Source organism: Sediminihabitans luteus (genome assembly GCF_002797595.1).
Taxonomy (GTDB): Bacteria; Actinomycetota; Actinomycetes; order Actinomycetales; family Cellulomonadaceae; genus Paraoerskovia; species Paraoerskovia lutea.
In genome coordinates this window covers 398,880-514,222 of sequence record NZ_PGFE01000002.1, presented here as the reverse complement: position 1 = coordinate 514,222, position 115,343 = coordinate 398,880, and the positions used below count along the sequence as shown (strand labels likewise).

The 115,343-nt window shown below is 73.5% G+C and carries 92 protein-coding genes and 4 tRNA genes (2 of these 96 cut by a window edge); 37 read left to right on the top strand and 59 right to left on the bottom strand.

All coding sequences use genetic code 11. From position 1 onward, the window contains the following. The 7 genes from mltG to CLV28_RS08310 all read right to left on the bottom strand — a co-directional run. Positions 1 to 763, bottom strand: the 5' portion of a protein-coding gene (gene mltG / locus CLV28_RS08340) for an endolytic transglycosylase MltG (protein WP_239073189.1). It extends 398 nt beyond the left edge of the window; 763 of the gene's 1,161 nt are visible here — the first part of the coding sequence; it begins with the start codon at positions 761 to 763; its stop codon lies beyond the left edge, outside the window. Between the two features lie 115 nt (positions 764 to 878). Further along, complete coding sequence (ruvX, locus tag CLV28_RS08335; protein ID WP_100422822.1) at positions 879 to 1,403, bottom strand: Holliday junction resolvase RuvX; 525 nt, start codon at positions 1,401 to 1,403, stop codon at positions 879 to 881. Next, positions 1,400 to 4,066: an alanine--tRNA ligase gene (gene alaS / locus CLV28_RS08330; protein WP_100422821.1), complete on the bottom strand. Its 2,667-nt coding sequence runs from the start codon at positions 4,064 to 4,066 to the stop codon at positions 1,400 to 1,402. The genes ruvX and alaS overlap by 4 nt, the downstream gene beginning before the upstream one ends. 202 nt (positions 4,067 to 4,268) lie before the next feature. Then, on the bottom strand, positions 4,269 to 4,610 hold the full coding sequence (locus tag CLV28_RS08325; protein ID WP_100422820.1) for a DUF6167 family protein: 342 nt from the start codon (positions 4,608 to 4,610) through the stop codon (positions 4,269 to 4,271). Further along, positions 4,610 to 5,026, bottom strand: a complete 417-nt coding sequence (locus tag CLV28_RS08320; protein ID WP_239073188.1) for a DUF948 domain-containing protein — start codon at positions 5,024 to 5,026, stop codon at positions 4,610 to 4,612. The genes CLV28_RS08325 and CLV28_RS08320 overlap by 1 nt, the downstream gene beginning before the upstream one ends. Positions 5,027 to 5,136: 110 nt before the next feature. Continuing rightward, the gene (gene rpsD / locus CLV28_RS08315) at positions 5,137 to 5,763 is read right to left on the bottom strand and encodes a 30S ribosomal protein S4 (RefSeq protein WP_100422819.1); all 627 of its coding nucleotides are present in this window, start codon (positions 5,761 to 5,763) and stop codon (positions 5,137 to 5,139) included. A 258-nt stretch (positions 5,764 to 6,021) separates the two neighbouring features. Continuing rightward, positions 6,022 to 7,395: a replication-associated recombination protein A gene (locus CLV28_RS08310; protein WP_100422818.1), complete on the bottom strand. Its 1,374-nt coding sequence runs from the start codon at positions 7,393 to 7,395 to the stop codon at positions 6,022 to 6,024. Between the two features lie 117 nt (positions 7,396 to 7,512). On the opposite strand from CLV28_RS08310, the gene CLV28_RS08305 reads away from it, so the two are divergent. Continuing rightward, on the top strand, positions 7,513 to 9,756 hold the full coding sequence (locus tag CLV28_RS08305) for an MMPL family transporter (protein WP_308440382.1): 2,244 nt from the start codon (positions 7,513 to 7,515) through the stop codon (positions 9,754 to 9,756). A 70-nt stretch (positions 9,757 to 9,826) separates the two neighbouring features. Here the strand turns inward: CLV28_RS08305 and CLV28_RS08300 are convergent, their stop codons facing one another. Both CLV28_RS08300 and aspS read right to left on the bottom strand, forming a co-directional pair. Next, the gene (locus CLV28_RS08300) at positions 9,827 to 10,660 is read right to left on the bottom strand and encodes a GNAT family N-acetyltransferase (RefSeq protein ID WP_157802568.1); all 834 of its coding nucleotides are present in this window, start codon (positions 10,658 to 10,660) and stop codon (positions 9,827 to 9,829) included. Between the two features lie 20 nt (positions 10,661 to 10,680). Beyond that, positions 10,681 to 12,510: an aspartate--tRNA ligase gene (gene aspS, locus CLV28_RS08295; RefSeq protein ID WP_100422815.1), complete on the bottom strand. Its 1,830-nt coding sequence runs from the start codon at positions 12,508 to 12,510 to the stop codon at positions 10,681 to 10,683. Positions 12,511 to 12,677: 167 nt separating this feature from the next. On the opposite strand from aspS, the gene CLV28_RS08290 reads away from it, so the two are divergent. Then, positions 12,678 to 13,145 (top strand): PPOX class F420-dependent oxidoreductase, encoded by a 468-nt coding sequence (locus CLV28_RS08290; protein ID WP_100422814.1) that lies wholly within the window; start codon positions 12,678 to 12,680, stop codon positions 13,143 to 13,145. A gap of 7 nt (positions 13,146 to 13,152) precedes the next feature. Here the strand turns inward: CLV28_RS08290 and CLV28_RS08285 are convergent, their stop codons facing one another. From CLV28_RS08285 to CLV28_RS08270, 4 genes are all read right to left on the bottom strand, one after another. After that, positions 13,153 to 14,871 carry a peptidase M16 family protein gene (locus CLV28_RS08285; RefSeq protein WP_100422813.1) on the bottom strand — a complete coding sequence of 573 codons (1,719 nt, stop codon included), beginning with the start codon at positions 14,869 to 14,871 and terminating at the stop codon, positions 13,153 to 13,155. Further along, entirely contained in the window at positions 14,868 to 15,833 is a 966-nt protein-coding gene (locus CLV28_RS08280) for a hypothetical protein (RefSeq protein WP_100422812.1), read from the bottom strand. The genes CLV28_RS08285 and CLV28_RS08280 overlap by 4 nt, the downstream gene beginning before the upstream one ends. A 107-nt stretch (positions 15,834 to 15,940) precedes the next feature. After that, positions 15,941 to 17,359, bottom strand: a complete 1,419-nt coding sequence (hisS, locus tag CLV28_RS08275) for a histidine--tRNA ligase (RefSeq protein ID WP_100422811.1) — start codon at positions 17,357 to 17,359, stop codon at positions 15,941 to 15,943. 43 nt (positions 17,360 to 17,402) lie between these two features. Further along, entirely contained in the window at positions 17,403 to 18,314 is a 912-nt protein-coding gene (locus CLV28_RS08270; protein ID WP_100422810.1) for an MBL fold metallo-hydrolase, read from the bottom strand. 171 nt (positions 18,315 to 18,485) lie between these two features. Between CLV28_RS08270 and CLV28_RS08265 the strand changes: the two genes are divergently transcribed. The 4 genes from CLV28_RS08265 (at position 18,486) to ligD (ending at position 22,788) form a co-directional block, all read left to right on the top strand. Next, the gene (locus tag CLV28_RS08265) at positions 18,486 to 19,292 is read left to right on the top strand and encodes a peptidylprolyl isomerase (protein WP_100422809.1); all 807 of its coding nucleotides are present in this window, start codon (positions 18,486 to 18,488) and stop codon (positions 19,290 to 19,292) included. Beyond that, positions 19,289 to 20,983, top strand: coding sequence for a DUF349 domain-containing protein (locus CLV28_RS08260; protein ID WP_100422808.1), 1,695 nt, complete (start codon positions 19,289 to 19,291; stop codon positions 20,981 to 20,983). The genes CLV28_RS08265 and CLV28_RS08260 overlap by 4 nt, the downstream gene beginning before the upstream one ends. Before the next feature lie 67 nt (positions 20,984 to 21,050). Continuing rightward, on the top strand, positions 21,051 to 21,716 hold the full coding sequence (locus CLV28_RS08255; RefSeq protein ID WP_100422807.1) for a hypothetical protein: 666 nt from the start codon (positions 21,051 to 21,053) through the stop codon (positions 21,714 to 21,716). 4 nt (positions 21,717 to 21,720) lie between these two features. After that, positions 21,721 to 22,788 (top strand): non-homologous end-joining DNA ligase, encoded by a 1,068-nt coding sequence (ligD, locus tag CLV28_RS08250; protein ID WP_100422806.1) that lies wholly within the window; start codon positions 21,721 to 21,723, stop codon positions 22,786 to 22,788. Between the two features lie 66 nt (positions 22,789 to 22,854). Here the strand turns inward: ligD and CLV28_RS08245 are convergent, their stop codons facing one another. From CLV28_RS08245 to CLV28_RS08190, 12 genes are all read right to left on the bottom strand, one after another. Next, positions 22,855 to 23,943, bottom strand: a complete 1,089-nt coding sequence (locus CLV28_RS08245) for an ATP-dependent DNA ligase (RefSeq protein WP_100422805.1) — start codon at positions 23,941 to 23,943, stop codon at positions 22,855 to 22,857. A gap of 36 nt (positions 23,944 to 23,979) precedes the next feature. Continuing rightward, positions 23,980 to 26,274: a RelA/SpoT family protein gene (locus CLV28_RS08240; protein ID WP_100422804.1), complete on the bottom strand. Its 2,295-nt coding sequence runs from the start codon at positions 26,272 to 26,274 to the stop codon at positions 23,980 to 23,982. Between the two features lie 83 nt (positions 26,275 to 26,357). Then, positions 26,358 to 26,924 (bottom strand): adenine phosphoribosyltransferase, encoded by a 567-nt coding sequence (locus tag CLV28_RS08235; protein ID WP_203968163.1) that lies wholly within the window; start codon positions 26,922 to 26,924, stop codon positions 26,358 to 26,360. 8 nt (positions 26,925 to 26,932) lie between these two features. Beyond that, entirely contained in the window at positions 26,933 to 28,036 is a 1,104-nt protein-coding gene (secF, locus tag CLV28_RS08230) for a protein translocase subunit SecF (RefSeq protein WP_100422803.1), read from the bottom strand. Continuing rightward, on the bottom strand, positions 28,036 to 29,991 hold the full coding sequence (secD, locus tag CLV28_RS08225) for a protein translocase subunit SecD (protein WP_308440381.1): 1,956 nt from the start codon (positions 29,989 to 29,991) through the stop codon (positions 28,036 to 28,038). The genes secF and secD overlap by 1 nt, the downstream gene beginning before the upstream one ends. 78 nt (positions 29,992 to 30,069) lie before the next feature. Beyond that, entirely contained in the window at positions 30,070 to 30,486 is a 417-nt protein-coding gene (yajC, locus tag CLV28_RS08220) for a preprotein translocase subunit YajC (RefSeq protein ID WP_100422802.1), read from the bottom strand. 143 nt (positions 30,487 to 30,629) lie between these two features. Further along, positions 30,630 to 31,658, bottom strand: a complete 1,029-nt coding sequence (gene ruvB, locus CLV28_RS08215) for a Holliday junction branch migration DNA helicase RuvB (RefSeq protein WP_100423102.1) — start codon at positions 31,656 to 31,658, stop codon at positions 30,630 to 30,632. 85 nt (positions 31,659 to 31,743) lie between these two features. Next, on the bottom strand, positions 31,744 to 32,361 hold the full coding sequence (ruvA, locus tag CLV28_RS08210) for a Holliday junction branch migration protein RuvA (protein ID WP_100422801.1): 618 nt from the start codon (positions 32,359 to 32,361) through the stop codon (positions 31,744 to 31,746). A gap of 88 nt (positions 32,362 to 32,449) precedes the next feature. After that, entirely contained in the window at positions 32,450 to 33,013 is a 564-nt protein-coding gene (gene ruvC / locus CLV28_RS08205; protein WP_100423101.1) for a crossover junction endodeoxyribonuclease RuvC, read from the bottom strand. Positions 33,014 to 33,116: 103 nt separating this feature from the next. Continuing rightward, positions 33,117 to 33,872, bottom strand: a complete 756-nt coding sequence (locus CLV28_RS08200; protein ID WP_100422800.1) for a YebC/PmpR family DNA-binding transcriptional regulator — start codon at positions 33,870 to 33,872, stop codon at positions 33,117 to 33,119. An 8-nt stretch (positions 33,873 to 33,880) separates the two neighbouring features. Next, on the bottom strand, positions 33,881 to 34,486 hold the full coding sequence (gene pdxT / locus CLV28_RS08195; RefSeq protein WP_100422799.1) for a pyridoxal 5'-phosphate synthase glutaminase subunit PdxT: 606 nt from the start codon (positions 34,484 to 34,486) through the stop codon (positions 33,881 to 33,883). An 86-nt stretch (positions 34,487 to 34,572) separates the two neighbouring features. Next, positions 34,573 to 35,034 carry a MarR family winged helix-turn-helix transcriptional regulator gene (locus CLV28_RS08190; RefSeq protein ID WP_203968154.1) on the bottom strand — a complete coding sequence of 154 codons (462 nt, stop codon included), beginning with the start codon at positions 35,032 to 35,034 and terminating at the stop codon, positions 34,573 to 34,575. Positions 35,035 to 35,138: 104 nt separating this feature from the next. Between CLV28_RS08190 and CLV28_RS08185 the strand changes: the two genes are divergently transcribed. After that, positions 35,139 to 36,926: a chloride channel protein gene (locus CLV28_RS08185; RefSeq protein WP_100422798.1), complete on the top strand. Its 1,788-nt coding sequence runs from the start codon at positions 35,139 to 35,141 to the stop codon at positions 36,924 to 36,926. A gap of 133 nt (positions 36,927 to 37,059) precedes the next feature. After that, positions 37,060 to 37,932 carry a DUF3626 domain-containing protein gene (locus tag CLV28_RS08180; RefSeq protein ID WP_100422797.1) on the top strand — a complete coding sequence of 291 codons (873 nt, stop codon included), beginning with the start codon at positions 37,060 to 37,062 and terminating at the stop codon, positions 37,930 to 37,932. 11 nt (positions 37,933 to 37,943) lie between these two features. On the opposite strand, the gene CLV28_RS08175 is transcribed toward CLV28_RS08180, so the two are convergent. The 10 genes from CLV28_RS08175 to CLV28_RS08140 form a co-directional block, all read right to left on the bottom strand. Further along, complete coding sequence (locus tag CLV28_RS08175) at positions 37,944 to 38,540, bottom strand: NUDIX hydrolase (protein WP_100422796.1); 597 nt, start codon at positions 38,538 to 38,540, stop codon at positions 37,944 to 37,946. A 97-nt stretch (positions 38,541 to 38,637) separates the two neighbouring features. After that, positions 38,638 to 39,543, bottom strand: a complete 906-nt coding sequence (gene pdxS, locus CLV28_RS08170; protein ID WP_100422795.1) for a pyridoxal 5'-phosphate synthase lyase subunit PdxS — start codon at positions 39,541 to 39,543, stop codon at positions 38,638 to 38,640. A gap of 104 nt (positions 39,544 to 39,647) precedes the next feature. Beyond that, positions 39,648 to 40,313, bottom strand: coding sequence for a hypothetical protein (locus CLV28_RS08165; RefSeq protein WP_100422794.1), 666 nt, complete (start codon positions 40,311 to 40,313; stop codon positions 39,648 to 39,650). Continuing rightward, the gene (locus CLV28_RS08160; protein WP_100423099.1) at positions 40,310 to 41,506 is read right to left on the bottom strand and encodes a glycosyltransferase family 4 protein; all 1,197 of its coding nucleotides are present in this window, start codon (positions 41,504 to 41,506) and stop codon (positions 40,310 to 40,312) included. The genes CLV28_RS08165 and CLV28_RS08160 overlap by 4 nt, the downstream gene beginning before the upstream one ends. Positions 41,507 to 41,535: 29 nt before the next feature. Continuing rightward, positions 41,536 to 42,504, bottom strand: a complete 969-nt coding sequence (locus tag CLV28_RS16015; RefSeq protein ID WP_239073187.1) for a phosphatidylinositol mannoside acyltransferase — start codon at positions 42,502 to 42,504, stop codon at positions 41,536 to 41,538. Further along, positions 42,501 to 43,121 (bottom strand): phosphatidylinositol phosphate synthase, encoded by a 621-nt coding sequence (gene pgsA, locus CLV28_RS16010; protein ID WP_239073186.1) that lies wholly within the window; start codon positions 43,119 to 43,121, stop codon positions 42,501 to 42,503. The genes CLV28_RS16015 and pgsA overlap by 4 nt, the downstream gene beginning before the upstream one ends. Next, positions 43,122 to 43,676, bottom strand: coding sequence for an HIT family protein (locus CLV28_RS08150; protein ID WP_239073208.1), 555 nt, complete (start codon positions 43,674 to 43,676; stop codon positions 43,122 to 43,124). A 49-nt stretch (positions 43,677 to 43,725) separates the two neighbouring features. Next, on the bottom strand, positions 43,726 to 45,756 hold the full coding sequence (gene thrS, locus CLV28_RS08145; protein ID WP_100422793.1) for a threonine--tRNA ligase: 2,031 nt from the start codon (positions 45,754 to 45,756) through the stop codon (positions 43,726 to 43,728). Between the two features lie 124 nt (positions 45,757 to 45,880). Then, positions 45,881 to 46,045 carry a hypothetical protein gene (locus CLV28_RS15655; protein WP_170062645.1) on the bottom strand — a complete coding sequence of 55 codons (165 nt, stop codon included), beginning with the start codon at positions 46,043 to 46,045 and terminating at the stop codon, positions 45,881 to 45,883. A gap of 76 nt (positions 46,046 to 46,121) precedes the next feature. Then, complete coding sequence (locus CLV28_RS08140) at positions 46,122 to 47,591, bottom strand: MFS transporter (RefSeq protein ID WP_100422792.1); 1,470 nt, start codon at positions 47,589 to 47,591, stop codon at positions 46,122 to 46,124. Between the two features lie 121 nt (positions 47,592 to 47,712). Between CLV28_RS08140 and CLV28_RS08135 the strand changes: the two genes are divergently transcribed. After that, positions 47,713 to 48,030 (top strand): DUF3467 domain-containing protein, encoded by a 318-nt coding sequence (locus tag CLV28_RS08135; protein WP_100422791.1) that lies wholly within the window; start codon positions 47,713 to 47,715, stop codon positions 48,028 to 48,030. 9 nt (positions 48,031 to 48,039) lie between these two features. On the opposite strand, the gene CLV28_RS08130 is transcribed toward CLV28_RS08135, so the two are convergent. Then, entirely contained in the window at positions 48,040 to 48,858 is an 819-nt protein-coding gene (locus CLV28_RS08130) for a DeoR/GlpR family DNA-binding transcription regulator (protein ID WP_100422790.1), read from the bottom strand. A 252-nt stretch (positions 48,859 to 49,110) separates the two neighbouring features. Between CLV28_RS08130 and CLV28_RS08125 the strand changes: the two genes are divergently transcribed. After that, a complete protein-coding gene (locus tag CLV28_RS08125; RefSeq protein WP_100422789.1) occupies positions 49,111 to 55,683 on the top strand; it encodes a glycoside hydrolase family 2 TIM barrel-domain containing protein in 6,573 nt (2,190 codons plus the stop codon). A 54-nt stretch (positions 55,684 to 55,737) separates the two neighbouring features. On the opposite strand, the gene CLV28_RS08120 is transcribed toward CLV28_RS08125, so the two are convergent. Further along, the gene (locus CLV28_RS08120) at positions 55,738 to 56,172 is read right to left on the bottom strand and encodes an NUDIX hydrolase (RefSeq protein ID WP_239073185.1); all 435 of its coding nucleotides are present in this window, start codon (positions 56,170 to 56,172) and stop codon (positions 55,738 to 55,740) included. Positions 56,173 to 56,214: 42 nt separating this feature from the next. Beyond that, on the bottom strand, positions 56,215 to 56,580 hold the full coding sequence (locus CLV28_RS08115) for a DUF2200 domain-containing protein (protein ID WP_100422788.1): 366 nt from the start codon (positions 56,578 to 56,580) through the stop codon (positions 56,215 to 56,217). Between CLV28_RS08115 and CLV28_RS08110 the strand changes: the two genes are divergently transcribed. Continuing rightward, positions 56,540 to 58,084: a 3' terminal RNA ribose 2'-O-methyltransferase Hen1 gene (locus CLV28_RS08110; protein WP_308440380.1), complete on the top strand. Its 1,545-nt coding sequence runs from the start codon at positions 56,540 to 56,542 to the stop codon at positions 58,082 to 58,084. The genes CLV28_RS08115 and CLV28_RS08110 overlap by 41 nt on opposite strands. Then, a complete protein-coding gene (locus CLV28_RS08105) occupies positions 58,077 to 60,608 on the top strand; it encodes a polynucleotide kinase-phosphatase (RefSeq protein ID WP_373314274.1) in 2,532 nt (843 codons plus the stop codon). Before CLV28_RS08110 ends, CLV28_RS08105 begins: the two co-directional genes overlap by 8 nt. A gap of 113 nt (positions 60,609 to 60,721) precedes the next feature. On the opposite strand, the gene CLV28_RS08100 is transcribed toward CLV28_RS08105, so the two are convergent. From CLV28_RS08100 to CLV28_RS08080, 5 genes are all read right to left on the bottom strand, one after another. Then, the gene (locus CLV28_RS08100; protein WP_275405055.1) at positions 60,722 to 61,192 is read right to left on the bottom strand and encodes a zeta toxin family protein; all 471 of its coding nucleotides are present in this window, start codon (positions 61,190 to 61,192) and stop codon (positions 60,722 to 60,724) included. 180 nt (positions 61,193 to 61,372) lie between these two features. Continuing rightward, positions 61,373 to 61,864, bottom strand: coding sequence for a hypothetical protein (locus tag CLV28_RS08095; RefSeq protein WP_239073184.1), 492 nt, complete (start codon positions 61,862 to 61,864; stop codon positions 61,373 to 61,375). Positions 61,865 to 62,068: 204 nt separating this feature from the next. Further along, positions 62,069 to 62,143: transfer RNA gene (locus tag CLV28_RS08090), tRNA-Val, on the bottom strand. Positions 62,144 to 62,244: 101 nt separating this feature from the next. After that, a complete protein-coding gene (locus CLV28_RS08085; protein WP_100422785.1) occupies positions 62,245 to 63,096 on the bottom strand; it encodes an aminotransferase class IV in 852 nt (283 codons plus the stop codon). After that, positions 63,093 to 64,265 (bottom strand): chorismate-binding protein, encoded by a 1,173-nt coding sequence (locus CLV28_RS08080; RefSeq protein ID WP_239073076.1) that lies wholly within the window; start codon positions 64,263 to 64,265, stop codon positions 63,093 to 63,095. The genes CLV28_RS08085 and CLV28_RS08080 overlap by 4 nt, the downstream gene beginning before the upstream one ends. A gap of 197 nt (positions 64,266 to 64,462) precedes the next feature. Between CLV28_RS08080 and CLV28_RS08075 the strand changes: the two genes are divergently transcribed. The 5 genes from CLV28_RS08075 to CLV28_RS08055 all read left to right on the top strand — a co-directional run bounded on the left by CLV28_RS08075 (position 64,463) and on the right by CLV28_RS08055 (position 66,853). Next, a tRNA-Gly gene (locus CLV28_RS08075) sits at positions 64,463 to 64,534 on the top strand. 50 nt (positions 64,535 to 64,584) lie between these two features. Further along, a tRNA-Cys gene (locus CLV28_RS08070) sits at positions 64,585 to 64,655 on the top strand. A 14-nt stretch (positions 64,656 to 64,669) separates the two neighbouring features. After that, positions 64,670 to 64,744: transfer RNA gene (locus CLV28_RS08065), tRNA-Val, on the top strand. A 90-nt stretch (positions 64,745 to 64,834) separates the two neighbouring features. Next, positions 64,835 to 66,448, top strand: coding sequence for a DNA polymerase IV (locus CLV28_RS08060; protein WP_157802566.1), 1,614 nt, complete (start codon positions 64,835 to 64,837; stop codon positions 66,446 to 66,448). A 90-nt stretch (positions 66,449 to 66,538) separates the two neighbouring features. After that, positions 66,539 to 66,853, top strand: a complete 315-nt coding sequence (locus CLV28_RS08055; protein ID WP_100422783.1) for a DUF5808 domain-containing protein — start codon at positions 66,539 to 66,541, stop codon at positions 66,851 to 66,853. 128 nt (positions 66,854 to 66,981) lie between these two features. Here the strand turns inward: CLV28_RS08055 and hrpB are convergent, their stop codons facing one another. Beyond that, positions 66,982 to 69,579: an ATP-dependent helicase HrpB gene (gene hrpB, locus CLV28_RS08050; RefSeq protein WP_100423093.1), complete on the bottom strand. Its 2,598-nt coding sequence runs from the start codon at positions 69,577 to 69,579 to the stop codon at positions 66,982 to 66,984. 109 nt (positions 69,580 to 69,688) lie between these two features. On the opposite strand from hrpB, the gene CLV28_RS16250 reads away from it, so the two are divergent. Together CLV28_RS16250 and CLV28_RS08040 are read left to right on the top strand one after the other, a co-directional pair. After that, complete coding sequence (locus CLV28_RS16250; protein ID WP_100422782.1) at positions 69,689 to 70,129, top strand: DUF2277 domain-containing protein; 441 nt, start codon at positions 69,689 to 69,691, stop codon at positions 70,127 to 70,129. A gap of 11 nt (positions 70,130 to 70,140) precedes the next feature. Beyond that, complete coding sequence (locus tag CLV28_RS08040; RefSeq protein WP_308440369.1) at positions 70,141 to 70,422, top strand: hypothetical protein; 282 nt, start codon at positions 70,141 to 70,143, stop codon at positions 70,420 to 70,422. A gap of 9 nt (positions 70,423 to 70,431) precedes the next feature. On the opposite strand, the gene CLV28_RS08035 is transcribed toward CLV28_RS08040, so the two are convergent. Next, positions 70,432 to 70,653 carry a hypothetical protein gene (locus CLV28_RS08035; RefSeq protein WP_100422781.1) on the bottom strand — a complete coding sequence of 74 codons (222 nt, stop codon included), beginning with the start codon at positions 70,651 to 70,653 and terminating at the stop codon, positions 70,432 to 70,434. A gap of 237 nt (positions 70,654 to 70,890) precedes the next feature. On the opposite strand from CLV28_RS08035, the gene glgX reads away from it, so the two are divergent. The 6 genes from glgX to CLV28_RS08005 all read left to right on the top strand — a co-directional run bounded on the left by glgX (position 70,891) and on the right by CLV28_RS08005 (position 81,417). Continuing rightward, the gene (gene glgX / locus CLV28_RS08030) at positions 70,891 to 73,014 is read left to right on the top strand and encodes a glycogen debranching protein GlgX (protein WP_100422780.1); all 2,124 of its coding nucleotides are present in this window, start codon (positions 70,891 to 70,893) and stop codon (positions 73,012 to 73,014) included. Continuing rightward, positions 73,011 to 75,515, top strand: a complete 2,505-nt coding sequence (gene treY, locus CLV28_RS08025; protein WP_100422779.1) for a malto-oligosyltrehalose synthase — start codon at positions 73,011 to 73,013, stop codon at positions 75,513 to 75,515. Before glgX ends, treY begins: the two co-directional genes overlap by 4 nt. Beyond that, on the top strand, positions 75,512 to 77,527 hold the full coding sequence (locus CLV28_RS08020) for an alpha-amylase family glycosyl hydrolase (RefSeq protein ID WP_100422778.1): 2,016 nt from the start codon (positions 75,512 to 75,514) through the stop codon (positions 77,525 to 77,527). The genes treY and CLV28_RS08020 overlap by 4 nt, the downstream gene beginning before the upstream one ends. A 395-nt stretch (positions 77,528 to 77,922) precedes the next feature. Then, on the top strand, positions 77,923 to 78,834 hold the full coding sequence (locus tag CLV28_RS08015) for a PPK2 family polyphosphate kinase (RefSeq protein ID WP_100423091.1): 912 nt from the start codon (positions 77,923 to 77,925) through the stop codon (positions 78,832 to 78,834). Between the two features lie 211 nt (positions 78,835 to 79,045). Continuing rightward, complete coding sequence (locus CLV28_RS08010) at positions 79,046 to 80,395, top strand: hemolysin family protein (protein WP_100422777.1); 1,350 nt, start codon at positions 79,046 to 79,048, stop codon at positions 80,393 to 80,395. After that, positions 80,392 to 81,417, top strand: coding sequence for a hemolysin family protein (locus CLV28_RS08005; RefSeq protein ID WP_100422776.1), 1,026 nt, complete (start codon positions 80,392 to 80,394; stop codon positions 81,415 to 81,417). The genes CLV28_RS08010 and CLV28_RS08005 overlap by 4 nt, the downstream gene beginning before the upstream one ends. 67 nt (positions 81,418 to 81,484) lie before the next feature. Here the strand turns inward: CLV28_RS08005 and CLV28_RS08000 are convergent, their stop codons facing one another. From CLV28_RS08000 to CLV28_RS07980, 5 genes are all read right to left on the bottom strand, one after another. Continuing rightward, a complete protein-coding gene (locus CLV28_RS08000; protein ID WP_100422775.1) occupies positions 81,485 to 82,264 on the bottom strand; it encodes an amino acid ABC transporter ATP-binding protein in 780 nt (259 codons plus the stop codon). After that, positions 82,261 to 83,130 carry an amino acid ABC transporter permease gene (locus CLV28_RS07995; RefSeq protein WP_100422774.1) on the bottom strand — a complete coding sequence of 290 codons (870 nt, stop codon included), beginning with the start codon at positions 83,128 to 83,130 and terminating at the stop codon, positions 82,261 to 82,263. The genes CLV28_RS08000 and CLV28_RS07995 overlap by 4 nt, the downstream gene beginning before the upstream one ends. Before the next feature lie 19 nt (positions 83,131 to 83,149). Beyond that, positions 83,150 to 84,013 carry an ABC transporter substrate-binding protein gene (locus CLV28_RS07990; RefSeq protein ID WP_100422773.1) on the bottom strand — a complete coding sequence of 288 codons (864 nt, stop codon included), beginning with the start codon at positions 84,011 to 84,013 and terminating at the stop codon, positions 83,150 to 83,152. Positions 84,014 to 84,125: 112 nt separating this feature from the next. Then, complete coding sequence (gene zapE, locus CLV28_RS07985; protein ID WP_100422772.1) at positions 84,126 to 85,235, bottom strand: cell division protein ZapE; 1,110 nt, start codon at positions 85,233 to 85,235, stop codon at positions 84,126 to 84,128. A gap of 67 nt (positions 85,236 to 85,302) precedes the next feature. After that, entirely contained in the window at positions 85,303 to 86,109 is an 807-nt protein-coding gene (locus CLV28_RS07980) for an SDR family oxidoreductase (protein ID WP_157802565.1), read from the bottom strand. Positions 86,110 to 86,187: 78 nt separating this feature from the next. Between CLV28_RS07980 and CLV28_RS07975 the strand changes: the two genes are divergently transcribed. After that, entirely contained in the window at positions 86,188 to 86,673 is a 486-nt protein-coding gene (locus tag CLV28_RS07975; RefSeq protein ID WP_100423090.1) for a hypothetical protein, read from the top strand. A 91-nt stretch (positions 86,674 to 86,764) separates the two neighbouring features. Here CLV28_RS07975 and CLV28_RS07970 read toward each other — a convergent pair whose 3' ends face one another. Both CLV28_RS07970 and gndA read right to left on the bottom strand, forming a co-directional pair. Beyond that, positions 86,765 to 88,036 (bottom strand): carboxylate--amine ligase, encoded by a 1,272-nt coding sequence (locus CLV28_RS07970; protein WP_239073077.1) that lies wholly within the window; start codon positions 88,034 to 88,036, stop codon positions 86,765 to 86,767. Further along, positions 88,033 to 89,469, bottom strand: coding sequence for an NADP-dependent phosphogluconate dehydrogenase (gndA, locus tag CLV28_RS07965; protein WP_100422770.1), 1,437 nt, complete (start codon positions 89,467 to 89,469; stop codon positions 88,033 to 88,035). The genes CLV28_RS07970 and gndA overlap by 4 nt, the downstream gene beginning before the upstream one ends. Before the next feature lie 156 nt (positions 89,470 to 89,625). Between gndA and CLV28_RS07960 the strand changes: the two genes are divergently transcribed. The 5 genes from CLV28_RS07960 (at position 89,626) to CLV28_RS07940 (ending at position 96,315) form a co-directional block, all read left to right on the top strand. Continuing rightward, on the top strand, positions 89,626 to 90,216 hold the full coding sequence (locus tag CLV28_RS07960) for a DUF3000 domain-containing protein (RefSeq protein ID WP_100423088.1): 591 nt from the start codon (positions 89,626 to 89,628) through the stop codon (positions 90,214 to 90,216). After that, positions 90,213 to 91,514: an HRDC domain-containing protein gene (locus tag CLV28_RS07955; RefSeq protein WP_100422769.1), complete on the top strand. Its 1,302-nt coding sequence runs from the start codon at positions 90,213 to 90,215 to the stop codon at positions 91,512 to 91,514. The genes CLV28_RS07960 and CLV28_RS07955 overlap by 4 nt, the downstream gene beginning before the upstream one ends. A 36-nt stretch (positions 91,515 to 91,550) precedes the next feature. Beyond that, positions 91,551 to 92,639 (top strand): lipid II:glycine glycyltransferase FemX, encoded by a 1,089-nt coding sequence (locus CLV28_RS07950; protein WP_239073078.1) that lies wholly within the window; start codon positions 91,551 to 91,553, stop codon positions 92,637 to 92,639. Positions 92,640 to 92,884: 245 nt separating this feature from the next. Continuing rightward, a complete protein-coding gene (locus tag CLV28_RS07945) occupies positions 92,885 to 94,129 on the top strand; it encodes a thiolase family protein (protein WP_100422768.1) in 1,245 nt (414 codons plus the stop codon). Positions 94,130 to 94,131: 2 nt separating this feature from the next. Beyond that, complete coding sequence (locus CLV28_RS07940) at positions 94,132 to 96,315, top strand: 3-hydroxyacyl-CoA dehydrogenase NAD-binding domain-containing protein (protein ID WP_100422767.1); 2,184 nt, start codon at positions 94,132 to 94,134, stop codon at positions 96,313 to 96,315. A 57-nt stretch (positions 96,316 to 96,372) separates the two neighbouring features. Here CLV28_RS07940 and CLV28_RS07935 read toward each other — a convergent pair whose 3' ends face one another. The 4 genes from CLV28_RS07935 to dxs all read right to left on the bottom strand — a co-directional run bounded on the left by CLV28_RS07935 (position 96,373) and on the right by dxs (position 102,991). After that, positions 96,373 to 97,497, bottom strand: coding sequence for a carboxylate-amine ligase (locus tag CLV28_RS07935; protein ID WP_100422766.1), 1,125 nt, complete (start codon positions 97,495 to 97,497; stop codon positions 96,373 to 96,375). An 83-nt stretch (positions 97,498 to 97,580) separates the two neighbouring features. Beyond that, the gene (gene pflA, locus CLV28_RS07930) at positions 97,581 to 98,438 is read right to left on the bottom strand and encodes a pyruvate formate-lyase-activating protein (RefSeq protein WP_100422765.1); all 858 of its coding nucleotides are present in this window, start codon (positions 98,436 to 98,438) and stop codon (positions 97,581 to 97,583) included. Then, positions 98,438 to 100,723: a formate C-acetyltransferase gene (gene pflB / locus CLV28_RS07925; protein ID WP_100422764.1), complete on the bottom strand. Its 2,286-nt coding sequence runs from the start codon at positions 100,721 to 100,723 to the stop codon at positions 98,438 to 98,440. The genes pflA and pflB overlap by 1 nt, the downstream gene beginning before the upstream one ends. Positions 100,724 to 101,068: 345 nt before the next feature. Further along, positions 101,069 to 102,991 (bottom strand): 1-deoxy-D-xylulose-5-phosphate synthase, encoded by a 1,923-nt coding sequence (gene dxs / locus CLV28_RS07920; protein WP_100422763.1) that lies wholly within the window; start codon positions 102,989 to 102,991, stop codon positions 101,069 to 101,071. 131 nt (positions 102,992 to 103,122) lie between these two features. On the opposite strand from dxs, the gene CLV28_RS07915 reads away from it, so the two are divergent. The 5 genes from CLV28_RS07915 (at position 103,123) to CLV28_RS07895 (ending at position 108,703) form a co-directional block, all read left to right on the top strand. Further along, positions 103,123 to 104,577 carry a GuaB1 family IMP dehydrogenase-related protein gene (locus CLV28_RS07915; protein ID WP_100422762.1) on the top strand — a complete coding sequence of 485 codons (1,455 nt, stop codon included), beginning with the start codon at positions 103,123 to 103,125 and terminating at the stop codon, positions 104,575 to 104,577. After that, positions 104,574 to 105,287, top strand: coding sequence for an NUDIX hydrolase (locus tag CLV28_RS07910; RefSeq protein ID WP_100423086.1), 714 nt, complete (start codon positions 104,574 to 104,576; stop codon positions 105,285 to 105,287). Before CLV28_RS07915 ends, CLV28_RS07910 begins: the two co-directional genes overlap by 4 nt. 155 nt (positions 105,288 to 105,442) lie before the next feature. Further along, positions 105,443 to 106,330, top strand: a complete 888-nt coding sequence (locus CLV28_RS07905; RefSeq protein ID WP_203968078.1) for an aminoglycoside phosphotransferase family protein — start codon at positions 105,443 to 105,445, stop codon at positions 106,328 to 106,330. 57 nt (positions 106,331 to 106,387) lie between these two features. Continuing rightward, complete coding sequence (locus CLV28_RS07900) at positions 106,388 to 107,062, top strand: DUF4241 domain-containing protein (RefSeq protein WP_100422761.1); 675 nt, start codon at positions 106,388 to 106,390, stop codon at positions 107,060 to 107,062. 156 nt (positions 107,063 to 107,218) lie between these two features. Further along, positions 107,219 to 108,703: a CotH kinase family protein gene (locus CLV28_RS07895; protein ID WP_100422760.1), complete on the top strand. Its 1,485-nt coding sequence runs from the start codon at positions 107,219 to 107,221 to the stop codon at positions 108,701 to 108,703. Between the two features lie 151 nt (positions 108,704 to 108,854). On the opposite strand, the gene acnA is transcribed toward CLV28_RS07895, so the two are convergent. The 3 genes from acnA to CLV28_RS07880 all read right to left on the bottom strand — a co-directional run bounded on the left by acnA (position 108,855) and on the right by CLV28_RS07880 (position 115,091). Then, positions 108,855 to 111,611: an aconitate hydratase AcnA gene (gene acnA, locus CLV28_RS07890; protein ID WP_100422759.1), complete on the bottom strand. Its 2,757-nt coding sequence runs from the start codon at positions 111,609 to 111,611 to the stop codon at positions 108,855 to 108,857. 134 nt (positions 111,612 to 111,745) lie between these two features. After that, a complete protein-coding gene (locus CLV28_RS07885; RefSeq protein ID WP_100422758.1) occupies positions 111,746 to 113,029 on the bottom strand; it encodes a class I SAM-dependent RNA methyltransferase in 1,284 nt (427 codons plus the stop codon). Between the two features lie 37 nt (positions 113,030 to 113,066). Then, a complete protein-coding gene (locus CLV28_RS07880) occupies positions 113,067 to 115,091 on the bottom strand; it encodes an APC family permease (protein WP_100422757.1) in 2,025 nt (674 codons plus the stop codon). Between the two features lie 86 nt (positions 115,092 to 115,177). Between CLV28_RS07880 and CLV28_RS07875 the strand changes: the two genes are divergently transcribed. Continuing rightward, a protein-coding gene (locus CLV28_RS07875; protein WP_100423084.1) for a potassium channel family protein crosses the window boundary here: on the top strand, positions 115,178 to 115,343 show its beginning. 485 nt of this gene lie beyond the right edge of the window; only the first 166 of its 651 coding nucleotides appear in the window; it begins with the start codon at positions 115,178 to 115,180; its stop codon lies beyond the right edge, outside the window.

Sequence of the window (115,343 nt, the reverse complement as noted above, 5' to 3'; positions counted from 1 at the left end):
CGATCAGGACGTCCTGGTAGTCGGCCTTCTTCGCGCCGGCGTCCGACAGAGCGAAGAGCGTCTGCTGGACCATCTGCTGCAGCGCCTGCGTCGCGGTCACGTCGGGCTCGAACGAGTAGGTCGTCGGGAACAGCCAGCCCTCGAAGTTGCCCTTGGCCTGCGCGGGCAGACCCGTCGCGTCCGGGTCCTTCATCGCGGCGTCGAAGGCGTCGCGCGGGATCCCGGTGACCTCGACGGCACGCTCGAGGATCTGCTCGACCGTGAAGCCCTCAGGGATCGTGAGCTTGATGTCGACCCTGTTCTGGTTGGCGACGAGCCGCGCGACCGCGTCCTTGGCCGACATCTTCGTCAGCATCTCGTGCGTGCCCGGCTGGATCTGTCCCGCCTGCGGGTTGTCCTGGAAGGCCGAGACGAACGCCTGGGTGCTGGCGACCACGTCGGCGTCGTGCAGCGCGGCCCCCATGTCCTCGCCCGTCGCGCCCGTCTCGATCGTGACCGAGACCGGGTCCTCGCCCGGGCCGGGATAGTCCGCGGCCGCACCTGGCCGCACGTCGTCCACGAGCCCGGCGAGCTGGTCCTTCGCGACCCACCCGACGCAGCCGAGGATCACCAGGATCAGCACGACCGCGAGCACCGTGCGCCGACGGCGCCGCGTGCGGCGGCGGCGAGAGCGACGCTCCTCCTGCCCCGCGGACCGCTGCGGGCCGACCGGGGCGGGCTCCGGGTCCTGGGCAGGACCCTGTGCGGGGAACAGGTCGCTCACGTGCGCATTCCTCCAGGGGTTCTCGTCGCCCCCGGACGCGCGGTCCGACGCGCGATCGGACGCGGTGGCGGGGGCCTTCTCGAGGGCCCACCGTACCGCCCGCGCGCGCCGCGGACTACGCCGCGTCCGGCCCCTGACCGTCGACCACGACGGCCTCGCCCGCGCGCACGCCGCGCCCGCGCTCGACGTCGAGCGCCGACTGCAGGATCACCACGGCGGCGGCCTGGTCGACCACGGCACGGTGCTTGCGCCCGGCCCGCCCCGAGGCGTGCAGGGCCTGGTGCGCCGTGACGGTCGACATGCGCTCGTCGACCATCCGCACCTCGACCGGCGCGACGAGCCCCGCGAGCCGCGCGGCGTACGCGCGCGCGTGCTCCGACGCGGCACCCTCGGCACCTGACAGGTGCCGCGGGAGCCCGACGTACACCACGCGCGCGAAGCGCTCGGCGACCTCGTCCACGATGCGCGCGACGTCCGCGGGAACGGGCGTGACGCCGCCGACGGCCTTCGGGGTGTCCCGCGCGAGCGTCTCGACCGGGGTCGCGACGAGGCCGTCCGGGTCGCTCGCGGCGAGCCCGACCCGGACGGCACCGACGTCGACCGCGAGGCGCGCGCCCCGCGGGAGCGGCTCGTGCGTCACGCGCCGACGGCCTCGCGCACGCCCGAGAGCGCCGCGGGCAGCGCCGCGACGTCCGTGCCGCCGCCCTGCGCCATGTCGTCCTTGCCGCCGCCCCCGCCGCCGAGGACGCCCGCGGCGCCCTTGGCGAGCGCAGCGGCCCGCAGGCCCGCCGCGCGTGCCGCCGCGTTGGTCACGACGACCACCTGCGGGCGGCCCTTGCTCACGCCGCCGATCGCGACGACGGCCGGCTCGGCCTCACCGAGGCGTGCGCGCACGTCGAGCGCGAGCACGCGCAGCTCGTCGCCCGCGACCTCGCCCGCGTCGTGCGTGACCACGCGCGTGCCGGCCACCGTCTCGGCCGTGGACGCGAGGCCCCCGGCGGCGGCGAGCAGCTGAGCCTGACGCAGCGTCGCGAGCTCCTTCTCGGCCTCCTTGAGGCGCGACACGAGCGAGCCGACGCGGTCGTGCAGCTCGTCGGCGCGCACGTTCAGCAGGCCGCTGAGCTGGCCCACGAGGGCGTGCTCCTTGGCCTGGAAGCCGTACGCGCCGTCACCGACGAGCGCGTCGACGCGGCGCACGCCCGAGCCGATCGACGACTCGCCGAGCAGCGAGACGCGACCGAGCTGACCGGTCTGACGCACGTGCGTGCCCGCGCAGAGCTCGCGCGACCAGTCGCCGCCGATCGAGACCACGCGGACCTCGTCGCCGTACTTCTCGCCGAACAGCGCCATCGCGCCGAGCGCACGGGCCTCGCCGATCGGCATGACCTGCTCGGTCACCTCGAGGTTCTCGGCGAGCTGCGTGTTGACGCGCTCCTCGATCTCCGACAGCGCACCCGCGGGCACCGCGCCCGTCGAACGGAAGTCGAACCGGATACGGCTCGGGGCGTTCTCCGACCCGGCCTGCGTGTGGTCGGCGCCCAGCGACTCCTGGAGCGCCTTGTGGATCATGTGCGTCGCCGAGTGCGCGCGGCTGATCGCCTTGCGGCGCGCGGTGTCGATCTGTGCCGTGCCCGGGTCGCCGAGCGCGACCGTGCCCTCGGTCAGCCGGCCGCGGTGCACCGACAGTCCCTTGACCGGGCGCTGCACGTCGTCGACCTCGATGGTCGCCCCACCGTCGAGCACGATCGTGCCGTGGTCGGCGAGCTGCCCGCCGGCCTCGGCGTAGAACGGGGTGCGGTCGAGCACGACCTCGACGTCGGCCGGTGCGGTCGCGGCGGGCGCGGGCACGCCGTCGACGATGAGGCCGGCGACCGTGACCTGCGCGGTCGACTCGCGGTATCCGAGGAACTCGACCGGTGCCGCGAGGCCGGACTGCACGCTCTCGTACGCCGCGACGTCCGCCCCGCCCTGCCGCTTGGCGAGCGCGTCGGCACGGGCGCGCGAGCGCTGCTCCTGCATGAGGGTGCGGAACGCCTTCTCGTCGACCTCGACGCCCTGCTCGGCGGCCATCTCGAGCGTCAGGTCGATCGGGAACCCGTAGGTGTCGTGCAGCGCGAACGCCTGCTCGCCGCCCAGGACCGTGCGACCCGACTCCTTGGCCTTGGCGACCGCGGCGTCGAGGATCGTCGTGCCCGACTCGAGCGTGCGCCGGAACGCCTCCTCCTCGGCGTACGCGATCGCCGAGATGCGCTCGAAGTCCGTCGCGAGCTCGGGGTACGAGGGCGACATCGCGTCGCGCGAGACCGGGAGCAGCGTGGGCATCGACACGCCCTCGACGCCGAGCAGGCGCATCGCGCGCACCGCACGGCGCAGCAGGCGGCGCAGCACGTAGCCTCGGCCCTCGTTCGAAGGGCGCACGCCGTCGCCGATGATCATCAGGGCCGAGCGCACGTGGTCGGCCACGACGCGGAACCGGACGTCGTCCTCGTGGTTCGCACCGTACGTGCGGCCCGAGAGCTTCTCGGCCGCCTCGATGACGGGGAAGACCTCGTCGATCTCGTACATGTTGTCCTTGCCCTGGAGCAGGAACGCGACCCGCTCGAGGCCCATGCCGGTGTCGATGTTCTTGCGCGCGAGCTCCCCGACGATCCGGAACTCCTCCTTGGAGCGCACCTCGTCGATCGAGTACTGCATGAACACGAGGTTCCAGATCTCGATGTAGCGGTCCTCGTCGGCGACCGGGCCGCCCTCGACGCCGTAGTCGGGGCCACGGTCGATGTAGATCTCCGAGCAGGGGCCGGCCGGTCCGGGCTGACCCGTCGACCAGTAGTTGTCCTTCTTGCCGCGCGACTGGATGCGCTCGTCGGGCAGGCCCGCGATCCGCTTCCACAGCTCGCGCGCCTCGTCGTCGTCCTCGTACACCGTGACCCACACGAGCTCGGGGTCGAACCCGTACCGGCCCTCGTCCTGCGAGCCGGTCACGAGGTCCCAGGCGTACGTGATCGCCTGCTCCTTGAAGTAGGCGCCGAACGAGAAGTTGCCGTTCATCTGGAAGAACGTGCCGTGCCGGGTGGTCTTGCCGACCTCCTCGATGTCGAGCGTGCGCACGCACTTCTGCACGCTCGTCGCGGTCGACCACGGCGGCGTCTGCTCCGCGGTCATGTACGGGATGAACGGCACCATGCCCGCGATCGTGAACAGCGTCGACGGGTCCGGGGAGATCAGGGACGACGACGGCACCACGGCGTGGCCGCGGGAGGCGAAGTAGTCGAGCCAGCGCTGACGGATCTCGGCGGTACGCATGATGTCCTTCGGGAGGTCGGGTGCCGGCGAGAGCTCGTCGGCGGTGGTGCGGGCGCGGGCTCGCGTCCGGTGCTGGGGTCCAGCCTAGTTGTCCTGCTCGCCGCCCCGCGCACGGGTGCCCGTCGAGCCGTCGCGTGGTGCGCCGGACGGCGGGGCGTGGCCTCATGCCGTCGGACGGCCGTGAGGTCCTGAGTGCGTGAGGTCAGAAGAACGAGTAGCCGAGGAGCTCCTCGTCGTCGGGCACGTCGTCCGCCGGTCCCTGCTCGCGTGCCCGACGGCGCGCGGCCCGGACCTCGTCGGGGTGCGGCTGGCCCTCGGCGAGCAGCGCCGCACGGAGCTCGACCTCGCGGGCGGCGCGAGCGCGGGAGAACTCGTCGCGGAAGACCCGCACGAACTCCAGGCCCCGCGCGCCGGCCGCGTCGACCGAGTCGGCGGCCCGCTCCACGAGGGCCTCGGGCGCGTACCGGGCGACGAGCCGACGCCCCTGCACGACGACGACCACGGTGAGGCCGACGCCCACGCCGACCCATACGAGCCGGCGCATCAGCGGGCGTCCTCGGCCGACGTCCGCCCCGTCGCGCGGGCGTACGCCTGGCGGACCCCGTAGCTGAACGCGGAGACCTTGATCAGCGGGCGCCCGAGCGTCGCGGCCCACAGGCTCGACAGCGCCGACACGTTGGCCCCGACCTGCGCGGCCGAGGTCGTGATCGTGTCGATGTTCTCGAGCTGCGCGTTGGTCGACGCGAGCGTCTGCGCGGCCTCGTCGAGGATCGGCAGCGTGTGCTCGGTCGCCTCCTTGAGGCTCGCGCTCGCCTCGTCGAACGTGCGCCCGAGCTTGACGAGCGGGAACGCCAGCCAGATCACCAGGACGAGGAACGCGACGGCTGCGACCAGCCCGGCGATCGCCCCCAGCAGGGCCGCGAGGTCACCCATGCCCCACGTCGAACCGTCCTGCGCCATGTGCCGCTCCTTCGTCGGTGATCGTCCGGCGAAACACTACCCGGACGCACGAACGCCCCGCGCGCGGCACGGCCGGAGCCGTACCGACGCGCGGGGCGTCCGAGGGGGTGTCAGCGGGCGTAGTACTCGACGACCAGCTGGACCTCGCACTGCACGGGGACCTCGGCGCGCTTGGGGCGACGCACGAGCACGGCGCTCAGCTTCTCGAGCTGCACGTCGATGTAGCCCGGGACGGCGGGGAGCACGTCGCGGTGCGCACCGGCGGCGGCGACCTGGAACGGCGTCGTGGCCTGGCTCTTGGGCTTGACCTGGAGGGTCTGACCCGGCTTGACCTTGAACGACGGGCGGTCGACGATCTTGCCGTCCACGAGGATGTGACGGTGCGTCACGGCCTGGCGGGCCTGCAGGATCGTGCGGGCGAAGCCGGCGCGCAGCACGAGCGCGTCCAGGCGCGTCTCGAGCGACTCGACCAGGGCCTCACCGGTCAGGCCGGAGTCCTTGCGGGCCTCCTCGTACGCACGGGCGAGCTGCTTCTCACGCAGCATGTACTGCGCGCGCAGACGCTGCTTCTCGCGCAGACGCACCGCGTAGTCCGACTCGGTGCGGCGACGGGCGCGGCCGTGCTCGCCCGGGGGGTAGGGGCGCTTCTCGAAGTGCTTGACGGCCTTGGGGGTCAGCGCGATGCCGAGTGCGCGGCTCAGGCGGACCTGGCGGCGCGAGCGGGTCACTGAAGACACAGTGGTACCTCTCCTGTCGTGTGGATCGATCACACCCGGGACAGCGGCGCTGCCGGGTGCGGGACCAGCCGTCGGACCGCCGTGGGGCGCGTGCTTCGCAGCACGTGCGCCGGGGTCGCGGGGCCGAGGTCCCAGGGAGCTGCCAGATGGCAACCGCACCAGTCTAACGCATCCGGGCCGGGCGCCCGCGCCCGCGCCCGGTCGTCCTGGTCACAGCTCGCGCCGGCCGTCATCGTGGGTTCGCCGAGGAGCCGCAGGTCACGCCTGGTCGAGGATCTCGCGCACCCGGGCGAGCCGCTCACCCACCGCACGCTCGAACCCGCGGTCGGACGGCGCGTAGTACCGCGCGCCCTGCAGCTCCTGCGGCAGGTAGCGCTGCGGCGCGACCGCGTGCGGCGCGTCGTGCGCGTACTGGTAGCCCTTGCCGTGGCCGATCGCGTCGGCCCCCGCGTAGTGCGCGTCGCGCAGGTGCATCGGCACCGGGCCGGCCTTGCCCGCGCGCACGTCCGCGAGCGCCGCGTCGATGCCGAGGTAGGCGGCGTTCGACTTGGGGGCGGTCGCGAGGTGGACGACGGCCTCGGCGAGGACGATGCGCGCCTCGGGCATGCCGATGAGCGCGACGGCCTGCGCGGCGGCGGTCGCGGTCTGCAGGGCGGAGGGGTCGGCGAGGCCGACGTCCTCGGCGGCCGAGATGATGATGCGGCGTGCGATGAACCGGGGGTCCTCCCCCGCGGCGATCATCCGGGCGAGGTAGTGCAGGGCGGCGTCGACGTCGGAGCCGCGCACGGACTTGATGAACGCGCTGATGACGTCGTAGTGCTGGTCGCCGTCCTTGTCGTAGCGCACGGCCGCGACGTCGATCGCGCGCTCGACCGTCGCGAGGTCGACGACGGCGTCGGCGCCCGCGCGCACGTCGTCGCTCGACAGTGCCGTCCCGGCGGCGGCCTCGAGGATGGTCAGGGCCTTGCGCGCGTCGCCGCCGGCGAGGCGCAGCAGGTGCTCCTCGGCGTCGGTCGCGAGCGTGACCTCGCCCGCGAGGCCGCGCTCGTCGGTGAGCGCCCGGTGCACGAGGGTCCGCACGTCGTCGGTCGTCAGGGGGCGCAGGGTCAGCAGGAGCGAGCGCGACAGCAGCGGGGAGATGACGGAGAAGCTCGGGTTCTCGGTGGTCGCGGCGACGAGCGTGACCCACCGGTTCTCGACGCTCGGCAGGAGGGCGTCCTGCTGGGACTTGGAGAACCGGTGCACCTCGTCGACGAACAGGACGGTCTCCTCGCCCCCGTGCGCGATGCGGCGGCGGGCGTCCTCGACGACGGCGCGCACGTCGCGCACGCCGGCCGTGACGGCGGACAGCTCCACGAAGCGCCGGCCCGAGGTCGCGGCGACGACGTAGGCGAGCGTCGTCTTGCCCGTGCCGGGCGGGCCCCACAGGATCACCGACCCGGGGGCGGCGCGGCGGGCGGCGTCGTCCGCGGGCTCGACGAGGCGGCGCAGGGGCGAGCCCGGGGCGAGGAGGTGGTCCTGGCCGGCGACCTCGTCGATCGTCGCGGGGCGCATGCGTACCGCGAGGGGCGCGCCGGGGGCGGGCCGGGGTGCGCCGTGCGCGTCGGCGGTCGCGCTGTCGAACAAGTCCATCGTCCGAGGGTACGGAACGCCCCTGACGGTCGGCGCGCGTCGGGCGAGCGCCCGCGGACGCGTCCGGCCTGGGGACCGACCTGACACGGCGTGCGCGAAGGTGCCATGCTGGCGCCCGTGTTCGAGAGCATCGGGAGGCGCGTCGCGGCGCGCCCCAAGACGACGGTCCTCGTGTGGTTGCTCGTCGCCGCGCTGGGTTTCACGCTCGCGCTGGTCGGGTTCGGGGGGCAGAGCCTGTTCGACCGGCTGACGTCGGGCGAGCCCGCGGTGCCGGGGTCGGACAGCCAGAAGGCGTCCGAGGCGATCGTGACGGCGTCGGACGAGGGCCAGTCGGTGCGCCTGCTCGTGCGCGGCGTCGACCCGACCGACCCGGCCGTCGCCGAGGTCATGACCGAGGTCAACGCCGACCTCGCGAAGATCGACGGCGTCGCGCCCGAGGGTGGCGTGATCGACGCGTTCGCGCTTGCCGGCGGTGTGGAGGCCCCGGCGGCGAAGAACCTGCTCGCGGCGGACGGGGACGGCTTCTTCGTCGAGGTCAACCTCGAGGCGGACCTCGCGGCGGACGACGAGGCGCAGGCCCGGGACGACGTCGAGGCGCGCCTCGGGACGGTCGACGACGACCTGGCCGAGGTCGCGCCGGGCGCGACGGGCATCGTCGGGTCGAACGAGCTGATCGTCGAGGAGATCACGGGGCAGGTCGAGGAGGACCTCAAGACCGGCGAGGCGTACGCGCTGCCGTTCGCGCTCGTGATCATGGTGTTCGTGTTCGGTGGGTTCCTCGCCGCGTCGATGCCCGTGGTCGGGGCGCTCGCGTCGATCGGCGCAGGGCTCGGCGTGCTGTACGGGCTCTCGTACCGGCTCGAGATCGACGCGTCGGTCGTCAACGTCGTCTCGCTGCTGGGGCTCGGGCTGTCGATCGACTACGGGCTGCTGATCGTGTCCCGCTTCCGCGAGGAGCTCCACAAGGCGCTCGCCCAGGACGACGGGGCGACGCTACGACGGCGCCGCGGCGACGGCGTCGTGCAGGCGGCGCTCGCCCGGACGATGGCGACCGCGGGCCGCACGGTCGCGTTCTCGGCGCTCGTGGTCGCGATCTCGATCGCGGGCCTGATGGTGTTCACGCCGGACATCCTGCGTGCCATCGGTGCTGCGGGGCTCGCGGTGATCCTCATCGCCGTCGCGACGGCGCTCACGCTCGTCCCGGCCCTGCTGGTGCTCTCGCGGCGGCGCCTCGCGCGGCCCGGCGTGCTGGGCCGCGTCCCGGGCCTGCGCGCCGTCGTGCGCCGCACCGCCGACGTCGTCTCCGACGAGGGCATGTTCTCCCGCCTCACGGCCCGCGTGCAGAAGCACCCCTGGTGGGTCGCGCTCGGCAGCGTCGTGGTCCTCGTCGTGCTCGCGCTGCCCCTGCTGGGCCTGCAGATGCGCAACTCCGGCATCGAGCTGCTCCCGGTCGACGCGACGCAGCGCGTGTTCGTCGACGAGCTGGCGGACCAGTACCCGGCGAGCGAGACCGCCGACCTGTTCGTCGTGACCGACGGCACGCTCGAGGCCACCGACGCGTGGGGGCAGGACGTCGCGGCCCTCGAGGGGGTCGAGGCCGTCGGGTCGGCCGTCCCCGCGGGCGAGTACGCGGTGCTCGAGGTCTACCTGACCACCGACGACGCGGGCGGCCCGGAGGCGGTCGAGGCGGTGCGGGACGTGCGCGCGCTCGACGCGCCGTTCGACGCGTGGGTCGGCGGCCAGGCGGCCGGGCAGGTCGACTTCGTCGACGCGCTCGGCGACCGCATGTGGTGGGCCGTGGGGATCGTCGTCGCGGCGACGCTCGTGCTGCTGTTCCTCATGACCGGGTCGGTGCTGATCCCCGTCAAGGCACTCCTGACGAACGCTCTCTCGCTCGCCGCGAGTCTCGGCGTGCTGACCTTCGTGTTCCAGGACGGCCACGGCGCCGGCCTGCTCGACTTCACCCCCACGGGCGGGATCGAGACCTACGTCGTCGCGCTCGTGGTGGCGTTCGCGTTCGGTCTGGCGATGGACTACGAGGTGTTCCTGCTCGCGCGCGTCAAGGAGCTCTTCGACGCCGGGCACAGCAACGACGAGGCGGTCCGGCTGGGTCTGCAGCGTTCGGGGCGCATCATCACCTCGGCCGCGCTGATCATCGTCGTGGTGTTCCTCGGGTTCGTGCTCGGCGACCTCCTGGTGATCAAGGAGGTCGGGTTCGCGCTCGCCGTCGCGGTCGCGCTCGACGCGACGATCGTGCGCATGCTGCTCGTGCCGGCGACCATGACGATCCTCGGCCGCGCGAACTGGTGGGCCCCGCGCCCGCTGCGCTGGGTGCACCGCAAGCTCGCGATCACGCACTGACGGTCAGCGCCGGCACCACCAGCACCAGCACCACCCGCTCCAGCGCCGGAACGAGCGTGCACGTCCGCCGTCAGGTGGCCGTGCGCCACCCGGCGAACCGCTGCCCGACGACGAAGCCCGCCCCCTCGTACAGCGCGCGCCCGGCCACGTTGTCGGCGTACATGCCGAGCACGACGTCCTCGGCATGCCGCAGGCCCTCGCGCACCGCCGCGGCGAGGGTCGCGGTGGCCGCACCGCGTCCGCGCACGGCCGGGTCGGTGCCGATCCCGCCGAGCTCCCAGCCCGCGGGGCGCACGCGGGCGCCGACGACGCAGCGCACCGTCCCGCCGTCGTCGCACCACCCCCACCACCGGGTGCCGTCGGTCGTCGGGGCGAGCTCGGCGCGGGGGTTGCCCACCGCCTGCGCCGCCGAGGCCGCCGCGAGGTCGCGCGCACCGCGCAGCTCGCGGACCGTGCCCCCGGCCCCGGCTCCCCGGGGCGGCCGGGGATCGATGCTCGTCCAGAACCAGTCCCAGTCCGACGTCGCGGCACGCCGCAGCAGCGCGGGCGCGCCCGGAGTCGTGAGCGCCGGCGTCCCGCGCGGTACGCACCCGCCGCCGAGCACCAGGGGCGCCGCGCCGTCCGTGAGGATCCCGCCGCGGGTGCTCTCGCGGGCAAGGAGGGCGTGCGCGGCGTCCGGGTCCCCGAGCGCCCACAGGTACGGCGCGGCTCCGGGCACCCCGCGGTCGTCCGCCGCGACGAGCAGGACCGCCGCGGCCGGCGAGGAGGCGGCCGCGACCACCTGTCGCGCGGGCGCCTCGACGCGCACCCACGGGTGCGCGCGCCAGCGCGGCGCGAGCCCGTCGAGCGGGCCCGCGCCGCGGGTCGTGCGGGACGCCGTGCCGGGCGTCGCGCCCGGGGTCACGCCCGGTGAGGGGACGCCGCTCAGGCGGGGTCCCCGCCCAGCACGGCCTGCTCGGCGGGCGTCGTCTGCGCGGGGACGTCCGCCGCGGGCTTGGCGTCGACGCCCGCCTCCTTGCGCTGCTCCGGCGTGATCGGGGCGGGCGCCTGCGTCAACGGGTCGAACCCGCCGCCCGACTTCGGGAACGCGATGACGTCGCGGATCGACTCCGACTTCGTCAGCAGCGCCACGATCCGGTCCCAGCCGAACGCGATCCCGCCGTGCGGCGGCGCGCCGAACGCGAACGCGTCGAGCAGGAACCCGAACTTCTCCTGGGCCTCCTGCGCGCCGATGCCCATGACCTCGAACACGCGCTCCTGCACGTCGCGGCGGTGGATACGGATCGACCCGCCACCGATCTCGTTGCCGTTGCACACGATGTCGTAGGCGTACGCGAGCGCCTCGCCCGGGTTCTGCTCGAACGTGTCGATCCACTCGGGCGTGGGCGACGTGAACGCGTGGTGCACCGCGGTCCAGGCCGAGTTGCCGAGCGCGACGTCGCCCTCGTCGGCCGCCGCGCCCGTGGGCTTGAACAGCGGCGCGTCGACGACCCACACGAACGCCCAGGCGTCCTCGTCGATCTGGCCGGTGCGCTTGGCGATCTCGACGCGCGCGGCGCCGAGCAGCGCGCGCGAGTCGTCGACGCCGCCTGCGGCGAAGAACACGCAGTCGCCCGGCTGGGCGCCCGTCGCGGCCGCGAGGCCCTCGCGCTCGGCGTCCGAGAGGTTCTTGGCGACGGGGCCGGCGAGCGTGCCGTCCTCGCCGAACGTCACGTACGCGAGGCCGCGGGCGCCGCGCTGCTTGGCCCACTCCTGCCAGGCGTCGAACTGGCGGCGCGGCTGGTCGGCGCCGCCCGCCATGACGACGGCACCGACGTAGGGGGCCTGGAAGACGCGGAACGGCGTGCTCGCGAAGTACTCGGTGAGCTCGACGATCGGGTTGCCGAACCGCAGGTCGGGCTTGTCCGAGCCGTACAGCCGCATCGCGTCGGCGAACGTCATGCGCGGGATCGGCGTGGGGATCGTGACACCGATCAGGTCCCACAGCGCGACGAGGATCTTCTCGCCGAGGGCGATCACGTCGTCCTGCTCGACGAAGCTCATCTCGACGTCGAGCTGCGTGAACTCGGGCTGACGGTCCGCACGGAAGTCCTCGTCGCGGTAGCAGCGCGCGATCTGGTAGTAGCGCTCCATGCCGGAGACCATGAGCAGCTGCTTGAACAGCTGCGGGGACTGCGGCAGCGCGTACCAGGAGCCGGGCGCGAGACGCGCGGGCACCAGGAAGTCGCGCGCACCCTCGGGCGTCGAGCGCGTGAGGGTCGGCGTCTCGATCTCGACGAAGTCCTCGGCGTCGAGCACGGCGCGCGCGGCCTGGCTGACCTTGGAACGCAGCCGGATCGCGCGGGCGGGCGCCGGACGGCGCAGGTCGAGGTAGCGGTGCTTGAGACGCGCCTCCTCGCCGATGGTCTCGTTGCCGTCGAGGGCCGTGGAGACCTGGAACGGCAGCGGCGCGGACTCGTTGAGCACCACGACCTCGCTCACGACGAGCTCGACCTCGCCCGTGGGCAGGTTCGGGTTGGCGTTGCCCTCGGGGCGCTGCGAGACCTCGCCCGTGACCTGCAGGACGAACTCGCTGCGCAGCGGCCCGGCGACGGCCTCGTCGCGGATGACGACCTGGGCGATGCCCGAGGCGTCCCGCAGGTCGATGAACGCCACTCCCCCGTGATCACGACGGCGATCGACCCAACCGGTGAGGGTGACGGTCTGGCCGATGTTCTCGGCCCGCAGCGAGCCGGCGGTGTGGGTGCGCAGCACAGGGGGTCCTTCCGGGTTCGTGGTGTGCGTCCGTCCCGAGCGTTCGGGCCGCGGACGACGTGCGCCCGGCGGGGGCGCACCCGCACGAGTCTAGTCTGTGGTGAAGCCCGCCATCCCGCGGTCCGCGCACGGCCGGGGACGGCGCACCCTCGACCCCGGAGGTTCCCGTGCCCCGTCAGATCGCCACGAGCTCGCGCGTCGACCGCGCGGCTCTCCTCGAGCACGTCCGCACCCGCCACGACGCGATCCTGCTCACGCACCGCGCGGACGGGAGCCCGCAGATGAGCCCCGTCACGTGCGGCGTCGACGCCGCCGGTCGCGTCGTCGTCTCGACGTACCCGGAGCGCGCGAAGGCCGTGAACCTGCGACGTGACTCACGCGCGTCCGTGCTGTTCCTCGGCGAGACGTTCGGCGGTGCGTGGGTCCAGGTCGACGGCACCGCGGAGGTCCTCGACCTGCCGGAGTCCGTCGAGCCGCTCGTCGAGTACTTCCGGTCGATCTCGGGCGAGCACCCCGACTGGGACGAGTACCGGCAGGCCATGGTCGACCAGGGCAAGTCCCTGGTCCGCGTCACGATCGAGCGCTGGGGTCCGATCGCGACGGGCGGGTTCCCCGCGCGCCTCGCCGAGGGCTGAGGCCCTCTCAGTCGGCGCGGCCGCGTCGTGCGACCAGCACAGCGACGAGCGAGCACACGGCCGCGACCGTGAGCACGTGCCTGCCGTCGGACGACGCCTGCGGCCCGCCCCCCGCGAGGATCAGCACGCCCATGACCACCGCCATGAGCGCCACGATGCGCAGCGCCCAGACCAGAGCACCCGCCCTGCGACGCCGGGACTCGACCCGCGCACGCGTCGCGGCGAGCCCCGGGCCGCGCGGCGCGGGCACCTGCTCGGGGTCCCGCGCGGGCCGGTGCACGTGCAGATGCTCGGGCACGACGCCGTCCACGCGGCGTGCCACGACGTCGGCGGTGAGGCCCTCGAAGACCGTCGGTTCGACGTCGACCGTGGTGCCGTCGGTGCCGACGACCACGCGCCCGCCGTCCCCGAGGACGACGAGCGCCGCGACGTCTTCGAGCAGCACGGTGCGGTGAGCGCCCGCGTGCTGCACGGTGAACCCCGCACGTTCGAGCAGGAGCTCGACCCCTGGCTCGTCGACGTGCGCGAACGGGTAGCCGCGCACCGGGGTCGACGCCGTGGGTCGAGCCTCGGCGAAGCCGGCCCAGTCCAGCGGACCACCGGGCACCTGCGCGAGCGCGCTCGGCCACACCTGGCCCGCCGCCTCGACGACCTCCTCGAGCGTCACCGACAGGATCTGCGAGCGACGGCGGGCGGCGTCCGCGACGTCCTCGCCCAGGAGGAGGTCGCACGCCGCGGTGGGCAGGATCGCGGCGTCGACGTCCGGGGCGTCGAGCTCGCGCAGCACTGCGGACCGGGCGCCCTCGAGCTCCTCGGCGCCGATGCGCCCGGCGCGCAAGGCCGCGAGCACGTCGACGACGGCCCCGACGACGGCGTCCTGGTGCGCGGGCAGGGAGTCGGCGTAGAGCGCGAGCAGCGCGTGCTCGCGGTCGAGCGGCACGAGCCCCGCCTCCACCACGTACGAGTACCCGGCGCTGCGGCGCAGGTCGCGCTGCAACCTCGCACGGACGACGGACATCAGCAGGCTCGCCGCCGGACCGCGGTCGACCACGGCCGTGACCCGGACCTCGCCCTGGGCGCCCTGCTCGAACGCGGGCGTCGACGCGAGCACGGGCCGCGCCGTGGGTGCAGGCATCCGTTCGCCGGAGGGGAGGTCGAGCACGAGCCCCTCCGGGACGTCGGTCGTGGTGAGGAACACCACCGCGTTCTCGCGCGTGAACCACCGGTGGGTCCACGACGCGAGCTCGTCGGGGCCGATCCGGTCCAGGCCGAGCTCGCCGTACCCGGCGAGCCCGTGCGCACGCGCCCCGAACCGGGTGGCGAGCGCCGCACCCGCAGCACGCGAGCCGCGGTGCGCCGACTCGGTCGCGAGCACGTTCTTCTCGGTCGCGAGGCGCTCGGTCGGCAGGTCCCGCAGGGACGCGCACAGTCCGGTCAGGAACGCGGCCGCCTCCGCGGGGCTCCCGGTCACGTGGAACGTCGTGGTCGTCATCGTCGTCGTGCCGTTGTGGTGAGCCTCGACCTCGCCGAGCCCGTGCAGTGCGAGGTGCTCGACCAGGTGCGTGATCCCGGACGTCGCGAGCGACTCGTCCGCCATGCCGACGCGGAAGGTGATGCCCGCGGTGACGGGGCCCTCACGCGGGACGAGCACGGCCGGGACACCGTCGACGTGCGTGAACGTGTACGCGAGACCGTCGAGCGCCTCCCGCGCCGTCGGGGCGCTCATCGGGCCACCTCGACGGTCTCGAGGGCGCGGCGCCGCATCTCGACGAACACCTCGTGCGGTCGGTCGACGTAGCCCCAGGGCGACTCGGGCCAGACGATCGGCAGGGCAGCGAAGTGCGGCGCGGCCTCGTCGTGCAGCCCGCCGAACGAGAGCGCGAACGCCAGGTCCGCGTGCGCCTGGAGGCGTGCGAGGTCCGGCGAGCCGTCAGGGAGCAGCACCTGTCGGGACGCGGCCAGCACCTCCGCGCGCACCTCGGGGGTTCCGAGGTGCTCCTCGATGCTCGTCCCGTGGTCGAGCGCGATCTCGACGTGCGCTCGCGCCGGCAGCGCGGCGGCGGCCGCACCGGGCGGCGCGGCCCGGCCCCGGTCACGCGCGAACGAGAGCGTCGCCTCGGCGGAGCCGCCCCAGCGCGGCGCGAGCTGGACCAGGTGGCCCAGCTGAGGACGGTAGGCGTGCGGGGCGTACGCGGCGAGCCGGTCGTAGCGTCGGCGGGACTCGGAGGCACCGAGCTCGAGGCCGCGAGCGGTCGCGAGCCGCGCGTGCCACGCCGGGACGAAGTCGGGGTGCTCCGCACAGGTCTTGATGAGTACCTGCTCGGCACGCACCAGCCCGACGCGAAAGTGCTCGAACTGCTCGCGCGAGACGTCCCGCGCGCGGGCGTGGGTGCGGTGCCGCCACGCGACGACCGTGCGCCGGCTCCCGAGCATCGCGCCGACCCAGGGGTCGTCGACCCGCCCGTCCGCGTGCGCGTCCTCGAGCGCGGACTCGAGCTCGTCGACCTCGGCGGCCAGGCCGAGCACGAACAGCGCGTCGTCGACCTCAGGGGCCCCGATCAGGTGAGCCCGGACCGTGCCCCAGTCTCCCGCTCGGGCAGCCGCCAGCACGCCGAGGAGGTCCTCGCGCACCGCCCAGAGCCCGTCCTGCCGTTGCTGCTGCTCACGTGCACGCTCGTGTCGCGCCATCGGGCTCCCCGTCCCCGGTGCGACGGGTCGATCCCCGTCGCGATCGCTGCGCAGAGTACACAACCGGGGTCGTCGCGGGCGTCGCGAGTCCGGTCCGCGGCGGGCGTTCAGCCTGCCGACGGCACCACCCGGGGCCACAGGTCCTCGGCGGGCGGCGCCCAGGTCGCGGCGTCCGCGTCGACCTGCTCGCCCGAGCGGATGTCCTTGACCTGGTCGGGGCCGCGCTCGCCCGCGACGGCGGTCCCGGCCGCGACGTCGTCCGCGCCCGGCTCCTGGCCGGGGAACCACACGAACGGGATGCCGCGGCGGTCCGCGTACCGGATCTGCTTGCCGAACTTCGCGGCGCTCGGTGCCACGTCGCACGGGATGCCGCGCGCCCGCAGGGCGGCGGCGACCGCGTCCGAGTCGGCGCGCGTCGCCTCGTCCGTGACGGCCACGAGGACCGCGGCGGGCACGCCGCGGGTCGCGCGTACGAGGTCCGCGCCGAGCAGGCGCGAGACGAGGCGCGAGACGCCGATCGACAGCCCGACGCCCGGGTAGGTGGTCCTGCCGTCCGAGGCGAGGGTGTCGTAGCGACCGCCCGAGCAGATCGAGCCGAGCTGCTCGTGACCCACGAGGACGGTCTCGTAGACCGAACCCGTGTAGTAGTCGAGACCGCGGGCGATCTTGAGGTCGGCGACCACGACGCCCGGCGCGCGCACGCTCGCGGCGTCGACGAGCGCCCCGAGCTCGGCCAGGCCCTGCTCGAGGAGCTCGGACTCGACGCCGTGCGAGGCCGCGAGCGCCCGCACCCGGTCGACGACGCTCGTGTCGGAGCCGTTGATCGCGGCGAGGTCCAGGCAGGCCTGCGCCTGCGCGTCGCTCGCGCCGACCTCGGCGACGAGCGCCTCGCCGACCTTCGCGGCGCCGACCTTGTCGAGCTTGTCGATGGTGCGCAGCACGCCGTCGACGTCGTCGAGGCCGAGCCCGCGGTAGAACCCCTCGGCGACGCGTCGGTTGTTGACGAGCACACGCACCTCGGGCAGGCCGATCGCGCGCAGCTCACCGAGCGCGGCGGCCATGACGAGCGGGAGCTCGACCTCGAAGTGGTACGGGAGTCCTCCCGCGCCGACGACGTCGATGTCGGCCTGCGCGAACTCGCGGAACCGGCCGTCCTGGGGGCGCTCGCCGCGCCAGACCTTCTGGATCTGGTAGCGCTTGAACGGGAACGCGAGCTTGCCGGCGTTCTCGAGCACGTAGCGCGCGAACGGCACGGTCAGGTCGAAGTGCAGCCCGAGCTGCTTGTCGGCGTCGCGTGCGGGGGCACCGTCGTCCGCGACCTCCTGCAGGCGCGAGAGCACGTAGACCTCCTTGGAGGTCTCCCCCTTGCGCAGGAGCTGGTCGAGCGGCTCGACGGCGCGGGTCTCGATCCCGGCGAACCCGTGCAGCTCGAAGGTGCGGCGCAGCGTGTCGAGGACGTGCTGCTCGACGACGCGGCCGTCGGGGAGCCACTCGGGGAATCCGGACAGGGGTGTGGGGCGGGCCATGGGGTGCATCTTCCCAGAACGGGCGCGGTGCGCCCAACCGGGCTCACCGCAGGTACGGGTTGGTGCGTCGCTCGTGCGCGAGCGTGCTCGTGGGACCGTGCCCGGGCAGGACGGCGCGGGCGCCGTCGATCTCGGCGCCCGGGGTTCCGCCGTGGCCGAGGACGTCGCGCAGCGTGCGCTGCATGAGCGCGGGGTCACCCCCGGGCAGGTCGGTACGGCCGATCGTCCCGGCGAACAGCACGTCGCCCGTGAGCGCGACGTCCACCCGCGCTCCCCCGACGCGCGCTCCCCCGACGCGCGACGCGTCGACGTCGTCGAGCAGGTAGAGCGTCGAGCCCTGCGTGTGCCCGGGCGCGTGGACGGCCCGGACCGCGAGCGCCCGCGGGCCGGTCCGGTCGGCCGCCGTGAACCCGGGGTCGAGGTCGAGGCCGAGGTCGAGGTCGAGGTCGAGCGGCTCGTCCCGCCACGCGCCGCGGTGCGCAGTGCCGGGCCGGGTCGCGCCGGTGCGCGAGGTGCCGGAGCGCGACGTGCCGAACGTCCGTACGTCGTGCGGCGCGCGGTAGTCGGCGGGGTCGAGACCCGCGGCCGCGAGCGCCGCGACGAGCGTGCCCGAGGCGCCCGGCCGGTCGATCGTGCCGAACGGGTCGTCGAGCCGGTAGGCGTCGTCGGCGTGCAGCCGCACCGGGACGCCGTAGTACGCGCTGAGCCCGGCGGCGTCGGCCACGTGGTCGAGGTGTCCGTGGGTCGCGAGCACGGCGACCGGCTCCCAGCCGTGGCGGGACACGACGTCGCGCACGCGCTCGCTCACCCGGGCGCCCGGGTCGACGACGACGCAGGGCCCACCCGCGCGGAGCCCGACGATCCAGCAGGAGGCGCCGAACACGGGCGAGACGACCTGCTCGAGCACGAGCGTCGCACCCGGGTCGACGGGCGGGCGGGACGGGGTGCGATCCATGCGCCGAGCCTACCGACGACGCACGGCCCCGCTTGCGCGGTCCTGGCGCGGTTCCGCGCCTAGACTGTGCGACGACCGGCGCGGCCGGGCCCCGTCGCGCGCCCGCGGCCGGACCTCGCGACCGGGGACGGCGGGCACCGCCGCACGGACGACGACGGACGAGGAGCGGGTGTGACGAGCAAGGCCCAGCGGGAGCGTGAGCAGGCGCGCAAGCGCCAGCTCAAGTGGGAGCAGCGGCAGTCGGCACGCACCGCGCGCAGGCGCCGCGCCTGGTCGGTCGGCGGCGCGGTCGCCGGGCTCGTCGTGATCGGTGGCCTCGTGGTGTGGGCGGTGCAGGACGACGAGCCGGAGCCCTCGGCCGCGACGACGCCCCCGGCGTCCGCCACCACGCAGCCGGACGACGCGGCGCAGTCCGCGACGCCGCTGCCGTCCCGCCCCGCGCCCGCCGCGGGCGAGTACACGCTGCCCGACCCGTCCGTGGCCGAGGGCCGCGAGTGGACCGGCACGATCTCCACCAGTGCGGGCGACGTCGGCGTCTCGCTCGACGGTGCGGCTGCCCCGAAGGCCGTCGCGAGCTTCGTGACGCTCGCCCAGGACGGGTACTTCGACGGCACGGGCTGCCACCGGCTGACGACGTCCGGCATCTACGTGCTCCAGTGCGGCGACCCGACCGCCACGGGAACCGGCGGGCCGGGCTACACGTTCGGACCCATCGAGAACGCGCCCGCGGACGGCGTGTACCCGACGGGCACGATCGCCATGGCGCGCGCGAGCGCGCCGGACTCCATGGGGAGCCAGTTCTTCCTCGTCTACGAGGACACCCAGTTGCCCACGGACGGCGGCGGGTACACAGTGTTCGGCACGATCACCTCTGGCCTGGAGAACATCCAGGCTGTCGCTGACGCAGGGACGGTGAACGGCTCCGGCGACGGGGTCCCGCTGATCCCGGTCACCATCGAAGGAGTAGAAGTCCAGTGAGCGAGAGCCCCGAGAACTCGACGCCCGAGCCCGCCGTGCAGGCGCCGCAGGAGGCGACCGAGACGGTCGACGCCCCGGCCGCCGCCGAGGGTCTGGCGCCCGAGGCCGACGCCACGGACGCCGCCAGCACCGACGCCGCCAGCACGTCCGACGACACGTCGGCCGACGAGGCCGTGACGGCGGAGCCCGCCGCGGAGGCACCCTCGGCCGAGGAGGCCCCGGCCGAGGAGACCCCGGCCGCAGAGCCTGCCGCCGAGGAGACCCCGGCGAAGGCTGCCGAGGAGAAGCCGGCCACGCCGAGCCCGGCGCCGAGCCGCCCGACGCCGCGCCCGCGCCCGGTCCCGCGCCCGAGCGCGCTGCCGCACCCTCCCCGTCCCGCGGCGGCGGCCGTCGCGCCCGAGCCCCACCCCGTGATCCCCGACGACGCCGCGGCCGCGAAGGCTGCGGGCGAGTTCGGCCGGGTCGACGAGGACGGCACCGTGTGGGTCCGCGAGGCCGCGGGCGAGCGCTCGGTCGGTCAGTTCCCCGGCGTGGGCCACGACGAGGCCAAGGCGCTGTACGTGCGCCGCTACCTCGAGCTCAACGCCAAGGTCGCGCTCTTCGACGCGCGGCTGTCGAGCACGGACCTGACGGTCAAGGAGATCGACGGCACGCTCGAGCGTCTGCGCGAGGAGACCGCCGAGCCCGCCGCCGTCGGGGACCTCGACGCCCTGCGCGCCCAGGTGGAGGCGCTCGCCGAGCGTGCCGCCGGTCGCCGCGAGCAGATCGCGGCCGAGCGCGCCGCCGCCAAGGAGTCGGCGCTCGCCGCCCGCACCGAGATCGTCGAGGCCGCCGAGCGCATCTCGGCGACCGACCCCGCGCAGATGCAGTGGCGTCCCGCGGGCGAGGAGCTGCGCAGCCTGCTCGACCAGTGGAAGAACGCCCAGCGCTCCGGCCCGCGCATCGACCGCGCGAGCGAGGAGTCGCTCTGGAAGCGGTTCAGCCACGCGCGCACGACGTTCGACCGTGAGCGCCGGCACTTCTTCGCCGAGCTCGAGCAGCGCAACACCGCTGCCAAGAGCGAGAAGGAGGCGATCGTCGCGGAGGCCGAGCAGATCGCGTCGAGCACCGACTGGGGCATCACCGCGGGCCGCTACCGCGACCTGATGACGCGCTGGAAGGCCGCGGGCCGGGCGAACCGCAAGGACGACGACGCGCTGTGGGCACGGTTCCGCGGAGCGCAGGACACGTTCTTCCAGGCGCGGGACGCGGCGAACGCCGAGCTCGACGCCTCGTACGGCGAGAACCTCGTCGTCAAGGAGGAGCTGCTCGTCCAGGCCGAGGCCCTGCTGCCGGTCACCGACCTGACGACCGCGAAGAACACGCTGCGCGACATCCAGGACCGCTGGGAGGCCGCGGGCAAGGTCCCGCGTGCGGACGTGCAGCGGGTCGAGGCGCGCCTGCGGGCCGTCGAGACCGCGGTGCGCACGGCCGACGAGGCGCAGTGGACGCGCTCGAACCCCGAGCAGCGCGCGCGGGCCGAGGGTGCTGCGGCGCAGCTCGAGTCCGCGATCGCGGAGATCGAGGCGGATCTCGCGGCGGCCGAGGCCAAGGGCGACAAGCGCAAGGTCTCCGAGCTCACCGCGTCGCTCGAGGCGCGGCGCTCGTGGCTCGAGCAGATCGTGAAGGCCGCCGAGGACTCGCGCGGCTGACCCTCGCTCGTCCACAGCCCGCCCCTGCGCCCTGGTGCGCGGGGGCGGGCTGCGTCATGGTGGGCGCGTGCAGACCCTTCGCGCCTACCTGAGCCCCGTGGTCGACCCTGACGACGCCCTGGTCCGGCCCGAGCACGTAGGCGGCGCGGCGGCGTTCGACGACCTCGTGCGCCGCGGCGCGGTGCAGGTGGTCCGGCCGTGGGTCGCGGTCGCGCGGGGCACGGCCGTCACGCCGCGGGTGCGGGCGCGCTCGCTCGCGAGCCCGTCGGTCGGCGGGCTCGTGGTGGCCGGACGCACGGCGGCCTGGGTCCACGCGGGTGGCGAGCCACCGGCGCTGCTGGGTTTCCTGGCGTCGGACGGCGTGCGTGCCCCCGCGCACGACCCGGGCAGGGTCGTGCGGTACGCGCGCATCCTGCGCTCGGAGGTCGTCGACCTCGGGGGCGTGCAGGTCACGTCGCCCCTGCGGACCGTGCTCGACGTCGCGTCGTCCCCGACGGTCCCGGCGCACGCGTGCGGCACGCTCGTGACCCCGCTGCCCGACGACCTCGCCGCCGCGGCCCGCTGCGTCGTCAGGGTGTGCGCCGCGACCGGGATCGACCCGCGCGGCGCCCGGCGTGCGCTCGAGCTGCGGCACCGCTGGCGCGGCCGGGGAGTCGCACGGCAGGTGCTCGACCTGGCCGTCGCCGCCACGCTCGTCCCGTCGGGCGCTGCTGCCGGGCCCGAACTAGCGTGACGTCATGAGCCCCTCCTCCCCCGCGGTCGAGATCGAGGTCGCCGGCCGCACCGTGCGCGTGTCGTCGGGCGACCGGGTCGTGTTCCCCCACCGGGGACTCACCAAGCGCGACGTCGTCGACTACTACCTCGCCGTCGGCGACGGGATCCTCGCGGCGCTCCACGAGCGCCCCACGACGCTCGAGCGCTGGCCCAAGGGCGTGCTCGACGGCGCCCGGCTGAGCACGCGCACCGACAGCACAGGTGACGCGTTCTTCCAGAAGCGCGTCCCGCGCGGCGCGCCGGAGTACGTCGAGACGGCCCGGATCGGGTTCCCGAGCGGGCGCACGGCCGACGAGGTCGCCCCGACCGAGCTCGCGGTCGTCGCCTGGGCGGCGAACCTCGGCACGATCACGTTCCACCCGTGGCCCGTGCGCCGTGACGACGTCGACCGGCCCGACCAGCTGCGGATCGACCTCGACCCGCAGCCCGGGACCGACTACACCGACGCGGCCGCGCTGGCCGACGACGTGCAGGAGCTCCTGGCCGAGGTCGGCCTCGTCGGGTACCCGAAGACGTCGGGCGGTCGCGGCCTGCACGTGTTCGTGCCGATCGCGCCGCGGTGGGACTTCGTCGAGGCGCGCCGCGCGACGATCGCGTTCGGGCGCGAGCTCGAGCGGCGCCGTCCCGAGCAGGTCACGACGCGGTGGTGGAAGGAGGAGCGCGGCGAGAAGATCTTCTTCGACTACAACCAGATGGCGCGTGACCGCACCATGGCCTCGGCCTACTCGATCCGGCCGAACGCCCGGGCGACCGTGTCGGCACCGCTGCGGTGGGCCGAGGTCGCCGACGCGCGGCCGGACGACTTCGACGTCACGACCATGCCCGCCCGGTTCGCCGAGGTGGGCGACCTGTTCGCGCAGGCGTCGGCCGGCGGACACGCCGACTCGCCCGGCTCTCTCGAGGCCCTGCTCGAGCTCGCGGCGCGCGACGAGCGCGACCACGACCTCGGCGACCTGCCGTACCCGCCCGAGTACCCGAAGATGCCGGGCGAGCCGGCGCGGGTGCAGCCGAGCCGCGCACGGCACGACTGAGCGATCAGCCGATCAGCAGCAGACGATCGCTCAGGACCGCTCAGGCAGGCCGATCACGCAGGCCCATCAGCCGCGGCCCTCGCTGCCCGGGGCGCCGGGCAGCAGCTCGGCGAGGTCGTAGGACACCGGCTCGTCGAGCTGCTCGTACGTGCACGACTCCGGCTCGCGGTCCTCGCGCCAGCGCCGCATCTGCACGGTGTGCCGGAACCGCGGCCCCTCCATGTGGTCGTAGGCGACCTCGAGCACGCGCTCGGGGCGCAGCGCGACGAACGACGTGTCCTTGCTCCCGGTCCACCGCGAGGGCGCACCGGGCACCTGCTCGCCGTCCTGGTCGATCCACGGGTGGTCCTCGACCACGACGCCCGGCGCAAGCTCGGCCGCGAGCTGAGCACGGCGCACCGCCGTGAACGACGACGCCGCCCCGACGAACCGCAGCTGACCGTGCGCGTCGTGGAGGCCGAGCAGGAGCGAACCCACCCGGGGCTCGTCGGGCGTCGAGTCCTTGTGCGGCCGGTAGCCGGCGAGCACGACGTCGGCGGTGCGCTCGTGCTTGATCTTGAGCATCGACCGCTTGCCCGGCTGGTAGGGCAGGTCGAGCGGCTTGGCGACCACGCCGTCGAGCCCCGCGCCCTCGAAGCTCTCGAACCACTGCTGGGCGACCGCGGCGTCCCGCGTGCGGGGCGTGGTGAAGACCAGCGGTCCGCGCAGCGCGAGGGCGTCGAGCGCGTCGTGCCGCCGTTCGAGCGGCTGCCCGGACACGTCGTCGTCGCCGAGGGCGAGGACGTCGAAGACCACGAGCGCCGCCGGGGTCTCGGCCGCAAGCCGTGCGACCCGGGACGCCGCCGGGTGCACGCGCTGCTGCAGCAGCTCGAACTCGAGCCGCGCCCCCTGCGCGACGACGATCTCCCCGTCGACCACGCAGCGCTGCGGGAGCGCATCACGCACCGCGTCGACGACGTCGGGGAAGTACCTGTCGAGCGGCTTGCCGCTGCGGCTCGCGAGGAGCACCTCGTCGCCGTCGCGGAAGACCACGCACCGGAACCCGTCCCACTTGGGCTCGTACACGAACCCGCCCGGGCGCGAGTCCGCGGCGGGGATGCCCGGCACGGCCTTGGCGAGCATCGGGGCGATGGGGGGCAGCACGGGCAGGTCCATGGCTCGATGCTGCCACCGGGCCCCGCACGCGGCGCGTCAGGCCGGGAGGCTCGGCGCCTGCTCGGCCTTCGACCCCGTGATGCGGTAGACGTCGAACACGCCGTCGATCTTGCGCACCGCGGTCAGGACCGAGGCGAGGTGCCCGGGCTCGGCCATCTCGAACACGAAGCGCGAGATCGCGACCCGGTCGTTCGAGGTCGAGACCGACGCCGAGAGGATGTTGACGTGGTGGTCCGACAGCACGCGCGTGACGTCGGACAGCAGGCGCGAGCGGTCGAGCGCCTCGACCTGGATCTGCACGAGGAACATGGTGTTCGCCCCCGTGGACCAGCCGACGTCGACGATCCGCTCGGGCTGGTCGCGCAGCCCGACGACGTTCGCGCAGTCCGTGCGGTGCACGCTCACGCCGTGGCCGCGCGTGACGAACCCGATGATCTCGTCGCCCGGCACGGGCGTGCAGCACTTGGCGAGCTTGACCCACACGTCGTCGACGCCCTTGACCACGACGCCCGGGTCGCCCGTGCGCACGCGCCGCGCGGTCTGCCCCGGACGTGCGGTCTCGGCGACGTCCTCGGTCGTGCCCTCCTCGCCGCCCATCGAGTGCACGAGCTTCTGCACGACGCTCGCGGCCGAGGCCTGGCCCTCGCCGATCGCGGCGTACAGCGAGGTCACGTCCGGGTAGCGCAGCTCGTTCGCGAGGGCGAGCAGCCCCTCGTGCGAGAGCAGGCGCTGGATCGGCAGGTTCTGCTTGCGCATCGCCTTGGCGATCTGGTCCTTGCCCTGCTCGACGGCCTCGTCGCGGCGCTCCTTGGAGAACCACTGCCGGATCTTGTTGCGCGCCCGCGGGCTCTTGACGAACGCGAGCCAGTCCCGGCTCGGCCCCGCGTTCTCGGACTTCGAGGTGAGCACCTCGACGACGTCGCCGTTGTCGAGCGGGGAGTCGAGCGGGACGAGACGCCCGTTGACGCGCGCACCCATCGTGCGGTGCCCCACCTCGGTGTGCACCGCGTACGAGAAGTCGACCGGGGTCGATCCCATGGGCAGCGCCATGACGTCGCCCTTGGGCGTGAACACGTAGACCTCGGCGCCACCGATCTCGAAGCGCAGCGAGTCGAGGAACTCCCCCGGGTCCGCCGTCTCGCGCTGCCAGTCGACGAGCTGGCGCAGCCAGTGCATGTCGCTCGGGCCGCCCGCGCCGTCCTCGGACGGCTTGCCCGCCTTGGCGGCCTCCTTGTACTTCCAGTGCGCCGCGACGCCGTACTCGGCGCGACGGTGCATGTCGTGCGTGCGCAGCTGGATCTCGACGGGCTTGCCGCCCGGGCCGATCACGGTCGTGTGCAACGACTGGTACATGTTGAACTTCGGCATCGCGATGTAGTCCTTGAACCGGCCGGGCACCGGGTTCCACCGCGCGTGCAGCGCGCCGAGCGCCGCGTAGCAGTCGCGCACCGAGTCCACCAGGACGCGCACGCCGACGAGGTCGTAGATCTCCGCGAAGTCGTGGCCGCGCACGATCATCTTCTGGTAGATCGAGTAGTAGTGCTTGGGCCGGCCCGTGACCGTCGCCTTGATCTTGGCGCCGCGCAGGTCGGCCGTGACCTGTCCGCGCACGACCGCGAGGTACTCCTCGCGGGCCGGGGCGCGCTCGGCCACCAGGTGCACGATCTCGTCGTAGACCTTGGGGTACAGGGCCGCGAACGAGAGGTCCTCGAGCTCCCACTTGATCGTGTTCATGCCGAGGCGGTGCGCGAGCGGCGCGTAGATCTCGAGGGTCTCGCGCGCCTTGCGCTCGGCCGACTTCGCGGGCACGAACTTCCAGGTGCGGGCGTTGTGCAGGCGGTCCGCGAGCTTGATCACGAGCACGCGGATGTCACGGGCCATCGCGACGACCATCTTGCGCACGGTCTCGGCCTGCGCGGCGTCGCCGTACTGGACCTTGTCGAGCTTGGTCACGCCGTCGACGAGCATCGCGATCTCGTCGCCGTACTCGCTGCGCAGCTGGTCGAGCGAGTAGTCGGTGTCTTCGACCGTGTCGTGCAGCAGCGCCGCCGCGAGGGTCGGCGGCGTCATGCCGAGCTCGGCCAGGATCGTCGCGACCGCGACCGGGTGCGTGATGTACGGGTCGCCGCTCTTGCGCAGCTGACCGCGGTGCGCCTTCTCCGCCGTGACGTACGCGCGCTCGATGCCCGAGAGGTCGGCCTTCGGGTGGTTGGTGCGCACCGCCTGGAGCAGCGGCTCGAGCGCCGGGGTGCCCTGGGGCCGCCCGCCGAACCGCACGAGCCGGGACCGCACCCGAGAACCCTGCGGGCTGGTCCGCGTGTCGTCGCTCACGCGACCTCCCTCCGACGTCGGTCGGTCGCCCGCACGGGCGCCGCACCCGGACCGCGTCTGGACGCGTCCGGAGTGGGGCAATCCTACGCCGGGACCGCCCACAACGAGGTCAGCGGGCGCCCCGCGAGACGTGCGCGCCCGCCGAGCGCGTCGAGCTCGAGCAGGAACTGCACGTCCACGACCTGCGCACCGCACCGCTCGACGAGCTCGACCGCCGCGGCGGCGGTGCCGCCCGTGGCGAGCACGTCGTCGACGACCACGACCCGTGCCCCCGCGGGGATCGACCCCGTGCGCACCTCGAGCTCGGCCGTGCCGTACTCGAGGTCGTACGCGACGCGCTCGGTCGGCGCCGGGAGCTTGCCCGCCTTGCGCAGCGGCACGAACCCGACACCGAGGGCGACCGCGAGCGGCGCCCCGAGGAGGAAGCCGCGGGCCTCCATGCCGACGACGAGGTCGACCGCGCCGGGCTCCTGGGCCGCGGCGAAGGCACCGACCAGGTCGGCGAACGCCGGCCCGTCGGCGAGCAGGCCCGTGATGTCACGGAACATCACCCCGGGCTGCGGGTAGTCCGGGACGTCGCGCACGAGCTGCGCGAGGGCCGCGGCACGGCCCGGCGCGAGGCCGAGCCGTGCCACGTCCCGCGGCTGGATGCTCACGCTCAGCGCCGCTTGCGGCGCGGCTGCGCGCGGTTGCCCTGGTGCGACCCGGGCACGAGCTGCGCGGCGCCCTCGACGCCCGCGGCGGCGAGCACGGCGTCCGCCTCGTCCGCCCCGGCCTGCTCGGCGCGCTCACGGCGGGCCGTGAGCACCTTGTCGGTGTGCGCCTTGATCTTGGGCTCCCGCTCGCGCAGGGCCACCTCGAGCGGCGTCGCGAGGAAGATCGAGGAGTACGCCCCGACCGCGATGCCGATGAACAGCGCGAGCGAGATGTCGCGCAGCGTCCCGGCACCGAGCACGAACGCGCCGATGAAGAGGATCGACCCGACCGGCAGCAGCGCAACGATCGACGTGTTGATCGACCGGATGAGCGTCTGGTTGACGGCCAGGTTGGCCTTCTCGGCGTACGTCGATCGGGTCTGGTCGAGCACGCCGTGCGTGTTCTCACGGACCTTGTCGAACACCACGACCGTGTCGTAGACCGAGTACCCGAGGATCGTCAGGAAGCCGATGACCGTCGCCGGCGTGACCTCCCAGCCGATCAGCGCGTACAGCCCCGCGGTGATCACGACGTCGTGGAAGAGCGCGACGAGCGCCGAGACGGCCATGCGCCAGCTGCGGAAGTACAGCGACATCACGATCGCGACGAACGCCAGGAAGATCACGAGCGCGCGCAGCGCGGCACCCGAGACGTCCTTGCCCCACGACGGGCCGATGAACGACGACGTGACGTCGTCCGTCGAGACGCCGTAGCCCTCGGCCAGCGCGGCGCTGACCTCCGTCACCTCGGTCGGGGTGAGCTCCTCGGTCTGCACGCGCATCGAGCTGCCACCGACGACCGAGACACGCGGCTCCTCGTCGGGCGCCACGGCCGCGACCGCGTCGAGCGCGATCTGCTCCGAGGTGTCCGCGACCTGGGAGACCGTGAACTGCGAACCACCACGGAACTCGATGCCGAGGTCGAAGCCCTTGAACCCGACGACGAGGACCGAGAACAGCACGACGAGGGCCGAGGCGACGAAGTAGCCGCGGCGCTTGCCGACGATCTGGTAGGAGCGGCGACCCGTGTACAGGTCGTTGCCCCACTGGGCGAAACCGCTGGCCATCAGTGCGTCTCCTCGTCCTGGTCGCGCGCCTGGGGCGCAGCGTCTGCCTGGTCGGGCTCGGTGCCCGCCTCGGCGGCCTTGCGCTCGGCGGCACGCCGCTCCGCGATGGTCATGCGTCGTCCCTCGCCCGCTGCCGCACCCACCGCGACCGGCTCACGGTCCGCGTCGAGCGTGGCGACCTCGTCCGCGACGGGGCGCTTGGGCGTGACCACGCGCCCGCGACCGCCGTAGCGGATCGAGTCGACCCCGAGCCGGCGCGGGTCGAGGCCCGAGCCGCGGTGGCCCTCGCCGAAGAACTTGGTCTTGGCGAGCAGCTGCAGCACCGGGTGCGTGAACATGATGACCACGATGAGGTCGATCACGGTCGTCAGGCCCAGCGTGAACGCGAAGCCTCGCACCGAGCCGACCGCGAGCACGTAGAGGATCACGGCGGCCAGGAAGTTCACGGTGTCGGACGCGAGGATCGTGCGTCGCGCCCGGGACCACCCGCGCTCGACCGCGCCCACGAGCGGGCGTCCGTCGCGCAGCTCGTCCCTGATGCGCTCGAAGTACACGATGAACGAGTCCGCCGTGATGCCGATCGCGACGATCAGACCGGCGACGCCGGGCAGCGAGAGCCGGTAGCCCTGCGTCCACGACATGAGCGTGATGACGCCGTACGTCACGATCGACGCGATCACGAGCGAGGCGAGCGTCACGAGCCCGAGCGCACGGTACTGCGCGAGCGAGTAGAGGGCCACGAGCAGCAGGCCGATGACGCCCGCGATGAGGCCCTGCTTGAGCTGCTCGGCACCGAGCGTCGCAGAGATCGTCTCCTGGCTCTGCACCTCGAACGTGAGCGGCAGGGCACCGAAGTTGAGCTGGTTGGCGAGCGTCGTGGCCGACTCACGCGTGAACGAACCGGTGATGCTGGCCTCGCCGTTCGGGATGATCTCGTCGACCGAGGGGGCAGAGATCACGAGACCGTCGAGCACGATCGCGAACTGGTTGCGCGGCGACTCGAGGGTCGAGATGCGCTCGGTCGACGCGGCGAAGTCGTCCCGGCCCTGACCGGTGAACTTCAGCGCGACCTCCCAGGCGCCGGTCGTGGCGCCGCTCTGCGTGGTCTGCAGGCCCGCGGAGGCGGAGTCGATCTCGTCGCCCGAGATCTCGACCGGGCCGAGCACGTACTTGGCCGTGCCGGTGTCGTCGCAGGTGACGAGGACGTCGTCGGCACTGCCGCTGTTGCCGCCCGTGAGGTTCGCCGGGTCGGTGCAGTCGAACGCGTCGATCTCGGCCTGGACCTCGGGGGTGATCTGCGCGAGGTCGCTCGGGTCGGTGGCCGGCGTCGCGTCGTCGGTCGCGGCGTCCGTGGCCGTGTCGGACGCGGCGTCGCTCGCGCCGTCCGACGGCGCCGCGGTCGCGGCGTCCGTGGCCGTGTCCGTCGCGGCGTCCGTGGCCGTGTCCGTCGCGGCGGCGTCGTCCGCGCCGTCGGTCGGAGCGTCCGTGGCGGCGTCGGTCGCACCGTCCGTGGGCTCGTCGGTCGCGGTCGCTCCCGGCGCGAGGATCTGCAGCACGGGACGGAAGGCCATCTGCGCGGGCGTGACGATCAGGTCGATCGTCGACTGGCTTACCTCACCGGGGATCCCGACGACGATGTTGGTCGCGCCCTGGCGCGTGATCTCCGCCTCGGCGACGCCGGAGGAGTCGATGCGCTGGCGGATCACCGCGATCGACTGGTCCATGTCCTCGTCGGTCGGGGTCGACCCGTCCTCGGTCACGGCCTTGAGGATCAGCTCGGTGCCGCCCTGCAGGTCGAGGGCGAGGCCGGGAGCCCAGCTCGCGCCGTTCGGGTTGTCCTCGCTCTTGGCGTCGAGCTTCGTCCCCGCGAAGATCGTCGCGAACATCGCGACGATCAGGACGCCGAGGACGACCAGTGTGCGAACCGGTCGCGTGCGTGCCTTGCTGGTGGCCAACTGTCCGTCTCTTCTCGTGTGCGTACCGCCGCGCGGTACGGGTTCGACGCCCCGGGCCGATGGCCCGGGGCGCCCCGATCACTTGGTCTTGTCGCCCTCGTCGTCACGGCGCGGGCCGTCGATGCCCGAGATGTCGTCGGGCACGTCGAACGAGTCGTCGCGCTTGCCCAGGTCGATCCCGGCGTCGTCCGCGGTGCCGAGCACGGCGTCGGTCTCGGTCTCGTCCTCGACGACCTCGTCGGTGTCGACGCGCTTGGCGATCGCGGCGCGCAGCCAGCGGGTCTGCGACCCGCCCGGCTCGGTCTCGAGCGTGATCACGTCGTTCTCGTCGTCGATCGCGACGACCGTCCCGAAGAGCCCCGACGCCGTCATGACCTCCTGACCGGGTGCCAGGCTGGACCGGAAGCTCTGCTGCGTCTGCTGCTGCTTGCGGGTTCGGCTGCTCATGAAGAAGAGCAGGCCGATCGCGAGAGCGGCGAAGATCAGGAGTTCCATCGGTGGTTCCTTTGCTGTCGGGTCCGCGCGGCAGTCTAGGCGCCGGCGCTCCGTCGTCCAACGGGCACCGGCGTCCAGGAGTTCCCGTGCGTCGGTGCGCACAGTCTAGGGCCTCGTGATGAGCGCTCCGTCACACCCGGGCGTCAGTCGGCGTCGAACAGGGTGCCCGCGGGCGCGGGCGGCTCGAGGCCCAGGTGCGCCCACGCGGCGGGCGTGGCGACGCGGCCGCGCGGCGTGCGGCCCATGAGGCCCTCGCGCACGAGGTACGGCTCGGCGACCGTCTCGACCGTCTCGGTCTCCTCGCCCACGGTCACCGCGAGCGTCGACAGGCCGACGGGGCCGCCGTTGAACCGGGTGCACAGCGAGGTCAGCACGGCGCGGTCGAGCCGGTCGAGCCCGAGGGCGTCGACCTCGTAGACCTCGAGCGCGGCCCGCGCGGCCCGCAGGTCCATGCTGCCGTCGCCGCGCACCTGCGCCCAGTCGCGCACGCGCCGCAGCAGACGGTTCGCGATGCGGGGCGTGCCGCGCGAACGGCTCGCGAGCTCGCGCGCGGCGTCCGCGTCGAGCGGCGCACCGAGCAGGTGCGCCGAGCGCGTCACGACGCGCTCGAGCTCGTCAGCGGCGTAGAAGTCGAGGTGCCCCGTGAACCCGAAACGGTCGCGCAGCGGTGCGGGCAGCAGGCCGGCCCGCGTCGTGGCGCCGACCACCGTGAACGGCGGCAGGCTCAGCGGGATCGCGCTCGCCCCGGCGCCCTTGCCGACCACGACGTCGACCCGGAAGTCCTCCATCGCGACGTACAGGAGCTCCTCGGCGGGCCGCGCGAGGCGGTGGATCTCGTCGATGAACAGCACCTCACCCTCCTCGAGCGAGGACAGCACCGCGGCGAGGTCGCCCGCGTGCTGGATCGCGGGGCCTGAGGTCACGCGCAGCGACGTGCCGAGCTCGTTCGCGATGATCATCGCGAGGGTCGTCTTGCCGAGCCCGGGCGGCCCCGAGAGCAGCACGTGGTCGGGCGGCGTGCCGCGGCCCAGCGCCGCGTGCAGCACGAGCGAGAGCTGGTCGCGCACGACGCGCTGGCCGACGAAGTCCTCGAGCGACCGGGGGCGCAGCGCGGCCTCGGCGGCGCGCTCGATGTCGTCGGCCCCCGCGGCGACGAGCCGCTCGGTCGTCACGGACTCGTCGGCGAACCCAGCCCGGTCGCTGCGCGCAGCGTCGCGCGGGCCCGGGAGCCGTCCGGGGAGACCCACGCGGTCGAAGTCAGCCACGCTGCGCCCCGAGCAGGCGCAGCGCCGCGCGCAGCGCGCCCGCGACGTCGTCCGCCGCGACCGTGGACTCGCCGGCGGCGTCGAGCACCGCGTCGACCGTGTCGTCGGCGACCTTCGCGGTCCAGCCCAGGCCGACGAGCGCGTCCACGACCTGGCCCCGGTGGTCGTGCGCGGACGCCGGGACCGCGGCTGCGTCGTCCGACCCCGTGGCGGGTCCGAGGCGGTCGCCGAGCTCGAGGACGATGCGCTGGGCGCCCTTGCGCCCGATCCCGGGCACGCGCACGAGCGCGGCGAGGTCCTCGCCCGCGACCGCGCGCCGCAGCGCGTCGGGCGTGTGCACCGCGAGCATCGCAAGCGCGAGCCGGGGCCCGACGCCGCTGACGGTCTGCACGGTCTCGAAGACCTCGCGCTCGTCGTCGTCGCCGAACCCGTAGAGCGTCATCGAGTCCTCGCGCACCACGAGGGACGTCGCGACCCGGGCCTGCTCCCCCACGCGCAGCGACGAGAGCGTCGCCGGGGTCGCGTGCACGAGGTACCCCACCCCGCCCACGTCGAGCACGAGACGGTCGAGGGACACGGAGACGACGGTCCCCGACAGCGCAGCGATCACGGGGACCTCCAGGACCAGGACGAGGTGCGGGCGCTCGTGGTGCGAACACCTGTACGAGCGGCGGTCAGCCTAGCACCGGCGTGCGCGCTCACCCGCGACCGCCGCGCGCGCTCTGCTCGGCCGCGGCCCAGGCCCGCTGCGCGGGCGTGAGCTGGTGCCGCTCGCCGCCCTGGAGCGCGCCCGTGGGGCGCCACAGGTGGCAGATCGCGATCGCCAGGGCGTCGGCGGCGTCCGCGGGCCGGGGTGGGGCGGCGAGGCCCAGGATGCTCGTGACCATGCGCTGGACCTGCTCCTTGCCGGCGCGTCCCGTGCCCGTGACCGCGGCCTTGACCTCGCTCGGGGTGTGCAGCGCGACCGGCACGCCGCGGCGCGCCGCGGCGACCATCGCGAGCCCCGCGACCTGCGCGGTGCCCATGACGGTCCCGACGTTGTGCTGGGCGAACACGCGCTCGACCGCGACGACGTCGGGCACGTGCTCGTCGAACCAGGCGTCGAGGCGGTCCGCGATGCGCAGCAGTCGCAGGTCGACCGAGTCGGTGTGCGGACTCTGCAGGACGCCGACGGCGACGAGCTCGGCCCGGCGCCCGGGCAGGGAGTCGACGACCCCCACGCCGCACCGGGTCAGGCCTGGGTCCACTCCGAGTACGCGCACGAGCACACCTTCGCACGCGGCACCGACACCCCCGCCCGCACACGCCGGAGGCCCGGGAGCCTCCCCGCGGGGACGGCTCCCGGGCCTCCGGGGCGGTGCGGTGTCAGTCGTTCTCGAGCTCGGCCATGACCTCGTCCGAGGCGTCGAAGTTCGCGTAGACGGTCTGGACGTCGTCGCTGTCCTCGAGCGTGTCGATCAGGCGCAGGATGTTGCGCGCGCCGTCGGCGTCGACCTCGATCTGCATCGACGGGTGGAACACCACGTCGGCGGAGTCGTACTCGATCCCGGCCTCCTGCAGCGCGGTGCGCACGGGTACCAGGTCGGTCGCCTCGGACATGACCTCGAACGAGTCGCCGAGGTCGGTGACCTCCTCGCCGCCCGCCTCGAGCACGGCCTCCATGACGGCGTCCTCGGTCGTGCCCTCCTTGGGCACGATCACGATGCCCTTGCGCGAGAACAGGTACGAGACCGAGCCCGGGTCGGCGAGCTGGCCGCCGTTGCGCGAGAACGCGAGGCGGACGTCGGCCGCGGCGCGGTTCTTGTTGTCGGTGAGGCACTCGACGAGCACCGCGATGCCGCCCGAGCCGTAGCCCTCGTACATGATCGTCTGGTAGTCGACGCCGCCGGCCTCCTGGCCGGAGCCGCGCTTGACCGCGCGGTCGATGTTGTCGTTCGGGACCGAGGTCTTCTTGGCCTTCTGGATCGCGTCGAACAGGGTCGGGTTGCCCGAGGGGTCACCGCCGCCCGTGCGCGCCGCGACCTCGATGTTCTTGATGAGCTTCGCGAAGAGCTTCCCGCGCTTGGCGTCCTTCGCGGCCTTCTGGTGCTTCGTCGTTGCCCACTTGGAGTGACCTGACATTGCCCGACTTACTCCTTCACCATCGTGACGAACAGCTCGTGCACGCGAGAGTCACCGGTGATCTCCGGGTGGAACGAGGTCGCGAGCAAGGCTCCTTGACGTACTGCGACGATCCTACCGGCGGCCGCGCCCGGGGCGTCGTCCGGTATCGCGGCGAGCACCTCGACGTCCGCGCCGGCCTCCTCGATCCACGGGGCGCGGATGAAGGTCGCGGGCACAGGGCCGCCGTCGACGCCCCGCACGTCGAGCGTCGTCTCGAACGAGTCGACCTGGCGCCCGAACGCGTTGCGGCGCACCGTGACGTCGAGGCCGCCGAGGGTCTCCTGGTCGCTCGTGCCGCCGAGCACGCGGTCGGCGAGCAGGATCATGCCCGCGCACGAGCCGTAGACGGGCATGCCGTCGGCGATCCGCTCGCGCACGAGGTCGCGCAGCTCGAAGATGCGCAGCAGCTTGTCGATCGTGGTCGACTCCCCGCCCGGGAGCACGAGGCCGTCGACCGCGGCGAGCTCGGCGGGACGGCGCACGCCCACGGCGCGCGCTCCCCCCGCCTCGAGCGCGTGGACGTGCTCGCGCACGTCACCTTGCAGGGCCAGGACGCCGATGGTGGGGATCACCGGTCAATCCTAGGGCGGACGCCGCGGGCGACCGCGGTCCGCGAGCGCGGGCGTGCGCAGCGTCACACCGCCCGCACGACCGGGACCTACATCGCGAGCGTCTGCAGGTCCTGCGGGTCGGGCTCGCCCGCGGCGTGCGCGAACGCGCGGAACGCGGCGAGCACCGCGGGGCGCTCCGCGGCCGGCACCGCGGCGACCACGGCAGCGATCTCGGCGCGCCGCTGCTCGGTGACCTGATCGACGAGCGCCCGACCGGCGTCGGTGAGCTCGAGCCGCTTGGCCTGCCCGTTGTCGGGGTCCTCGAGCCGGCGCACCCATCCCCCGGCCACGAGCCGACCCGCGTTGCGGGAGAAGGTCGAGGCGTGCACGCCGAGCTGCTCGGCCACGACGCCCTGGCGCAAGGGCCCGTTGTTGGACAGCAGCACGAGCACGCGGAACTGCGGGAGCGAGACGTCCTCGAGCGCCGAGGCGAGCGAGCGGGCGATGACCGCGACCAGCGCGCGCGAGGCGTGCAGCGTGGCGTCGGCGGTGCTCTCGACGTCGTCCATCCGGCCAGCGTAGCCGCTTCGCGCGCGCCGCCGACGGGCCGCGCGCGGTCCCGACCAGCATAGTTGCCCTGGTACATTAGTTGTATGCATGCAAGGAACCGGTCATGACGCATGCCCTCACCGGGCTCGCCCGCACGACCTCGCGCGGCTGGGACCGGGCGGCCGAGAGCGCGCGCACCGGCACCGTCGGCTTCGTCGCCCTGACCGTCGCCGTCGGCGCGCTCACGGGACTCGGCGCGGTCGGCTTCCGGTGGCTCATCGAGCACGCGACGCTCGTGTTCTCGGGCTTCGCCGACTACTCCGCGGTCGGCGTGGGCCAGCACCCCGCCAACCCGAACCTCCCGTGGCTCGGCCCCTGGTTCGTCGTGCTCGCGCCCGTCGTCGGCGGACTGGTCTACGGCCCGATCGTCTACCTCGGGGCGCGCGAGGCCCGAGGCCACGGCGTGCCCGAGGTCATGCTCGCCGTCGCGCGGCACGGCGGTCGCATCCGCGCCCGCGTGGCCGCGGTCAAGGCGCTCGCGTCCGCGATCTGCATCGGCTCGGGCGGGTCCGTGGGGCGCGAGGGCCCGATCGTCCAGATCGGCGCGGCGCTCGGGTCGAGCGTCGGGCAGGCGACGCGCATGCCGCTCGACCGCATGCGCACGCTCGTCGCGGCCGGCGCCGCCGCGGGCATCGCCGCGACCTTCAACGCCCCGATCGCGGGGGTGCTCTTCGCGCTCGAGCTGATCCTGCGCGACTTCCGCGCCCGGTCGTTCGGGTTCGTCGTGCTCTCGTCGGTCGTCGCGTCCGTCGTCGGGCGCGCGATCCTCGGCGACGACCCGTTCCTCGCACTGCCGGCCTTCACGATCGACTCCGCGTGGACCTACCTGCTGTTCGCCCTGCTGGGACTCGTCGCAGGCGCCGTCGGCATCGGGTTCACGCGCATCCTGTACGCGGTCGAGGACCTCTGCGACCGCGTGTGGCGCGGGCCCGAGTGGCTGCGGCCCGCCGCCGGCGGCGTGCTGCTCGGCCTCGTCCTTCTCGTGCTGCCACAGATGTACGGCGTGGGCTACCCGGTGCTCGAGACGGGCGTCAACGGCGGCTACGTCGTCGGCTTCCTCCTGCTGCTGCTCGTGGGCAAGGTCGTCGCGACGAGCCTCACGCTCGGGATCGGCGGGTCCGGCGGCGTGTTCGCGCCGTCGCTGTTCATCGGCGGGATGCTCGGCGCCGCGTTCGGCCAGGTCGCGCACGCGCTCGTCCCGGCCCTGGCACCCTCGCCCGGCGCATTCGCGATCGTCGGCATGGGCGCGGTGTTCGCCGGGACGGCCCGCGCTCCCCTGACCGCCGTGATCATGCTGTTCGAGCTCACGGGCGAGTACACGATCATCCTGCCGCTCATGCTCGCGATCGTCCTGGCCACCGGCGTGAGCCGGGCACTGAGCGACGACACCGTCTACAGCCTCAAGCTGCGCCGCCGTGGCATCGTCCTGGACGGCCACCCGGCCGACCAGGTGCTGACCGACCTGCGCGTCGCCGACGTCATGGACCCCGCCCCGCCCACGCTCGCGCCCGGCGCGCCGTTGCCCGGGGCGGCCCGGACCGTCTTCGCGAGCGGCAGCCCCACGCTCGCCGTGGTCGACGACGGGCGGCTGCGCGGCCAGCTGCGCGCCGCGGACGTCGCCCGGTCGCTCGACGAGGACGACGACGTCGCGCACCGCACCGTCGCGGACGTCTACGACGAGGTCGGTCGCGTCGGTGTCGACGGCTCGCTGCGCGACGCCGTCGACGTGCTGCGTCGACGGCCCGACGACGCGGGCGTGGCCGTCGTGGACGCCGGCGGCTCGCTCGTGGGCTGGCTGAGTCACCGCGCGGTGCTCGGCGCGCTCGCGAACGCGACCGCCGCGCACGACTGACCATGCCCGCGAGCGAGTGACCCTGCCCGCGCGCGAGTGACCCTGCCCGCGCGCGAGTGACCCTGCCCGCGCGCGACCGACCATCCCCGAGCACGGCCGTGCGCCGGGATGCGCCCGCTGGCACGATCGGCACGTGACCCTCGACACGCCCGCCGGCCGAGCGCTCGCCCACGTCGGCGCGCACGCCCGGGGCGCGCCGCTCGACCGCACGCTGCGCGTGACGCTCACCTTCCACCCGGACCGCACGCACCACGGGTCGAGCGTGCTGGAGTCGCTCGCCCACGACGGCCGGTACCGGTCGCAGTTCGAGACCGGGACGAGCAACGGCGGCCTGGGTGCGCGCCCCGGCGAGGCGCGCTGGCGGTGGGAGCAGCGGATGTTCGGCACGGCGTACGACGCGGCCCCGGCGTCCGCACGACCGGTGTACGGGGCCCTGAACCACCGCAGGTCACGGTCCGGTGGCGCCCTGCGCTTCGGGTCGGCGCACCTGCGGCTCGCCGCGCACGTCCTGGACCGCTGCACCTTCTGCTTCCCCGACTCGGTGCTCGAGCCGACCTCGTTCGGGACCGCGGGCGCCTTCGACCTGCTCCCCCTCGCCGAGGCCTTCGCGGCCGTTCCCCGCACCGACGCCGAGGAGGCACGCGACGGCGGCGCGCTCGACGCCTACGTCGAGGCGCACGTGCACGGCGGCGTGCGGCTCGCGACCGACGTCGAGGCGCTCGTGCTGGACCCGTCGTTCCGCGGGACGCAGGTCGAGCGTGCCGCCGACAGCCTCGGGGTCCCGGTCGCGTGGCACGAGGGCCGCCGGCTCCCCGTCGACGTCCTCGCCGCGCACCCCGGGTTCCGGGGCGCACGGGTCGTCGAGTCCGGGTTCCGGGTCGCCGTCGACGGGCTGCTCGACGCCGCGGTCCTGGCCCGGGCGGCGCGGACGGGCCACGAGGACCCGCAGGACCTCAAGCGGCTCTGGCACTGCGTCGCGCGGTTCGGTACGCCCGTCGAGCCCTGAGAGTCAGGCGCTCAGCCGCGCCCCTCGCCGAGGTCGCGGACGACGCCGTCCCACCCCGGCGCGAAGGCCCGGACCAGCTCGGCGAGCTCGGCGGGGAAGACCTCGATCGTCACGGCGTCGAGCTCGTCGGCCGACCACCAGCGCATCTCGTCGAGGGTCTCGTGCTCGACCGCCGTCCACCCGTCGCGCGTGAGCGCGGCCGTCGGCCCGACGCGCGCGACGAAGATCTCCTCGTCCTGGCGGCACGTCTCGGCGTAGAAGTCGAACACCGCCGACCGGCGCACGACCGGACCCTCGAGGTCGGCGACCGTGAGCACGATGCCGGTCTCCTCGCGCACCTCGCGCACCGCGGCGGCGGCGGCGTCCTCCCCCGCGTCGATGCCCCCGCCGACCGTGAACCACCAGGACCGGCCCGGCTGGTCGACGTCGTGCCCGCGCACGAGAAGTACCCGGCCGTCCGGGTCGAGGAGGATCACGCGTGCGCCACGACGGAACCGGAGCCCGTCGGCGCCCACGACCCACTCGGGGCCGAGGCGCGAGGCCGGCGGCGACGTCCGCCCCTCGGGGGACCCGGCGGGCAGGGGCGTTCCGGGGGGCTGGGCGCTCATGCGCGCCAGGGTACGCGACGGCCCCCGCTCCCGGTGGTGCCGGGGACGGGGGCCGCGCGTGCCGGTCGGTCGCGTCAGGTCGCGGGCCGGCGTCAGCTCACCAGCCGCGCTCGGCCAGACGGTGCGGCTCGGGGATCTCGTCGACGTTGATGCCGACCATCGCCTCGCCGAGGCCGCGCGAGACCTTCGCGATGACGTCAGGGTCGTCGAAGAACGTCGTGGCCTTGACCACGGCCGCGGCGCGCTGCGCCGGGTTGCCCGACTTGAAGATGCCCGAGCCGACGAACACGCCCTCGGCGCCGAGCTGCATCATCATGGCCGCGTCGGCCGGGGTCGCGATACCGCCCGCGGTGAAGAGCACGACAGGGAGCTTGCCCGTGGTCGCGACCTCCTTGACGAGCTCGTACGGGGCCTGGAGCTCCTTGGCCGCGACGAACAGCTCGTCCTCGGGCAGCGACGCGAGCGCGCGGATCTGCTGGCGGATCTGGCGCATGTGCGTCGTCGCGTTCGAGACGTCGCCCGTGCCGGCCTCACCCTTGGAACGGATCATGGCCGCGCCCTCGGTGATGCGGCGCAGAGCCTCGCCGAGGTTCGTCGCACCGCACACGAACGGGGCCGTGAAGTCCCACTTGTCGATGTGGTTGGCGTAGTCGGCCGGGGTCAGCACCTCGGACTCGTCGATGTAGTCGACGCCGAGCGACTGCAGCACCTGCGCCTCGACGAAGTGGCCGATCCGCGCCTTGGCCATGACCGGGATCGAGACGGCCTCGATGATGCCGTCGATCATGTCGGGGTCGCTCATGCGCGACACGCCGCCCTGGGCACGGATGTCCGCCGGGACGCGCTCGAGGGCCATGACGGCCACCGCGCCCGCGTCCTCGGCGATCTTCGCCTGCTCGACGTTGACGACGTCCATGATGACGCCACCCTTGAGCATCTCGGCCATGCCACGCTTGACGCGGGCCGTCCCGACGCTCGTGGTGTCGCTCGGGTCCTTGGTCACCGCAACCTCACATTCACTGATCTGGGGGGATGGCGCGTCGCGCCACCGTGGTCGATTCTACGCGTACCGGTGCGCCCGGTCGGCTCGCCCGGCACGGCCGGACCTCACGCGCCGCTCACCGCGGCGGCCGGACGGCCGAGGCCCGCGGGCCACGCGTCGTCGAGCTCGACGGTCACGGGCAGCGCGGCGCGCCCCGCGATGCGGAACGTGCGCACCCACCACTTGCGGCGCACGCGCTGGGCCTGCGCGACCGCCTCGTTGTGGAACCGGCGGGCGATCTGCACGCGGTACCAGGCGGCAGAGAGGGACTGCAGCAGGGCGTCGGCGTCGGGGTGCGCGCGCAGCTGCGCGACGTCCGCGGCGGTGCCGAGCGCGCCACGCAGGATCGCGGACAGGTCGCTCTCGGCGCGCGCGCGCTCCTCGTCGAACCCGACCGCGAGGCTGTCGCGCACGGTCGGCACGGACCGGTGCGTGAGGTCGCGGGCGAGCTCGGGCACCGCGCGCGCGAGCTCACGGTCGCCCGCGTCGCCCTCGAGCGACACCTCGTACACGGCCTGCGCGACCAGCAGCGACGACGCCGGGTCGAGCACCCCGGCCCCCGCGAGCTCGCTGGCCGCCGCCGCGCGCCGCACGAGCTGGCTGTCGAGCGCGGTGCGCGACGCGACGACCTTGCGGTGCAGCCGGTCGAGCCGGTTCGCGGCGAGCCACGCGCTCCAGCCGGCCAGCGCGAGGACGACCACGACCAGGATCACGATCTCGGACCAGGTCATGCGCCGCTCCCTTCGCTCGGCCGACTACGGGTCAGTCGGCCCAGGAGCCCGGTGTCCGGGGCGACGTCGCGGGCGGCGTCGGACGCCGCGAGAACCATCTCGTAGACGGCGAGCACCTGGGTGGTCACGGCCGACCAGTCGAACTGCCGCACGAACTGCGACGCGCGCTCGCGCCGCGCGGCGCGCCCCTGCGGGTCGGCGAGGGCGTCGAGGACCGCGCGCGCGAGGTCCACGGGGTCGCCGACCTCGAACAACGCGCCCGCGGCGCCGTCGTCGAGCACGCGTCGGAACGCCCCGAGGTTGCTCGCGACGACCGCCGCGCCCGCGCTCATGGCCTCGACCAGCACGATCCCGAAGCTCTCCCCGCCCGTCTGCGGCGCCACGTAGAGGTCGACCGACGCGAGCATGCGGGCCTTCTCGTCGTCGCTCACCGCGCCCAGGAACTCGACGTTCGCGGCGTGCTCGCCGAGGGCCGCGAGCGCCGCGTCACGTCCCGCGTCGCCGCGGCCCGCGACGAGGAACCGCGCGCCGGGGACGTGCTCGAGGATCGTCGGGATCGCCTCGACCAGCACGGGAAGGCCCTTGCGGGGCTCGTCGAGGCGTCCGAGGAACGCGACGGTCGGGCGCTCGGGGGTGCCCTGCCAGCGCGGGTCGGCGTCGGCGTCGGCGAACGCGTCGACGTACACGCCGTTCGGGATCACGACCGCGTCGCCACCGAGGTGGTCGACGAGCGTGCGCCGGGCGTCCTCGGAGACCGCGATGCGTCCGTCGATCTTCTCGAGGCTCTGCCGCACGAGCGGGTAGGCGAGCTGCAGGGCGCGCGAGCGCACGATCGAGGTGTGGAAGGTCGCCACGACGGGAACCTGCGTGGCCCACAGCGCGAGCAGGCTCAGGCTCGGGGTCACGGGCTCGTGCAGGTGCAGCACGTCGAAGTCGCCGAGCTCGGCCCACCGGCGCACGCGCGCGGCGACGCGGGGGCCGAACGTCAGGCGGGCGACCGACCCGTTGAACCGCACGGGGACGGCCTTGCCGGCCGACGTGATGAACGCCGGCAGGGGCGTGTCCTCGTCGGCGGGGGCGAGCACCGAGACGTGGTGGCCGGCGGCCATGAGCGCCTCGGCGAGGTCGCGCACGTGGAACTGCACGCCGCCGGGGGCGTCGAACGAGTACGGGCACACGATGCCGACGCGCAGGGGGCGGGACGGGCCGCCGCCGCGGCGGGTCATGCCGCCCCCGCGCCGCGCACGGCGGCGTCCCGGGCGGGGTCGAGGTCGGCGACGAAGACGCGTTGCAGCATGTGCCAGTCCTCCGGGACCTCGTGGATGGTGCGGGCGAGGTCCGTGACCCAGGCCTGCGTGGTCGCCGTGACCCGCTGCTCCTTGGTCGCGTCCGGCGGCAGGTCGAGCGCCTCGGCCACGATCTCGTCGCCGAACCGCAGCACGATGCCCCACGGGGTCCCGGCGGCGCGGCGTCGGGACCCGCGCAGTCGCTCGTACGTGATGGCGACCGCGAACAGCGGGGCGCCCGTGGCGACCGCGAGGGACGCCGGCCCGGCCGCGACGCGCGCGTGGTGACCGAGCAGGTCGACCTCGACGCCGCTCGCCGTCAGGTCACGGTCCGCGAGCAGGGGCAGGATGCGGTCCGGTCCGCGCGCGGCGCGCACGAGCGACCGGAACACGTCGGTGTCGCCGAGCGCGAGGATGTCGATGCCGAGCGCGGTGCGGAACCGCAGGAACTCCTGGAACAGTTCCTCGGGGCGCAGGCGCTCGGCGACCGTGAGCACGCGCGCCAGGTGGGTCGAGGCCCACGCGCCGGCGAGGTCCCAGTTGCCCAGGTGCCCGAGCGCGAGCACGGGCGAGCGCCCGGCCTCGAGGTGCGCGCGCACGGGCGCGGAGCCCTCCTCGCGCACGCGCGCCGTGATCTGCTCGGGCGTCGCCGCGTGCAGCGTGAACGCCTCCTGGTAGTAGCGCATGTAGGAGCGCATCGAGCGGCGCGAGAGCCGCCGCACCTCGCGCGCCGACAGCTCGGGGCGCACGCGCGCGAGGTTCGCCTCGAGCCGGCGCACGCCGCCGCCGTGACGCAACCACGCGACGTCCGCGGCGAGGGCGAAGCCGGCCCGCAGGAGGGGCCCGGGCACGCGGTGGGCGTGCCGCCACGCGAACGTGAACAGCGCGCCGGTGTCGAGGCTCACTCGGCGGGGCCCGAGGTCAGGGCCTGTGCCTGCCGGTGCACCGTCGCCATGCGCTGGACCACGGTGATCGCCGAGGCGAGCGCGAGGAGCCCGAGCACGACGACGAGCACGACGTCGGGCACGCCGAGGCCCACGAGGCCCGCGGCGACGAGCGTGAGCACGAGCCGGTCGGCGCGCTCGGCGATCCCGACGGTCGCGGTCATCCCGAGGCTCTCGGCCTTGGCGCGCGCGTACGGGACCACGCCGCCGAGCACGAGGCACGCGAGCGCGAAGCCCATGCCCCAGACCTCGTCCTGCGTCCACAGGTACGCGAGCAGGCCCGCGAACACCGCGCCGTCCGCGACGCGGTCGAGCGTCGAGTCGAGGAACCCGCCCCAGGGGCCCGTGATGCCGCGCTGGCGCGCCATGTTGCCGTCGAGCACGTCCGAGAACGCGAAGACCATGATCGCCATGGTCCCCCAGAACAGGTGCCCGGTCGGGAAGAGCACGAGGGAGCTGACCACGACGCCGAGCGTCCCGGCGATCGTGACCATGTCGGGCGTCACGCCGATCCGCAGCAGGAACGCCGCGATCGGGGTGAACAGCCGGGTGAAGAGTCCGCGCAGGCGGCCGAACATTCAGTCGTCTCCGTTCGTGGTCGGCCATGCTGCCGCGAGCCGCGCGCGCGTGTCGGACAGCAGCTCGGGCACGGCCTTGGTCCGCCCGACGACGGGCAGGAAGTTCGCGTCGCCGAGCCACCGTGGCACGACGTGCTGGTGCAGGTGCGCCGCGATCCCGGCGCCCGCGACCTCGCCCTGGTTCATGCCCAGGTTGAACCCGGCGGGCGCCGAGACCTCGCGCACGACCCGCATCGCGGTCTGCGTCAGGCGCGCGAGCTCGTGGGTCTCCTCGTCGGTCAGGTCGGTGTAGTCGGCGACGTGCCGGTACGGCAGGACCATGAGGTGACCCGCGTTGTACGGGTAGAGGTTGAGCACCACGAAGCACGCGTCGCCGCGGGCGACGATCAGCGCCTCCTCGTCCGACCGGCCCGGGAGCCGGCAGAACGGGCAGGCGTCGGAGGTGCCGTCGGCGGGCTTGTCCTGGCCGCCGATGTACACCATGCGGTGCGGCGTCCACAGGCGCTCGAACCCGTCGCGCGACGCCGCGAACCCGGCCTCGTCCTCGACGTGCACGACCGGCTCCCCCGGACCGGCCGCCCCGTGCTCGGCGCTCACGACCGGCTCAGACCTGGACGCGGTCGCGCACTGCGGCCACGATCCGCTCGACGGCCTCGGCGACCGGCACCGCGTTGTCCTGGCGACCGTCCCGGTACCGGAACGAGACCGCACCGGCCTCCGCGTCCTCGCCGCCCGCGATGAGCACGAACGGCACCTTCTGCGTGCTGGCCGTGCGGATCTTCTTGCCGAAGCGGTCGTCCGAGACGTCGACCTCGGCCCGGATCCCCTGGGCGCGCAGCTGCGCGACGACGTCGTGCAGGTAGTCGTTGAACGGCTCCGCGACGGGCACGGCGACGACCTGCACGGGCGCGAGCCACGCGGGGAACGCCCCCGCGTAGTGCTCGAGGAGCACCGCGAAGAACCGCTCGATCGACCCGAACAGCGCGCGGTGGATCATGACGGGGCGCTGGCGCGTGCCGTCGGCCGCGGTGTACTCGAGGTCGAACTTCTCGGGCAGGTTGAAGTCGAGCTGGATCGTCGACATCTGCCAGGTGCGACCGATCGCGTCCTTGGCCTGGACCGAGATCTTGGGGCCGTAGAACGCGGCGCCGCCCGGGTCGGGCACGAGGGCGAGGCCCGACTCCTGCGCGACCTGGCGCAGCGTCTCGGTCGCCTCCTCCCAGGCGTCGTCCGTGCCGACGGACTTCTCGGGGTCGCGCGTCGAGAGCTCGAGGTAGAAGTCGTCGAGGCCGTAGTCCTTGAGCAGGTCGAGCACGAACGTCAGGGCGTTCGTGAGCTCGGACTTCATCTGCTCGCGCGTGCAGTAGATGTGCGCGTCGTCCTGCGTGAACCCCCGCGCACGGGTCAGGCCGTGGATGACGCCCGACTTCTCGTACCGGTACACCGTGCCGAACTCGAACAGGCGCAACGGCAGCTCGCGGTACGAGCGGCCCCGGGCGTCGAAGATCAGGTTGTGCATGGGGCAGTTCATGGGCTTGAGGTAGTAGTTCTGCCCGGCCTTGCGCACGGTGCCGTCGTCGTCGAGCTCCTCGTCGAGGTGCATCGCCGGGTACATGCCCTCGGCGTACCAGTCGAGGTGGCCCGAGACCTGGTAGAGCTTCTCCTTCGTGATGTGCGGCGTGTTCACGAACGAGTACCCGGCCTCGATGTGCTTGCGACGCGAGTAGTCCTCCATCTCGGTGCGCACGATCCCGCCCTTGGGGTGGAACACCGCGAGGCCCGAGCCCATCTCGTCGGGGAACGAGAACAGGTCGAGCTCGGTGCCCAGGCGACGGTGGTCGCGACGCTCGGCCTCGGCCAGTCGGTCGAGGTAGGCGCGCATCTCGTCCTTGGTCGGCCACGCGGTGCCGTAGACGCGCTGGAGCTGCGGGTTCTTCTCGCTGCCGCGCCAGTAGGCGGCCGCCGAGCGCATGAGCCCGAAGCCGTTGCCGATCAGTCGCGTGCTGGGCAGGTGCGGGCCGCGGCACAGGTCCTTCCAGACCACGGTCTCGGTCTCACGGCCGGCGCCGCGCACGTTGTCGTAGATCGTGAGCTCGCCGGCACCGACCTCGACGGAGACTCCCTCGCCGGCCTCGGCGGTACTGCCGCCCTTGAGCCCGATCAGCTCGAGCTTGTACGGCTCGTCGGCGAGCTCGGCGCGCGCCTCGTCCTCGGTGACCACGCGACGACGGAACGTCTGGCCCTCCTTGACGATGCGGGTCATGACCTTCTCGAGGGCCTTGAGGTCCTCGGGGGTGAACGGGGTCTCGACGTCGAAGTCGTAGTAGAAGCCGTCGGTGATGGGCGGGCCGATGCCGAGCTTGGCGTCCGGGTTGACCTGCTGCACCGCCTGGGCGAGCACGTGGGCCGCCGAGTGGCGCAGGATGTCGAGCCCGTCGGGCGAGTCGATCGTCACGGACTCGACCACGTCGCCCTCGGCGAGCACGGTCGCGAGGTCCTTGAGCTGGCCGCCCACGCGGAGCGCGACGACGTCCTTGCGCGCGGCGAAGTGGTCGGTGCCCGTCGTTCCCGTCGTCACCGTGACCTGCTCGCCGTCGACGGTGATGGACTGGGGGGACGCTACGACGTCGGACACTGGGACGCTCCTCGGGGCGGTCGACACGGCACCACCGGATCCGGGGCACCCGCTCGATCCTACCGACCGCGCGACGACGGCGTCCCACCCGTCCGGGCGGGACGCCGTCGGGCGCGGCCGCGTCTCAGTCGTTGATCTTCTTGGCCTGCTCCGCGAGCGCGTCGACCCCGCCGTCGACCTGGTCGGGCGCCTTGTCCTTGATCTGCTCGGCGACCTGGTCGACCTGCTCGTCGCTCATGAGGCCCTTGGCCTTGTCCGCGAGTCCGCCGAGTCCGTCGGTGATGCCCATGACTTCTCCTCCGTGCCGTGCGTCGCCGCGAGCGGGACCGCCCGCGCACCTCCACGGTACGCACGCGAGACGCAGGTCACATCTCCCTGTCCCCCTCGTCGGTCGCGGACAGGGGGGTCGCGAGGTCCTCGAGGGACTGCTCCTCGGCCCCGACCCCCAGGAAGATCGCGACGATCCCGCCGCCGATCATGAGCCCGGCACCGATGAAGTAGCCGACGGCGACGCCGGAGATGTCGTCCGCGGAGCTCGCGGACTCGATGAGCCGGCCGAACAGCAGCGGCCCGGTGATGCCGCCCACCGCGGTCCCGATCGCGTAGAAGAACGCGATGCATAGCGCCCGCGTCTCCATCGGGAAGACCTCGGACGCCGTGAGGTACGCCGAGCTCGCCCCCGCGGAGGCGAAGAAGAAGATGACCATCCCGAAGATCGTCAGCGTCACCGCCGTGAGGCCGCCGATCATGAGCCCGGCGACCGCGAGCAGGACGCCCGAGACGATGTACGTCGCGGAGATCATCGGGACGCGACCGACCTTGTCGAACAGCGGACCCAGCGCGAGCGCGCCCGCGAAGTTGCTGAGCGCGAACAGCGCCAGGTACGCCCCCGTCTGGTCGACACCCAGGAACGTCTGCAACGTGTCGCCGTAGGTGAAGAAGAACGCGTTGTAGAGGAACGCCTGCCCGATGAACAGCGCGAGGCACAGCACGGTCCGCCGCGGGTAGTCGGTGAACACCGTGCGGGCCACCTGCCCGAGTCCGATGGACCGACGCTGCCTGACCGTGATGGTCCGCTCGGCCTCCTCGAGCTCGGCACCGGTGTCGGCCACGACGCGCTCTTCGACCGCGCCGACGATCTCCTCGCTCTCCTTCTCCCGCCCGTGGATGAAGAGCCAGCGCGGGCTCTCGGGGACGTGCCGACGCACGAGCAGGACGGCGAGCCCCAGGACGGCGCCGAGCGCGAAGCACAGGCGCCACCCGAGCCCGGCGTCCACGAGCGTCGGGTCCAGCAGGGGGATCGTCACGAGCGCGCCCGCGGCCGCGCCGAGCCAGTACGAGCCATTGATCGTGATGTCGATCCGACCGCGGTACCGCGCGGGGATGAGCTCGTCGATCGCCGAGTTGACGGCCGCGTACTCGCCGCCGATCCCCATCCCGGTGACGAACCGCATGACGAAGTAGTAGAGCGGGTTCATCGAGAAGGCCGTGAGCACCGTCCCGCACAGGTAGACGAGCAGCGTCACGATGAAGAGCTTCTTGCGGCCGAACCGGTCCGTGAGCTGGCCGAACACGAGCGCTCCGACGCACGCGCCCGTGACGTAGACGGCGCCCGCGAGACCGATCTGCCCGCTGTCGAGGCCCAGCCCGTCGTCCGACTTCAGGACGGCCGAGAGGTTGCCGACGATCGTGACCTCGAGCCCGTCGAGGATCCAGACCGTCCCGAGCCCGACCACGATCATCCAGTGCCAGCGCGACCACGGCAGACGGTCGAGTCGTGCCGGGACAGCGGTCGTGATCGTCCGGAGCGACGTCGCTCCCCGTGTCGAGTCCATGGATGGTTTGTACGCCCGCCCCCGGGGACACGCTCGACGAACGGCGTCACCGCCACGACGGCGGCGGTCGACGCCGACCTGTAGCGTCGGGGGCACCACGCACCCACCGGGAGGCACGACCATGGCGGACCAGCCCCGCGGCGCACGCCGGAGCTTCACGATCGACCTCCCCCCGGAGAACGAGGCGGGGGTGCCCGCCGACTTCGCGTCGCTGTGGCACACGCCGTCGTCGTTCGTCATCGACTTCGTGGCGATGAAGTCGCCGCCCGCGCCGTCGACCGACCCCGAGACCGGCGAGCAGGTCGTCACGATGCCGGTCAAGGTCGTCTCGCGCGTGCGGATCCCGCCCGAGCAGGTCTTCGAGCTCGCGAGCGCGCTGACCAAGCAGCTCGACGCGTGGGAGAAGGAGACGGGGCGGCGCGCCCAGCAGCAGGGGTGAGCCCGCTGGTCACCCTGCGTCGGGCGTGGGCACCTGCAGCACCTCGAGTCCGGTCGCGGACAGGGCTGTGAGCTCGTCCTGCCCGGCGGCGTCGCCCGTGACGAGGACGTCGACCTCGTCGAGGTCGCAGATCCGCGCCAGGGACGCGTGCCCGAGCTTGGTGCTGTCCGCGACGACGACGACGCGGCGGGCCGCTGCCAGCATGCGCTGCTTGACCGTGACCTCGGGCAGGTTGACGTTCGTGACGCCGGCCGCGACGTCGACCCCGTTGCAGCCGAGGATCGCGAGGTCCGTGTGGAGCCGGTCGAGCAGCACGAGTCCCATCGGGTCGACCAAGGAGTGCTGCATGCGTCGCAGCGTGCCGCCCGTGACCACCACCGTATAGCGGTCGAGCGCAGGCTCGAGCGCGGTCGCGATGTTGAGCCCGTTCGTCACGATGGTGACGTCCGTGAGGTCCGTGCGCGCCACGAGCGCGGCGGCCACGGCCGCCGTGGTGGTGCCGACGTCGAGCACGAGGGTCTGGCCCGCCTCGACGAGTGCGGCGGCGGCGACGCCGATCGCCGCCTTCTGGGCCGCGTTGCTGGTCCGCGCCTCCTCGAACGGGCGCTCGGACCGTGCGTGCCCGTTCGCGAGCGCCCCGCCGCGCACGCGGCGCACCGCGCCGCGCTCGGCGAGCCTGTCGACGTCGGCGCGGACGGTGACCTGCGAGACGCCGAAGGCCTCGGACAGCTCGTGGACCGAGGCGAACCCACGGTCGTTGACGCGCTCGAGGATGTCGCGGCGACGCGAGGTCGCACTGGAGGCGGTGCTCTGAGCGGCGTCGGTCATGGTCGGAGAGAAACACGCCCGGCACGTGCTGTCAACACCAGCCCGGCGCCAGCTCCTCACGGGAAAGGCAAGCGCGAAGCGCGCCGTGCTCCGCGCCGCCGCACGGCAGATACGGTTCATTACCCCCATATCGGGTTTCGTTACCGCTTGCGCTCTTGACAGGATCGGCCGGAGAGCGGTTGCCTTGCGGGACCACGCCTGCGCAGGCGGGTGCGAGGGCAGCGAGGCCCTCCGACCACGAAGGGGCTCTCGATGACGAGGACACGCCAGAAGGCCGCACGCTGGGCCGTCGCATCCATCACGACCGCGGGGCTCGTCCTCGCGGGGTTCGTCGCGCCCGCCCAGGCCGCGCCGTCCGCCACCGCCAACCCCGACGTCACGGGGAACGAGTGGACGACGCCCGCCGCCGTCAAGGTCGGGCAGACGCCGGCACGCGCGGTCGTGGTGCCGTTCGACACGGTCGAGCAGGCGAAGGCCGGCCCCACGCTGCACCAGGCCGAGGCGACGTCGCCCAACGTCCGGAACCTCGACGGCACCTGGAAGTTCCGGTACGCCGCCCGCCCTGCCGACAAGCCGCAGGTCGCCGGCGTGACCGCCGTGCCGGACGGCTACCAGGACATCGAGGTGCCCTCGAGCTGGGAGGTCGCCGGGAAGTACGCGGGCGCGCTCGGGACCGACTACCCGATCTACAACAACCAGGACTACGCGTTCCAGGCGTCCGGCGACGGGGTGCCCAACCAGGGCGACTTCGAGGCCGCGCAGGCACCCACGACCTTCAACCCCGTGGGCACCTACATGCGCACGCTCGACCTGAGCGCCGACGACCTCGCGGGCAACCGGCTCATCCTGTCGTTCCTCGGCGTGGAGTCCGGGTTCTACCTGTACGTCAACGGCGCTGTCGTCGGGTACGGCGAGGACAGCTTCAGCACCTCCGAGTTCGACGTGACCGACTACGTCCACGAGGGCGAGAACCTCCTGACCGTCCAGGTCTACCGCTGGACCACCGGCAGCTTCCTCGAGAACCAGGACGGGCTGAACTACGGCGGGATCAACCGCGACGTCCTGCTGACCGTGCAGCCGGAGGTCTCGATCTACGACTACGACGTCGAGACGGCGTTCGCCGACCACGACTACTCGTCGTCCGAGCTCTCGGTCGACGTCGACGTCGACAACACGTCGGGCGAGCCAGCGACGCGCGCGGTCGCGGCCCACCTGTACGACGCCGACGGGCAGGAGGTCGCGACCGCGACCAGCGATCCCGTCGAGATCGCCCCCGGCGGATCAGGGACGGCGACGCTCGCCACGACCGTCGAGGACCCCGCGCTCTGGTCGGCCGAGATCCCGAACCTCTACACGCTCGTGCTCGCGCTCGAGGACGAGGACGGCGCGACCGTGCAGACCCTCGGCAAGCGGGTCGGGTTCCGCGAGATCTACATGGCCAACGCCGGCACCACCAACTCGACGTCGAACATGCGGGTCAACGGGCAGAACCTCGAGCTCTACGGCGTCAACCGCGGAGAGGCGGACCCCGCGTACGGGCACCACGTGCCGTACGAGACCGTCGTCAAGGACGTGCAGAACGCCAAGCAGCTCAACATCAACGCGATCCGCACGAGCCACTACCCGCCCGACCCGCACCTGATCGACCTCGCCGACGAGTACGGGCTGTACATCATGGACGAGGTGAACGTCGAGTCCCACAACGGCCGGGACGGGATCAACAACACGCCCTTCAGCATCGACCCGTCCCTGACGAGCCGCGACTTCCCCGGCAACGACTCGCGCTACACGGCGGCGATGGAGCAGCGCATGACGAGCATGGTCATGCGTGACAGGAGCGCGGCCTCGGTCGTCATGTACTCGCTCGGCAACGAGGCCGGGACGGGCCCGAACTTCGACACGATGATCGACGTGATCAAGGACCTCGACGCCGAGAAGCTGATCCACTACCAGGGCGACAACGGCAACCCCCGCGTCGACATGGTCGGCTCGTTCTACCCGGAGTACGGCGCGGCGAACCGCCCCACGAGCACCAAGCCCTTCGTCCTGTCGGAGTACCAGCACTCGATGGGCAACACGGGCGGCGAGCTGGACCGCTACGTCGAGATCATCGAGAGCTCGTACCGCCAGCAGGGTGGGTTCATCTGGGACTACGTCGACCAGTCGGCGTACACCCTGCAGGACGGCGCGGACACGTCCGACGGCGTCACGCAGGACGAGCTCTACCTCGGCTTCGACGGCAGCTGGAAGCAGGCCTCCGGCGACGGGAACTTCCTGCAGAACGGGTTCATCTACCCCGACCGCACCTGGAAGCCCGAGGCGTACGAGGTCAAGAAGCAGTACCAGGACCTGAAGTTCACCCAGAGCGACGCCCAGCGTGCTGACCACCAGGTCACGATCGTGAACCTGAACCGGTTCAGGAACGCGAACACCTACGACATCGTCTGGCAGCTCCAGGAGGACGGGACGACCGTGCAGTCCGGGACCCTCTCGGACGACCAGGCCGACCTCGCTCCCCCGACCGGCGACGTGTCCGCGGGCGCGACCAAGGTCGTGACCGTCCCCTACGGCATCGACGACCCGAAGGCAGGCGCGGAGTACCAGCTGCTCGTCGAGTACCGCCTCGCGGCCGACGCGCCCTACGCCGACGCCGGGTACGTGCAGGGTTCGGCGCAGTTCGCGATCGACGCGCGCGGCGCGGACCGCCTCGTCGACGTCGCCGCGCTCCCCGCGTCGACGACGACCGACACCGCGGACGCCGTGACCGTGACCGGCACGACGCCCGCGGGAGCGCCGTTCACCGTCGCCGTCGACAAGTCGACGGGCGAGATGAGCACCTACGAGGTCGACGGCAAGGAGCTCGTGACCAAGGCCCCCGTCGGGTCGTTCTTCCGCGCGGAGACCGACCAGAGCGCCGCGGTCAACGGCACCGCGTGGACCACGAGGACCCCCGAGGCGTACCAGGGCTGGATCGACCAGGGCGAGGACCTCGAGGACGTCCGCGTCAGCACGCTGCAGGGCCTGGGCGCCACCACGAAGGTCGTGGTCAACGCGACGCTCGCGAACGGCAGCGCCTGGACCACCACCTACACCGTCTACGCGGACGCGACCGTCACCGTCGGTGCGACCCTCGTCCCGTCGGCGTCCGCACCCGACCAGCTCGGCGAGTTCGGCATGATGATGCACCTCCCGAGCGACCTCGAGAACATGGAGTGGTACGGGCGCGGCCCGTCCGAGACGTACTGGGACCGCAAGGCCGGGAACAACGTCGGCGTGTGGTCCGGCACCGTGGACGAGCAGTTCTTCCCGTACATGCGCATCCAGGAGACGGGCAACAAGACCGACGTGCGCTGGGTCGCCCTCACCGACGACGACGGCGCCGGGCTCCTGGCGTCGATGGACTACGGCGAGGGGTACGTGGGCGACCCGCTCGAGGTCAGCGCGCTGCACTACACGCCGAAGGCGCTGTCGTCGTACAACTCGAAGGACCTCTACCCGTACCAGGCCGAGCGCACCGACGACGTCGTCCTGCGCGTGCTCAAGCACCAGAAGGGCGTCGGGAACATCACCTGGGGCTCCGAACCGCCGTCCGCCGTCATCGGCAAGAACGACACCGACCAGCTCACGTACGACTACGTGCTGCGGCCGCTCGCGGCGGGCTCCGACCCGATGTCCGCCTCCAAGGACATCTACCCGGCACCCTCGTTCCCGCTCCTGGACTCCGTGACGATCGACGACATGCCGCTCACCGGCTTCTCGCCCGAGACCTTCGAGTACGACTACACGCTCCCGGACTACTACCCGACGTCGCTCGTCCCCGAGGTCGCCGCCACGGCGCCCGAGGGTACGACGGTGAGCATCGACCAGCCCACCGCCGTACCCGGCACCGCGGTGCTCCACGTGACCTCGGGCTCGTCGACCGTGGACTACACGGTCCGCATCGCCGCGGGCGACACCCCGAGCCCGGTCGTGTCGGTGCCCGACCTCGTCGACGTCCCGGCGACCGTCTCCGCCTCGGGGGCCTACACCGGCGCGAGCCCCGGCGTCGGCACGCTGCTGTACGCGTACAGCGGCTACGGCCGGATCGCGGAGAACCTCAGCACGACCGGCGCAGGCCTGCAGACCGCGAGCGGCCTGTTCGACAAGGGGTTCCAGGGCAACGCCGAGCAGATCCTCGACCTCGACATCTCCGACCTCGACGCACGGTCGTTCTCCGGCGTCGGCGGGATCGACCCGTCGAAGTGGACCGGGAGCGGCGCGACGCGCTCGTCGGTGATCTTCGAGGTGTGGGCGCACAAGGACGTCAGCCGCCTCACGTCGGCCTACTACGCGCCGATGGCGCCCGGTGCCGCGGGGACCGGGACGATCGTCACGACCGGGTGGACGAAGCTCGCCGCAAGTGCCGTCATGACGGGCAAGAAGGATCACGCGTTCACGGACGTGCCCCTGACCTACGTCGAGGACGGGGTGACCAAGCACTACCAGGCGCTGCGCCTGGTCATGAACGCCAACGGCGACAACGGGCACGACCAGGGCGTGTGGGGCGACCCGCGGGTCACGCGTGACCTGCCCGAGGACCCGCAGCTGCACTCCGTCACCCTCGACGGTGCGCCGCTGCCCGGGTACTCCGCGGACGACCACGACTACACGGTCGTCCTCGGTGCGGGGGCGAAGGTCCCCACGGTGGGCGCCGACGCCGACCAGGGGATCTTCGTGAACGTCACCCAGGCGTCGGACGTCCCGGGCACCGCGAAGGTTCGTGCCGGCACGGAGCTCTACACGGTGAACTTCGAGCGGGCTCAGGCGCCCGACGGGCCGCAGTCGTACCTGAGCGACCTCGTGTCCGTGCCGACGTCCCTCACGGGCGACGGCGAGGACCGCTCGGCGGTCCTGAACGGCAACCTCCTGTACGCCTACAGCGGTGACGGCGCGACGTACCTCGACCGCGTCGAGGGGTCTGGCGACGACACCTCGGTGCGGCTGCGTGCGAGCGGCGAGGGCGACGACGCGGTCGTCAGGACCTACGAGCACGGCCTCGCGGGCCGGGCCCAGCAGGTGCTCGACCTCGACGTGTCCCACGGCGACGCGCTGCGCTTCACCGCCGACGTCGGGGTGGACTGGACCATGCAGCCCGACGGGTCGACCTCCGAGGGTGACGGTCCCGCCGTCCGCTTCGAGGTCTGGGGCGCGAGCGACGCGTCGACACTGACCAACGGGTACTACGCGAAGGCCGCACCGACGCCGACCGGAGGGACCCTGCCGACCGACGGCTGGGTCAGGCTCGGCAGCTCGCCGGTGATGGCGAACGCCGACTACGCCGGCGACCTGGAGGTCCGTCAGGGCCTCTACCGGTTCGACCTCGACCTCACGGCCGAGGACGGTAGCCCGTACGAGGCCCTGCGCCTCGTGGCGATCCCTGCGGGTGGTGACGCGTCGGTCCAGTCCGTGTGGGGCGACCCGCAGATCACCGTCGCAGGCGACGCGATCGACGAGCCCGTCGACGTCATCCGCCTCACCTCCACAGTCGACGACGACAGCGCGACCGTGGGATACCTCCTCAGCACCGAGCAGGACGGCCGAAAGATCCGCAGCATCGCCGCGGTCTACGACGCCGACAACCGCATGCTCGGGTCGCAGGAGGTCACGTTCGCCACGAACGACGGCAACCAGGACGGCGATCTGCCGATGACCCTCCCCGAGGGCTCGGCGCCGACCTCCGTGGCGTACATGCTGGTCCAGGACGGGACGCTCACGCCCGTGGCCGGCGCCTGGACCAAGGGCGCGACGGCCGCGGGCGGGTTCTCGCACACGGGGCTGCGGGAGGTACTCCCCGCGACGGACCCCACGCTCGACGTGGCGTTCGACGCGGAGACGCACGACGTGACCCTGACCGGGTCGGGCTACTCCCCCGGGTCCGTGGTCGTCGTCGAGGGCACCGCCTCCGGCGTCGAGGGCCTCGACCACGTGGCGTTCGTCACCGTCGACGGTCGCGGCGTGCTCGAGTACACGTACCGGTCCGGCGCGACCTCGGCCGACGCCGTCGCCGTGCGGGTGGGCGGGCAGGGGTTCGACGAGATTCTCGCGCGACCGCTCGTGGCGTCGATCACGCTCGACGGCGACGGCGTCACGGACGGCGCGGTGTCGCTCGCGGCGGGCGACCGGCTCGAGCTCACGGCCGACGTGAGCCCGGCCTCGGCCGTCGACCGGTCCGTCACGTGGTCCAGCAGCGACCCTGCCGTCGCCACGGTCGACGACGGCGTCGTGGTCGCCCTCGTCGAGGGCACGACGACGGTCACGGCGACCGCCGTCGACGGCTCGGACGTCACCGGGTCCGTGAAGGTCACGGTCCTCGCCCCGGCGTGGAGCGCGACGACGACCTACGCCGCGGGCGAGCGGGTCGCGGTCGACGGCGTCGTGTACGTCGCGCTGTGGACCACCCGGGGTCAGGAGCCCGGGTCGACGGTCACGGGCGCCTGGGCCGAGGTGGGCGCGCCGGTCGCCTGCACGGCCGGCGACCGGCGGTCCTGGACCGCCTCCGCCGTCTACGTCAAGGCCGACGTCGTCGTCCACGACGGCACCCTCTGGACGGCGCAGTGGTGGACGCGCAACCAGGAGCCTGGCGACGCGTACGGGCCGTGGACGTCGGCTGGCGCGTGCGACGCGTCGGACGCGACCGCGGACCCGGCATGGGCGGCGTCGACGATCTACACCGGCGGTGAGGTCGTGACGCACGCGGGCCACCGCTGGCAGGCGCAGTGGTGGAACCGCAACCAGGAGCCACGGGCCGGCGCCTGGGGCGCCTGGAAGGACCTGGGCGCGCTCTGACGAGCCGCGACGGGGCGGGGCCGGACGGCCCCGCCCCGTTCGTCGTCCCCGGTCTCAGACCGTTCCGACGAGCGGCCACCAGTGCCGCTCCCGCAGGTCGTGCACCGGCACCCAGGTCCCGGCGACCGCGGGGACGCCCCGGACGGCCCACACCGTGAAGTGCGCGAGCGGCGCAGGCCACGGGTACCCCGCGTCCGGGGTCGTGACGACGTTGCGCACGTACCCCAGCAGCTCGGGCCGAGCGCCGTGCCCGACCACCTCCCTGGCGAGGGCGTCGGCGACGACCTGCGGATCGAGCGCCCCGACGACGCGGGTCGGCAGGTCGAGGCGCGTCGCGCCGTCCTCGCGCGGCACGCAGAAGACCTCGCCGTCGCGTTCCAGCAGGAGCCGGACGAGGCACGTCGGTGAGGGCACGTCCCCGCCCGGGTCGCGGACGACGTCCGCCCGGCTCCCGGCCGGGAGCCAGCCGGGCGCGTGATGCTCGTGCACCCTCCCGCGCCGGTGCACCGTGGCGTCACGACCCGCCACGCGTCAGCCCGCGGCGGGAGGGGTGCGCAGGATCGACGTCATCTTCTTGCCGCGCGCGACCTCGTCGACGAGCTTGTCCATCCAGCGGATCTGCTGCATGAGCGGGTCCTCGATCTCCTCGACCCGGTGACCGCAGATCACGCCGGTGATGAGCTCGGCGTTCGGGTTCATCCGGGGCGCCTGCGCGAAGAACGTCTCGAGGTCGACCTCGGTGTCCACGGCCGCACGCAGCCCGTCGGCGTCGTACCCCGTGAGCCAGGTCACGACCTGGTCGACGTCCGCGGCGTCGCGCCCCTTGCGCTCGACCTTGGTCACGTAGAGGGGGTAGATGCTCGCGAAGCTCGTCGAGAAGATCCTGTGGCCTGCCATGCAGGACACCATAACCATCGAGCACCCGCCGGCGACGGCGTGCCGACACGCGGCGGCGTCCGGCGTCCCCACGACGGGCGCGCCGTGCTCGATCCGCCATACTGCCAAGGTGCTCCTGACGTTGACGACGACGCATCGACCGGCGACCGACCTGGGCTACCTGCTGTTCAAGCACCCCGACCGGGTCCAGGAGTTCCGCCAGTCCTTCGGCACCGTCACGGTCCTGTACCCCGAGGCCACCGAGGAGCGCTGCACGGTCGCCGTGATGCTCGAGATCGACCCGGTCCGGCTCGCGCGCTCGTCCAAGGGGAGCACGCACGACTTCTCGCTCGCGCAGTACGTCAACGACCGTTCCTACGCGGCCTCCTCGATGCTGGGCTCGGCGATCGCCGACGTCTTCTCCACGGCGCGCAGCGGACGGGGAGACTCGCGCCAGGCTCTCGCCGACTCCCCGATCCCCCTCGAGATCGAGATCCCCGTGCTGCCGTGCCGTGGTGGCCCCGAGATCGCCCGGCGGATCTTCACGCCCCTCGGGTGGGAGGTCGACGCCGAGCCGATCCCCCTCGACGAGCGGTTTCCCGACTGGGGCCCGTCCCGCTACGTCCGCCTCGCCCTGACGGGCACGGTGCGGCTCGCCGACGCCCTGAACCAGCTCCACGTCCTCCTTCCCGTGCTGGACGAGGCGAAGCACTACTGGCAGAACGACGACGAGGTCGACAAGCTCCTCCGCTCGGGCGACGGATGGCTCGCGACGCACCCGGAGCGCGAGCTCATCACGCGCCGCTACCTCGCCCGGAGCGCGCCGCTCGCCCATGCGGCCCTCGAACGGCTCGCCGAGCTCGACGACTCGCCCGTCGGGACGGACCACGGCGACGAGGCGGCGGGAGCCGACGGTCACGGCCCGCGCTCGCCGCTCCACACCCTGCGCCACCAGGCCGTCGTGGGGGTGCTGCGCCGTCTCGAGGCACGCTCGGTGATCGACCTCGGGTGCGGCCCCGGCGCGTTCCTCGACGTCCTCGTCCGCGAGCCGCAGCTCACCCGGATCGCCGGGTCCGACGTCTCGACCCGATCCCTCCAGGCTGCCGCCCGCCGCCTGCACCTCGAGACCCTGAGCGAACGGCAGGCCGAGCGGATCGAGCTCTTCCAGGGCGCGCTGACGTACGAGGACCCTCGGTTCAGCGGCTTCGACGCCGCCGTCCTCATGGAGGTCGTCGAGCACGTCGACCCTGCGCGGCTGCCCGCGCTCGAGCGTGTCGTGTTCGGGGCCGCGCGGCCAGGGTCCGTCGTGGTCACCACGCCGAACTCCGAGTACAACCCGAACTACGAAGGGCTGCACGGCATGCGCCACAGCGACCACCGGTTCGAGTGGACCCGCGCCGAGTTCCGCGACTGGGCCGAGCACGTCGCGACCGAGCACGGCTACCTCGTCGAGCTCGAGGGCGTGGGAGACGTCGACCCCGAGCGCGGCACCCCCACGCAGATGGCGGTGTTCCGACGTGCCTGAGCCGACCTCCACGCAGCCCGACGCCCCGGTGCGCGAGCTCCGCGTGCCCGCGAACGGCCTGGTCCTGCTCGTGGGCGTCTCGGGCAGCGGCAAGTCGACCTTCGCCGCCACGCACTTCGCCCCGTCCCAGGTCGTGTCCTCGGACGCGTACCGCGCGATCGTCTCGGGCGACGCGAACGACCAGTCGGCGACCGCGGACGCCTTCGAGCTGCTGCACCACGTGGTCGACGTGCGGCTGCGGCGCGGGCTGCTCACCGTCGTCGACGCGACGAACGTGCAGTCGTCCGCGCGTGCGTCGCTCGTGAAGGTCGCGAAGGCCAACCACGTGCTCGTGGACGCGATCGTGCTCGACGTGCCGGAGTCCGTGGCCGTCGAGCGCAATCGCGCCCGGACGGACCGTGAGCACGGCGCGCACGTCGTGGCGCGCCAGCGGGGCGACCTGCGCCGCTCGCTCCGCTCGATCCGCAAGGAGGGGGTCCGTCGGGTCCACGTCCTGACGCCCGAGGACGTGGCCGGGGCCGTCGTCGTGCCCGAGAGGCCGTGGAACGATCGTGGCGACCTCCACGGGCCCTTCGACGTCGTCGGCGACGTGCACGGCTGCGCCGCCGAGCTGCGCACCCTGCTCGAGAAGCTCGGCTGGGCGATCGACGTCGACGCTGCGGGCAGCCCTGTGGGCGCCACCCACCCCGAGGGGCGCACCGCCGTGTTCGTCGGTGACCTCGTGGACCGTGGGCCCGACACCCCCGGGGTGCTGCGGCTCGTCATGGGCATGGTCGACGCCGGGACCGCGCTGTGCGTCTCGGGGAACCACGAGGCCAAGCTCGTGCGCGCGCTGCGCGGCGCGAAGGTCCAGGTCACGCACGGTCTCGCCGAGTCCCTGGCGCAGCTCGACGACGCGGGCGAGGAGTTCCGTGCCCGGGCTCTCGCGTTCATGGACGGCCTGATCAGCCACTACGTGCTCGACGACGGTCGACTCGTCGTCGTGCACGCCGGGCTCAAGGAGAAGTACCACGGCCGGACGTCTGCGCGCGTGCGCGCGTTCGCGCTCTACGGGGACACGACCGGCGAGACGGACGAGCTCGGGCTGCCCGTGCGCCACCCCTGGGCGCGCGAGTACCGCGGCACGGCGACGGTGGTCTACGGCCACACGCCCACCGCCGAGCCCGAGTGGGTCAACAACACGATCTGCCTCGACACCGGGGTCGTGTTCGGCGGGCACCTGACGGCCTTGCGCTACCCCGAGCGCGAGATCGTCCAGGTCGCCGCCGTCCGCGAGCACTACCCGCCCGTCCGGCCGCTCGCGCCGACGGTGGTCGAGCGCGAACCCTCGACGCTCGCGATCGACGACGTCACCGGCACGCGCTGGCTCGTGACCGAGCGCGCCGGCCGGGTCAAGATCCCCGAGGAGAACGCTGCCGCGGCGCTCGAGGTCATGAGCAGGTACGCCGTCGACCCGCGCTGGCTGGTGCACCTGCCGCCCACGATGTCGCCCGCGCCGACGTCGACGACGCCCGGGTACCTCGAGCACCCCGACCGGGCGTTCGCCGAGTACGCCGAGGCCGGCGTGCGCGAGGTCGTGTGCGAGGAGAAGCACATGGGCTCGCGGGCGATCGCCGTCGTCACCCGCGACGAGGCCGTGGCCGCGCGACGCTTCGGCGTCGCCGACGGGAGCACGGGTGCGGTCTACACCCGCACCGGACGCCCGTTCTTCCCCGGCCCCGCGCTGGTGGACCGGGTGCGCGACGCCGTCTCCCCGCTGTTCGACGACCTCGACACCGACTGGCTCGCGCTCGACTGCGAGCTGCTGCCCTGGTCCGCCAAGGCGATCGGGCTCATCAAGGACCAGTACGCGTCCGTGGGCGCCGCCGCGCACGCGGCCCTCCCGGCAGCCGCCACGACGCTCGCGGCCGCCGCAGCGCGCGGCCTCGACGTGTCCGACCTCACCGCCCGCACCTCTCGACGCGCCGAGAACGCCGAGGCGTACCGCACCGCGTACGCGGCCCACGTCGCCCCGACCCACGGGCTCGACGGTGTGACGCTCGCACCGTTCCAGATCCTCGCCGTGGAGGGACGCACCCTGGCCGCGACCGAGTCGCACCGGTGGCACCTCGAGAAGATCGCCACGCTCCGCGACCCCCTCGTCACGCACACGCGGCACCGCTTCGTCGACCTCACCGACGACGCGCAACGCGCCGACGCCGTCCGGTGGTGGCTCGACCTCACGGCCGCCGGCGGCGAGGGCATGGTCGTCAAGCCCGTCGAACCCGTCGCCCGGGTCCAGCCCGGCCTCAAGGTCCGTGGACGTGAGTACCTCCGGCTCGTCTACGGACCGGACTACACCGACTCTCTCGACCTCCTGCGCAGCCGGTCGCTCGGCCGCAAGAAGAGCCTCGCGCTGCGCGAGCACGCGCTCGGGCTCGAGGCGTTGTCCCGGTTCGTCGCCGGCGACCCGCTGTGGTCCGTGCACCAGCTGGCGTTCGGGGTCCTCGCCCTCGAGTCGGACGCGGTGGATCCCCGCCTGTAGCCGGACGACGACGCCGAGCGCGCTCGCGTCGCTGGCGGCAACGAGACGGCGGCCGGCACGACGGGGTCGAGCGTCCGGACCGTGTGTCGCCCCCCGCCCGCTGCCGAGGTGTGTCAGGCGTCGAGCGAGCGTGGCGGGTCGGCGTCGAGTCGGGCGAGCGCACCGTCGTCGTACTCGGCGATGGTGACCCGCTCGATCGCGGTGCCGCCCGCACGGATCGTCTCGGCAAGGCTGCGGGCACTGGTGCGGCAGATGCTGGCAGACCCGGCGTCGGGGTAGGCGGCGTCGATGGTCTCAGGCAGGACAAGGCGGCCGCCGAGCTCAGGGTCGGCCCGGCGGCCGGTCCACCACCGCTCGACCGCGCGGGCGTGCGCAGACTCCTGGTCGGTCTCGACGGACACGATGGCCAGCGCCTGATAGTCGGCCTTCGCGAGGGACAGCAGAAGACGCTCCCCGTACGCCGGGGATGCCATGGTGGCCTCCAGGACGATGTCCATGCGCTGCGCGAGGGCGTCGTGTCGCACCGTGTTCGCCACCTCGGTGGACACGGTCTGCAGCAGCGGCGACAGATCCAGGGGACGCACGGGCCCGCCGTCGCGACCACACAGGTGCCCCGGCGCGTGACACTCCCGGCGAAGGTTTCCAGGTACCAGTCGCGGGCCTCACGCACCACGCGCCGCTGATCCCCGCGAGTCAACAGCACGTCCAGCGGCACCACGCCACGAACAGCGGCGCACACCGCAGCGTGCGTCTGCGCGCGCAGATCACTCACGTGCGTCGAGAACCTGATCGACCTCGTCCTCGCTGATCATCCCGTCCTCGCACAACGAGTCCAGGTCGGCCCGGGAGTCGCCAGGCAGCACACCGTCGACCGGATCGACGACCCGCGGCACCCACGACTCCATCGACGCCAGCCGCTCGAGCATCTGCTCGGTGGAGAACTGCCCGACGAATCGCTTCAGCACGACCTCCTCGACCGACTCCCGCTCGATACCCGACGCGCGCGCCCGGACGACCATCCGGTGCACGCTGGCCTGAGAAAGGTGCACCGCCGCGGCGATGTCTCGCTGCGGCACTCCGTCGAGCGAGGCCAGGTACACCTGTCGCATCCGATCGATCTCAGCCAGCCGAGCTCGGGCGTAGGACAGCCTCAGGCTCGGCTCGTGCGCGGCGACAGTCAAAGCAGACATGGCTTCCTCCTCGGCCACCAGACTACGTGTCGATTCATCCTGAATCAACACCGGGGAGGATGTCATCGGCTGCGCCAGCCCGCGCACTCGTGCACACGGATGCGAGCAACGCTCGCTCCCCTGAACCAGACACCCACGCCGAGCCCTGGCACTCCCCCCATCCGCCCAGATCGCGGGAGGCAGACCAGCAGATGAGCCAGCAGCACTCGACCCGGGCACGGCAAAAGGCCCTCTGAGCCGGCGTTTCCGCTGGTCAGAGGGCCTCTGTGCTGGTGGGCGATACTGGGTTCGAACCAGTGACCTCTTCGGTGTGAACGAAGCGCGCTACCACTGCGCCAATCGCCCGTCGGGGTTGTTCACCCCGCGGTGCTGACCGATAGTAGCGGGTTTCGCGGTCCGGTTTCCAATCGGCCCGCCGCGAGCCGCTCGGTCGACCCCCGAGCGGCTCACGGGTCGACGGTCTCGGCCCGCCTCCGCGCGAACATCGTCTGCACCACCGCGCACAGCGGTCCCGCTTCGACGGAGGTCCCGTCGAGCGTGACGACCGGCTGCAGGTTGCGCACGCTGCTCGTGATCGCGAGGTGCGCCTCGCCGCGCAGCACGTCGTCGAGCACCTCGAACGGCAGCTCGCCGGGCCTTGCCTCCCGCACCGGGATCCCCTCGGCCGCTCCCCACTCGAGCACGAGCTCGCGCGTGATCCCCGCGAGGCACCCGGTGTCGAGCCGTGGCGTCACGAGCTCGCCGCCGCGCTCGACGAACACGTTCGAGCCCGTGCCCTCGCACAGGTCGCCGACCGTGTTGGCGAGCACGGCCTCGTCGCCGCCGCGCTCCTGCGCGTGCAGCAGCGCGACCACGTTCTCGGCGTAGGACGTCGTCTTGAGCCCGGCGACGGCCGAGCGCTCGTTGCGGGTCCATGGCGAGCGGACGACGGCCGCGGTCGCCGCGGCGGTCGCGGGCGCTGCCGCCACGACGACGGTCTGCGCGCCCGGGGTGCGCGCCGACCCCAGGGGCCCGATGCCCGCGGTCACGGTGATCCGCAGGCGGCCGGCGTCGGGCGCTGCCGCGAGGACGGCCGCGACGCCCTCGCGCACCCGGGCCTCGTCGGGCGCCTCGAGCCCGAGGCCCGCGGCCGAGGCGGCGAGCCGGCGCAGGTGCCGCGTGAGCGCGAACGGCCGGCCGTCGTCGACCGCGCAGGTCTCGAACACGCCGTCCCCGACGGTCACGCCGTGGTCGACGGCGCTCAGCGCGGGCTGGTTCTCGCCGACGAGTTCACCGTCGGCCCACAGGACGAGAGTCATGCGTCACAGTCTGCCGCAGGCGCGCCCGACGCGAGGCCGACGAGGCGGCGCGCCTTGAGCTCGGTCTCCTCCCACTCCGCGGCGGGGTCGCTGCCCCACGTGATCCCGGCGCCCGTGCCGAACCGCAGCACGTCCTGCGCCCACCAGAACGTGCGGATGCCCACGGCGAGCTCCGCGGTGCCGGCGTCCGCGTCGATCCACCCGACCGCGCCGCAGTACGGGCCGCGTGGCTCGGGCTCGAGCGCGTCGATGATGCGCAGCGCCGACGACTTGGGCGCCCCCGAGACCGACGCGGGCGGGAAGGTCGCGCGCAGCAGGCCGAGCCAGTCGACGCGGTCCGCGTCCGTGAGCGTGCCCGAGACCGTCGAGACGAGGTGCACCAGGCCGGGGTGCTCCTCGACCCCGAGCAGGGTCTCGACCTCGACCGTGCCCGCGACGCACACGCGCTGCAGGTCGTTGCGCACCAGGTCGGTGATCATCACGTTCTCGGCGCGGTCCTTGTCGCTCAGCCCGGCAGCCGTCGTCGCGGTCCCCTTGATCGGCCCCGACGTCACGCGACCGTCCCGCACCCGCAGGAACAGCTCGGGCGAGGCGGTGACGACCCACACCGGGTCGACGCCGAGGCCCGCCGGCACGTGCAGCACGCCCTCGTACGGCGCCGGGTTGCCCGCCGCGAGCACGTGCGCGAGAGCGAGCGCGTCGGGCTCGCGCCCCTCGCGCCGCGGCAGCGGTGCGGACATCACCCGGCACACGTTGACCTGGTAGACGTCCCCCTCCTGCACGTGTCCGCGGACGGCGCGCACGGCGTCCTCGTAGCCCGCGCGGTCGGTCGACGAGACCCAGCTCGCGGCCTCCGGCCCGACCCAGGGGCGGACGACGTCCGCGACCTCGCGTCCGCCGCGCGGCGTGCCGCCGGCGTCGCCCGTGAAGCGCCAGGCGCGGATCCTGCCCGGCGCGCTCGCGCGTGCGCCCGCAGAGGTCGCCTCCTCGCTGCGGCTCGCGTCCCCGGCGCGGCCGTCCGCACGCGCGGAGCCGTCGTCCGCGAGCGCCTGGAAGTCGGCCACGACGAACCACAGACCGCCCTCGTCGAGCGCCTCGGGGTGCCGAAGGAGGTCCGCGCACACGACGTCGCCGGCCCCCGTGCGGCGTCCGAAGCGGGCGTAGGCCACGTCACGATCCGCGCCGGCCGGGTCGCGGAACCGCGGAACCGTGCGGCTGACGGGTGGGAGCTCAGGGGACTGGGGCACCCCACCACGCTACCCACCAGGGCCGATGCCGGACCCCGGTTTGTACATCCGGCCAAAGGTCTACTAAAGTTCAGACCGCGCCGGAAACACGGGGGAAAAACCCGGGGGAACAGCGCAACGCGGATGTGGCTCAGTGGTAGAGCATCACCTTGCCAAGGTGAGGGTCGCGGGTTCGAATCCCGTCATCCGCTCGGTGGACTCCTCGGTCCGAGCAGTTGGGTCAAGAGGTGGACGACCACGTGGTGGAGTGGCCGAGAGGCGAGGCAGCGGCCTGCAAAGCCGTATACGTGGGTTCGAATCCCATCTCCACCTCTCAGCACGACCATGGGCGATTGGCGCAGCGGTAGCGCGCTTCCCTGACACGGAAGAGGTCACTGGTTCGATCCCAGTATCGCCCACCAGCACGTCACGAAGGGCCCCGGCTTCGGCCGGGGCCCTTCGTCGTTCGCCCGCGAACCGGCCGTGTCACCGGCGTGCGGCACAGTGGGACCGTGGACCGTCCCGACCGCGAGCACGAGCTGCTCGCCGACGCCGCGCGGGTGCGAGCGCGCGCGACGGTGCTGCACGCGGACGCCGACTCGTTCTTCGCCGCGGTCGAGCAGCGCGACAAGCCGTCTCTGCGCGGCAAGGGCGTGCTCGTGGGTGGCACGGGACCTCGGGGCGTGGTGTCCACGGCGTCGTACGAGGCCCGTCGGCTCGGTGCGCACTCCGCGATGGCGATGGCCCGCGCACGGCGCCTGGCACCGGCCGCCGCCGTGCTCTTCCCCCGCTTCGCCGCGTACAGCGCCTACTCACGCGTCATCATGGCCGAGCTCGCGCGCCTCTCGGACCTCGTGGAGCCGCTCAGCATCGACGAGGCCTTCGTCGACCTCGAGCACTCCCCCGGCGGGGACGATCCCACCGCCGCCGCCCAGGGGGCGCGCGCCAGGATCCGGGAGCGCACGGGACTGGCGGTGTCGATCGGTGTGGGGCGCACCAAGCTCGTCGCGAAGATCGCCTCGGACGCCGCCAAGCCCGACGGGCTCCTCGTCGTGGAGCCCGATGACGAGGACGCGTTCCTCCTGCCGCTGCCCGTGCGCGCGATCCCCGGGGTCGGCCCGGCCACGGCCGCCGCGCTCGACCGGCTCGACGTGCGCACGGTCGCCGACCTGCGACGTCGTGCGCTCGACATGCTGACCATGACGCTCGGCGAGTCGTCGGGGACGAACCTGTACCGGCTCGCGCGCAACATCGACCTGCGGCCCGTGGCCGTCTCGGGCGAGCGCAAGTCGGTCGGCGCCGAGCGCACGTTCGCCGCCGACATCTACGGGCGCGAGGCCGTCCGGACCGCGATCGACGCGGTCGCCGACGAGGCGCTGCAGCGCCTGGTACGGCACGGGGGCGGCGCCCGGACCGTCGTCGCGAAGGTCCGCTTCGCGGACTTCACGACCATCACCCGCTCGGTCACGCTCCCCCAGCCCACCGCGGACGAGCCCGCCCTGCGGGACGCCGCGCAGCAGGCCGCGCTCGCCGCCGGCATCGACGACTCGGTCCGGCTGCTCGGCGTCTCGTTCCACAACCTGTCGCCGCACGCGCAGCTCACGCTCGACTGGGACGTGGACGAGACCACCGAGCCCGTGACCGACGCCACAGCATCGGATCCGGGCGCACCCGAGGCGCACGCACCCGACCCGCACGAGTCGGTCGAGCACGAGTCGGTCGAGAATGAGTCGGTCGAGCACGAGTCGGTCGAGCACGAGTCAGTGGCGCACGCGCATGACGAACCCGCTCCCGACGCCGTTCGAGGCAGCATCGGGTCCGACGGCGCGCCTCTCACCGAGGCGAACGCTCGGCCCGGTCTGGACGTCGAGCACGCACGGCTCGGGCGCGGGTGGGTCGTGCACGTGCGGGGTCGCGCGGCGACGGTCCGCTTCGAGACGTCGCACACCGCGCCCGCGACGTCCCGCGTGCTCGACCTCGACACGGACCCGCTCGTGCTCGTGCCTCCGCTCGCGGTCGCCGAGCTCGCGCTCGGTCTCGGCCCGACCACCGACGACGTGGCCCACGACGATCCGGCTACCGGAGAGACAGGCACCGACGACCTGGGCACCGAAGAGACGGAATGAGACGGCTCGGCCCTTGCGACGAGCACCCGGGACGGCGAGCATGAGGCGACGGGCCACTGAGGGGTCCGCGGCACCACGACGGAGGCACCCATGGGATCGAATCGCACGCACCGGAACGGCGGGGGGCTGCGCGGCGTCGTGCAGCTCGTCGTCCTCGGCCTCGGGGTCGCCGCCGTCGTCAAGGAGCTGCGCACGCCTCCCGCGGAGCGCACCTGGAACGGCACGGTCGCGGGCTTCGTGCCCTACGACTTCCGGTTCCCCACGCTCGCGCGGTTCCGCGAGCGCGTGTGGGACCCGGACGGGTCGCACCTGCTGAGCCCGCACGTGTTCGGCGTCGGGTGGACCGTCAACGTCGGCCGGGTCGTGCACCTCGTGCAGGAGAAGGTCGACACGGCGACCGAGTAGTCCGGCACCGCGCCCTCCTCCCTCGCACCTGTCGCCTCGCGCCCGTCAGCTCGCGCCCGTCACATCGGGCCCGGCGAGGGGCCGGCCCACCGTGACGTCGTCCCACTGAATCGTCACCGGCCAGGGCGTCACCGGCCGGGACGTCGGACGCCGCGCGTCGGCTCGGCGCTCAGCGGGTCCTCGGGCCAGGAGTGCTTGGGATAGCGCCCGCGCAGCTCGGCGCGCACCTGCGGGTATCCCGTGCGCCAGAACGACTCGAGGTCGGCCGTGACGGCGGCCGGTCGGCGGGCGGGCGAGAGCAGGTGCAGCAGCACCGGGACGCGTCCGTCCGCGAGCCGCGGGGTCCCGGTCCAGCCGAAGACCTCCTGCAGGCGGACCGCGAGCACGGGCTGCTCGCCCGCGTAGTCGACCCGCACCGTCGACCCGGAGGGCACGGCGAGCCGCTCGGGGGCGAGCTCGTCGAGGCGTGCGGCCTGCGGCCACGGCAGCAGGCCCCGCAGGCCGGAGAGCACGTCGAGGCGCGCCAGGTCGCCCGCACCCCGCACGCGGGAGACGTCGAGCCAGTCGTCGAGGCGCCCGAGCAGCTCGTCGTCGCTCACGTCCGGCCACGGCTCCCCGAGCGCGCCGTGCAGGAACCGCAGGCGCTCGCGCAGGTGCGTGGCGACGTCCGACCAGCGCAGCGCGTCGAGGCCGTCGGCCGCGAGGCCGGCGCGGACCGCCCGGGTCACCTGCTCGGCCGGCGGGTGCGTGAGCGGGGCGCGCGCGAGCTCGATCGCGCCGAGCCGGCGCACCCGGTGCGCCTGGACGCGGCCGCCCGCCCAGGCGACGACGTCCTCCTCCGTGAGGGCGTGGGCCGCGGCCGTCGTCGCGAGATCGAGGTCGACGGGTGCTGCGGCCCGCACGACGGCGTCGCGTCGGCCCGGGGCGAGGTCGGCGTCCGCGATCGCGAGCCACGGCGCCCCGGCCAGGCCGGACCCCGGCGGGAGCATCGCCCCCGTGCCGCCGACCGTGAGGTACGCGCTGCCGCCGGGCCGCAGGCGCGCGACCCGGGCCGGGTGCGCGAGGGCGGCGACGAGCCCGACCGCGAGGTCGTCGGGGAGCCGGTCGTCCTCGCCCGCACCCGCTCGGTCACCTGGTCGGTCGGGGCGCCCGTCGAGCACCGCGCGCAGACGTCGCGCCTGCCGCGCCCACGCGTCAGCACCCGGGCCGCCCCGGCGCAGAGCGCGCAGCCCGGCCACGAGGTCGGCGCCGGGCGGCCGGACGTCCTGCGACAGGAGCGCGACGATCTCCGCGGAGCGCCGTGAGCCGAGCGTGCCGGCGGAGTCCAGGAGCGCCCGCGCGAGCCGGGGGTCGGTCGGCACCGCCGCGATCCGGCGGCCCGCGGGTGTGACCGCACCGTCGTCGTCGACCGCACCGAGCCCGCGCAGCGTCTGGGTCGCGACCGCGGCCGCGGCGACCGGCGGCGGGTCGAGAAGCGCGAGGCCCTCACCCCCGGGCGACCCCCACGCGGCGAGGTCGAGCATGAGCGCCGTCAGGTCGGCCGTGCGGATCTCGGGCTCGGGGTGCGCGGCGAGCCGCGCGTGGTCGCCCGGCGACCAGCACCGGTACACCGCCCCGGGGCCCTCGCGACCCGCACGGCCCGCACGCTGCTCGGCCGCCGCGCGGCTCACGCGGACCGTGACCAGCCCGGGCAGGCCGCGCCGCAGGTCGGTCCGCGGCTCGCGCGAGAGGCCCGCGTCGACGACGACCCGCACACCGGGCACGGTGAGCGACGACTCGGCGACCGCGGTCGAGACGACGACGCGACGCCGAGGACCGGCCGTGAGCGCGAGGTCCTGCTCGCGCGGCGCGAGACGCCCGTGCAGCCGGCGCACGTCGGCGTCGACCCCGGCGAGACGTCGGGCGACCTCGTCGACCTCGCGCACCCCGGGCACGAACACGAGCACGTCGCCCGTACGCTCGGCGAGCGCCCGACGCACGCAGGCCGCGACGTGGTCGAGGTACGCGTGCGTCACGCCGCGCTCGTCGGCCCACGGCCCGCGCGGCGGCGCCCAGACGACGTCGACGTCGAACAGCGACCCCTCGACCTCGACGACCGACGCGGGCGCGCCCGGACCGCCGAGCACCCGCGCGGTGCGCTCGGCCTCGACCGTCGCGGACATCGCCACGACCGCGAGGTCGTCCCGGAGGTTGGTGCGCACGTCGACCAGCAGCGCGAGCGCGAGATCGTCGTCGAGGTGGCGCTCGTGGACCTCGTCGAGCACGACCGCGCCGACGCCCGGCAGGTCCGGGTCCGCCTGGAGCCGGCGCAGCAGGATGCCCGTGGTCACGAACTCGACCCGGGTCGCGGGCGACGTCCGCACGTCGTCGCGGACGACGTACCCGGCCGTGCGTCCGACCTCCTCACCCAGCAGGCGGGCCAGCCGACGCGCGGCGGCGCGTGCCGCGATGCGCCGCGGCTGCGTGACCAGGATCGTGCCGGGCAGGGCGTGCGCGAGCGCGGGCGGCACGAGGGTCGTCTTGCCCGTGCCGGGCGGCGCCTGCACGACGGCGGCGCGGGCCGGCTGGGTACTGTCGTGCTGGGAGCTCGTGTGCTGGGTGCCGGCGTGCTGGGTACTCGTGTGACGTCCCGTGCCCACGACCGCGCGCACCACGTCGTCGAGGTGCGCGCGCACGGGCAGGTCCGGGGGTGCGGCGAGCAGGCGGGCGATCGGGTCGGCGGGCACGAGCCGAGTGTCCCCCGCCGCGGGCCCGCGGAGCGAGCCGCGGCGACCCACGTCCAGCTTCGGGGCGCAGACCTTCCGTCAGCGCGGTCAGCGGCGTAGCGTCGAGAGCATGTGCCGAAACATCACCGCGCTGCGGGGGCTCGAGCCGGCGGCCACCCCCCAGGAGATCGACGCCGCCGCCCTCCAGTTCGTCCGCAAGGTCGCGGGCATCAGCACCGTCAGCGCCGTCACGCGCGGGCCCGTCGACGCGGCCGTGGCCGAGATCGCGGCCGTCGTGACGCGGCTGCTCGACGAGCTGCCCGAGCGCAAGGTGCCGCCCAAGAACGACCCGCCGCTGCGGCGTCCGGAGGTCAGGGCGCGGATCGCCGCGCGCGAGGCCGCCCACGCGGCCGCGCACGCACACGGCATCCCGCACGACCACGACCACGACCACGACCACGACCACGGTGCGCACGACGACCTTGCGCACGACGAGCCTACACACGACGAGCCTGCACACGACGACACTGCGCACCACCACGAGGTGGAACCCGAGGCCGCGAGCGCCTAGGCTCGTCCACCGTGACCCCCGTCGAGCCCGCCGTGAGCGCGGAGATGCGCCGTGCCAAGGCGGACGCGCAGGCGTCGCACGTCACGGTCGGCACGGTCGAGCACGGCCCGTCAGGCCAGGTGACCATCGGCTGCTCGTGCGGCATGACGCTGACGAACGGCGTGGGCTGGTCGCTCGACGAGCACATCCGTCTGCACCGCGCCGAGGCGCGCTACCTCGCGCTGAGCCAGGTCGCCCCGGCGGGGATCCCCCGGCTCATCGACGTCGACGAGCGGCGGCTGCCGCGCGTCTGAGCCGACGCGTCAGAGCTCGTCGGGGTCGTCCCAGGACGTGCCGGACGACGTGTGCACGATGCGCTCGCGCCACTGCTCGCGCAACGACTGCGGCGCCTTGGAGGCGTCACCTCCGGCGAGCACGTCACCGCGCTCGTCGTCGTGGATCCGGCGGGGGGCGAGCCGTGCCGAGGCGATGTCCGAGGTGTTCGGGTCGTCGGGCCGGCGGCGAGAACTGGGGTGCGAGTTCATGCTTCGGGTCTACCAGGTGTGGTGCGAGCACGCACGGACGCACGCCATGCGCGAACACGATGTTCACATTCGCCGACCGGAACGACCCGGTACCTCCGCATCCGTGACCCGCGTCACGTCGCACGCCCGTAACCTACGGGGTCGCGACTCGCACGCCCGGTGGGCCGTTCCGGGGCGACGTGTGCGTCACGTGCCCCTCGCAATGTCACGGTAACGGTGTGGTGGCAGCATCAGCACATGCAGACCTGGCCTGGACGCCCCTACCCGCTCGGCGCGACCTTCGACGGCAGCGGAACGAACTTCGCCCTCTTCTCGGAGGTGGCCGAGCGCGTCGTGCTCTGCCTGATCGACGACGACGGCTCGGAGGAGCACGTCGAGCTCGAGGAGGTCGACGCGCACGTGTGGCACGTGTACCTGCCGAGCGTGGCGCCGGGCACCCGCTACGGGTACCGGGTGCACGGCCCCTACGACCCGGAGCAGGGGCACCGGTGCAACCCGGCGAAGCTCCTGCTCGACCCGTACGCGAAGGCGATCGACGGGCAGATCGACGGCGACGAGTCGCTCTTCTCCTACCGCTTCGACGACCCGGACGCGCTCAACGAGGACGACTCGCTCGGGCACACGATGACCGCGGTCGTGGTGAGCCCGTTCTTCGACTGGGGTCACGACCGCCCGCCGGCGCGCGACTACCACGACAGCGTGATCTACGAGGCGCACGTGCGCGGCCTGACGATGCGCCACCCCGAGGTCCCGGAGGAGATCCGGGGCACGTACGCGGCGATCGCGCACCCGGCGATCGTCGAGCACCTCGTGGCGCTCGGCATCACGGCGGTCGAGCTCATGCCCGTGCACCAGTTCGTCAACGACCCGCACCTGGTCGAGCAGGGCCTGTCGAACTACTGGGGCTACAACACGATCGGGTTCTTCGCGCCGCACAACGGGTACGCGGCGTACGGCACGCGCGGCGAACAGGTCATGGAGTTCAAGTCCATGGTCAAGGCCCTGCACGAGGCGGGGATCGAGGTCATCCTCGACGTCGTCTACAACCACACGGCGGAGGGCAACCATCAGGGCCCGACCCTGTCGTTCCGCGGCATCGACAACGCGGCCTACTACCGGCTGGTCGACGACGACCGCGCGCACTACTTCGACACCACGGGCACGGGCAACTCGCTGCTCATGCGGTCCCCGCACGTGCTGCAGCTCATCATGGACTCGCTGCGGTACTGGGTCGAGGAGATGCACGTCGACGGGTTCCGGTTCGACCTCGCGGCGACGCTCGCACGACAGTTCCACGAGGTCGACCGCCTCTCGGCGTTCTTCGACATCGTCCAGCAGGACCCGATCATCTCGCAGGTCAAGCTCATCGCCGAGCCGTGGGACCTCGGCTCGGGGGGCTACCAGGTGGGCGGGTTCCCGCCGCTGTGGACCGAGTGGAACGGCGACTACCGCGACACGGTGCGCGACTTCTGGCGCGGCGAGGCCTCGACGCTCCCGCAGCTCGCGAGCCGGCTGACGGGATCGTCGGACCTCTACGAGCACTCGGGGCGCAAGCCCATCGCATCGATCAACTTCGTGACGGCGCACGACGGGTTCACCCTCACCGACCTCGTGAGCTACGACGAGAAGCACAACGACGCGAACGGCGAGGGCGGTCAGGACGGCGAGTCGCACAACCGCTCGTGGAACTCGGGGGTCGAGGGCCCGACGGACGACCCCGACGTGCGGGCGCTGCGGGCACGTCAGCGCCGCAACTTCCTCGCCACGCTGCTGCTGTCGCAGGGCGTGCCGATGATCGCGCACGGCGACGAGCTGGGCCGCACGCAGCAGGGCAACAACAACGTGTACTGCCAGGACAACGAGCTGTCGTGGGTCGACTGGGAGCTCGACGAGGAGCGCGAGGCGCTGCTCGAGTTCACGCGACGCCTGGTGCACCTGCGGCTCGAGCACCCGCTGCTGCACCGTCGCCGCTTCTTCACGGGCCGCGACGGCCGCGACCCGGACGCGCCGTCCGACGCGCTGCCCGACATCGAGTGGTTCGACATCACGGGCGAGCGCATGGACGACGAGGACTGGGCGAACTCGTTCGCCCGATCGGTCATGGTGTTCCTCAACGGCGACGCGATCGACGAGCGTGACGCGCGGGGCGCCGAGGTGGTCGACGACTCGTTCCTGCTGCTGCTCAACGCGCACTCCGAGCCGCTCGGGTTCACGCTGCCGCACGCCGAGTACGGCGAGACCTGGACCGTCGTGCTCGACACCGACGGCGCGGTCTCCCCCGGCGACGAGCTCGCGGCCGGGGCCACGCTGACGGCCGAGGGCCGGTCGGTCGTGGTGCTCGTGCGGGAGTCGGCGCTGTGAGCGCACGGGTGCCCACCTCGACGTACCGGCTGCAGCTGAACGCCGACCTCACGTTCGACGACGCCGCGGCGCAGGTCCCGTACCTCGCCGCGCTCGGGGTCACGCACCTGTACCTGTCCCCGATCCTGCCCGCGGCCCCCGGGTCGACGCACGGCTACGACGTCGTCGACCACACGCGCGTGAGCGACGTGCTCGGCGGCCGCGCGGGGCTCGACCGCCTCGCGGCCGCGGCCCACGACGCCGGCCTCGGGCTCGTGGTCGACGTGGTGCCGAACCACATGGCGGTGCCCACGCCCCTGTGGCACAACCGGGCGCTGTGGTCCGTCCTCGCGCACGGCGAGTCCTCGCCGTACGCGCACTGGTTCGACGTCGACTGGTCCGCGGGCGGCTCGCCCGAGGGCCAGGGTGCCGTGCTCATGCCCGTGCTGGGCGAGCGCGTTGGCGACGTCGTCGCGGGCGGCGACCTCGTGCTCGACGTGGTCGACGGCGCCGAGCTGGGCGGCGTCAGCACGGGGCCGACGACGGTGCTGCGGTACTTCGACCACGTGTTCCCGGTCCGGGCGGGCACGGAGGACCTGCCGCTGGCCGAGCTCGTCGAGCGGCAGCACTACCGGCTCGCGTACTGGAAGGTCGGTGACGAGGAGCTCAACTACCGGCGGTTCTTCGACGTGGGCACGCTCGCGGCGGTGCGGGTCGAGGACGAGTCCGTGTTCGACGCGACCCACGAGGTGCTGATCGGGCTGCTCGCCGACGGCACGGTCGACGGACTGCGCATCGACCACCCCGACGGGCTGGCCGACCCTGCCGGATACCTCGAACGCCTCGCCGAGCGCACGCACGGCGCGTGGGTCGTGGTCGAGAAGATCCTGGCGGGCGACGAACGGCTGCCGCCCGAGTGGGTCACCGCGGGCACGACCGGCTACGAGGGCCTCTGGCGGCTCCAGTCGCTGTTCGTCGACCCGGCGGGCCGCGCGCGCCTCGCGGAGCTCGCCCCGCCGGCGGGCACGCTCGAGGAGGTCGTGCAGCGCGCCAAGCGCGAGGTCGTCGACGGCCCCCTGTACGCCGAGGTGCACCGCCTGACGGATCTTGCGGCGTCGGTGTGCGCCGACGACCTGCGGCTGCGCGACCACACGTGGCGCGGCCTGCACGACTGCCTGCGGGCGCTGCTCGTCGCGTTCGACCGGTACCGCGCGTACGTCGTGCCGGGCGAGGAGACGCGGCACGAGCCCGTCGCGGCGATGGCCGCGGCGACCGAGCGCGCTCGTGCCACGCTGGCGCCGGACCGGCACGCGACCCTCGACGTGCTCGTCGAGCTGCTGCTCGGGCGCGAGGCCGGCAGCGCCGGACGCCGGCGCGAGGCGCGGCGCGACGAGCTCGTGGTGCGCTTCCAGCAGGTGTGCGGCGCGGTCATGGCCAAGGGCGTCGAGGACACCGCGTTCTACCGCTGGACCGAGCTGACGTCGCTGTGCGAGGTCGGCGGCGAGCCGGACCGGTTCGGGATCGACGCGCACACCTGGCACGCGTTCGCGACCCGCGCCCAGGAGCACGCCCCGCACGCCCTGACCACGACCTCGACGCACGACACCAAGCGCGGCGAGGACACGCGCGCGCAGATCGGCGTGCTGAGCGAGGTGCCCGACGAGTGGGCCTTCATGGTCGAGATGATGCGCACGGCGTCGGGCCGGTACCGTAGCTCGCTGGTCGACGCGCACGCCGAGAGCCTCGTGCTCCAGACCCTCGTCGGCACCTGGACGCCCGACGGGCCGATGCCCGGCCCCGCCTCGCTCGACCGCCTCGCCGAGTACCTCACGAAGGCGCTGCGCGAGGCCAAGCTCAGCACGTCCTGGACCACGCCGCACGAGGCGTACGAGGCGGCCGTCGTCGACCTGGTGCGGTCCCTTCTCGCGGACGACCGCGTGCTGGCCCTGCTCGCCACGTGGGCCGAGCACCACGTCGAGGCCGTGCGGGCGGTCGCGCTCGGCACCAAGCTCGTGCAGCTGACCATGCCCGGCGTCGCCGACGTCTACCAGGGCTCCGAGGGCTTCTCCCCGACGCTCGTGGACCCCGACAACCGGCGTCCGACCGACGTGGCCACGCTCGCCGACCGTCTCGCCCGGCTCGACGCGGGCGAGGGCGCGCGGTCCCTCGAGGACCAGAAGCTCCTCGTGACCTCCCGCGCGCTGCGCCTGCGCCGCGAGCGGCCCGAGACGTTCGTCGGGCCCGACGCCGGGTACCTCCCCCTGCCGACGTCGACGCCGTGCGCGCTCGCGTCCGCGCGCACGCTCGCGGGGGCGCCGCAGGTCGTGACCGTCGCGACCCGGCTCGCGACGACGCTCGCCCGGCTCGGCGGGTGGGGCGAGCACACCGTCGTCCTGCCCGACGCGCCGCACGGCTGGCACGACCTGCTCACCGGGGCCCGGCACGCGAGCGGGTCGCTGCGCCTCGCCGACCTGCTCGCGTCGCTCCCCGTCGCACTCCTCGTGCCCGCGGACGCCGCATGAGCGGCCTGCGCGTGTGGGCGCCGCGCGCGCAGCGCGTCGACGTCGTGCTCGGCGGTCCCGGCCCTCGCACGAGTGCACCGATGTCACGGGCGGACGACGGCTGGTGGGCCGCCCCCGCACCCGCCCCCGGCACCGACTACGCGTTCTCGCTCGACGGTGGCCCGGCCCGACCCGACCCGCGCAGCGCATGGCAGCCTCACGGCGTCGACGGCCCGAGCCGCTGGTTCGACCCGACGTTCGCGTGGTCGGACGACGCGTGGCCGGGTCGGGACGTGCGCGGGGCGGTCGTCTACGAGCTGCACGTCGGGACGTTCACGCGGCGCGGCACGCTCGACGCCGCCGCGGAGCACCTGCACGAGCTCGTCGACCTGGGCGTCGACGTGGTCGAGCTCATGCCGCTCGCGGCGTTCGGCGGCGACCGGGGCTGGGGCTACGACGGCGTCGGGCTGTGGGCCGTGCACGAGGCGTACGGCGGGCCGCGCGCGCTGCAGCGGTTCGTCGACGCCGCGCACGCCGCGGGCCTCGCCGTCGCGCTCGACGTCGTCTACAACCACCTCGGCCCGGCCGGGAACTACCTGCCCGAGCTCGGCCCCTACCTCACCGACGCGCACAGCACCCCGTGGGGTCCCGCGGTCAACCTCGACCAGGACGGCTCGGCCGAGGTGCGCGCGTGGATCGTCGAGAACGCGCTGCGCTGGTTCCGCGACTTCCACGTCGACGCGCTGCGCCTCGACGCGGTCCACGCGCTGGTCGACGACTCGCCCGAGCACCTGCTCGCCGAGCTGTCCCGGCGCACCGCCGACCTCGCCGCGACGCTCGGGCGCCCGCTGTCGCTCGTGGCCGAGTCCGACGAGAACGACCCCGCAACCGTGACCCCGCTCGACACGCCCGCGCCAGGACCGGACGACCGAGGCACGGCCACGCGTGGCGCGACCACGCGGGGCACGACCGAGTCGCCGGCAGCGGGGATGCCACCACGAGGCATGACCGCGCAGTGGGCCGACGACGTCCACCACGCGATCCACGCGCTCGTCACGGGCGAGCGCCACGGCTACTACGTCGACTTCGGCACCCCCGAGGTGCTGCGGCACGCCATGACGCGCGTGTTCGTGCACGACGGCGGGTGGTCGACGTTCCGCGGACGCGACTGGGGCCGCCCCGTGCCACCCGAGACCGACGGGCACCGGTTCGTGGTGTGCGCCTCGAACCACGACCAGGTCGGCAACCGGGCGCTCGGCGACCGACCGTCGGCACGGCTCGACGTCGGCGGTCTCGCGATCGAGGCGGCGCTCGTGCTGTGCTCGCCGTTCACCCCCATGGTGTTCATGGGCGAGGAGTGGGGCGCGTCGACACCCTGGCAGTACTTCACCGACCACCAGGACCCGGGGCTCGCGCAGGCTGTGCGCGACGGACGCCGCGCCGAGTTCGGGTCGCACGGCTGGGGCGAGCTCTACGACGGGTTCGCCGGCGCGACGTTCGTCGACGGTGCGCTCGTGGTGCCCGACCCGCAGGCGCGCACGACGTTCGACGCGAGCGTGCTGGACCGGGCCGAGTCGCACCGGGGCGAGCACGTCCGGCTGCGCGCCTGGTACCGCGACCTGATCGCGCTGCGCCGCCGCACGCCCGACCTCACGTCGGGCGACCTGCGCGCGACCGACCTCACCTGGCTGGGACACGACGCCGCAGGCGCGGCGGCAGAGGCAGGCGTGTCGGCGGAGGCAGGCTCAGTGGCGGGGGCAGGCGCAGTGGCGGGGGCACGCGCGGGGGCGGCGTCCGACGTCCTGGTGCTGCACCGAGGCGCGGTGCGCGTCGTGGTGAACCTAGGGCGGGAGACCGCGCGCGTCGGCCTCGACGCGCCCGGTGATCTCGACGCAGCCGGAGACCATGCCGCAGGTAGCGGATCGCGGGGCGCGTGGTCCGTGCTCGCCGCGTGGGACGACGTCACGGTCGAGGACGGCGCGGGCGTCGTCCTCCCTCCACGCTCGGTCGCGGTACTCTCCCCCGTGCGCTGACCGACCCGACCACACGACGTCCGCCCCACGCACCAACCCACCCGCCGCCCACCCGCGCGACCACCCGCGGCCCGCCCGGCCGGTGAGCGTCACGTTCCGGCCCCTTCGGCACGACGTGATCGGGCCAGAACGTGACCCTCACCGGCGCGCAGCCCCACGTCGCGCCGCGCGCGCCGACGGGCCCCACCACGCGGCGTCCGACCAAGCGCCGACCCACGCGTCGTCCGCCCGCCCGTCCATCCGCGGAGCGTCACGTTCCGGCCCCTGCAACACCGGACGAACGGGCCGGAACGTGACCCTCGCCCGCGCACGCGCGGGTACGGACGCGCCACACGCACGAACCCTCGCCCCGCGCGCTCCCGCACGCGAGCGTGCGCACGGGCTACTCTCGGGCGATGTCCACGAAGTCGTCGAAGAAGTCGTCGAAGAAGAAGCACTCGAAGAAGAAGTCGTCGAGCACGGAGCACCCCCGGTTCGAGGTCCCGCCGCGCGAGGCGCTGCGCGCCGACGGGGTCGACCTGGAGCACTTCGACCGGGGCGCGACGCCCGGCTGGTCGCACGGCAAGAAGGCCGCCGAGCACGAGCTGCTGCGCCGCGGCGAGGAGCTCTCCGAGCTCCAGGAGCGACTGTTCGCCGAGGGGCGCACGGGCGGGTCACGCTCGGTGCTGCTCGTGCTGCAGGGCATGGACACCGCGGGCAAGGGCGGGATCGTGCGGCACGTCGTCGGCATGGTCGACCCGCAGGGCGTCGACCACTCGTCGTTCGGGGCCCCGACACCCGAGGAGCTCGCGCACGACTTCCTGTGGCGCATCCGCAAGGAGCTCCCGCGCGCCGGACGCCTCGGGGTGTTCGACCGCTCGCACTACGAGGACGTGCTCATCGCGAAGGTCGACGCGCTCGTGCCCGCGGACGTCGTCGAGGCCCGCTACGACGAGATCAACGCGTTCGAGGCCGAGCTCGTCGCGGCGGGGACCACGATCGTCAAGGTCGCGCTGTTCGTGTCGCTCGACGAGCAGAAGGCGCGCCTGGGCGAACGCCTCGAGCGCCCCGACAAGCACTGGAAGTTCGACCCGAGCGACCTCGCGGCACGAGCCCGCTGGCCCGAGTACCAGGAGGCGTACCAGGCGGTGCTCGACCACACCTCGACCGACGTCGCGCCGTGGCACGTGATCCCGGCGGACCACAAGTGGTACGCACGACTGACGATCACCCAGCTGCTGCTCGACGCGTTCCGCGACCTCGACCTGGGCTGGCCGCCCGCGACGTTCGACGTCGAGGAGCAGAAGCGGCTGCTCGCGCAGGCCTGAGCCCGGCCCGCGCCGTCCGCCCGCCCGGCGCCGTGCCCGTTCCCGCGGGCACGGCCCGGGAACCTCCGCGGCCGGCACGTCGTTGGACCCACGTGGACACCACCCTGCCCGACGCCTCGACCGACGACCCCAGCCATAGTCCGGCCCCGCGTGCCGCACGTCGCGACGACCGCGCGCACGCCCGCACGCGCACCCCGGCGGTGAGCCCTCGATGAGCGCCGTGCTGCTGCTCCTGGCCGGTCTGGCGCTCACGGCCGTCATCATCGCCGCGAACGGGTACTTCGTCGCCCAGGAGTTCGCGTACATGTCCGTGGACCGCGCGGCGCTGCGGACGCGGGCGGACAAGGGCGACGCGTCGGCGCGACGGGCGCTCGCCGTGACACGCCGCACGTCGTTCATGCTCTCGGGCGCCCAGCTCGGCATCACGGTGACCGGCCTGATGGTCGGCTACGTCGCCGAACCGTTCATCGGCGAGGCGTTCGCCCAGATGCTCGGCGGCGCGGGCGTCGCGACCGCCACGAGCCTCGCCGTCGGGACCGTGGCCGCCCTCGTGCTGGCGACCGTGACGCAGATGATCTTCGGCGAGCTGTTCCCGAAGAACCTCGCGATCGCCGACCCCGATCCCCTGGCACGCGCCCTGGCCCGTTCGACGCTGATCTACCTCGCCGCCTTCGGGTGGCTCGTCACGTTGTTCGACGCGTCGTCGAACGCGGTGCTCCGCCTCCTGCGCGTCGAGCCCGTGCACGACGTCGACAGCAGCGCCACCGCCCAGGACCTCGAGCGGATCATCGACGACTCGCGTGCCAGCGGCGACCTGTCCGACGACCTCTCGCTGCTGCTCGACCGCGTCCTCGACTTCCCCGACCGGGACGTCGAGCACGCGATGCTGCCGCGCCTGCAGGTCGACGTCGTGACGCCCGCGACCACGGTCGCGCAGGTGCGCACCCGGATGGCGCACGGCCACACCCGCTACCCGGTGCTCGGGGTGCGGGACGAGCCGGTCGGCGTCGTCGAGCTCGGCGCGGTGCTCGCGACCGCTCCCGACGACGCGCGCCCGGTGACGGCGATCATGCGCGAGCCGCTCGTGGTCCCGACGGTCATGGCGCTGCCGCACCTGCTCGAGCAGCTCACCCGCACGGGCCACGAGCTCGCCTGCGTGATCGACGAGTACGGCGGGTTCACGGGCATCGTGACGATCGAGGACCTCGCCGAGGAGCTCCTCGGCGACGTGCGCGACGAGCACGACGCCGTCGCGCCCGCCGGCGTGGCGCGTGACGACGACGGCGCGTGGGTCATGTCCGGCGACCTGCCCGTCGACGAGGTCGAGCGGGCCATCGGGCGCGACCTGCCGCACGGCGACCACGAGACCCTCGCGGGGCTCGTCGTCGCGGAGCACGGCGGTCTGCCGGACGTCGGGGTCACGCTCACGATCGCCCTGCCCGCCGAGGGCGCGGAGCTCGTCGACGGCACTCCCCGACCGACGCTCGACGTCGAGGTCGTGCGTGTCGAGCGGCACGTGCCGAGCGAGCTGCGCGTGCGGCTCCAGGAGGAGGACCGATGAACGCCTGGACCGTCACCCTGATCACCGTCGCGCTCATCGCGCTGAGCGCGTTCTTCGTGGTCGTCGAGTTCGCGCTGCTCGGGGCGAGGCGCCACCGTCTTGAGGAGCAGGCGCAGCACAGCCGTGGCGCGCGGGCCGCCCTGCGCGGCATGAACGAGCTGACGATCATGCTCGCGGGCGCGCAGCTCGGCATCACGGTCTGCACGTTCGCGCTCGGTGCCGTCACCAAGCCCGCGGTCGACGCCTGGCTCGGCCCCGTGCTCGAGTCGTGGGGGCTGCCCGAGTGGCTCGCGGGCGGTTCGGCGTTCGCGCTGTCGCTGCTGCTCGTCACGTTCCTGCACCTCGTGATCGGTGAGATGGCCCCCAAGTCGTGGGCGATCGCGCATCCCGAGCGCGCCGCGACGATCGTCGGTGCGCCGGCGCGGGCGTTCGTCCTCCCGCTGCGCCCGTTCCTCACGTGGGTCAACCGGATCGCGAACCGGCTCGTCGCCCGCACGGGCGTCGAACCGGTCGAGAGCGCGGCCGTGGGCGGGCGCGACGCGGACACGATCCGCACCCTCGTCGAGCACTCCGCGCAGGTCGGGGTCCTCGAGCCCGCGCTGCGCACCCAGATCACGCAGGTCCTCGAGCTGCAGACGCTCACGGTCGGCCAGATCGCGTCACGCTCGACGGCCCCGTCGGCGGTCCCCCAGGACGCCACGGTCGCCGACGTGCACGCGGCCGCCCTCGGTTCCGGCCACCTGCGGGTGCTCCTGGCAGACGCCGCGGGTCGGCTCTCCCTGGTCGTGCACGTGCGCGACACGCTCGTGGCGGACGGCGCGGAGCCCGTGGCCCGGTACGCGCGGCCCGCGCTCGTGGTGGACGCGTCGACGACCGTCGACGCTCTGCTGCGCCGCATGCGGACGGACGCCGTGCAGCTGGCCGTCGTCGAGGAGCAGGGCGAGTCCCGGGGCGTCGTCACGCTCACCGACGTGGCCGAGCGGGTGCTCCCGGGGGCCGCGGGCACGCGCGGGACGGACTGACGGGCGGGCGCGGACCCGCCGGGCCACCGGCGTCAGTGATCCCTCCAGCCCTGCGGGTCCGCCGAGCTCAGCGGTGCAGCCGCCGCAGGAACTCGCGCGTCGCGGCCCGCTGCGGGTCGTCGAGCACCTGCGCGGGGGTGCCGCGCTCGTGCACGCGCCCTTCGTGCAGGAACACGACCTCGTCGGCGACGTCCCGCGCGAAGCCCATCTCGTGCGTGGCGACGAGCATCGTCGTGCCTTCGGTGCGCAGGTCGAGCAGGAGGTCGAGCACCTCGCCCACGAGCGCCGGGTCGAGGGCCGAGGTGACCTCGTCGAGCAGCAGCACCTCGGGGTCGCCCACGAGGGCGCGCGCGATGGCGACGCGCTGCTGCTCGCCGCCCGAGAGCTGGTCGGGGTAGGCACGGGCCTTGTGCGCGAGGCCGACCTTGGCGAGCATCGCCTCGGCGGCCGCCTCGGCCTCGTCGCGCGGGCGACCGTGCACCACGCGCGGCGCGAGCGTCAGGTTGTCCATGACCCGCAGGTGCGGGAACAGGTTGTACTGCTGGAACACGAGCGCGAGTCGCGCCCGGACCGCGTCGGCGTCGACCCACGGGTCGGCGACGTCGACGCCGTCGAGCAGGATCTGCCCGTCGTCGACGTCCTCGAGCAGGTCGACGACGCGCAGCAGCGTCGACTTGCCCGAGCCCGAGGCGCCCACGAGCACGGTGCACGAGTGCGGCGCGAGGTCGAGGTCGACGCCGTCGAGCACGAGGTGGGCCACCCCACCACGCGCGCCGCGGCGACGCGTGCCGCCGAAGCTCTTGCGCACGCCGCGCAGCGACAGCAGCGGCGCGCCGGTCCCGCTCATCGCAGGCCTCCCGCGCCCGAGACGGTGCTCAGGCCTCCGCGCCACCCGTGGCGGGCGGACCACGCGTCCACGAGCCGGGTCAGCGGGATCGAGATCAGCAGGAACAGCAGGCCCGCGACGACGTAGGGCGTGAAGTTGTAGTCGCCCGTGGTCGCGATCTGCGCGGCGCGGATCGCGTCGACCGCGCCCAGGATCGAGATGAGGCCCGAGTCCTTCTGCAGCGACACGAGCATGCTCGCCACGGGCGCGGTCACGTTGCGCACCGCCTGGGGCAGCACGACGTGCCGCACCGCACGACCGCGGCTCAGGCCGAGCGACCGGGCCGCGGCGACCTGCGACGGGTGCACCGACTCGATGCCGGCCCGGAAGATCTCCGCGAGGTACGCGGTGTAGGTGAGGACGATCGCGAGCCCGCCGAGGAACGCGGCGCTCACGGGCAGCCAGGTCAGGCGCAGCGCGGGCAGGCCGAACCCGACGAGCAGGAGCGTGAGCAGCAGCGGGACGCCGCGGAACACGTCGACGTACGCGATCGCGAGCATCCGCAGGGGGAACAGCGCGGGGATGCGCGAGGTGCGCACGACCGCGAGCAGCAGGCCGAGCACGAGGCCGACGACGCTCGCCACGAGCCATACCCGCAGGTTGAGCCACAGCCCGGCGGCGACCTCGGGCAGCACCTCGACGGCACGCTCGGGCGAGAAGAACGCCTCGCGAGCGCGGTCCCAGCCGGGGGCGGTCGTCACGACCCACGCGACCAGAGCGAGGACGATCGCCGTCGCGACGCCCGCGACGAGCAGTGCGCGCCGGTGCTGGGCGCGCCGGAACGCCGTGCGCGCGCGGGCGCGCTCGGACGGTTCGGTCTCGCTCACGTCAGTCCCCCGCGCGCGCTCAGGTCAGGTCGGCGATGTCGTCCGAGTCGAGCCACGTCGCGCGCAGCTCGTCGAGCGTGCCGTCCTCGCGCAGCGTGTCGACCGCGTCGCTCACGCACGCGGTGAGCGCCGAGTCCTTGTCGAGCACGAGACCGAGCTGCTCGGGGTCCCCGACCGCGGGCAGCGTGCCGATCACGGCGGTGTCCGGGAAGTACACGGTCGAGGCAGCGACTCCCTGGTCGACGTCCATGACCATCGCGTCGATGGTGCCCGACGTGAGCGCGGTCATGCCGTCGCCCGCCCCGTTGAACGGCACGACCTCGACCGCGTCGCCCCAGGCGGCCTCGGCCGCGTCGAGCGAGGTCTGCGAGGCGGTCACGCCGACCTTGGCGCCCTCGAGCGCGGCGAGCGTCGTCGCGCCCGCGTACTGCCCGTCGTCCGCCACGATGACGCCCTGGCGCGTGGTCAGGTAGGGGCTCGAGAAGTCGACCGCGGCGCGACGCTCGTCCGTGATGGTGGTCTGGTAGGCCGCGAGGTCGAACGGCTTGATGGCGGGGCTGACGATCTGCTCGAACGTGACCGAGGTCCACTCGACGTCGTCCTCGGCGAAGCCCAGCTCGTCGGCGACCGCGTACACGAGGGCGGACTCGAAGCCCTCGCCGCTGCTCGGCTCGCCCACGTACCACGGCTCGAACGGGTCGCTCGCGCCGACCGTGAGCGTGCCCGCGGTGAGGGTCTCGAGCGCGTCGGGCGTGCAGGTGTCGGACGCCGCGCCCGCCGTGGCGTCGTCGGCCGCGGTGCCGTCGTCGTCCGAGCAGCCAGCGAGCGCGAGGGCGAGCACGGGCAGGAGGAGGGCGGCGGTGCGGGTGCGGTGCAGGCGCAAGGGTCGGCCTTTCGGGTCGGTGCTGCGTCGGGGGTGCTGCGTCGTGGGTGCTGCGTCGTGGGTGCTGCGTCGTGGGAACTCGGTCGTGCGTCGGGCCGGCGCCGGTCCCGTCTCAGCCCTGGCGGGCGACGACCGCGCGGCCGTCCTCCGCGAGGGAGCCGAGCCGCGACAGCGCGCGGTAGTACTTCTTGCGGTAGCCGCCGCGCAGCATCGCGTCGGTGAACAGCGCGGGCACGTCGGTGCCGCCCTGCGCCGGGTCGTCGCGGCCGAGCAGCACGGGAATGTCGCGGTCGTAGAGCCGGTCGACGAGCACGACGAGCCGCAGCGCGGCGGACTGCTCGGTCACGGGGCGCACGCCCGTGAGTCCCACGAGCGGGACGTCGTCGAGCATCGCGCCGTAGCGGCTGGGGTGCACGGTCGCCAGGTGCGCGAGGACGTCGTCGAACGCGTCGAACGTCGCGCCGGGCGTGCGGGCGACCGTCGCGGCGATCGTGTCGCCGCCCACGGGCTCGGCGTGGGTGACCACGGCCCGGTGCCGGTAGTCCTCGCCGTCGACCCGCATGACCTCGAAGCGGGCGGCCATCGCCTGGATCTCGCGCAGGAAGTCCTCGGCGGCGAACCGCCCCTCGCCGAGCGCGTCGGGCAGCGTGTTGGACGTGGCCGCGAGCGCCACGCCGCGGTCGGCGAGCTCGCGCAGCAGCCGCGACATGAGCACGGTGTCGCCGGGGTCGTCGAGCTCGAACTCGTCGATACACACGAGCGTCCGGGTCGCGAGGGCCTCGACCGTGGGGGCGAACCCGAGCGCTCCGACGAGGTTGGTGTACTCGACGAAGGTCCCGTAGGCGGAGCGTTCGAGTCCGACGGCGTGCGCGAGGGACGTGAGCAGGTGGGTCTTGCCGACGCCGAAGCCGCCGTCGAGGTACACCGCGGGTGCGGCCGTCCTGCGGCGCGAGAACAGCCCGCCGCGGCGGGGGCGGACGAGCTCGGCCGCGACCTGCTCGAGGCGGGCGACCGTCGCGGCCTGGCTCGGGTGGTCGGCGCTGGCCCGGTACGTCGCGAAGCGCGCGTCGTCGAAGTGCCGCGGGGGCACGAGGTCGGCGAGCAGTCGCTCGGGGGCCACGACGGGGCGGATGCTGGCGAGCGCGCGCAGACCGGCGCCCCCGGTGGCGGGCGGTGCCGTCGTGGAGGACGTGCGGGGGGTCTGCGAAGGTGCGCTGGTCACAACGTTCAAGCCTACGCCCGGCCGTGGGTGGGACGCTGTGACGTCGCCCACCTCACGCCCGCCTACCTCACGCCCGCGCGGGCACGTGCACGACGCCGGGTGCGGCGTCGTGCGGCAGGCGTGCGAGCACCGTGGCCACGACGGCGTCGAGCGGCACCTCGACCGCGGGGTCGAGGTTGCGGTCGTCCCCCGCGATCGCGTGGTCGACGACGACCTCGTGGAACCGGGTCCCGCCCGGGGGTTCCTCGGCGCGCAGCACCTCGACGAGCATGTGCAGCCCGGCCCCCGTCACGGACACCGGTCCCGAGTGCGCCATGGGCTCGGACGACGCGGCGCCGTTGAGCACGACCCACGCGGCGCCGGGCGGCAGGTGCGGTGCGAGCGTGCGGGCCGCGTCGAGGTGCGCGGTGAGGTGGCTCGCGAGCATCGCCTCCCAGGTGGTGGGGTCGAGGTCGAGGAGCCGGTCGCCGATCCACCAGCCGCCGATCGCGGCCACGACGCCCTGGACGCCGTGCGTCGCGGCGAACCGTGCGACGTCCTGCCCCAGGAGCGCGGGCTCGCCCAGCCGCGTGGTCGCGCAGCCCTCGTGGGCGAGCGCGGCGAGCCGGTCCTGGTCGCGCCCCGCCGCGAGGACGGGCACGCCGTCGGCCCGCAGCGCGCGGGCGACCGCACCGCCCACGAGACCCGTGGCACCGAGCACGACGACGCCCCGACGGTCGGCGGCACCGGCAGCAGGTGCACCGGCAGTAGGTGCACCGGCGTCAGGAGCGTCGGCCTCGGGGGCATCGGCGTCGGCAGGTGCGGAGGCGCCGGGCGCGACCGTGCGAGGGGCTGGTGGCTCGCCGGGCACGGCACCGGACGACGTGGCGGTCACGCCACCAGCCTAGGTGTCGCGGTGTGACACGCGTCGGCGGGGCGACGCTGCGTCGTCGCGCCGACTACGGTGGGTCCCGTGACCGACACGATCCTGGTTCTTGCCGAAGATGCCCTGTCCGCCTCGGACGTCGAGCACGTGACGTCGTTGCACACGGACGACGACGTGCGCTACCGGGTGCTGGTGCCCGCCGACACCGAGCACAACCTCGTGGAGTCGTTCATCGACTACCTGAGCCTGGGCTACCTGCGCGAGGCGTGGGACGCGATGATCGGCAAGGAGCCCGACCCCGTGGTCGCCCGGCAGACCGCGGGCGAGCAGCTCGCGACGACGGTGCAGGCGCTCGCGGACGCGGGCGTCGACGTCGTCGGCGAGGTCACCGAGGACGACCCGCTGCCGGCCGTGCGCGCGATCGTCGAGGCCGGCGAGGCGCGCGAGATCGTGGTGCTGACGTACCCGCACGCGGTCGAGGACACGTTCCACACCGACTGGGCGTCGAAGGCGCGCGAGAGCCTGCAGGTGCCGGTGCTGCACATCTACCTCGGCACGTCCGAGCTCGGCTGAGCCCGGACGAACCCGCCCGGGAACCACGAGAGCCCCGGGGCACCCACCGCACGGTGGGCGCCCCGGGGCTCTCGTCGTCGGACCCTGAGGGTCAGTACCCCGAGCTCGTGGGCTTCGGGTAGTACTGCGCGTACTTGCGCCGGTAGTTCTGCGTCACGGCCTCGACCACGAGCCGACGCTTGATGCCCGCGTCCGCGCCGTACTTGAGCGGGTGGACGACGTCCCCGCGCTTCTTCGCGGCCACGAGCCGTGCCCGCAGGGCGTCGTCGAGCACGTACTTCTGCAGCAGCCCGAACGGCACCACCGAGTACAGGACCTCGCGCTGCGAGCGCGCGACCTCCCCCGCCCGGTCGTGCACGTGGTCCTCGACGATCGCCTCGGCGACGTTCGCCCCCGAGCCGGTCACGTAGTAGTTGTTCCGGCCCACACGCGGGTTCATCTCGAAGTACACGTGCCGACCCGTGCGCGGGTCGAGCTTGTAGTCGAAGTTGGCGAACCCCACGTACCCGGCCTCGTCGAGGAACCGGGTCGCGGCGTCCATCGCGTCCTCGTACGGCTCGACCAGGATCGCCGCGGGGATCCCGAGCGTGCCGGGCGTGTGCTCCTCGAGCAGCACCCGACCCGTCGCGAGCAGGGTGATGTGCCCCGCACGGTCCCGGTAGGCGGTCAGCGAGCGCATCTGCGTCTCGTCCCCGGGGATGAACTCCTGCAGCAGGAACGTCCCGGCGTACCCCGCGTCGACGAGGTGCCCGAGGAGCTCGTCGAGCTCCGCGCGCGTGTCGATGTGGTGGATCTTCTTCTTGCCCGGGAACGACACGTAGTAGTAGTCCGCCGACGACGACGGCTTGCCCACGATCGGGAACTCGAGGTCGACCGGGAACGTCGGGACCGCCGTCCGCCCCCCGGCCGCGACCAGGGCGGGCACGTCGACCGCGACGGTGCGCGGCGTCGGGATGCCCAGGCGGTCGCAGATCTCGGCGAAGCCCTCCTTGGACGAGACCTTCTCGAGCACGTCGAGCGAGCAGTACGGCAGCAGGTAGCCGGCCGCCTCCAGGCGCTCGCGGTGCTCGATGACCGATCGCACGTACCAGTCGGCGTTCGTGAGCAGCACGAGCGTGCGGTCCGGGTGCTGCGCGGCGACCCGCTCGAGCGCGGCGACCATGGCCTCGGGCTCGTCGACCTTCGGCTCGACGACGACGCGCACGAACGACGAGTCGGCCATCGCGCGCGTGACGACGCTCGCGACCACGACCGCGTCGCACCCGTAGCGCTCGTGGAACGCGCGGAGCATCGCGTACGAGCCGATGTCGCCGCCGACCGCGACCGGCAGCAGGTTCGTCGCCGTCGGTGCGGGCGCGCTCACGCCTGCGACTCGGAGCGGTCGAGCGACCACTCGGTGTGGAACGTGCCCTCGCGGTCGACGCGCTTGTAGGTGTGCGCCCCGAAGAAGTCGCGCTGCGCCTGGATCAGCGCGGCGGGCAGACGCTCGGCGCGCACGCCGTCGTAGTACGACAGCGACGACGCGAACGCGGGCACGGGCACGCCGTTGAGGGCGGCCTGCGACACGATCCGGCGCCACGCGGCGAGGCCGTTGCCGACCGCACCGGTGAAGTACTCGTCGGCGAGCAGCAGCGGGAGCTCCGCGTCGCGCTCGTACGCCTCGGTGATGCGGTTGAGGAACCGGGCACGGATGATGCAGCCGCCGCGCCAGATGCGGGCCATGGCGCCGCGGTCGATGTCCCAGCCGTTCTCGGCCGAGGCGGCGGCGATCTGGTCGAAGCCCTGCGAGTACGCGACGACCTTCGACGCGAACAGTGCGAGGCGCACGTCCTCGACGAACGCGTCGCGGTCCTCGACGGCCCAGGTGCCCGCGTCCGCGGGCAGGGCCGCGCGGCCCGCCTCGCGCTGCGGGACCGAGCCCGAGAGCGCGCGCGCGAACGTCGCCTCGGCGATGCCCGTGATCGGCACGCCCAGGTCGAGGCCGTTCTGCACGGTCCAGCGGCCCGTGCCCTTCTGCTCGGCCTGGTCGAGCACGACGTCGACGAACGCCGAGCCGGTTTCCGCGTCGACGTGCTGCAGCACGTCGGCGGTGATCTCGATGAGGAACGACTCGAGGTCGCCCGTGTTCCACTCGGCGAAGATCTGGCCGATCTCCGCGGCCGACGCGCCGAGCCCCTGCTTGAGCAGGTCGTAGGCCTCGGCGATGAGCTGCATGTCGGCGTACTCGATGCCGTTGTGCACCATCTTGACGAAGTGCCCGGCGCCGTCCGGCCCGACGTAGGTGCAGCACGGCACGCCGTCGACCTTGGCCGAGATGTCCTCGAGGATCGGGCCGAGGCTCTCGTACGACTCCGCGGTGCCGCCCGGCATGATCGACGGGCCGTTGAGCGCGCCCTCCTCGCCGCCCGAGACGCCCGTGCCGACGAAGTGCAGGCCCTTCTCGCGCAGCGCGTTCTCGCGGCGGATCGTGTCGGGGAAGTGCGCGTTGCCGGCGTCGACGACGATGTCGCCCTCCTCGAGCAGCGGCACGAGCTCGTCGATCACGGCGTCGGTCGCGGCGCCGGCCTTGACCATGACGACGACCTTGCGCGGGCGCTCGAGCGACGCGACGAAGTCCTCCATCGACTCCGACGGCACGAAGTCCCCGTCGTCACCGTTCTCGGCGATGAGCGACTGCGTCTTGCCGTAGGAACGGTTGTGCACGGCGACGGTGTACCCGTGACGCGCGAAGTTGCGGGCGAGGTTGCGGCCCATGACGGCGAGCCCGGTGACACCGATCTGTGCGCGTGCAGACATTCGCTTCGAAGCTCCTTGAGAAGGGGATCAGTTCGCAGCGGGTCAGCGACCGTGGTGGCGCTCCCGCACACCTCACCCTAGTACGCGGCCCGGCCCGAGCCCCTGCCCGCGCGCCGTTGCTCCACATCGTGGACACCACCTCGTAGTGTGCTGCGCATGACCACGCCCGGACGCGCCGACGTCCCCGGAGCCTTCAGGGACGCCCTGCGGGCGATCGGGAGCACACGGCTGCGGCCCGAGGTCGTGCTGCGCGAGATCCCCGCGCCGCGCCGCATCGCGCCGTTCGCCGTCGCGCTCGAGGCGAGCGTGCACCGCGGCGGCCACGACGCGGACGACGAGGTCGCCTCGGGCCGGTTCATCGTGCTGCACGACCCCGCCGGGCAGGAGGCGTGGGACGGCACGTTCCGCGTCGTGACGCTCGTGCGGACCGTCATGGAGCCCGACATGGCCGCCGACCCGCTGCTCGCCGAGGTCGCCTGGACGTGGCTCGAGGACGCCCTCGACGGCGTCGACGCGCACGCGACGGGCGGCACGATCACGCGCGTGGTCTCCGAGAGCTTCGGCGCGCTCGCGGGACGCGACGCGGACGTCGAGCTCGAGGCCCGCACGTCGTGGACGCCCGGGTCCCCCGACCTCGGCCCGCACCTGAGCGCGTGGGCGACGTTCCTGTGCGCGGCCGCCGGTCTGCCCCCGCTGCCGGACGGCGTGTCCGCGTTCCGGCCCCGACGCGAGACCATGGGGTCATGAGCCAGCCCGTCACGCCCGACGTCCCGAGCGACCCGACCGGGTCCGCGACCGGGACCCCGCCCGAGAGCGCGCCCGAGGCGCCCGCCGTCACGCCGCTGACCGAGCCGGCCGACGGGATCCCGCGCGTCGTCGACACCCCGGCGGCGTTCGCGCGCGTGGTCGAGGCGTTCGCGGCGGGCACGGGCCCGGTCGCGGCCGATGCCGAGCGCGCGTCGGGCTACCGGTACGGCCAGGCGACGTACCTCGTGCAGGTGCGGCGCGCGGGGGCCGGGACGGCGCTGATCGACCCGGTGGGGGTGCCGGACATGTCGGCGCTCAGCGAGGCCGTGGGCGACGCCGAGTGGGTGCTGCACGCCGCGTCGCAGGACCTCCCGGGCTTCGGCGAGCACGGCCTGCGCCCCGCGCGCGTGTTCGACACCGAGCTCGCCGCGCGCCTGCTGGGCATGGAGCGGGTCGGCCTCGCGGCCGTGGTCGCCGAGGTCCTCGGCCTGGGGCTCGCCAAGGAGCACTCGGCGGTCGACTGGTCGACGCGCCCGCTGCCCGAGGACTGGCTGCGGTACGCCGCGCTCGACGTCGAGGTGCTCGTCGAGCTGCGCGACCGGCTCGCGGAGCGGCTCGAGGCGGCCGGCAAGGCCGGGTGGGCCGCGCAGGAGTTCGAGGCGGTGCGCACCGCTCCCCCGCCCCCGCCGCGCCAGGACCCGTGGCGCCGCACGTCCGGCATGCACGTGCTGCGCGACCGCCGCCGCATCGCCGTGGTGCGCAGCCTGTGGCTCGCGCGCGACGAGAACGCACGCCGCCGCGACGTCGCCCCCGGGCGCGTGCTGCCCGACCGCGCGATCGTCGCGGCCGCGAAGGCCCTGCCCCGCACGGTGCCCGAGCTCACGGCCCTGCGCGAGTTCGCGGGCAAGATGACCAAGCGCCGTGCCCCGCAGTGGCAGGCCGCGATCGACGCCGCGCTGCGGCTGCCCGAGAGCGAGCTGCCGTCCTCGCGCGGGCCGAGCACGGACGCCCCGCCGCCGCCGCGCGCCTGGGCCGACCGCGACCCCGGGGCCGCCGCACGGCTCGAGGCCGCGCGCGACGTCGTGCAGCGCGTGAGCGAGGAGCGCTCGACGCCGGTCGAGAACCTGCTGCAGCCCGACGCCCTGCGGCGGCTGTGCTGGACGCCGCCGGACCCGGCCGACGCCGCGGGCGTGGACGCGTTCCTCGCGGGGCGCGGCGCGCGCCCCTGGCAGCGCGATCTGCTCGTGGAACCGCTGGTCACGGCCCTGCGGGCGACACCGGCGAGCCCGGGGGCGTGAGCGGGCCCCGGGACCCGGCACGGTAGGGTCGACCGCGTGCACGCGCCGAACCTGAACCTGACCGTCGACGAGATCACCGACCGCTCCGCGTGGGACCGCATGGTCCTCGACGCGGGCGGTCACCCGCTGCAGCTCTGGGGCTGGGGCGAGGTCAAGGCCACGGGCGCCTGGACCCCCCGGCGCCTGCGCGTCACGGGTCCCGACGGGGTCGTGGTCGGCCTCGCGCAGGTCCTGGTGCGGTCCCTGCCGGCACAGTTCAAGGCCCTCGCGCACGTGCCGCGCGGCCCGGTCGTGATCTCCCCCGACCCCGCCGCGGACGACGTCCCCGCGGACCTCCCCGAGGGCGCGTACCGGGGTGGCGGGTACGGCGTGGGCACCGAGCCGCTGCGCTCGCAGGTCTCGGCGGCCGTGGTCTCCTGGTGCAAGGACCGCGTCGGCGGCGTCGGCATCACGCTCGAGCCCGACTGGCCCGAGGGTTCGTCGCTCGAGCTCGAGGGCGCGCGCCCCTCGCCGAACCCGATCCTGTACCCCTCGACCCTGATCCTGGACCTCACCCGCAGCCCCGAGGACCTGACGAAGGTCATGGGCAAGTCGACGCGCTACGACATCCGCAAGGCCGCGCGCACCGGCCTCGAGGTCCGGCGCGTGCAGGACGAGTCCGAGGTGCGCGCGGTGCTCGAGGTCTACAAGGAGACCGCGGCCCGCGCGGGCTTCGCGCTGCACGACGACGACTACTACCTCGCGATCCACCGCGAGCTCGGCGAGCACTCGGTGCTCGTCGCGGCGTTCGCGGACGGCGCGCCCGTGTCGTTCGTGTGGTGCGTGCAGTCCGCGTCGACGTCGTTCGAGCTCTACGGCGGCATCGACGACGCCGGGCGCCGCCTGCGCGCCAACGCGCCCGTCAAGTGGCACGCGGTCGAGGTCGCGCGCGCGGCCGGCGTGGTGCGCTACGACATGAACGGGCTGCTCAACGACGGGATCAGCGAGTTCAAGAAGAGCTTCGCGCAGCACTCGGACGAGCTCGTGCGCAGCGTCGACGTGCCGTTCTCGATGTGGTACTCGGCGTGGAACAACGCGCTGCCGACCGCGAAGAAGGTCGTGCGCAAGCTGCGCGGCTCGCGCTGAGCCAACCCTGCGTCGCACGCTGAGCCAACCCTGCGTCGCACGCTGAGCCAACCCTGCGTCCCACGCTGAACGAACCCTGCGTCGCACGCTGAGCCGGCCCTCCGTCGTCCGCCCCGGTACCCCACGGTGCCGGGGCGTCGTCGTCCCCGGGCGCGGTCGGTTCTCTTTTACTGATACCGGCGGTATCGTGTACAGCGTGAGAGCGGTGCCGCTCCGGACACCGCCGTCCCGACCCAGGAGTTGTGATGACCCACCGGAACGTCGTGCGCGACGTCGTGTTCGTCGAAGGGGTGCGCAGCCCGTTCGGCAAGGCCCGCCCCGACGGTCTGTTCGCCGAGACCCGTGCGGACGACCTCGCCGTCAAGACCATCCGTGAGCTGCTGCGCCGCCAGCCCGCCCTGCCCGCCGAGCGCGTCGACGAGGTCGCCCTCGCCGCCACGACGCAGACCGGCGACCAGGGCCTGACCCTCGGTCGCAGCGTCGCGCTGCTCGCGGGCCTGCCCAGCACCACGCCCGGCTACGCGATCGACCGCATGTGCGCGGGCGCCATGACGGCCGTGACCAACGTCGCCTCGGCGATCATGGTCGGCGCGCAGGACGTCGCGATCGCCGGCGGCGTCGAGCACATGGGCCACCACCCCATGGGTGAGGACATGGACCCCAACCCCCGGTTCGTGGCCGAGAAGCTCGTCGACGGCTCCGCGCTCGTCATGGGCTCGACCGCCGAGAACCTGCACGACCGGTTCCCGCACCTGACCAAGGAGCGCACCGACGCGTACGGCGTCGCGAGCCAGGACAAGTACGCCAAGGCCCTCGCCAACGGCGACATCGACCCCGCGATCGTGCCGATCGCCGTCCGCTCGGCCGAGAAGGGCTGGGGGCTGGCCACCGCCGACGAGCTCCCCCGCCCCGGCACCACGGCCGCCGACATCGCGAACCTCAAGACCCCGTTCCGCCCCGGCGGCAAGGTCACCGCGGGCAACGCCTCGCCCCTGACGGACGGCGCGACCGCGTGCCTCGTGGCCGCGGGCGACGTCGCCGAGGAGCTCGGGCTCGACGTGCGCATGCGCATGGTCGCGTTCGCCTACGCGGGCGTCGCGCCCGAGGTCATGGGCATCGGCCCGGTCCCCGCGACCGAGCGCGCGCTGCGCACCGCCGGGCTCAGCATCGACGACATCGGCCTGTTCGAGATCAACGAGGCCTTCGCCGTCCAGGTCCTGAGCTTCCTCGACCACTACGGCATCGCGGACGACGACGAGCGCGTCAACGTCTACGGCGGCGCGATCGCGATGGGGCACCCCCTCGCGAGCTCGGGCGTGCGCCTCATGACGCAGCTCGCGCGCCAGTTCGAGCAGCACCCCGAGGTCCGGTACGGCCTGACGACGATGTGCGTCGGCCTCGGCATGGGCGGCACCGTGATCTGGGAGAACCCCCACCACGCCGACTACTCGGGCCACACGAGCGCCACCACGACCGACGGGGAGAACTGACCATGGCAGAGAGCACCACGCCCGGCACGACCGCCGGCGACCAGACGATCACCCCCGCGGCGCCCGCCCCCCAGGGCGCGCCCGCCGGCCGCGGCGAGCGCGTGACGCACGCGCTCGTGCGCGACGTCACCCTGCCGGGCGGCACCGGGACCCTCGCGCTCGTGACGCTCGACAACGGGCTCGACCACACCAAGCCGACGACGCTCGGCCCGCTCGGCCTCGCGGAGATCCGCGCGGCCCTCGAGACGCAGCGCGACCGCGCCGCGCGCGGCGAGATCGTCGCGGTCGCCGTCACCGGCAAGCCGTACTTCCTCGCCGCGGGCGCCGACCTGCTCCAGGCCGCGAGCCTCTCGGGTCGCGACGAGGCGCTCGCGCTCGGCCGCGCCGGCCACGACACCTACCGCCTGCTCGGCGAGATGGGCGTGCCCACGTTCGTCTACGTCAACGGGCTCGCGCTCGGCGGCGGCCTCGAGGTCGCCCTCAACGCCGACTACCGCACGATCGCCGCCGACGCGACGGTCGCCCTGCCCGAGACCGGCCTCGGCCTCGTCCCCGGCTGGGGCGGCGCCTACCTCGTCCCGCGCCTCGTGGGCATCGAGAAGGCCGTCGACGTGATCCTCACGCGCCCGGCCGCGAACAAGCCGTTCAAGGCCGCCGAGGCGTTCGGCCTGGGACTGGCCGACGCGCTGTTCGCCCCCGCGGACTTCCTCGAGCAGTCGATCCTGTGGACCGAGCAGGTGCTGCGCGGCGAGGTCGTCGTCGAGCGCCGCGAGCTCGACCCGCCGGAGGTCTGGGACGCCGTGGTCGCCGCGACGCGCCAGCGCGTCGACGCAGTCGTGCACGGCTCGCGCCCCGCGCCGTACCGGGCGATCGACCTGCTCGCCGCGGCCCGCACCGCGAGCCTCGACGAGGCCTTCGCGGCCGAGGACGAGGCGCTCGCCGACCTCATGATGACCGACGAGATGCGCTCGAGCGTCTACGCGTTCAGCCAGGTCTCGGGCGGCAAGCGCCCCCAGGGCGCACCGGACCCGAAGCTCGCGCAGCCCGTGACACGCGTCGGGATCGTCGGCGCCGGGCTCATGGCCGCGCAGATCGCGCTGCTGTTCGCCCAGCGCCTGGGCGTCCCCGTCGTCATGCGCGACCTCGACGCCGAGCGCGTCGACAAGGGACTCGCGTTCGTCCGCTCGACGACCGAGAAGCTCGTCGGCTCGGGCCGCATGTCGCCCGACGTCGCCGCGAAGATCGTCGCGTCGGTGCACGGCACGACCGACATCACCGAGTTCGCGAGCTGCGACTTCGTGATCGAGGCCGTGACCGAGGTCATGGGTCTCAAGAAGAAGGTCTTCGCCGAGCTCGAGGGCATCATCTCCCCCGACGCGATCCTCGCGACCAACACCTCGGCGCTCTCGATCACCGAGATGGCGGCCGACCTCGAGCACCCCGAGCGCGTGGTCGGCATCCACTTCTTCAACCCCGTGGCCCAGATGCCGCTCGTCGAGGTCATCAAGGCCGAGAAGACCTCGGACGCGGCGCTCGCGACCGGGTTCAAGATCGCCAAGGGTCTGCGCAAGACCGCCGTGGGCTGCCTCGACCGCCCGGGCTTCGTCGTCAACCGGCTGCTCGTGCTCCTCATGGGCAAGATCGTCGAGGCCGTCGAGAAGGGCACGCCCGTCGAGGTCGCCGACCGCGCGACGCGTCCGCTCGGCCTTCCCATGGGGCCGTTCGCGCTGTTCGACCTCGTCGGCCCCGCGGTCGGCCTGCACGTGCTGACGTCGCTGCGCGAGGACCTCGGCGACCGGTTCCCGCAGTCGCCCGGGCTCGAGAAGCTCGTCGCCGACGGCACCAAGGTCGCGCTGCCGCCCGTCGCCAAGGGCATCCCCGCGGACGTCGACCCGGCCATCCAGGCGGTCTTCGACGGCGTGCGGGACTCCTCGGACGACGTCGTGCTGGACGAGGCGGGCGTGCTCGACTCGATCCTCACCGCGCTCACGGTCGAGATCGGGCACATGCTCGACGAGGGCGTCGTGCAGTCGCCGAGCCAGATCGACCTGTGCATGATCCTCGGCGCGGGGTGGCCGTTCCACCTGGGCGGGATCACGCCCTACCTGGACCGCACCGGGTACTCCGAGAAGGTCCTCGGCCGCCGTCTGCTGCCCGACGGCGTGGGGAACGTCCCGCGCGGCTGACCGGCCCGTGGTCCACGGCCCGCCCGCCCTCGTCGAGGGCGGGCGGGCCGTGGCGCGTCAGGCGAGGGTGCGCAGCGACGCACGCTCGACGAGCGTCTCGAGCCCCTCCGCGCGCCACCGGCGCTGCTGGTCGGCGCCCGTCCCCCGCTCCGCGATCCGCTCGATCCGTGCGGTCACGCCCTCCAGGTCTCCGGTGTCCGTCAGGGCGTCGCGCACGTGCGCGACGAGCTCGGCGACCGCCTCGAACGCGGGCACGGGGCGGTACGTGCGCGGGCTCAGCAGGTCGTCGCGCACGCCCGACCGGCTCGCGCGCCACGTGGCCGCGCGCAGGAGGTCGGCACGCTGGAACGACGGCGGGACTCCCTGCGCGGCCTCACGCGCCGCGGTCTCGACCAGTGCGCGGGCGAGGGCCGCCACGAGCACCGCGTCGTCGACGTCGAGGCACACGTCGGCCACCCGGATCTCGACCGTGGGGTAGCGCGCCGAGAGCCGCGCGTCGAAGTAGACCATGCCCTCGTCGAGCGCAGTCCCCGTGGCGATGAGCGCGTCGACCGCCGCGCGGTAGCCCGCGACCGAGCCGAAGGGCGTCGTCGGTCCGGCGGTCGGCCACCGGCTCCAGACCTGCGACCGGTACGACGCGTAGTGCGAGTCCTGCCCGTTCCAGAACGGCGAGTTGCTGCTCAGCGCGAGGAGCACCGGGAGCCAGGGCGAGATCCGGTCGAGCACCGCGACACCCTCCTCGTCGCTCTCGACCGAGACGTGCACGTGGCACCCGCACGTGAGCTGCTCGCGCGCCGTGAGCCCGAGCAGCGTGCTGATCTCGCGGTACCGGCGGTCCGCCGTCACGGTCGACGCCGCGGCCAGGGGCGACGTCGCGACCGCCACGGCGTGCGCGCCCGCCCGGCCCGCGGCGCGGCCCGCGTTCGCGCGCCCGACCCGCAGCTCCTTGCCGAGCGCCTCGAGGTCGGTGCACGGCGGCGTCGACGTCTCGAGCTGCTGCTGCTTGAGCTCCGCCTCGAGCGCCCCGCCTGGCACCGGCTCCCCCGTCTCGGGGTGCAGCTCGGGCTCGTGCTGGTCCGCGAGCGCCAGGGCGTCCTGCGCGACGGCGGCCGGGACGCCGTCGTCGTCCACGAGGAGGTACTCCTCCTCGACACCGATGGTCCGTGCTGCTGGTTTCGTCATGCGTGCAGTGTGGGCGGGTCACGCCCGACTCGCCCCTCGGGCCGGGGTCGTCGGTGCGGGCGGTCGCGCTCTGACTCGGCGCGTCAGTACGTGGTGAGCCCCTGGGCGCGGAACTGCTCGCGCACGGCCTCGACGGCCTCGGGCGTCGGCGGCTCGGTGTCCTCGAGCGAGTACTCCATGCCGAGGCTCGCCCACTTGTCGCGCCCCATCTGGTGGAACGGGAGCACCTCGACCCGGGTGACCGTGCCGGCGCGGCGCCGGTTGAGGGACGCTGCGTAGGCGGCCACGCGCTCGACGTTGCGCTGGTCGTCGGTGAGGCCCGGCACGAGGACGAACCGGATCCAGACCTCGCAGTCGGTCGTCTCGGCGAGCCGGCGGCCGAACGTGAGGGTCGGGGCCAGCTCACGACCCGTGACGGCCCGGTAGGTCTCGGGGTCGCCCGACTTGACGTCGAGCAGCACGAGGTCGGTGTCGGCGAGCATCGCGTCGGTCGCGTTGGCGCCGAGGTAGCCCGAGGTGTCGAGCGCGGTGTGCACGCCCATCTCCTTGGCGCCGTGCAGCAGGCGCCCCGCGAAGGCGGGCTGCATGAGGATCTCTCCGCCCGAGAGCGTGAGGCCGCCGCCCGTGGCCCGGAAGACCGGCAGGTACCGGCGCACGCGGTCGAGGATCTCGCTCGCGAGGACGGGGTCGCCGTCCTTCATCGCCATGGTGTCGGGGTTGTGGCAGTACGCGCAGCGCAGCGGGCAGCCCGAGACGAACAGGGTCATCCGGGTGCCGGGGCCGTCGACCGCGGTCACGAGCTCCCACGAGTGGACCGACCCGAGCTCGCCCGTGCGCATGAGCGCCAACCGGTCGTGCCGGTCGACGTCGGCGGTGGCCACGCCCCGGAGCCCCGCACCCGCCGTGCGGCGGGTGGGGGCCTCGAGCGGGACCGTCGTCATCAGAGCGCGCCGTGGAACGTGCGGGCGAGTACGTCGAGCTGCTGCTCGCGGGTGAGGCGGACGAAGTTCACGGCGTAGCCGGAGACGCGGATCGTCAGCTGCGGGTAGTTCTCGGGGTGCTCCATGGCGTCCTCGAGCGTCTCGCGGTTCAGCACGTTGACGTTCATGTGGTACCCGTCGCCGCCGACCGAGGCGTCGAGCAGGCCCGCGAGGTTGCGCACGCGCTCGTCGTCGGTGCGGCCGAGGCCCGAGGGGACGATCGTGTTGGTCAGCGAGATGCCGTCCTGCGCCGCCGCGTACGGGAGCTTCGCGACGGACAGCGCCGAGGCGAGCATGCCGTGCGTGTCGCGGCCGTTCATCGGGTTGGCGCCCGGGCTGAACGGCTCGCCCGCGCGGCGGCCGTCGGGCGTGTTGCCCGTGGCCTTGCCGTACACGACGTTGGACGTGATGGTCAGCACGGACTGCGTCGGCACCGCGTCGCGGTACATCGGGTGCGTGCGGATCTTCGCCATGAACGACTCGACGAGCTCGACGGCGATGTCGTCGGCGCGGTCGTCGTCGTTGCCGTAGGTCGGGAAGTCGCCCTCGGTCACGTAGTCGGTCACGAGGCCGCGCTCGTCGCGCACGACCCGCACGGTGGCGTACCGGATCGCGGACAGCGAGTCGACCGCGACGGACAGGCCGGCGATGCCGCACGCCATGGTGCGCAGCACCTCGCGGTCGTGCAGCGCCATCTCGAGGCGCTCGTACGCGTACTTGTCGTGCGACCAGTGGATGCAGTTGAGGGCCTCGACGTACGTCTCGGCGAGCCAGTCCATGGTCTTGTCGAAGCGGGCACGCACGTCGTCGTAGTCGAGGACGTCGCCGTCGACGGGCGGCACGGCGGGCGAGACCTGCTTGCCCGTGACCTCGTCGCGGCCGCCGTTGATGGCGTAGAGCAGGGTCTTGGCGAGGTTCACGCGGGCGCCGAAGAACTGCATCTGCTTGCCGACCGCCATGGGCGAGACGCAGCACGCGATGGCCGCGTCGTCGCCCCAGGCCGCACGGATCTCGTCGTCCGACTCGTACTGGACGGCCGAGGTGTCGATCGAGACCTTGGCGCAGAAGTCCTTGAACCCCTGCGGCAGCGCGGCGCTCCAGAACACGGTCATGTTCGGCTCGGGGGCCGGGCCCAGGTTGTAGAGCGTCTGCAGGTAGCGGAACGACGTGCGCGTCACGAGCGGACGACCGTCCTCGCCCATGCCGCCGATGGTCTCGGTGACCCAGGTCGGGTCGCCCGAGAACAGCGCGTCGTACTCGGGCGTGCGCAGGAACCGCACGATGCGCAGCTTGATGACGAAGTCGTCGATGATCTCCTGGGCCTCGGACTCGGTGAGGCGGCCCGCGGCGATGTCGCGCTGGAGGTAGATGTCGAGGAAGGTCGAGGTGCGCCCGAGGGACATCGCGGCGCCGTTCTGCTCCTTGACCGCGCCGAGGTAGGCGAAGTAGAGCCACTGGACGGCCTCGCGGCCGTTCTCGGCGGGGCGCCGGACGTCGAACCCGTAGGACTCGGCCATCTGCACGAGCTCGCCGAGCGCCCGGATCTGCTCCGAGTTCTCCTCGCGGTCGCGCAGGTTCGCCTCGCTGAACGGCTCCATGTCGATGAGCGCGCGGTCCGCCTTCTTCGCGGCGATCAGCGCGTCGACGCCGTAGAGGGCGACGCGGCGGTAGTCGCCGATGATGCGGCCGCGGCCGTACGCGTCGGGCAGGCCCGTGATGATGTGCGAGCTGCGCGCGGCCCGGACGTTGGCCGGGTAGACGTCGAACACGCCCTGGTTGTGGGTCTTGCGCTCGTGCGTGTAGAACTCCTTGAGCACGGGGTCGACCTCGTACCCGTAGGTCTCGAGCGCGTTCTCGACCATGCGCCAGCCGCCGTTGGGCATGATCGCCCGCTTGAGCGGCGCGTCGGTCTGCAGGCCGACGATGACCTCGGCGTCCTTGTCGATGTATCCGGGCGCGTGCGCCGTGATGCCGGCGGGCGTCGTCGGGTCGACGTCGTGCACGCCCTTCTCGCGCTCCTCGGGGAACATCGCCGAGAGCGTGTCCCACACGCCGGTCGTGCGCGACGTCGGGCCGGCGAGGAACGCGCCGTCACCCTCGTAGGGGGCGTAGTTGCGCTGGATGAAGTCGCGCACGTCGATGCGGTCGCGCCAGGCCCCCGGCTCGAACCCTGCCCACGCGGGGACGTGGGCGTCGTCGGCGCCGGTCGTCGTGCCGGTGCTCGGTGCCTCAGGAACGCTCGTCATGCGAAGTCTCCTCCTCCAGCCTGACGCGTGGATCTCACGCATCGCCTCTGCCTTCAAGACTACGTCTGGGGAGGTTCGCATGGTCGGTCAAGGGCTTGTCTCCCGAGTCACAGGATGCCCCGGGCGGGCGCGACGCGCACGCCGAGGAGCGGCGGGATTCCGCGCCTCCGACGTCGTCCGACACGCCGCTGGTACGCTTGTGAGTTCCTTCACATGACACCCCGAACACTCGCTCTTTGCCTGCCGGACCGGGCCCGGCGCGCGCTCCCGTGAGGTGACGTCAGGGGTGGACGACGACGCCGCGCCCACCCCGGAGGGTGGACGCGGCGTGCGGGGCCGGGAGGGTCAGAGCAGGGCGAGCGCGTCGAGCGCCTCGCGCGCGACGTCGCCCGGGGTCATCCCGGCGTCGTGCGCGATCTCCTCGCGCGTGGCGTGGTCCAGGAACTGCGCGGGCAGACCCGAGTGCACGAACGGCGTCCGCCCCCCTGCCTCGGCCGAGCGCTGCGCGACGAGCGACCCCACGCCCCCCTCGACCACGCCGTCCTCGATCGTGACCACGAGGTCGTGCTCGTCGACGAGCTTGACCAGCGCGCTCGGCACGGGCATGACCCACGTCGGCGACGCGACGGTCACGCCGACGCCGTGCGCCGCGAGCGTCCGTGCCGCCTCGAGCGCGCACCCGGCCATCGCCCCGACACCCACGACCAGCACGCGACGCGCCGACGGCTCGGCGGGCTCGTGCCGGGCCAGCACGTCGACGCCGTCGAGCTCGTCGATGGCGGGCAGCAGCTCGCTCAGCGAGCCCTTGGGGAACCGGATGACCGTCGGCGCGTCGTCCACGTCGACCGCGTCGCGCAGCGCCGAGCGCAGCGTCGTCTCGTCGCGCGGCGCGGCCAGGCGCAGCCCGGGCACGACCCGCAGCATCGCCATGTCCCACATGCCGTTGTGGCTCGCGCCGTCCGCGCCCGTGATTCCGGCGCGGTCGAGCACGAAGGTCACGCCCGCGCGGTGCAGCGCGACGTCCATGAGCACCTGGTCGAACGCACGGTTGAGGAACGTCGCGTAGACCGCGACCACGGGGTGCAGGCCGGCGAACGCCATGCCGGCCGCCGACGTCGCGGCGTGCTGCTCGGCGATGCCGACGTCGAACGTGCGCTCCGGGAAGTGCTTGGCGAACGGCGCGAGGCCCACCGGGTGCAGCATCGCGGCCGTGATCGCGACGACGTCCTTGCGGTCGTGCCCGATCTTGACGATCTCGTCGGCGAACACCTTGGTCCACCCGAAGCGCGACGGCGCGACCGGCAGGCCCGTCTCGGGGTGGATCTGCCCGACCGCGTGGAACCTGTCCGCGACGTCCTGCTCGGCCGGCGAGTACCCCCGGCCCTTCTCGGTGATGGCGTGCACGATCACGGGCGCCCCGAACGCGCGCGCCTGGCGCAGCGCCCGCTCCATGGCCGCCTCGTCGTGCCCGTCGACCGGCCCGATGTACTTGATGCCGAGGTCCTCGAACATGCCCTGCGGCGCGACGACGTCCTTGAGGCCCTTCTTGAGCCCGTGCAGCCAGTCGTACGCGAACCGGCCGGGCGCGCCCGAGCGGTGCAGCGTGCGCTTGCCCCAGCCGAGGAACGCCTCGTAGCCGCGCGTGGTGCGCAGCGTCGACAGGTGGTGCGCGAGGCCGCCGATCGTCGGCGAGTACGAGCGCCCGTTGTCGTTGACGACGATCACGAGGCGGCGGTCCTGCGACTCGGCGATGTTGTTCAGCGCCTCCCAGGCCATGCCGCCCGTGAGCGCGCCGTCGCCGATCACGGCGACCACGTGCCGGTCGTCGAGCCCGCGCACGACGTTCGCCTTCGCGATGCCGTCGGCCCAGCTCAGGGCCGTCGACGCGTGCGAGTTCTCGACCACGTCGTGCTCCGACTCGGCGCGGCTCGGGTACCCGGACAGGCCTCCGCGGCTGCGCAGGTCCGAGAAGTCCTGCCGCCCCGTCAGGAGCTTGTGCACGTAGGACTGGTGGCCCGTGTCGAACACGAACGAGTCGGTGGGCGAGTCGAACACGCGGTGCATCGCGAGCGTGAGCTCGACGACGCCGAGGTTCGGCCCGAGGTGCCCGCCGGTGCGCGAGACCGACTGCACGAGGAAGTCGCGCACCTGCGCGGCGAGCTCTCGCACCTGCTCGGGATCCAGCGCCTTGAGGTCTGCGGGCGAGGTGATCCGGCCGAGCAGCGGCCCGGGCTCCTGCGACCCCGCAGGGGTGGGCTTCGACGACATCGGTGCTCCGTTCTCCATGACCGACACACTCTAGGCCGTGCCGCGCACCCGCCGCGCATCGGCCGCCGGGTGCCGGCGCGCGGCGCCTGTGACGATCCCCACGCGTCGCGCGGCGCTCGTAGACTGGCGGCATGCGATTCCTCCCCGGCCAGTCCCCCACCACGGACCTCACCTACGGGGACGTGTTCCTCGTGCCCTCGCGCTCGGAGGTCGCCTCGCGCTTCGACGTCGACCTCACCGCGGACGACGGCACGGGCGCGACCGTCCCCCTCGTCGTCGCGAACATGACCGCGGTCGCCGGACGCCGTATGGCGGAGACGATCGCCCGGCGCGGCGGCATTGCGATCCTGCCGCAGGACGTGCCCACCGACGTCGTCGCGGACGTCGTGGCCGACGTCAAGGCAAAGGACCTCGTGGTCGAGACGCCGGTGACCGTCCGGGCCGGCGACACCGTGCACTCGACGCTCACGCTGCTCGGCAAGCGCGCGCACGGGGCCGCGGTCGTGGTCGAGGGCGACCGCCCGGTGGGCGTGGTCACCGCCGACGACTGCCGCGACGTCGACCGCTTCACCCAGGTCGGCGCCGTCATGACGGCCGACCCGCTCGTGATCGACGCGAGCGTGACCGACGCGGGCGCGGACGGTCTGCGCGCGGCGTTCGAGACGCTGCACTCCGCCCGCGTGCGCTTCGCCCCCGTCGTGCGTGACGGCGTGCTCGTGGGCGTGCTCACGCGCAAGGGCGCGCTGCGCTCGAGCGTGTACACCCCCGCGACCGACGCGCACGGACGGCTGAGCGTCGGGGCCGCCGTCGGGATCAACGGCGACGTCGCCGGCAAGGCGCGCGAGCTGCTCGACGCGGGCGTCGACGTGCTCGTCGTCGACACCGCGCACGGCCACCAGGCCAAGATGCTCGACGCGCTGCGCGCCGTGCGGGCGCTCGACCCGCAGGTGCCCGTCGTCGCGGGCAACGTCGTGACCGCGGACGGCGTGCGCGACCTCGTCGCCGCGGGCGCCGACATCGTCAAGGTCGGGGTCGGCCCCGGCGCGATGTGCACCACGCGCATGATGACCGCCGTGGGACGCCCCCAGTTCTCCGCCGTGCTCGAGTGCGCGGCCGCCGCGCGCAAGCTCGGCAAGCACGTGTGGGCGGACGGCGGGGTGCGCCACCCGCGCGACGTGGCCCTGGCCCTGGCCGCGGGCGCGTCGCAGGTCATGATCGGCTCCTGGTTCGCGGGCACGTACGAGTCCCCGGGCGACCTGCACGAGTCGGGCGACGGTCGCCTGTACAAGGAGAGCTTCGGGATGGCGTCGGCGCGCGCCGTCGCCGCCCGCACCGCGGGCGACGGGTCGGCGTTCGACCGCGCGCGCAAGGGCCTGTACGAGGAGGGCATCAGCTCGTCGCGCATGTTCCTCGACCCGGCCCGCCCGGGCGTCGAGGACCTCGTCGACGAGATCACCTCGGGGCTGCGCAGCTCGTGCACCTACGCGGGGGCGTCGTCGCTCGCGGAGTTCGCGGAGCGCGCCCTCGTGGGCGTGCAGTCCGCCGCCGGGTACGAGGAGGGGCGTCCGCTGCCCGCGGGGTGGTGAGCACGCCCGCACCGCACGCGGCCCGCGCGGAGCTCGCGGCGCTCGTCGCCGACGGCGGCCGGTGGCCGAGCGCGTGGCGTCACGCGGTCGGTCGCCTCGACCCGGAGCGCACCCGGGAGTCGGCCGTGCTCGTGCTGTTCGGCGTGCTCGACGACCTGCCGGCGCGCACCGACGCCGGCACGGCGCCCGCGGTCTCGGCGGACCTCGACGTCCTGCTGCTCGCGCGCGCGACGACGCTGCGCAGCCACGCGGGTCAGGTCGCGTTCCCGGGCGGGCGGATCGACCCGGGCGACGACGGCCCGGTCGACGCCGCGCTGCGCGAGGCCGTCGAGGAGACCGGGCTCGACCGCGAGGGCGTCGAGGTGCTCGGCACGCTCGGCCCGCTCCCCCTGCCCGTGAGCGACCACCGGGTCACGCCCGTGCTCGCCTGGTGGGAGCAGCCCTCCCCGGTGCGGGTCGTCGACGTGGCGGAGTCGGCGCACGTCTTCCGGGCGCCCGTCGCCGACCTGCTCGCCGCGCGCAACCGCCGCACGGCCGTCGTGACGCGCGGTGCGCGCACGTTCCGCAGCCCCGCGTTCGTCGTCGACGACCGTGCGAACGGCGTCGAGCACCTCGTGTGGGGGTTCACCGCGGGGGTGCTCGACGCGCTCTTCGACCGCCTCGGGTGGACCGAGCCGTGGGACGCGAGCCGCACCGTCGACCCGCTGTGACGCGCGCACGACCCGTCGCACCCGCGGAATCTCGCGACATCCGCACCCAACACTCGACCTCTACCTGAAGGTGAAGGCACGCCCGCGTTCGACCCTCGACCTCAGGTCGAGACCCGCCCGGCCCTGACCGCACGCGATCTGCCGAGGAGCAGCCGATGCCCGACATGCCCGCCGCCGACGTCGACGTGAGCGTCGACCTCGTGCGCCGCCTCCTGCGCGACCAGCACCCCGACCTCGCCGAGCTCCCGCTGCGCGTCGTGGCGAACGGCTGGGACAACGTCGTCCTGCGCCTGGGCGACGAGCTCGCGGTGCGCGTGCCCCGCCGTGCGCTCGCCGCGGTGCTCGTCGAGCACGAGCAGCGCTGGCTGCCAGGCCTCGCCGGCCACCTGCCGGTGCCCGTCCCGGCGCCGGTGCGCACGGGCGTGCCCGCGCTCGGCTACCCCTGGTCGTGGAGCGTCGTGCCATGGTTCGACGGGACGAGGATGCTCGACCTCCCGGCCCCCGCGCGACGTCCGGCAGCGGCGCCCCTGGCGGCGTTCGTCGCGGCGCTGCACCGGCCCGCTCCCCCGGACGCCCCGGTCAACCCCTATCGCGGCGTCCCGCTCGCCGCCCGGGATGCCGCCGTCCGCGAGCGCCTCGCCACGGGCCACGTCCCGGACGCCCCGCTTGTGCTGGCCGTCTGGGAGCGCCTGCTCGCCTCGCCCGTGTGGGACGGTCCGCCGCTGTGGCTGCACGGCGACCTGCACCCGGGCAACCTCGTGTGCGGCCCGGACGGCACCCTGCGGGCGGTGGTCGACTTCGGCGACATGACCGCGGGCGACCCGGCGACCGACCTGGCTGCCGCGTGGCTCGTCCTCGACGACGTCGGGCGGGCCGAGTTCCGCGACGCCGTGACCGCCGCGTGCGGGACGACGGCCGCGACCTGGGACCGGGCGCGGGCGAGCGCGCTGGCGGTCACGACGTCGTTGCTCGTCCACTCGGACGACAACCCGCTCTACGGAGAGCTGGGGCGCCAGACCTTGGACGCGGTGCTCGGCGGCTGATCGTTCGACCGCTGGTCGATGATTGCCGCATAGCGGACACATCTGTACGGTCGTCGCATGACCACCCTGGAGACCTTCGCCGCCCTGCGCGAGGGCGACGCGACCCCGAGCCCCTACCGCCTGAGCGTGCACGACCTCGGCGAGGTCCACGTACCCAGCGGGCGGCTCGAGGCGGTCGACCCGTACGTGTTCCTGGGCGGCGGCGCGGTGATCCGGGTGCCCGCGGGGAGCCACCCCGTGCGCGTGACCGTCGCGGACGTCTCGCCCGCGCAGGACGGGTCGCACCTGCGCGAGGCGTACCTGAGCGTCGTCCTCGCCGAGGGAGAGGTCGAGCGCGTCGCGCCGCCGCACTCGGCCGAGCGGCTCGACGGTCCCGGGTACGTGGGCGTCCCGGTCGACGCGGGCGTCGTCGCGTTCGTCGACGCCGACGCGACCGCTGCCGCCGCGCCCGACGACACCTGGTACGACGAGCACTTCGACTCGGGGCGTGACGACAGCTGGTTCGCGCGCCAGGACGACCCGGAGCACGTGCGGCCCGGCTGCGCGAACGTGCCGCTGCCCGGGGTCGAGGGCGCCAACGTCGTCATGGCCCACGCAGGCTGGGGCGACGGCTTCTACCCCGTGCGCGCGACGTACGCGGCGGACGGGACGATGCTCGGGGTGCACATCGACCTCCACGTCGCGGTCGCAGCGGGGGCGGACCCGGCCGCGGACGACGGCGCGGCGGCGTAAGCACGGCGGCACAGCCGCAGAGACGCGCCGCGGCGCGAGCCGCCGCAGGCACAGGGGCGCGAGCCGACGCAGGGAGGCGGCGCCCGCGCCGGGCTCTCAGACGGGGCACAGGCCCGCCTCAGCGCCCGCTTCCGCAGGTCGTGTCAGGTGGATGTCATGACCACGCCAGACGCCCTCCCCCCGACCGACACCGACACCACGCCGACCCCCGCGCCCCCCGGCTCCACGACGCCCGACCCGCACCGGACCCCGCGGCGCCGCCGCACCCGCAGGACGGCCTTCCTCGTCGCCGCAGGCCTCGGTGCCGCGGGACTGACCGCGTGCTCCGCCGCAGCGGCGGACGGCGAAGGGTCCGCCGTGAGGACCGACTCCGTCTGGGACGAGAGCGTCGTGCACGACGTCGACGTCGAGGCCGACGAGGACGACCTGACCGCCGCGGTCACGACCTACGTCGAGACCGGGGAGAAGGAGTGGATCACGGCCGACGTCACGATCGACGGCACCCTCGTCGAGGACGTCGGCCTCAAGCTCAAGGGCAACTCGAGCCTCCGCGGCGTCTCCGCGGACGACGACCCGGTCTCCCTGCCGTGGATCATCCGCACCGACAAGTTCGTCGACGACCAGGACTACCTGGGCGAGACCGAGATCGTGGTGCGCAGCAACAGCTCGCAGACCTCGCTCAACGAGGCGGTGGCCCTCGACCTGCTCGGCCAGACGGGCCTCGCGACCGAGGAGGCCTCGGCGTCCCGGTTCAGCGTGAACGGCTCCGACGAGACCCTGCGACTCCTGGTCCAGAACCCGAGCGACACCTGGGACGCCGAGCAGTTCGACTCCTCGGGCATGCTCTACAAGGCCGAGAGCGGGGGCGACTACAGCTACCGCGGCGACGACCCGAGCGCGTACGAGGACGTGTTCGACCAGGAGGCCGGGGAGGACGACCTCGAGCCGCTCATGGACTTCCTCGAGTTCGTCGACACGGCCGACGACGAGACGTTCTCCGCCGAGCTCGAGGACCACCTCGACGTCGAGGCCTTCGCGACGTACCTCGCGTTCCAGGACCTCGTGGCGAACGACGACGACATCGACGGCCGCGGCAACAACTCGTACCTGCGCTACGACGAGGAGACCGGCCTCATGACGGTCGTCAACTGGGACCTGAACCTCGCGTTCGGCGCCTCGCCCGCCGCGCAGGGCGGCGAGGCCGGGACGACGCCCGACGGCGTCCGCCCGGGCGGGCAGGCCGGCGGCCCGGCGCAGGGGGCTCCCCCGGCCGACGCCGGAGCCGGAGCCCCACAGGGCGGCCCGGGTGCCGGGGGCCTGGGCGCGGGCACGGACGCGGGGACCACGGGCGAGGGCACGGGCGCCGAGGGCACGGGCGACGGCGCGATGGGCGCCGGCGCGATGGGTGCCGGCGCGATGGGCGGCTCCAACGTCCTCACGGAGCGCTTCCTCGCGGACGACGAGTTCGCCGCCCTCTACGAGGCGGCCCAGGACGAGCTCGACGAGACGCTCGTCGACTCGGGGGCGGGGCTCGAGACGCTCGACTCGTGGACCACGGTGCTCGAGGAGCAGGCCGACGACCTGGTCGACGTCGACACGATCGAGCAGGAGTCGGACGCCGTCGCGGAGTACCTCTCGTAGGCGGATGCGATCTGGCAGCGGCAGCGGCAGCACCACGCACCGAGCACCGAGCACCGAGCACCGAGCACCGAACGCGAACGGCGGGGCGCCCACCCGAAGGTGGACGCCCCGCCGTTCACGTGCTGGTCAGCCGTGCCGACCGGTCAGCGGATCAGGCGCTGACGAGCGAGCGCAGCACGTACTGCAGGATGCCGCCGTTGCGGTAGTAGTCCGCCTCGCCCGGCGTGTCGATGCGCACGACCGCGTCGAACGCGACCGAGGTGCCGTCGGCCTTGGTCGCGGTGACCGCGACCGTCGAGGGCGTCGTGCCCTCGTTGAGCGCGGTGACGCCCGCGATGTCGAACGTCTCGGTCCCGTCGAGGCCGAGCGACTCGGCGTTCTCGCCCGCGGGGAACTGCAGCGGCAGCACGCCCATGCCGATGAGGTTCGAGCGGTGGATGCGCTCGAAGCTCTCGGTGATGACGGCCTTGACGCCCAGGAGCGCGGTGCCCTTGGCGGCCCAGTCGCGCGACGAGCCGGAGCCGTACTCCTTGCCGCCGAGCACCACGAGGGGCGTGCCCTGCGCGGCGTAGTCCTGCGCGGCGTCGTAGATCGTGTCCTGCGCGTTCTTGACGAAGTTGAACGTGTACCCGCCCTCGACGTTGTCGAGGAGCTGGTTGCGCAGGCGGATGTTCGCGAACGTGCCGCGGATCATGACCTCGTGGTTCCCGCGGCGCGAGCCGTAGGAGTTGAAGTCGCGACGCGCGACGCCGTGCTCGGCGAGGTACACGCCGGCCGGGCTGTCGACCTTGATCGCGCCCGCGGGCGAGATGTGGTCGGTCGTGACCGAGTCGCCGAGCTTCGCGAGCACGCGGGCGCCCGAGATGTCGCTGACCGGCTCGGGCTGCGCGCCCATGCCCTCGAAGTACGGGGGCTTGCGCACGTAGGTCGACTCGGCGTCCCACTCGAAGGTCGAGCCCTCGGGGGTCTCGAGCGCGCGCCAGCGCTCGTCGCCCGAGAAGACGTCCGCGTAGTCCTTGGTGAACATCTCGCGGTCGATCGACGACGCGATGACCTCCTCGACCTCGGCCGCGGTGGGCCAGATGTCCTTGAGGAAGATCGGCGAGCCGTCCTCGCGACGACCAAGCGGGTCGGTGTCGAAGTCGAACTCCATGGTGCCGGCGAGCGCGTACGCGATGACCAGCGGCGGCGACGCGAGGTAGTTCATCTTCACGTCGGGGTTGATGCGGCCCTCGAAGTTGCGGTTGCCCGAGAGCACCGAGACCACGGCGAGGTCGTGCTCCTGCACGGCCTCCGAGACCTTCTCGTCGAGCGGGCCCGAGTTGCCGATGCAGGTCGCGCAGCCGTAGCCCACGAGGTGGAAGCCGAGCTTCTCGAGGTACGGCCACATGCCGGACTTCTCGTAGTAGTTGGTCACGACCTGCGAGCCGGGCGCCATCGACGTCTTGACCCACGGCTTGGCCTCGAGGCCGGCCTCGACGGCCTTCTTGGCCACGAGCGCGGCGGCGAGCATGACCGACGGGTTCGACGTGTTGGTGCACGACGTGATCGAGGCGATCGCGACGGCGCCGTGGAAGAGCTCGAACTCCTTGCCCTGGCTGTCGGTCACGGGGACCGTGCGACGCACCTCGGTGTGGGTCGAGGGCGAGTCGGACGCGGGGAACGACTCCTTCTCGGCCTCGTCGACCGAGTCGACGACCTCGGAGGCGTAGTTCGGCAGGTCGCGCGCGAACGCGGACTTGGCGTGCGAGAGCTCGATGCGGTCCTGCGGGCGCTTGGGGCCGGCGATCGACGGCACGACCGTCGACAGGTCGAGCTCCATGTACTCCGAGAACGTCGGCTCGACGTAGGAGTCGGCCGAGGGGTCGAGCCACAGGCCCTGCTCCTTGGCGTACGCCTCGACGAGCGCGAGCGACTCGTCGGAACGGCCCGTCAGGCGCAGGTAGTCGATCGTCACGGAGTCGATCGGGAAGATCGCGGCGGTCGAGCCGAACTCGGGGCTCATGTTGCCGATGGTCGCGCGGTTCGCGAGCGGCACGGCGGCGACGCCCTCGCCGTAGAACTCGACGAACTTGCCGACGACGCCGTGCTGGCGCAGCATCTGCGTGATCGTGAGCACGACGTCGGTCGCGGTCACGCCCGCGGGGATGTCGCCCGTGAGCTTGAAGCCGACCACGCGCGGGATGAGCATCGACACGGGCTGGCCGAGCATCGCGGCCTCGGCCTCGATGCCGCCGACGCCCCAGCCGAGCACGCCGAGGCCGTTGACCATGGTCGTGTGCGAGTCGGTGCCGACGCAGGTGTCGGGGTAGGCGCGCAGGACGCCGTCGACCTCGCGGGTCATGACGGTGCGGGCCAGGAACTCGATGTTGACCTGGTGGACGATGCCGGTGCCCGGGGGGACGACCTTGAAGTCGTCGAACGCCGTCTGGCCCCAGCGCAGGAACTGGTAGCGCTCGTGGTTGCGCTGGTACTCGAGCTCGACGTTGCGCGCGAACGCGTCGGCGCGGCCAGCGACGTCGATCTGGACCGAGTGGTCGATGACCATCTCGGCGGGCGCGAGCGGGTTGATGCGCTCGGGGTCGCCGCCGAGGTCGGCGACGGCCTCGCGCATGGTCGCGAGGTCAACGACGCAGGGGACGCCGGTGAAGTCCTGCATGATCACGCGTGCGGGCGTGAACTGGATCTCGGTGTCGGGCTGGGCGTCCGGGTCCCACGCGGCGATCGCGCGCACGTGGTCGGCGGTGATGTTGGCGCCGTCCTCGGTGCGCAGGAGGTTCTCCGCGAGCACCTTGAGGCTGTACGGGAGACGCTCGGTCCCCTCGACGGCGGAGAGGCGGAAGATCTCGTACGAGTTCTCACCGACCTCGAGTGTTCCCTTCGACCGGAACGTGTCGACGCTGCTCACGGGTGCTCCTTTACTCCATGACGAGATGGCGGGCAGCACGCCGTGGGGCATGCGGCTGCCGATGGTACGTGGGGGCGATTTCCCGCCCAGCATACCGCATATATCTTGACGTCAAGATACCTCGCGGACATCCGTCACCGGTCGAGGACCGCGACCGCCTCGACGTGGTGCGTGTGCGGGAACAGGTCGAACGCGCGCACGCTCGTCAGGCCGTAGCCGTGGCCCGCGAGGTAGGCGACGTCGCGCGCGAGCGCGGCCGGGTCGCACGCGACGTAGACCACCCGGGACGCGCCCAGGGCCGCGACCTGCTCGACCACGCGGCGTCCGGCACCCACGCGGGGCGGGTCGAGAACGACGACGTCCGCTCCCCCGCGCGCCGCGTGCTCACCCGCACCCAGCACCGCGTCGACCGCACCGCGGTGCAGCTCGACCTGGTCGAGCCCGTGCGCGTTGCGGCGGGCCTGGCGCACCGCGTCGTCGTCCCCCTCGACGGCGACCACGGTCCCGTCCGGGCCGACCGCGCGCGCGAGCGGCGCGGTGAACAGCCCCGCGCCCGCGTACAGGTCGAGCACGCGCGCGCCGGCGACGTCGCCGACCGCGTCGAGCACGGTACCTGCGAGCAGCGCGGGCGCCTCGCGGTGCACCTGCCAGAACCCGTCCGCGGCGACCTTGTACCGGTGCTCGTGGCCCGCGACCTCGACGTGCTCGGCCACGGTCCGGCGTGCGTTGGGACGCGTGTCCGGCCCGCCGCGCCACACCACGCCGTCCGCGAGCAGGATCGGCGCCCCGCCCGAGGGCGCGACCAGCTCGAGCCGCGTCCCCGGGCGCCAGCGGCGCGTGAAGACCTTCTCGGCGGCCGCGAGCGCCGCGACCTCGTCGGTCGCCAGGGGCATCGCGTCGAGCGGGTGCACGTCGTGCGAACGGTGCGCGCGCATCCCGGCCCGCCCCGCGGCGTCCGCCACGAGGTCGATGCGGGTGCGGTACCCCAGCCCGCCGCGGACGTCGTCCCCGGGCGCGGCCTCGACCGTGACCTCGCGCTCGTCCTGGGCGAGACGGGTCAGCTGCTCGCGCAGCACGGCGGCCTTCCAGCGGCGCTGCCCGTCGAGCGAGACGTGCGCGAGCTCGCCGCCGCCGACGCCGCCCGGGCCCGCGGCGGGCCAGGCGGAGGGCACGCGGTCGGGCGAGGCGTCGAGCACCTCGACGGCGTCGGCCCGCCAGAACTTCGCGGAGTCGCCGCCCTCGGTCACGCGGGCGCGCACGCGCTCGCCGGGCAAGGCGTGCCGCACGAACACGACGCGGCCGTCGACGCGGGCGACGCAGTGCCCGCCGTGGGCCACGGGCCCGACCTCGAGCTCGAGCAGGGGTGCGGCGCCGGGGTCGGTTCCGGGCACGGCAGGGTCGGCGGAGTCGTGGGGCATGCTCCGAGTATCCCACCGCCGCGCGGTGGGACGGGGATCAGCCGGTCGGTCCGCCGGGCGCGGGCACCGACCCGGATCCCGGGCCGAGGCCGTCGTGGTCGGTCGCGACCGACGACTGCAGCTGCCACGGCACGGACGCCACGACCACGCCGGGGCTGAACAGCAGGCGCCCCTTGAGCCGCAGCGCGCTCTGGTTGTGCAACAGCTGCTCCCACCACCGGCCCACGACGTACTCGGGGATGTACACCACGACGAGGTCGCGGGGGCTCTCGCGGCGGATCGAGCGCACGTACCCGAGGATCGGGCGCGTGATCTCGCGGAACGGCGAGTCGAGGACGCGCAGCGGTACGGGGATGTCCATGGCCGCCCAGCGCGCCACGAGCTCCTCGGCCTCGTCCTTCTCGACCCCGACGGTCACCGCCTCGAGCACCGACGGGCGCGACGCACGGGCGTAGGCGAGCGCGCGCATGGTCGGCTTGTGCATGCGCGAGACGAGCACGATCGCGTGCACACGGCTCGGCAGCGCGCGCGCCTCCCCCTCGTCCTCGACCGCGAGCGTGAGCTCGTCGCGCACCCGGTCGTAGTGCTTGCGGATGCCCTGCATGAGCACGAAGACCACGGCCATCGCGAGGATCGCGATCCAAGCGCCGTGCGTGAACTTCGTGATGAGCACGATCACGAGGACCGTGCCGGTCATGAGCAGGCCGAACCCGTTGACGACGCGCGAGCGCTTCATGCGCGCCCGCTCGCGCGGGTCGATCGCGGTGCGCAGCTCGCGGTTCCAGTGCTTGACCATGCCGAGCTGCGAGAGCGTGAACGACACGAAGACGCCGACGATGTAGAGCTGGATGAGGCGCGTGACCTGCGCGTCGAACGCCAGGATCAGCACGATCGCACCGACCGCGAGGGTCACGATGCCGTTCGAGAACGCGAGCCGGTCGCCGCGGTTGTGCAGCTGGCGCGGCAGGTAGCCGTCCTTCGCGAGGATCGACCCGAGCACGGGGAACCCGTTGAACGCCGTGTTGGCGGCGAGCACCAGGATCACGCCCGTGATCGCCGCGACGAACAGGTACGCGGGCGTGAAGCCCGAGAACGCGGACTGCGCGATCTGCGAGATGACCGGGTGCTGCACGTAGTCGGCCGGCAGCGGCACGCCGCCCGCGTCGAGCATCTGCGTGTGCGGGTCCTCGGTGTAGTGCACGCCGATCGCGCTCGCGAGGAACAGGATCGACATCATCATGGTCGCCGAGATGAGCCCGAGCAGGCCGAGCGTCGTCGCGGCGTTGCGCGACTTGGGCTTCTTGAACGCGGGCACGCCGTTGCTGATGGCCTCGACGCCCGTGAGGGCGGCGCAGCCCGAGGCGAACGCGCGCGCGAGCAGGAACGCGCCCGCGAGCCCCGTCAGCCCCTCGTCGAAGCCCGGCTGCGCGACGAGCGTGAAGTCGGCGCTCTCGGCCGGCGCGAGCGACCCCGTGAGGTTGCGCAGGAACCCGACGAGCACCATCGCGCCGATCGAGAACATGAACAGGTACACGGGGATCGCGAAGAACGTGCCCGACTCCTTGACGCCGCGCAGGTTCATCACGGCCAGGAAGATCACGATGACCACGGCCAGCAGCGCCTCGTGCCCCCGCAGCGCCGGGATGGCGGACGCCGCGTACTGGGCTCCCGAGGAGATCGACACCGCGACCGTGAGCACGTAGTCGACGAGGAGCGCCGAGGCGACGCCGATGCCGGCGTTCGGCCCCAGGTTGACCGTCGCGACCTCGTAGTCGCCGCCGCCCGAGGGGTATGCGCGCACGTTCTGGCGGTACGAGGTGACGACCGTGACGAGCACGACGACGACCGCGAGCCCGACCCACGGGGAGACCGCGACGGCGGTGATCCCGGCCAGGGAGAGGGTCAGCAGGATCTCGTCGGGCGCGTACGCGACCGACGAGAGCGCGTCCGAGGCGAACACGGGGAGCGCGGTGCGCTTGGGCAGCAGCGTGTGCCCGAGGGTGTCGCTGCGCATCGGGCGCCCGAGGAGGAGCCGCTTGGCGGAGTCCGCGATGTCTGACACGAGGCACCATGCTATGCCGCCGACGCCGCGCGCGTGCCGCGACCGGCGGGTGGACGGTATAGCGTCGTCCCGTGCACTTCGTGATCATGGGCTGCGGCCGTGTCGGGGCGGCGCTCGCCCGTTCGCTCGAGGGCCGCGGCCACTCGGTCGCCGTCGTCGACCAGAACCCCGACGCGTTCCGTCGGCTGCCGCCCGACTTCGCGGGCAAGAAGGTCAAGGGCATCGGGTTCGACCGCGACACCCTCGTGCAGG

Excerpts from the sequence above, each read along its gene's own strand:
- CLV28_RS08200 (WP_100422800.1), bottom strand. The coding sequence starts at position 33,872 with ATGTCAGGTCACTCCAAGTGGGCAACGACGAAGCACCAGAAGGCCGCG.
- CLV28_RS15655 (WP_170062645.1), bottom strand. The coding sequence starts at position 46,045 with ATGGGCATCACCGACGGACTCGGCGGACTCGCGGACAAGGCCAAGGGC.
- CLV28_RS08020 (WP_100422778.1), top strand. The coding sequence starts at position 75,512 with ATGAGCGGCCTGCGCGTGTGGGCGCCGCGCGCGCAGCGCGTCGACGTC.
- hisS (WP_100422811.1), bottom strand. The coding sequence starts at position 17,359 with ATGGCCCGCCCCACACCCCTGTCCGGATTCCCCGAGTGGCTCCCCGAC.
- CLV28_RS08270 (WP_100422810.1), bottom strand. The coding sequence starts at position 18,314 with ATGGATCGCACCCCGTCCCGCCCGCCCGTCGACCCGGGTGCGACGCTC.
- CLV28_RS08185 (WP_100422798.1), top strand. The coding sequence starts at position 35,139 with ATGACGCATGCCCTCACCGGGCTCGCCCGCACGACCTCGCGCGGCTGG.
- CLV28_RS08095 (WP_239073184.1), bottom strand. The coding sequence starts at position 61,864 with ATGACATCCTCCCCGGTGTTGATTCAGGATGAATCGACACGTAGTCTG.
- ligD (WP_100422806.1), top strand. The coding sequence starts at position 21,721 with ATGAGCCCCTCCTCCCCCGCGGTCGAGATCGAGGTCGCCGGCCGCACC.
- CLV28_RS08130 (WP_100422790.1), bottom strand. The coding sequence starts at position 48,858 with ATGACCGACGCCGCTCAGAGCACCGCCTCCAGTGCGACCTCGCGTCGC.
- CLV28_RS08035 (WP_100422781.1), bottom strand. The coding sequence starts at position 70,653 with ATGAACTCGCACCCCAGTTCTCGCCGCCGGCCCGACGACCCGAACACC.
- CLV28_RS08135 (WP_100422791.1), top strand. The coding sequence starts at position 47,713 with ATGGCGGACCAGCCCCGCGGCGCACGCCGGAGCTTCACGATCGACCTC.
- CLV28_RS08005 (WP_100422776.1), top strand. The coding sequence starts at position 80,392 with ATGAACGCCTGGACCGTCACCCTGATCACCGTCGCGCTCATCGCGCTG.
- pflB (WP_100422764.1), bottom strand. The coding sequence starts at position 100,723 with ATGACGAGCGTTCCTGAGGCACCGAGCACCGGCACGACGACCGGCGCC.
- CLV28_RS08140 (WP_100422792.1), bottom strand. The coding sequence starts at position 47,591 with ATGGACTCGACACGGGGAGCGACGTCGCTCCGGACGATCACGACCGCT.
- CLV28_RS07960 (WP_100423088.1), top strand. The coding sequence starts at position 89,626 with ATGACCACGCCCGGACGCGCCGACGTCCCCGGAGCCTTCAGGGACGCC.
- CLV28_RS08115 (WP_100422788.1), bottom strand. The coding sequence starts at position 56,580 with ATGGCAGGCCACAGGATCTTCTCGACGAGCTTCGCGAGCATCTACCCC.
- CLV28_RS07955 (WP_100422769.1), top strand. The coding sequence starts at position 90,213 with ATGAGCCAGCCCGTCACGCCCGACGTCCCGAGCGACCCGACCGGGTCC.
- gndA (WP_100422770.1), bottom strand. The coding sequence starts at position 89,469 with ATGTCTGCACGCGCACAGATCGGTGTCACCGGGCTCGCCGTCATGGGC.
- CLV28_RS08015 (WP_100423091.1), top strand. The coding sequence starts at position 77,923 with ATGTCCACGAAGTCGTCGAAGAAGTCGTCGAAGAAGAAGCACTCGAAG.
- CLV28_RS08175 (WP_100422796.1), bottom strand. The coding sequence starts at position 38,540 with ATGAGCGCCCAGCCCCCCGGAACGCCCCTGCCCGCCGGGTCCCCCGAG.
- CLV28_RS16250 (WP_100422782.1), top strand. The coding sequence starts at position 69,689 with ATGTGCCGAAACATCACCGCGCTGCGGGGGCTCGAGCCGGCGGCCACC.
- CLV28_RS08055 (WP_100422783.1), top strand. The coding sequence starts at position 66,539 with ATGGGATCGAATCGCACGCACCGGAACGGCGGGGGGCTGCGCGGCGTC.
- CLV28_RS08245 (WP_100422805.1), bottom strand. The coding sequence starts at position 23,943 with ATGGACCTGCCCGTGCTGCCCCCCATCGCCCCGATGCTCGCCAAGGCC.
- CLV28_RS08010 (WP_100422777.1), top strand. The coding sequence starts at position 79,046 with ATGAGCGCCGTGCTGCTGCTCCTGGCCGGTCTGGCGCTCACGGCCGTC.
- CLV28_RS08165 (WP_100422794.1), bottom strand. The coding sequence starts at position 40,313 with ATGACCTGGTCCGAGATCGTGATCCTGGTCGTGGTCGTCCTCGCGCTG.
- CLV28_RS07885 (WP_100422758.1), bottom strand. The coding sequence starts at position 113,029 with ATGCCCCACGACTCCGCCGACCCTGCCGTGCCCGGAACCGACCCCGGC.
- glgX (WP_100422780.1), top strand. The coding sequence starts at position 70,891 with ATGCAGACCTGGCCTGGACGCCCCTACCCGCTCGGCGCGACCTTCGAC.
- CLV28_RS08285 (WP_100422813.1), bottom strand. The coding sequence starts at position 14,871 with ATGAGCGCCCCGACGGCGCGGGAGGCGCTCGACGGTCTCGCGTACACG.
- CLV28_RS08280 (WP_100422812.1), bottom strand. The coding sequence starts at position 15,833 with ATGGCGCGACACGAGCGTGCACGTGAGCAGCAGCAACGGCAGGACGGG.
- CLV28_RS08125 (WP_100422789.1), top strand. The coding sequence starts at position 49,111 with ATGACGAGGACACGCCAGAAGGCCGCACGCTGGGCCGTCGCATCCATC.
- CLV28_RS08310 (WP_100422818.1), bottom strand. The coding sequence starts at position 7,395 with ATGGACTTGTTCGACAGCGCGACCGCCGACGCGCACGGCGCACCCCGG.
- pflA (WP_100422765.1), bottom strand. The coding sequence starts at position 98,438 with ATGACGACGGTCCCGCTCGAGGCCCCCACCCGCCGCACGGCGGGTGCG.
- CLV28_RS07895 (WP_100422760.1), top strand. The coding sequence starts at position 107,219 with ATGACCACGCCAGACGCCCTCCCCCCGACCGACACCGACACCACGCCG.
- CLV28_RS08190 (WP_203968154.1), bottom strand. The coding sequence starts at position 35,034 with ATGGACGACGTCGAGAGCACCGCCGACGCCACGCTGCACGCCTCGCGC.
- CLV28_RS08320 (WP_239073188.1), bottom strand. The coding sequence starts at position 5,026 with ATGGCGCAGGACGGTTCGACGTGGGGCATGGGTGACCTCGCGGCCCTG.
- secF (WP_100422803.1), bottom strand. The coding sequence starts at position 28,036 with ATGGCCAGCGGTTTCGCCCAGTGGGGCAACGACCTGTACACGGGTCGC.
- CLV28_RS07900 (WP_100422761.1), top strand. The coding sequence starts at position 106,388 with ATGACCACCCTGGAGACCTTCGCCGCCCTGCGCGAGGGCGACGCGACC.
- CLV28_RS08000 (WP_100422775.1), bottom strand. The coding sequence starts at position 82,264 with ATGAGCGGGACCGGCGCGCCGCTGCTGTCGCTGCGCGGCGTGCGCAAG.
- CLV28_RS08110 (WP_308440380.1), top strand. The coding sequence starts at position 56,540 with ATGCTCGCGAAGCTCGTCGAGAAGATCCTGTGGCCTGCCATGCAGGAC.
- CLV28_RS07915 (WP_100422762.1), top strand. The coding sequence starts at position 103,123 with ATGCGATTCCTCCCCGGCCAGTCCCCCACCACGGACCTCACCTACGGG.
- CLV28_RS07940 (WP_100422767.1), top strand. The coding sequence starts at position 94,132 with ATGGCAGAGAGCACCACGCCCGGCACGACCGCCGGCGACCAGACGATC.
- CLV28_RS07945 (WP_100422768.1), top strand. The coding sequence starts at position 92,885 with ATGACCCACCGGAACGTCGTGCGCGACGTCGTGTTCGTCGAAGGGGTG.
- alaS (WP_100422821.1), bottom strand. The coding sequence starts at position 4,066 with ATGCGTACCGCCGAGATCCGTCAGCGCTGGCTCGACTACTTCGCCTCC.
- CLV28_RS07935 (WP_100422766.1), bottom strand. The coding sequence starts at position 97,497 with ATGACGAAACCAGCAGCACGGACCATCGGTGTCGAGGAGGAGTACCTC.
- CLV28_RS08085 (WP_100422785.1), bottom strand. The coding sequence starts at position 63,096 with ATGACTCTCGTCCTGTGGGCCGACGGTGAACTCGTCGGCGAGAACCAG.
- dxs (WP_100422763.1), bottom strand. The coding sequence starts at position 102,991 with ATGTCGTCGAAGCCCACCCCTGCGGGGTCGCAGGAGCCCGGGCCGCTG.
- CLV28_RS08325 (WP_100422820.1), bottom strand. The coding sequence starts at position 4,610 with ATGCGCCGGCTCGTATGGGTCGGCGTGGGCGTCGGCCTCACCGTGGTC.
- CLV28_RS07905 (WP_203968078.1), top strand. The coding sequence starts at position 105,443 with ATGCCCGACATGCCCGCCGCCGACGTCGACGTGAGCGTCGACCTCGTG.
- pgsA (WP_239073186.1), bottom strand. The coding sequence starts at position 43,121 with ATGTTCGGCCGCCTGCGCGGACTCTTCACCCGGCTGTTCACCCCGATC.
- yajC (WP_100422802.1), bottom strand. The coding sequence starts at position 30,486 with ATGGAACTCCTGATCTTCGCCGCTCTCGCGATCGGCCTGCTCTTCTTC.